An 89,000-nucleotide genomic window follows, 5' to 3' on the forward strand; every position below is an offset into this window, starting at 1 on the left:
CGACCACAAACTCCACCAGCTCACCGCGAACATGGACGGACACCTTGACGACGTCATCCGCCAGGTGCGTGATGCCGACAACTACGACGGCAAGGTCGATGTCAGCCTCAAGAAGTTCAAGAAGAACAGCAAGCACGACTCGGCCGAGTACAAGCGGCAGTACGACGAGCAGATGGACACGCTGCAGAAGATGCCGCTGTCGGACTGGATCAAGAACCGGATCGAGTACCTCGAGAACGGCCGGACTTCGGACTCTCTGCGGGCGCAGCAGAACGCCCGTGACGACGCGCTCGATAACAAGATCGTTGAGCTTCTCGAGGAGAACGGCGGTGACTTCGACAAGGCCACCAAGGACGCCACGGACTGGATGGACTCTCAGGCTGCGCTGCACCGGCTCGATGGCATCGCCGGCGGCAATGTCACCGATATCTCACGCGTGGGCGACACGCGGATCAACTCGTCGCTCGGCTCGCAGTGGAGGAGCCGCGTGGGAGACATCGATCAGGCTGTGATCAACTTCCTGAACAACAATCCCGGCGTCGACATGGACAACACGTTCATCAACGTCGTCCTCCGATAGGTTGGGAAACATGGTTGAGATCGCTGATTTCGTTCCGCATGCGCCGGTTCCGGCGGAGATCGTCGAAGAGTTCCGCGGCCGCGTCCCCGACGAGCTGATCGAGATCTGGGAGACGTACGGATACGGCACCTTCGCCGAGGGATTCCTGCGCATCATCGACCCGAAGCTGTATGAGGCGGAGGTCGGGGACTGCATCGGCAAGACCCAGGGCGACGGCATCGCCATCCCCATCATGGTCACCGGCCTGGGCGACCTCATCACCTGGGAACCCAGCCGCCCCGGCGTGACCGCCATCATGTACCGACTGGGCGATACCCAAGGGCTCGGCACGCTCAAGACTTTCCTCACGCTGACACGTGTGGGGGGCGCCGCGCACCTGTCGAGGACGTTGAGGTGGGACCTGTTCCCCGAGGCTGTTGCCGCGCATGGCGAGCTGCCTTATGACCAGTCGTTCATCTTCGTGCCGCTGCTCTCCCTCGGCGGGGCGGAGAAGGTCGAGAACCTCCACAAGCGCGAGACCATCCCCGCCATCCAGGTCGCCGTCGACCTTCAGGGCGTCATCGGTCACTGATCCGCACCAACCGCCTAACGCTCGTCACATCACCAGCGGTTGTGCACGTCCTCTGCCCAGCCGAAGATGCTCTCGAACGCGATCTCTTCGCCCGCCGCGGTGCGGAACGTGCCCGACCAGTCACCGAAGCACTGATCGGTCGACGCCGATATGATCCCGAAGTTCGTGCGCGTCACCTTGCTGTAGGCCGGCGCGAATGTGGCATCCAACCCTCCTCCGGTGACCCGCCAGGGTCGCCGCCAATCGGCGAGGTCATATTGCCAGTCGAGCTCGGCGCTGATCTTGTGCAGGCGACCGTCGATGACGAAGGCGTTCTCGGTCGACCCGGTGCCGTCGGTCCACTTGCCGCCGACCTGGATGCCGATGGTGCGCCCGTGGTAGACGCCGGAGCCGGCGCCCCAGTTCCAGCGGATGTCGTACGGCCAGCGTCCGCGACCGTGATCGAGGGTCGCCCACGACTCCCCGTCCGGGAGCGTGTGCGTCTCGCCGTCGAGGACGATGGTGCCGGATGCCGGTCGCGCGACGTCCTTGACCGTGTATTGGAACCGCGTGCTGCTCCACGGCACGACGACAGCGAGCCGCTCGTGGTTCTCCGGCAGTGCGGCGACGACGTCGATCTCCACGCCCGGGATGCTCGCGCGCAGACGCGTGCCCTCGGGGAGCTCATCGATGTCGACGCGGAAGTCCTTCGTGCGGGCTCTGCTCGGCCCGGTCTCCGCGCTCGGCGGAAGCTTCACCCCGCGCGGCGGGATCAGCGTGGGGGTCGCATGCCAGGTGCGCTCGGATGCCCGATCGAGCACCCACACCTCGTTGACTGCCGCGTAGTCGATCAGCGAGACGGTCATGCCGATCACGTGCGTGGGCGTGGTGATCGCCCAATACTCCCAGCGTTTGTTGCGGCCGAAGAAGCGGGCCCCGTCGCGGGCGATGCCCGACGTGTCGACCAGGGGCGTGCGCGCCCAGCCGACAGCATCCGGATTCAGGGTGCCGTTCGGCAGCGTCAGCGAGACGGGGGCGGTGAGCTCACGCTCCTCGGGCATGGCGGAATCCTTCTCTGGTCGGGTGCGCTCAGACTATCGGGGCCGTGCATCGTCGGAGGTTCGCGCAAACCGGTGGAGTGCTCGCCTTGATCGTCGATGTCGACTGGGCTGCCGGAAAGGATCGCTATCGGCTGGCCGATCCGACGTTGAGCGCGGCGAGTCGGTCGGGTGTGCCGGTGACGATGAGCCGGAGGTCGGCGTGCGTATCGTCGATGCTCCAATCGACGAAGGCGCAGCAGGCGCTCTCCACTGCGACCGGCTCACGCAGCCGGCGGGTGGAGTCGTCGAGCTTGACATAGTGGATCGTCAGGCGGGCGTCGGTGCGCTCGGTGGCCAGCGCGTACCCCTCAACGAACGTCCTGGTCAAGGTCTTCGAGAACCTCAAAGGGGGATTCGAGGTCGCCGCGCCAAGCTTCAATCCCCTCCCGGATCGCGAGCACGGCGACGACGAGGGCAGCGATGGAGTCGGCCCATGCCCAGCCGAACAGGGTGTTCAGCAGAAGGCCGATCAGGACCGTACCGGAGAGGTAGATGCACAGCAGGAGTTGCTTGGCGTCGGCCTGCACGCTCTTCGAGCCGAGTTCGCGGCCGGTGCGGAACTCGAACCAGGCCAGGGCAGGCATGACGATGAGGCTGGCTATGGCGATGCCGATGCCGATCGGGCTGTGGTCGGGGTCTCGTACTCCGGTGAGCGCGAGGATCGCGTCGACGGTGACGTAAGCGGCGAGGGCGAAGAACGCGATGCCGATGACGCGGACGGTGACCTTCTCCCACCGCTCGGGGTCTGCGCGGGTGAACTGCCAGGCGATCGCGGCCGCGGATGCGACCTCGATCACGGAGTCGAGCCCGAACCCGATGAGTGCGGCGGAGGATGCGACCGCGCCGGCGGCAAGAGCGATGATCGCCTCGATGACGTTCCAGGTGATCGTGAAGCCGACGATGAACTTCACCCGCCGGTGCAGGCGGCTCCGGCGCTCCTCGGTCAGCGTGTTGGCACTCATGAGACGGTCGTCTCGGCGTCGCAGCAGCCGGCGACGGTGCAGGCCGGGTCCAGGCAGGGCGCCTTCTCATCGACGGCGAGAGTGATGTCGACGAGTGTGACGAGTGCGGTCGTCAGGTGCGGATCGGAGATCTCGTACCGGGTCTGCCGGCCCTCGGGCTCGGCTACGACGATTCCGCAGCCACGGAGGCAGGTCAGGTGGTTCGAGACGTTGGTGCGACTCAGCTCCAGGTCGCGGGCGAGCTGGGCCGGATAGCCGGGCTGTTCGAGCAAGGCGAGAAGGATGCGCGAGCGGTTCGGGTCGGCCATTGCCCGGCCCAGCCGGTTCATCACGTTCACCCGCGAAGCAAGAGTCAGCATGTAGTGACTATACAGCGACCAGTGACCTATTTGGATCCTGGGAGGATATGACCATGCGAGGGACTGTCGAGTGGATGGAGCGCGTTCAGATCCCGCTCTACCTCGCCGCACTCGTGCTCAGCGCCGCGGTGGGACTGTTGGCGCCGGCGATCGCGCATCCGGCCGAGCTGGCGATCAATCCCGTGCTCGGGCTGCTGCTCTACGCGACCTTCGTCGGCGTACCGTTCGCCAAGATCGGGCAGGCATTCCGGGACTGGCGATTCTTGTCCACCACGCTCGTGGTCAACTTCGTCATCGTCCCGATCGTGGTGTTCTTGCTGTCGCGGATCGTCGCGCACGACCAGGTGCTCCTGGTCGGCGTGCTGTTCGTGTTGCTGACCCCGTGCGTGGATTACGTCATCGTCTTCACCGGCATTGCGGGCGGCGCAAAGGAACGACTGCTCGCGGCCGCGCCGCTGCTCATGCTCACCCAGATGCTCCTGTTGCCGCTCTACCTGTGGCTGTTTGTCGGCGCCGATTTCGTCGAAGCGGTCGACCTTGCCCCGTTCGTCGAGGCATTCCTGCTGCTCATCGTTCTGCCGCTGGTTGCGGCCGGGCTCACCCAGTTCGCCGCCGCCCGCACCCGTTGGGGGGCGGTCACGCAGGAGGTCGTACTGGGCGCGATGGTGCCGCTCATGATGCTCACTCTCGCCGTGGTGGTGGCCTCCCAGATCGCGGGGGTTGGCCGGCAGCTCGGAGCGCTGCTGCTCGCGATCCCCGTCTACGTCCTGTTCGCGGCGGTCATGGTCCCGCTCGGGGCCGTGGCCGGTCGAGTCGCCGGCCTGGACGTGCCGGCGCGTCGGGCGATCGTGTTCAGCGGCGCGACCCGCAACTCCCTCGTCGTCCTGCCGCTCGTTCTCGCCCTGCCTGCTGCGTTCAACCTCACCCCGCTCGTCGTGGTCACTCAGACCCTCGTCGAGCTGCTGTTCATGCTCATCTTCGTGCGCCTCATTCCGCGGCTGCTCCCTTCCCGATCCGCTGCGCTGCGCTAACGCACCGAAGGATCGACCCAGCACCGTCGGGCGCCGCCGCCGAACCAGCGGACCGGGCGCTGGCACGCTCGGCCGATTGCCGAGCAACGGCGGCTACCCTGTATCCGGGCCTGTGCACGAGGCCGCACGCTGTGAGGAGAGCGCCGATGACCGAGTCCTTCCCTGTCTTCGACGGGGCGTCCGCCCCGCCTCCTCCTCCCCCGCTGCCACCGGCCCCACGCCCGTCGACGCCGATCGCGAGCGCGCCGGCGCCGGGCCGGGCGACCGCGCCCTCAGCATCCGATGGCGATCTCGCGCGCGCCCGCGAGATCATCCGGATCATCTCCGATTCGTACTCGACGAAGATGGTCGGGCAGGAGCGGCTGCGCACAAGCCTGCTCGTGTCGCTGATCGCCGGCGGGCACATCCTGCTCGAATCGGTTCCAGGACTTGCCAAGACGACCGCGGCGAGCACGCTCGCCGACACGGTGAAGGCGTCCTTCAAGCGCATCCAGTGCACTCCCGACCTTCTGCCCAGCGACATCACCGGCAGCCAGATCTACGACGCGGCGACCGGCACGTTCCGCACGGTGCTCGGCCCGGTGCACGCGAACTTCGTGCTGCTCGACGAGATCAACCGCTCCAGCGCGAAGACCCAGTCGGCGATGCTCGAGGCGATGCAGGAGCGCCAGACCACGATCGGCGGCGAGGTGCACCCCCTGCCGAGACCGTTCCTGGTGATCGCCACGCAGAACCCGATCGAGCAGGAGGGCACCTACGAGCTGCCCGAAGCGCAGATGGACCGCTTCCTGCTGAAGGAGATCGTCGAGTACCCGAGCCCCGCCGAGGAGTTCGAGATCCTGGGGCGCATCGACTCGGGAGTGCTCGACCCCGACCGGCACGTGCCCGGTGCGGTCAGCCTCGACGACGTGCACGACCTGCAGCAGATCGCCTCGCGGGTGTACGTCGATCCCGCCATCCGCAACTACATCGTGCAGCTGGCCTACGTCACCCGCAATCCCGCGCCGTACATCGGCGAGGAGCGCGCACGATTCATCAAGTACGGCGCCAGCCCCCGCGCGAGCATCGCGTTCCTGCAGGCCTCCCGCGCGCTCGCGCTGCTCAAGGGTCGCGCGCACGTGCTGCCCGAAGACGTGCGCGAGCTGCGTCACCTCGTGCTGCGTCATCGGGTGCTACTCACTTTCGAGGCGGATGCTGAGGGCATCCGCAGCGAGGAGATCATCGACCAGATCTTCGGCGCCGTGCCGACGCCGTAACGGACGGCGCCCCAGGAACGATATGACCAGCCTTGTGACCCAGGTGAAGAGCCGACTCTTCATCCGCTCGGCACAGAAGTCGATGCATGCGCTCGACGGCGCGTACGCATCTCTGCTGCGGGGACGCAGCCTCGATTTCGAGGACCTGCGCCCTTACGAGTACGGCGACCAGGTGCGCGACATCGACTGGAGGGCGACGGCCCGGCACGGTGAACCGCTGATCAAGCGCACCAAGGCGACCCGCAAGCACACCGTGCTGTTCCTGGTGGATTCCGGTCGCGGCATGAATGCCCTCGCCGAGGACGAGGGCTCCAAGCGCGACCTCGTGGTGCTGCTCACCGGGGCCCTCGGTTTCCTGACCGTGCGCCACGGCGACGACTTCTCGGTGGTCTACGGTGACGGCGCCCGCGTGCGCCGGCTCGCGCCCGGCAGCAGCGAGGGTTCGCTCGAGCATGCGCTGCGCACGCTCGACCGCGCCATCACCGAAAGCGCCGCGCCGAACGACCGCCAGGCGCTGCTCGACTACGTCGCACGCAACATCGCACGCCGCATGATCGTCGTGATCGTCACCGACGAGGCGCCCGTCACCGACGACACCGAGCGGATGCTGCGGCGCCTCACCATGCAGCACGACGTGCTCTGGCTCACGGTGCGCGACGCCGACCCGGTCGCCCCCGCCCGCCGCCGTCGCCGAGACGTCGACACCGGGTGGACCGTGCCCGACTTCGTGCACGGCGACACCGCGGTGCGTGATGAGCTCGCGGCGCGGGAAGCCGCCGACACCGCCCGGCGGCACGACGTGCTGCGCCGACTCGAGATCACCCACGCCGAGTTCGGTGGGCGCGACACCGCCGTGCCCACCCTGCTGACGATGCTCAACCGGAGGTCGCATGCCCGCCTCTGACGAGCTCTACCCTCCGGCGCAGTACGGCTGGGGCTGGCTGGTGCTGGCCATCGGCATCCTCCTCATCCTCGCGCTGGGCACCTGGCTGCTGCTCCGCTTCACCCGTCCCAGGCACAGCATCAGCCTTCCCGGTGAGGCCCGCTACACACCGCCGACCAGCGAAGTGCTCGCCCAGTTGCGCACCGAGTACCTCGACCAGGTGCAGCGCATCGAAGTCGCATACCGCTCAGGGAATATGCATCCGCGTCAGGCGAACCTTGAGCTCAGCCGCACCGTGCGCGCCTTCGTCAACGAGTACTCCGGGCTCGAGGCTCCGGTGCTCTCGCTCGACGACCTCGTCGCCCGCGGTGTCGACCCGGCCCTGATCGACGCTATGCGTCGCCACTACTACCCGAGCATCTTCCAGCGCGGTCCCGCCGTCGACCCCGTGTACGGTGCCGAGGCCGCCCGCACCGTCGTCAAGAGCTGGCGCTGAGGGGTGATCACGTGGCACTGAACAACCCATGGGTCGTCCTCATCGCCGTCGGCGTGCTGGCCGTGGCGGTCGGCGTCGGCATCCTGCTCGGCGTGCGCCGCGACCCTCTCCGTGTCACCGACCCGGCCGCGCTGGTCTCACGGGCCGAGCGCGTACGCGACCTGCCATCGTTCCGCGCAGCGCTGAACCGGCGCATGGCGCTGCTGGCGGGCATCCTCGCCCTCGGCGCGATCGCCGTGCTGCTCGGCGGTGTCGTCGCCGCGCGGCCGATGGCGGCCCAGACCGTGCAGCCGGTGAACACCAGTCGCGACATCATGCTGTGCCTCGACGTCTCGGGCTCGATGTCAGAGGTCGACGTCGAGGTGCTGAGCGTGTTCGAGGAGCTGCTCGACGAGTTCGAAGGTGAGCGGATCGGGCTGACCATCTTCAACAGCTCCCCCGTGCAGGTGTTCCCCCTCACCGACGATTACCCGTTCGTCCGCGATCAGCTGCAGCGCGTGCGCAGCAGCTTCGACTACTCCGACGAGACGCCCGAGCACTGGGTGGGCACGCTCAACGGGCCCGGCGCCTCGCTGATCGGCGACGGCCTGGCGGCCTGCACGATGCGGTTCGACCATCTCGACGACGAGCGCAGCCGCTCGGTGATCCTCGCAACCGACAACGAGCTCGCCGGCGCATCGATCCTCACGATCGAGGAGGCCGCCGAGTACGCCCGATCGCAGCAGGTGCGCGTGTTCGCCCTCAATCCCGTGCAGGGCAAGGATGCCGAGGTCAGCGCGCAGCTCGCCGACGCCGCCACGATCACCGGCGGACAGTCGTATGCACTGCGCGACACGACCACCGTCTCGGACATCGTCTCTGAGATCCAGAAGCAGGAGGCCAGGGCGCTGCAGGGGCAGGCCCAGGTGATCTGGGTCGACAGTCCCGGCCTATGGGTCGCGCTGATGCTCGTCGCCGTGCTCGGCTTCGTCGTACTTCTCTGGCGGGTGAAGCTGTGATCGTTCAGCCTGTCCTGCATCCGCTGCTGCTCGTGCTGCTGTGCGCGCCGCTGGTCGCGCTCGCGGTCTGGGCACTCGTGCGCGCCCCTTCCGCAACCCATGCCGGTCGAGACATATGGGCGCTTCGGCTCGGCATGGTGGTGGTCGTCTTCGCCATGCTGCTGCGCCCCGGCATCCCCGGCGGCACCTCGCAGACCCTCGCGACCGACACCGACATCGTGATCGCCGTCGACACCACCGCGAGCATGGTCGCCGAGGACTGGAACGGCGACGAGCCGCGCCTGAACGGCGTGCGCGCCGACGTGCAGGCGATCGTCGACGAGTACCCCGGCGCGCGGTTCGCGCTGATCAGCTTCGACGCGGCGGCGCAGCTGCGCCTGCCGCTGACGACGGATGCCACGGCGCTGATGTCGTCGCTCGAGGTCATGAGTCCCGAGGTCACCGATCAGTCGCGCGGCTCGTCGATCGGCATCGCGAATCGGATGCTGGCGGAAACCCTCTCCGCCGCGGCGAGCGCCGCCCCCGAGCGCAGCCGGATGGTGTTCTACCTGGGTGACGGCGAGCAGACGGTCACCAGCGAACCCGAGTCGCTCGCTGCCGCGGCGAAGTTCGTCGACGGAGGGGCTGTACTCGGCTACGGCTCCGCGGAGGGCGGGCCGATGCGCATCACCACCGGGCGCCCTTCGACGGGCTCGAGTCCTTCGACAGGCTCAGGGACCGACGCCGGGTACATCGAATACCAGGGCGCTCCGGCGATGTCGGTGCGCGACGATGACAACCTGCGCCAGATCTCCGAGCAGCTCGGCGTCGAGTACCAGCCGCGGGCGGTGGATGCCGAGCTCGCGCTTCCCGAGGCGCCGGCCACCACGACCGACTACTCCTCGTCGGGCGAGGTCGGCAACGTGATCGAGCTGTACTGGATCCTCGCGCTCGTGCTGCTGGTGCTGGTGGCCATCGAGGTCGGCAGGGCCACGATGCAGGTGGTGCGGCTGCGAGCACTGGCGCGTCCTTCGTCTCGTCGCTCCGCTTCTCGCTCAGGAACCGGAATACCCCCGGTTCCTGAGCGAGCGCAGCGAGACGAAGGGCCGCTCCGAGGAGGTGCACCGCGATGACCGCACCTCCGCACACCGATGCCGCCGCAGCGCTGCTCGCGGCGAATCGCCGGCGCCGCAGCATCCGCCGCTGGGTCGCGATCGCGACCCTTCCGCTCACCCTCGCCGCGCTGCTGCTGACCGTGAAGCTGCTCAGCATGTACGCGTTCGCCCACCAGTCCATCAGCGCGTACGTCTCGGGCGGTTACGCCGAATCGGAGTCAGCGGCGCGCGGACAGGACGTGCTGAACTGGTTCCAGCCGTTCAAGGCTCCGTACAACATCGGCACCGCGCTGGCCGGCGCAGACGAACTGCCGCAGGCCCGCGCCGAGCTCGAAGAGGCCCTCCCACTTGCGACGGGCCTCGACGTGTGCGCCGTGCGCATCAACCTCTCGCTCGTCATGGAGCGGCAGGGCGACGCCGCCCAGGCAGACGGCGACGCGGTGGCGGCCTCGGAGTTCTACGGCGAGGCGCTGCAGATGACCGTGGAGACGCCCGAGGAGTGCAGTTCCGACGAGGCCCAGGATCAGTCACCCGACCCGAATCGCGACATGAGCGACACCCTGCAGGACAACCAGCAGCGCCAGCAGGAGAAGCAGCAGCAGAGCCAGCAGAACCCCGACGGCGGCGAGCAGCCCCCGCAGCCCGAGGAGGGCGAGCAGCAGGACCAGCCCTCGCAGGGCGACCTCGACGACATCGAGGACCGTCTGAACCAGGGCGCACAGGAGCGCGAGGATCAGCTCGGCGACGGCGACGGGGGCGGCGGCGGAACGGACAAGCCATGGTAGATCGGCGGCGCGGCAGATACGTCGGCGGCGACGAGGGCGCACCGCCGCTTCCGCCGCCGGGCGGCTACCGGGGTCACCGGCGCGCTCCGGCCGGCCTGGATGCCGCGGCCGGCCTGCCGCTGGCATCCGCCACCCAGGTCTACACCGCGGCGCACCCCGCACCGCGACGATCGAACGCGATCGGCCTGGTCGCCGTCACCGCGGCCGGCCTGTTCGCGATAGCGCTGCTGCTGCTCATGGGCGCCGGCGGCACCGACGCGCTGTACGGCGCGACGATGCTGGTGCTGCAGCTGGTCGTCGTGGGCGTGGTTGTCGCGGCGCTGCTCACGCCGCGGGGTCGGATGCGGGGCGCGATCGCCCTGGCCGTGACGCTGGTGTTCAACGTGGCGACCGTCGGCGCGATGGGCGCTCTGCGCTCGGCGGCGACGCACGCCTACGAGGGCACGAAGTCGGAGCAGCAGAAGCACGAGGAGGCGTACCCGGGAGTCGATGGCGTCTCGAACTACGACGTGCTGAACGGTCCGTCTCTCGAGCAGGTGCAGGCCGAGGGCAATGAGCTGATGGCCGAGGTCCGTGAGCGGGTCACTGAGCGGTACGGCTACGGCTGGGTGCAGGCGGGTACGGTCGACATCAGCCCCGAGCGCAACGGCCACGGCGGCGAGTCGATGCTCAAGCGCTACACGTCCACCACGTGGACCACGGCGGAGCCCGTGCACGACAACGACCGCAAACGTCAGATCCTGGCCGTGGTCGACGAGGTGCTCGTCGAGCGTGGCATGTGGCCGCTGTACCCACTGAACGCGTCGGGCTCGGGCATCTCCGACGACATGGTCGCCAAGCTCTACGGGTCGGCCGACGTCGAGCGCCAGCACACCTGGGAGCACTACTCGGACACGTACCCCGAGCCGCTGCGGTTCTACGTGACCACATACGACCTGTCGAAGGATGCCACTGGTGAGTTCCGCCTGCAGCGCGAGGCGGTGGCGCAGCAGACCGGCGAGCCCGTCGAGGGCATGCAGCTTCTCATCATCGCCCGCCAGGTGCTGCCCGAGCAGGACCGCGCCGAGTTCGAGGAGCGCCTGAAGGAGTACCCGGAGTTCTGAGGTTTCGTCACCCGGTGCCGGGAACGGATGCAGGGAGAAAACACGGATGCAGGGCGACACGCCGAGGTTTTCACCTGCAAGCGTTCAATCGCCCTGCATCCGTTCCGGGTCGGGAGGGGTCAGCCTTCCGAAGCGATCCTGCGGCGGCGCAGCATCAGCAGCCCGCCGGTGATCAGCAGAACTGCGATGGCGATGATGCCACCGGCGATCTCGGCGCCCGTGGTCGCCAGTGCGCCCTCCTCGGCATCCGAACCGTCGCCGGCCGAAGCGTCGTCGGCCGAACCGTCCTGCCCTGCACCGTCCCCGGAGCCGTCACCGTCCCCGTCCCCGGAGCCGTCACCGTCACCGTCCCCCGGGACCGTGCCGTCGTCGGCTGCCGACACGGCCAGTGCGGCGGATGCCGAGGCGCCGGAGGGGTCCGCGTTCGCGACGATCCGGTAGTCGCCTGCGGCTGTGTCGGCAGGAACTGTCACCTCGCCCGTGAAGGCTCCGTCAGCATCCGCCTGGAATGCCGCGATCTCGACGCCCGAAGCGGCCGCGCGCGCCGCTCGCGGCGCCGGCTCCAACGTGACCGTGACCGCGTCGCCCGGGGCGAATCCGGTGCCGGTGACGGTCAGCGCCTCGCCGGCCGTCACCTCGTCGTCCACGGACAGCGTGGCCTCATATGTCGGTGCCTCCTGCGCCGGGCCCGCCGCGGCGAGCTCGCCGACCGTGGCCCACGGGTTGCCGTTGACCTCCGACAGCGCGACCAGCTTGAGGTAGCGTGCCGACTGCGCGGCGAACCCGGCCGTCTGCGCGTCACCGGTGTTGGCGAAGGTGCCCGACGACACCGCGTCACCCCACTCGCCGTCGATGGTCGAGACCTCGGTCGAGGCGTAGACCTCGTACTCTCCGATGCGGCCGTTCGCGCCGCCCGAGCCGGTGCTGCTGCGACCGGTGTAGACCAGGCCGCACACCGACTGCTCCTCGCCGAGGTCGACGACGATCGCGTGCGGGTAGGTCGCCTCGCTCGGCGACCACTGCGAGTGCCAGTACGTCGCGGGGTCGCCGTCGATCGCGGCGGTGGCCGGTCCGTTCGGAGCCGGCTCACCGGTGCGCTGCTCGCTCGAGACCGCCGAGACGGCCGTCGGCTGCACGGTGCCGGCCGCGCACACGGCGTTCGCCTGGGTCGCCCCGCTGGCGATGACCGTGCCCTCGGCATCCACCAGCTCGAAGGTGAAGTTTCCGGTTCCGCTGGCCGCGCTCACGTTGAACAGCGTCACCGCGACGTCGGCGCTGCCGGATGCCGCGATCTCATCGAGTGCAATGGTCGACGGCAGCGCCGTCCAGCCTTCGGCGGCCTTCACGCGGAGGGTCGCCCCGGCGAGGACATCCGAGGTCGAGTTGCTGACGGTCACGGCGACGTCGGCCGATGCGCCGGGCGCGGCGCTGACCATGCCGGGCGCCACGGTGACCGACACGTCGCCGATCACGCTCCACACGGTGCGGCCCCAGTCGGCCGGGGTCTGCACGATCCGGCCGTCGGCGACATCCTTGAAGCCCTCACCGGCGACGGGCACGTCGGTGAGGCCCTGCGAGACCGACACGAACTGCTGGCTCGCCGCGTTGGCGATCGTGTACCCGCCGTCGACCTTGCGCACCTGCCACTTCTGCAGCGTCGAGGTGCCGCAGGCGCTCAACGTCACATCCGCACCGATCTCGACGGGAACGTTCAGGCGCATCGTGCCGTCGTTCGCCAGGCTCAGGCAGCGACCGTCGGGCGCGGTGATCGTGTAGTAGCCGTCGTCGGTGGGCGTGAAGGTGAAGGTCTCACCGGCATCCGCCAGCAGTGTGCCCGCAGCCTCGCCGACGGCGAGCGCGCCGCCGTCGGTCTGCAGCGTGTAGGCGCCGGCGGGCAGCGGCTGACGCTCGGCGTTCTCCCACAGCGGGGCGCGGCCGATGGTGTCCATCGCGGTCTTGAAGTCGGCGTAGGTCGCCCACGGGCGCTCGTTCGTCCATGTCGACTGCGCCACGAAGCGCAGCGGCTCGAACATCCGCTGCTCTGTGGTGTTCTCGGCCTCCTGCGGGGTGCCGCCGTCGGGCCAGATGCTCATGCGCGCACCGGTGATCTGGTCGGTGCCGCTGGTGACCTTCTGGCCGTGGAACTGCTCCGGCGTCCAGCCGCCCTCGTACAGGCCCTGGCTGTTCACGCCGTACCCGCCGCGCACCATGTACAGCGAGTTGGAGATGTTGCTGATCTGGTGACCCCAGTCGATGAACTGCTGCGGCCGGATCGACGATCCCGCCTGGTTCCAGTGCTCGATGAGGATGTCGGTGTCGAAGTCGACGAACTGGTTGTCGCGCATGACGCCGTCGTTCCAGATGCGCAGCGACTTGCCCTTGGACTTCACGTAGTCGTTGATCTTGTTGACGTACCAGGCGACGACATCGTTCTCGGTCGCGCCGGCGCCGAACTCCTGCTCGGCGAAGCGCTTGATCTGCGGGTAGTTGGCGTAGCCGCTGCCGAGCATGTACTCGTCGACGCCCATGTGCCAGTAGTCGCTCTCGAACACCTCGAAGTACTCGTCGATCAGGTCGGTGTAGAACTCGTACGAGGCGTCCTTGGTGATGTCCATGCGCACCTCGTCCTTGGCGCCGGTGTTCTCATTGGTCAGTTGCAGCTCCGGCATGTTCTCCAGCCAGATCTCCATGTGACCGGGGGAGTTGATCTCGGGGATCACGTCGATGCCGTACCGCTCGGCCTTCTCGACGAGGGTGCGGATGTCGTCCTTGGTGTAGTACGACCAGGTGTTGGTCTGCGGGTAGTCGTCGACCTTGACCTTCAGCTCGACGAGCATGGTGTTCAGCTTGAGGAAGGCCATGTCCTCGATGAGGCGGTCGATGAATTCGGGCGAGATGTTGATCACGCAGGCGCAGACCGTGACGCCGCGCTCGGGGTACTCGGGCACGTCGATGACCGAGCCCTGCGGCAGGGTCTCCTGCTGGCTGAGCATCTGCAGCACGGTGCGGGTGCCGTTGAACACGCCGGCGGGGTCGGCGCCGGTGACGACGATGCGCTCGCCGATGTTCAGGTCGTAGCCCTGCTCGCCGAGGTCGTCGCGGCCGGCATCCACGCGCAGTTCGATGTCGCCCTGCGATGCGGTCGTCTCGACCTGTGCCGCCGGGTAGGCGGGCCGCAGTTCGTCGCGCAGGATGTCGGCGGTGGAGCCGAGCGGCGCGCTCTGGCCGTCGACGACGATGCCGATGTCGTCTGTCGCGGTGAAGGTGCCTTCGGTCGGCTGCCAGCCGTCGATGGAGGGGATGACGTCGGGCAGAGGAGCGGATGCCATCGCCGCGGGTGCCGTCAGAACGACGGATCCGACGACGAAGGTGGCGGTGGTCAAGGCGGCGGTGAGCGCCGTGCGCAGTCGGCGCCCGGGGCTTCTCGTCGGTGTTCTCACGGTGGACCTCTCTGTGGGGACGGCGATGTCGGCACGGGCTGCTGCATGAGGAGCGACACCGCGTGTGGCATCGATAACATATCGGCACTGGCTAAGCTGTGTCAACGAATCGAAGGCGGAGGATCCCGTGAAGGACGCGCAGCGCAAAGCACCGGGGATGCTCGACGTTGCGCGCGTGGCCGGCGTCTCGGCGCAGACCGTGTCACGAGTGCTGCGGGGCCATCCCTACGTCTCGGACGACAAGCGCCGCCGGGTGCTCGTCGCCGTCGAGCAACTGGACTACCGCATGAACACGGCAGCCCGCGCCCTGTCGTCGGGGCGCACTCGCACCATCGGCGTGGTCAGCATGGCGACTGAGTCGTACGCCGGGGCGATGACCCAGGCGGCCATCGAGCACGCCGCCGACGACATGCAGTACAGCGTCGTCGGGGCGCAGATCTCGAGCGTCGGCGTCGAGTCGATCAGCGCGGCACTCGGTCGCCTCGAGCGACTGGGCGCCGAGGCCCTGATCCTCGCCGTGCCGCTGCGCACGCAGGACAGCCGCGTCGAGGCGATCGCCGACCGGCTGCCCACGGCCACCATCGGCGGCTCTCCGGTCAGTCATGCCCGGGCACTCGACGTCGACCAGCAGGCGGTGGCCCAGCTGGCCACCGAGCATCTGCTCGCGCTGGGCCACGGCACCGTCGAGCACATCACCGGCCCCGACGACTGGGTCGACGCCGTCGAGCGCACCATGGGCTGGCGCGACGCGCTCGAGGCGGCGGGACGGCCCGTGCCGGCACCCATTCACGGCGACTGGTCGCCCGAGTCGGGCTACCAGGCCGGCCTGCGGCTCGGCGCCGATCCCACTGTCACCGCGATCTTCGTCGCCAGCGATGAGATGGCCTTCGGTGTGGTGCGCGCGCTGCACGAGTCGGGGCGACGCGTGCCGCAGGACGTCTCGATCGTCGGCGTCGACGACGTGCGCCTGGCCGCCTACTGCACCCCGGCGCTGACCACCGTGGCGCAGCCGTTCGTCGAGCTGGGGCGCAGCGCGGTGGCATCCGTCACAGCCCGCCTCGAGGGGCACGACGATCCGACCACCGCACTCACCCTCGCCCCTGAGCTGATCGTACGCGCCTCGACGGCTCCGCCCCCATCACCCGACGGCGTCGTCTGAGTCCAGTCGCTCCAGATCGTCGACCGCGGGACCTTCCAGCAGGCGACCCGCGGAATCGAACCGGGATCCGTGCAGCGGGCAGTCCCACGTGCGCTCGGCACCGTTCCAGGTGACGATCCCGCCCAGGTGCGTGCACACCGCCGACAGTCGGCACGTGGTGCCGTCGACGGTCGAGACCGCGGTCGGCTCCTTGTCGTACGCGCCGACGACGCCCTCGCCCTCGGCGGGCGGCGCGTCGGGCAGCGAGTGCACGTTCGACGAGACCCAACCCGAGGCCAGCCTGCCGGCGACCTGGGCGTTGGCGGCCACCCCGTGCGCCACATCCTGCGGCAGGGTGATCCGGTGGTGCAGCGTCTTCGCCCACGGGATGCTGCCGCCCAGGATGTCGGCCGTCATGCTGAGCGCCGCGGCGACCCCGTTGGTCATCCCCCACTTGTTGTAGCCGGTGGCCAGCGTCACGTGGTGGCCGGTGCGCGGCATCCATCCGACGAACGGGACCAGGTTCATCGACTCGTAATCCTGGGCTGACCACGCGTGCGTGCGCTCCGCGCCGGGGAAGTGCCGGTGCGTCCACTGCTCGAGGTCGTCCACCAGGCGCCGCGTGTCGGTTTCGCGGCCGACGGTGTGACCGTTGCCGCCGACGAGCAGCAGCCGCTCGTCTCCGACCGGCGCGGTGCGCAGCGACCGCGTCGGCGCGTCGATGGAGAGATACATCTCCTGCGGAAGCTCACCGGACACGCGGTACGCCTGTGCGTACGAACGCGATGCCCGCACCTTGGCGAAGTAGAGGCCGCGGTCGAGGATCGGGATGCCGGTGGCGAGCACGACCACATCGGCGAGCACCTCGCCGAGCGACGTGCTCACACGACTCGGCTCGCCGGTCTCGACGTCGTTCACCCGCGCCCCCTCGACGATCGCGCCGCCATGCGCGCGCACATCGGCGGCGAGCGTACGCAGCACGTCCATCGGGTCGAACTGGGCCTGATCGCGCAGGCGCAGCGCGCCGTGGGTCTCGAAGGGGAGATCGAGGCCGTGGATCCGCTCGACATCGAGGTCGGCGGCGTGAGATGCCTCGTACTCGGCATCCAACCGCTCCACACCCTCGGCCGTGCCCGCGTAGGTGATGGCGTCTCGACGCTGCACGTCGACGCCGTGGTCTTCGAGGTAGCGCAGCATCCACGCCTGTCCCTCGCGGTTCGCCTCGACGTACGCCGCGAGCACGCGGCTCGATCCGCGCGATCGGATGCCCGAGAGCACGCCTCCGTGCAGCAGACTGAGCTTCGCGGTGGAATGGCCAGTGGTGACCGCCCCGACAGACCGGGCCTCGAGCACGGCGACCGTGCGCCCGGCGCGCGCGAGCAGCAGGGCTGTGGTCAGCCCGGTGAGGCCCGCACCGACGATCACCGCGTCGTAGCGCGCCCCGGACTCGAAGCCGTCAGTCGGCAGCGGGTCAGTCGGCACCGGGTCGCTGCGCCGGTCGATCCACAGAGATTTCACGGAGGCCTCCTTCTGAGTTCAGTACATCGCGCCCGGCGCGCGATCGAAGGGGGGTTGACTTCTCCTCGCACGGCGCGGTGTGTCCTACGCTTGCATCTGGCCCCGCAGAAGCGACCCGGCCTCCAGTCACGAGGGGACACCGTCTTGCCCGAGCACGACCAGCACACGCTTCTCGCCATCGACGCGGGTCAGACCGGCATCAAGACCCGGCTGCGCGGCGTCGACGGGTCGATCCAGGAGTGGCTGTTCCCCGGCGTTCTCACCGACCGACCGCTGCTGGGGCAGCTCTCCCGCGTGGTCGCCGAGGTGTCGAGGGTGACGTCGGCGCCGCACACGGTGACGCTCGGCGTCTCCGGCCTCACGGATCCCCAGGCCGAGGCGGAGGCGCTGGTGCAGCATCCCGATCTCGCCGGCGTGCAGCGCATCGTCATCACGCACGACTCGGTGACGTCGTTCCTCGGCGTGCTCGGCGACCAGTACGGTTCCGTAGTCGCGGCCGGCACGGGTGTCGTCACGCTCGGCGTCGGCCCCGAGCACTCGGCCCGCGTTGACGGCTGGGGTCACATCATGGGCGACGCCGGCAGCGGGTTCTGGATCGGCCGGCAGGCGCTCGAAGCCGTGATGCGCGCATACGATGGGCGCGGACCGGCCACCATGCTGACCGCCGCGGTGCAGGAGCGATGGTCCGAGCTCGAGACCGCGTACACGCAGCTGCAGGCGACGCACGACCGGGTGCGGGTGGTGGCCTCGTTCGCCGCGAAGGTGGCGCAGGCCGCCGCGACGGGGGATGCTGTCGCTGCCGGCATCTGCGCCGATGCCGCACGCGAGCTGGCGCTGGCCGCCACCACCTCACTGCGTGTCGTGGACGCACCCGCCGATGCCGCCGTCGGCGCCGTCGGCGGCGTGTTCGGGTCGGATGCCATCCGCGCGGCGTTCATCGACGCGGTGCGCGCCGAGCGACCGGATGCCCGCTTCGTGCCCCCCATGGGCTCGGGCCTGGACGGCGCCGTCGCCCTCGCCGACCTCGGCCCCCAGCATCCGCTGCGCGACCGCTTCGCCGAAGTCGCCCGCGACTGAGCCCGACAGTGCGCAGGCGACGCGGCGTGCGCCGGTGACGCCCCCGATCCGTCAGGCGAACACCCCCTGCCCCGCGCACGCGATCAGCAGCATGGTGATCGCGAATCCGACGGCGTAGTTGATGGCAAGGAACCCCCGCCAGGCGCGATTGGCCGTCGCGGAGTGGGCGTCGTCGACGTTCAGGAACGGCGCGACGACGGCGATGTAGGGCACCGCGGCGAGCGCGGCGAGGTTCGCAGGCCACGGGGTGAACAGCATCAGCACTCCGGCGATGAGCCAGAGCGATACCGCGATGCGCACGGTCGCGGCCGCACCGAACGCGGTCGCGATCGACCCGATGCCGCCCTCCCGGTCGGGCATGATGTCCTGCACGGCGCCGAACGCATGGCTGGCCATTCCCCAGCAGAAGAACGCGATCATCGTGATCACCAGCGGCGGTGTCATCGTCGTTCCGGCGAGCGCGAATGCGTAGAGCGCGGGGGTCACGAAGTGCGTGCTCGAGGTGATCGAGTCCAGCACCGGGATCTCCTTGAACCGCAGACCGCGCACCGAGTAGGCGAGCACGGCGAACAGGCTCACGGCCAGCACGGCCCACGACACCGGGCGCTGCGCGCCGAGCACGACCAGCGGCACGACGAACCCGGCCGTGAGGACCCCCGCGGCGATGAGCGTGATGCGGTGCAGCTCGGGTGGCAGCTTGGCGCCCTCCGCGCCACCCTTGCGCGGGTTCGCCAGGTCGGACTCGTAGTCGTACACGTCGTTGACGCCGTACATCGCCAGGTTGTACGGCACGAGGAAGAACAGCGTGCCGATCACGAATGCCGCATCGATCCGCCCGGTGGTCAGCAGGTAGGCGGCCGCGAACGGGAAGGCGGTGTTGATCCAGCTCAGCGGACGCGACGCCAGCAGCAGGGTGCGCGCGGCGGTGAGCGCCGTGACCTCAGCCATCGGCGCGCCCGGGTTCGGAGCGGCCGAGTTCGGGGCGCTCGGCGCCCAGCAGCTGCCAGACACCGCAGAGCAGCAGCGCCCCGGCGATGGGATAGAGCAGGTCCTCGATGGGCATGAGACCGAGTCGGATGCCCGTGATGCCGTGCTCGCCGAAGTCGAACAGTCCCGCGCCGATCATGACGTTGTCGAACACCACGGTGAGCACGAGCAGCACGGCCGTGGCAGCACCCCACGAGGCCACGTACCGGCGGCCATCACCCTGGCGTCGGGCTCGTGCCGCGCCGACGAGGAAGACCACGACGGCGACGGCGATGAACGGGATCGACATCAGCAGGTAGGTCATCGTCGCTTCCTCTCCTGCGTGCGTCGCCAGCCGCTGAGCAGAATCAGAGTCAGATAACTGAGGAACAGCAGGAACAGCAGCTCCTCGATCGGGAACTGCGGTGCAAGCAGCACACCGCTCGCCCACCGCGAGTCGACGTGGCGGAACACGTCGAGGGCGATGCCGACGGCATCCCACGCCGTGAAGAACAGCACGCCGATCACGACGGCGACCCCCGCGGCGACCGGGCGACGGCGGAAGACCAGCGCGAAGCGCACGTCGAGGAGCACCATGCCGGCCGTGCTGATCAGCAGCGCCGCGGCGTAGACGAGATTCATCGTTCCTCCAGCGGTCCGGGCGTGTGGTCTCCGCGAACGTGCTTGACGACGAGTTCGGCGCTGATCAGGCACATCGGAAGGCCGACGCCGGGCACGGTGGTCGCCCCAGCGTAGAAGAGAACCTCGACTCGGCGCGAGCGTGTGACGCCCCGGAAGAACGCGCTCTGGGCCAGCGTGTGCGCAGGCCCCAGCGCGCTGCCGCGGAAGCTGTTGAACTGCGTCTCGAAGTCGGCGGGTCCCACGGTGCGCCGCACGATGACGCGGTCGGCGAGATCCGGGATCCGCGCCCACTCCGAGATCTGCGCGATGGCAGCATCCGCGATCTCGTTCACGGTGTCGTCGCCCGACGCGCCGATGCCGCCCTGCCCGATCGCGGTGTCGGCGGGCAGAGGGATCAGCACGAACAGATTCTCGGCGCCGGCGGGTGCGACGCCGTCGTCGGTGGCGCTGGGGCGGCAGACGTAGATCGAGGGGGTGTGCGGCACCCGCGGCTGCGCGCCGAAGATCGCATCGAAGTTGTCGTGCCAGTCGTCGGAGAAGAACAGCGTGTGGTGCAGCAGCTCGGGCAGTTCGCCCTGCACCCCGAGCATGATCAGCACCGCGCTGGGACCGGAGACCTGCTTCTCCCAGCGCTTCGCGGGGTACGAGCGATCGCCCGGTGCGAGCAGGACGTTCTCGGTGTGGTGCTCGTCGATCGCCGAGACGACGATGTCAGCATCCACACTCTGCGTCGTGCCGTCGCGCACGAACTCGACCGCACCCACGACGCCGTCGGCGGTGCGGATGGCGGTGACGTCACTGTCGCTCAGTAGCTCGACCCCGTTCGCGCGGGCGAGTCGCACCAGCGACGTCGCGAACGTACGGAAGCCGCCGAGCGGGTACTGTACGCCGTCGACGAGGTCCATGTGGCTCATCAGGTGGTACAGCGCGGGCGCCTGGAACGGCGACGTGCCGAGGAACACGGCCGGGTATCCGAGGATCTTCCGCAGCATCGGCTCGCGGAACCGTCGCGCGATGAACGACCACAGCGATCGCAGGAGCAGGGGTGCGACGGCGGGCGCCGCGGCGAGCACCGTCGGGTGCGCGACGTCGCGCCACGACGAGAACGGGTTGTACAGGAACGATCCGACGGCGGCGCGGTACGTCTTCGATGCGGATGCCAGATACCGGCGCGCCCTCCTGCCGGCGCCTGCCTCACGGCCCTCGAAGAGCGTGGCCACCGCGTCCGCTCCGGTCACGATGTCGAGGGGCTCCGATCTGCTGCCGGCAGTCGGTTGCCCATACACCCGGTACCCCGGCTGCAGTGCGACGAGATCGAGCTCCTGCTCGGTGGTGGTGCCCATCAGTCGGTAGAAGTGCTCGAACACCTCGGGCATCAGGTACCACGACGGGCCCGTGTCGAAGGTGAAGCCGTCGTGCTCCCACGCGCCGGCCCGGCCGCCGAACGTGCCGTGTCGCTCGAGCAGTGTCACCCGATGGCCCTCGCGCGCGAGCAGACAGGCGGTGGCGAGTCCGCTGACGCCTCCGCCGACGACGACGGCGCGCTTCGGCTTCACGACGCCGCCTTCCGGCCCAGCGCCTGGGCCAGGATGCGCAGCTTGACGGGCGCCGGCACGCGGATGCGGGTGTGGGCGAGCACGTCGGCCGGGGTCGATTCGAGACGGTCGGTGAGTTCGCGGAACATCGCCTGCGCCGCCCAGACCGCCGCACGGCATCCACCGGCGAGCAGCGGGATCGCCTGATCGGCCGCGTGCAGGTCCTCGCGGATCGAGCTCACCACGTCAGCCTTCGCGGTCTCGGTGAGTCGCTGCGCAGTGCCGGGAAGATAGGCGCGTCCGCGCTCATCGTGGTCCTCGGCGAAGTCCCGCAGGAAGTTCACCTTCTGAAACGCGGCGCCCAGGCGCCGTGCGCCGGTGGTCAGCAGTTCGCGCTGCAGTGGTGAGCGGGTCGTCCCCGAATCGAAGACCGCCAGGCACATCAGGCCGACGACCTCGGCCGAGCCGTGGATGTACTCCTTCAGTGCCGCCGCATCGAACGTTGCGACATCCAGGTCGCGCCGCATCGACGCGAAGAACGGCGCGCACAGCTCCATGCCGATGCCGTGCTCGCGGGCGGTCAACGCGAACGCGTGCACCACCAGGTTGGTGCTGAACCCCAGGCGCAGCGCACGCGCGGTCTCGGATTCGAGCTCGTCGAGCAGTGTCCGGCGCATCCCGACGTCGAGCCCGGCGGTCTCGGCGGGCCCGTCGACGAGCTCGTCGGCCAGTCGCACGAGCGCATAGATGCGGGCGATGTGGTCGCGCGTCGATGCGTCGAACAGTCGACTGGCCCAGCTGAACGAGGTCGAATACCGGCCGATGACCACCGCCGCGCTGGCCTTCGCCGTCGCGTTGTACAGCTCGATGCCGGTCGTGCTCATGCGCTGCGCTCACCGCACGCGGTCGCGAGTGCCGACAGCTGCTCCTTGAGCACCTCGGGCACCTGGGCGCACCGGATCAGCCGATTCACCTGCACGCAGCGCTCGGTGATGTCGGCTTCGACACGGTCGAGTGCGCCGGATTCGAGGATCACCCGTCGCAGCTTGTCCGCGCCGGTCTCGTCGAGCTTCTCGTCGCCCAACAGCGAGGCGACGCCGGGCCAGTCGGCATCGGTGCGGGCGTAGGCGATCAGCAGGGTCTCCTTGCCCTCTCGCAGATCGCTGAGGATCGACTTGCCGGTGCGCGCCTCGTCGCCGAACAGCCCGATCACGTCATCGCGCAGCTGGTAGATCACCCCGAGCAGACGGGCGATGTCGGTCAGCTCGTCGATGACGACCGGTGCGGCACCGGCCAGCACCGCGGCGAGCACGAGCGGGGCCTGAAACGAGTATGCGGCGGTCTTCTGCTCGAGCGTGTGCAGCACGTCCCGCGGGGTCGCCTGCTCGAGGCGCAGGCTGAGCCACACGTCCTGCTGCTCGCCGGCCGCGCTCTCGTGCACGGCGCGCTCGAACACATCGAGCATGGCGCGTCGGCGGTCGGCGTCGACGTCGAGGCGGGCGAGCACCGAGTGCGCCATCGTCAGCGCGAGGTCGCCGGCGAGGATCGCCGACGCCTCACCCCATCCGCGGGCGTCGGCGGCGCCCGCGCCGCGCAGCATCGCGTCCATAGCGAACCGGCCGGTGATGTTCAGCTCGCCCCGGCGGGTGAGGTCCTTGTCGATCACGTCGTCGTGGATCAGCAGGGCGATGTGCAGCAGTTCGACGGCGCAGGCCGCGTCGACGGCCGCTCGGGAATCCGTGCCTCCGAGCGCCGTGTGGGCGTCGATCAGCATCCGCGGTCGGATCCTCTTGCCTCCGCTCGCCATTGTCTGCAGCGCATCCCAGAGTTGTTCGCCCACCGTGGTCGCCCCCGAGAGCATGCGGGCGCGCGCCATCACCTCGCGCAATCGTGCGTCGACGCCGTGGATGTCGACCGGCGCCCGACGCTGTGCCGTGGCCACCTCAGACACGGGCATCCGCTTCGGCGATCACTCGGGACAGGTGCGGAGCGAGCTGCGGCAGGTGCTCGACGAGCCACGGACTGAACGCCCACGGGGTGGCATCCACCGCCGCGCGCAGCGCGCCGACCTCGGCCCATTGCAGCTCGGCGACCTCGTCGGGATTCGGGGCGAGCTCCGACGCGATCCGCGCGATGAAGACAGGGCAGTGCTCGTTCTCCTGGATGCCCGAGGCATCGCGCGCCACGTAGCCGAAGTCGGGCAGGGCGCAGACGATGTCATCGACGACGGCGCCGAGTTCGAATGCGACGCGGCGACGCACCGCATCCTGCATCGACTCCCCGGGCATCGGATGACCGCAGGCTGAGTTGGTCCACACACCGGGCCAGGTTGACTTCCCAAGGGCGCGGCGAGTCATCAGCACGCGGCCCGCGTCATCGATGATGTGGCACGAGAAGGCCAGGTGGCGTGGAGTGCTGATGCTGTGCACGGAGTGCTTGGGATGCACGCCGACCGCAGACCCGTCGGAATCCACGAGAACGACCAGTTCCATGCCTCACCCCATTTCTCTAGCCAAGCATGATTTTCGCCAAGGTTAGCAGGTACACTGGCGACGTGCGCAAGTCAGAACACGATCGTGTGGAGGATCGCCCGGTGCGATATTTCTCGCCCGAATCCGATCTGATCGACCGTTCCGGGCTCAGCGACCAGGATGTCGATCAGTGCTATCGCGTGCTGGAGGCCCTTCGCGAGTGGCAGGTGGCCTCGCGTGCGCTCTCCGAGGCGTCCAAGCGATACATGAAGCTCAACGAGAGCGATATGCGCGCGATCCGCATGATCATCCGCGCCACCGAGCAGCACCAGGTCGTCACGCCCGGTGACATCGCGCGCGAGGTGGGCATCTCGAGCGCCTCGACGACCAAGCTCGTCGACCGCCTCGTCGCCGGCGGTCACCTGATCCGGGTACCCCACCCGCGCGACCGACGCACCACGTGTCTCGAGGTCACCGAGAGCACGCGGCGGTCCGCGCACGACACTATCGGACGTCAGCACGCCAGGCGCTTCTCCGCCGCGGCCGCGATGACCCCTGACGACCGCGAGGCCGCGATCCGCTTCTTGGGCGCACTCGCCGAGGCCGACATCCCCCAGGGCGAGCTCGCCGAATAGCCCTTCGGCCATACACATCGGAGGCCGACACACCAGATGTCGGACGAAACCGGCGAACCGGTCCGACATGTGGCGTGTCGGCCCCCAGAATGTATCCGGCTGACCGCGCCGCTTACACGCGGCGGCGACGCAGCACGAGCATCAGGATGCCGACTCCGATCAGAAGTGCGGCCAGCACGACGACGGATGCGGTGATCATCGGGCCACCGGTGACAGCGAGGTCGGGCAGCTTCTCGAACTCGTTCGAGACCTCGATCTCGGCCTGAGCGCCGTTCTCGCCCGACACGACGATCATGACCGCGTTGCCGTCGGTGCCGCCGACCGCGACCGACTCGTCATCGGTCGACCAGGTGGCGCCGTGCCAACGGGCGTTGGCCGGAACCTCTGCCGCGTTCTCGGTGAGCGTCACCTCGGTGCCCAGCGGCAGGTTCTCGATGACGGTCGCCTCGCCGGCGCGCACCTCGATGTCGAGCTGCTGGGGCTCGCCGAGCAGGTCGGTCCAGGTCGCGCCCCGAGGTGCCTCCGGATCCGGGCACCAGTGCAAACGCTATCGACTATCTATGGTCGCCGCAATCCTCGGATGCGCGCGAGCAGCATCCGAGGACCGCCTCCGCGCCGTCACTGCGAGCGGGGCGACACGCCGAGCGCCGATAGACTTGAACCCATGTCCAAGGTGCTCCAGTCCCTCCCCGTCGGCGAAAAGGTCGGCATCGCGTTCTCCGGTGGTCTCGACACGTCGGTCGCCGTCGCGTGGATGCGCGAGAAGGGGGCGATCCCCTTCACCTACACCGGCGACCTCGGGCAGTACGACGAAGACGACATCGCCTCGATCCCCGGCCGCGCGCTCGAGTACGGTGCCGAGGCCTCGCGCCTCGTCGACGCCAAGACCGCCCTGGTCGAAGAGGGCTTCGTCGCGCTGCAGTGCGGTGCCTTCCACATCCGCTCCGGCGGCAAGACGTACTTCAACACCACGCCCCTCGGTCGCGCCGTCACCGGCACCATGCTCGTGCGCGCCATGCGCGAGGACGGCGTCGACATCTGGGGCGACGGCTCGACCTACAAGGGCAACGACATCGAGCGGTTCTACCGGTACGGGCTGCTGGCCAACCCGCGCCTGCGCATCTACAAGCCATGGCTCGACGCCGACTTCGTCACCGAGCTCGGCGGCCGGCAGGAGATGAGCGAGTGGCTGGTCGAGCGCGGGTTCCCGTACCGTGACTCGGCCGAGAAGGCGTACTCGACGGATGCCAACATCTGGGGTGCCACGCACGAGGCGAAAACCCTCGAGCACCTCGATGTCTCGCTCGAGACCGTCGACCCGATCATGGGCGTGAAGTTCTGGGACCCCTCGGTCGCGATCGAGACCGAAGACGTCACGGTCACCTTCGAGGGCGGCCGCCCGGTCGCCATCAACGGCACCGAGTACAGCGACCCGGTGGCGCTGGTCATGGAGGCCAACACCATCGGTGGCCGCCACGGGCTCGGCATGAGCGACCAGATCGAGAACCGCATCATCGAGGCGAAGTCGCGCGGCATCTACGAGGCCCCGGGCATGGCGCTGCTGTTCATCGCCTACGAGCGCCTCGTCAACGGCATCCTCAACGAAGACACCCTCGCGACCTACCACGAGCAAGGCCGCCGCCTCGGCCGCCTGATGTACGAAGGCCGCTGGCTCGAGCCGCAGTCGCTCATGCTGCGCGAGTCGATCCAGCGCTGGGTCGGCCTGACCATCTCCGGGACGGTCACGCTCCGCCTGCGCCGCGGCGATGACTGGACGATCCTCGACACCGTCTCGCCGAACCTGTCGTACGGTCCCGAGAAGCTCTCGATGGAGCGCGTCGGCGACGCGGCCTTCGGCCCCGTCGACCGCATCGGGCAGCTGACCATGCGCAACCTCGACATCGCCGACTCGCGCTCGCGCCTCGAGCAGTACGCGGGCCTCGGCCTGGTCGGCGGTGCGACGGGCGAGCTCGTCGGCAAGGTCACCGCCGGCGGAGCGGCCGAGATCTCGGCATCCGACATCGACGACGAAGCCCTCGCGGATGCTGTCGATGCAGCGTCCGAGGGTGCCGCCTTCGACTTGGGCACCGACTGATCGGCGCCCGCTCCCTTGACGAAACGGGGGCCGTGCGGGCGGATGCTGGGAGTTCGCCGAACTAACTTGCACACGATTGTGCAAGTTAGTTACGCTTGAGGCATGCCTTCCGCACGGATTCCCCGCGCCGACGCGCGCACGAATCGCGCCGGCATCCTCGAAGCCGCACGCGTCGCGCTGGCGAACGACCCGCACGCGAGCGTCGACGTCATCGCCCGCAGCGCTGGGCTCTCCCGTCGCACCCTCTACGGCCATTTCGACGACCGCGACGCCCTGATCCGCGAGCTCATCGTCACCGGCGCTCAGCGCTTCAACGCGATCGCCGAGTCGATCACCGACACCGACGCCCGACTCGCGCTGGCGCGCCTGGCCGCACGCCTCTGGCAGGAGGCCGCACATGTGCAGTTCGCCGCCGTGATCGCCCTCGACGAGGCCCATGTCGCGCACACCGCCGAGGCCCTCGCGCCGCTGCGGCACACCGTGGCGGCGCTCGTCGCACGGGGACAGCACGACGACAGCTTCCGCACCGACCTCCCCGCCGACGTGCTCGCGCGACTCATCGAGGAGGTGGCGCGCACGGTCATCGCCAGGACGGATGCCACCAGCACGGGTGCCGCGGATCTCGCGGTGCGCACGGTGCTGAGCGTGGCAGGCCTGTCGTGGCGCGAGGCGGACGCCCTGCTGACGACACACCCCGACATCTCGGAGCCCCTCGCGTGAGCTCGGCCGGCGCCCCCAACGCCTGGACCGTCTTCCGGCGCGACCTCGGCCGCCTCGCCCACGTCAGCAAGGCGTGGATCATCATCATCGGTGTGATCGTCACGCCCTCGCTCTACGCCTGGTTCAACATCGTCGCCTTCTGGGACCCGTACTCGAACACGCAGAACGTCAGTGTCGCGATCGTCAACCAGGACGAGGGGGCGACATCGGATCTGACCGGCCCGATCGACGTCGGCGGCGAGCTCGTGACCGAGCTGAAGAAGGATCATCAGCTGGGCTGGCAGTTCCTCGACGAGGACGAGGCGCTGGACGCCGTGCGCAGCGGCGCCAGCTACGCCGCGATCGTGATCCCACCCGATTTCAGCAGCGACTTCCTCAGCATCACGACGGACGAGATCACCCGCCCCGAGCTGAAGTACTACGTGAACGAGAAGGCGAACGCGATCGCCCCGAAGATCACCGACGTCGGCGCCTCCACTCTCGACAAGCAGATCAACAGCACCTTCGTGTCAGTGGTCTCGAAGACCGTCGCCGAGCAGCTGAAGGATGCCGGGGTCGACGTCGAGGGCAGACTCACGCAGGCGCGCGACAGCTCGATCACCGCTCTCGATGACGCCGTCGCGAAGGTCTCGTCCGTGCGGACGGGTCTCGGCGAGCTGCGCTCCGGCCTGACCGACGCTCAGAACCGGCTCGACAGCACCTCGACGACGCTGGGCAAGGTCGACCGCACACTCGCCGACGTGCAGAGGTCGATCGCCCAGGCGCAGGCCCTCGCGGCCGAGGCGCAGCAGGAGCTGCTGACCGTCACCGATGAAGTGACGTCGGCCTATGTGGAGGGCGCCGCCCTGCTCGCCGATGCCTCCAGCCGGATGAGCATCTCGATCGCGACCCTGACGGCCGGTCTGCAGCAGGCGAACGTCGCGGTAGGCACCGCGATCGACGACCTGACCGCGGTGATCGCCGCCAACGGCACGGCACTCGAAGACCTGCAGGCCGTGCTCGATCGGACCGACCCGGGCTCAGAGTCGGCGCAGGCGCTGCGCACGGCGATCGAGGCCCTGCAGCAGCGCAACGCGGCCGACCAGCAGGTGCTCGCCGACCTGAAGACGCTGAACGGCGACGTCGCCGGCACGATCGCCTCGGTCGACACCGCAGCGGGCAGGCTCGATGACGCGGTGTCGCAGGCAGCGGCATCCGCCAGCGACATCCGCACGGCGCTCGTCGGGAGCGTGCCCGACCTGAACCGTGCGATGTCGTCGCTGTCGGCCAGCGCCGATGGGTTCTCCGCGGCCGTGGCCGCGCAGCGCTCCCAGCTGACGCAGGCGCAGAGCCTGCTGGCGGGGCTGAAGACCCAGCTCGGCTCGACGGCGACGGCGCTGACGGCCCTCGACGGCAACCTCGCCACCGCCGAGGACGGTCTGGGCACCGTGCGCACCGACGTCCTCGCGCTGGGTGCCGCCGACGTGTGGAACCGGCTCAGCGAGATCAGCGGTCTGGACCCGCAGCAGATCGCCCATTTCATGGCCTCGCCCGTGCAGGTGCACGAGAACGTGATGTTCCCGACGCAGGCGTACGGCTCGGCCATGGCGGCGCTGTTCACGAACCTGTCTCTGTGGATCGGCGCTTTCGTGCTGATGGTGATCATGCGCCTCGAGGTCGACACCGAGGGCGTCGAGGGCATCACCGTACGGCAGGCCTATCTGGGCCGCTGGATGCTGTTCGCCGCGATCGTGTTCTTCCAGTCGCTGCTGGTCTCGATCGGCAACCTGATCATCGGCGTCCAGACCGCGAGCGCCCTCGCTTTCGTGGGCACCAGTGTGCTCATCGGCCTCGCCTACCTCAGCATCATCTACGCGCTGTCGGTGTGCTTCGGCATCGTCGGCAAGGGGCTGTGCATCCTGCTGGTGATCTTCCAGATCCCCGGGGCGTCCGGCCTGTACCCGATCGAGATGATGCCGGACTTCTTCCGCGGGCTGTATCCGTTCCTGCCGTTCACGTACGGCATCGAGGCGCTCCGCGAGACGATCAGCGGCTTCTACGACGGCACCTGGTGGCGTGCGATGGGGACGCTCGCCGTGTTCGTGGTGCTGGCGTTCGTGCTGGGGCTGTTCCTGCGGCGCCGGCTGGCGGGCTTCGCCCTGCTGTTCAACCGCAAGCTGGCCGAGAGCCGGCTGTTGGTCAGCGAGGACGTGCAGATCATCGGCCGCCGCCGCACCCCGCAGATCATCCGCGCCCTGACCGACGGCGACGGCTTCCGCGCCGAGAACGCGGAGCGCGCCCGTCGATTCACCGAGCGGTATCCGACTCGATTGCGACTCACGCTGATCATCGGCATCGCCGTGATGGCCGTGATCGGCGTCGCCGCGTGGCTGCTGCCGGATGCCAAGGCCGCCATGCTCGGCCTGTGGGCGCTGTGGTGTCTGATCCTGATCGCCGTGCTGGTGGCGCTGGAGTACGTCAAGCAGAGCATCGCGCAGGCAGCCGAGTTGGGCGAGATGCCCGAGGCCGAGGTGCGGCAGGCGCTGATCGATGAGGCCGGCGGCGCCGAGATCCTGCGCACCGCCGCGTCGCCGGGTGCGGGGTCGGATCCTGCCGCGAGCGTCGCGCCGGACGCCGCGACCGCGCAGATCGCTGTCCTGCAGCATCCGGAATCGCGGGTCGAGGCGGGGCCGGCTTCGGAGGCGCGGCCGGACGACGACACCGGACCTGACGACGACACCGCCGTTCTCGAGGCGCTTTTCGAGGCGGATGCCGGTGACGAGGCGGATGCCGGTGACGAGGCGATCCCCCAGCCTGAGCCCTCGGACGATACCGACGACGACAGGGAACCCGACGTCGACCCCCAGGACGGAGGGGAGCAGAAGTGACGAACATCCTGCGGGTGCTCCGCTTCGACCTGCGTCGCGCGACGAGCAGCGTGATGGCCGTGATCGTGCTGTTCGGCCTGGTCGTGATCCCGTCGCTGTTCACCTGGTTCAACGTGATCGCGAGCTGGAACCCGTTCGGCAGCACCGAGAACCTGAAGGTCGCCGTCGCCAGCACCGATGAGGGCTACCAGAGCGACCTGGTGCCGATCCGTCTCAATGTCGGAGACCAGGTGCTCTCGGCGCTGCGCGCGAATGACGACCTCGACTGGGTCTTCACCTCTGAGGACGACGCGATCGATGGCACGCGGTCGGGAGAGTACTATGCCGCGATCGTGCTGCCGCCCACATTCAGCGCCGACATGATGACGTTCTACGCGAACGGCTCCGAGCCCACCCGCATCGAGTATTACACCAACGAGAAGAAGAACGCCCTCGCCCCGAAGATCACCGAGCAGGGCGCCGGAGAGGTCTCGACCAGCATCAACGAGGTGTTCACCGAGACGCTCAGCGAGGCGGGCCTGAACATCATCACCTCACTGTCGTCATACCTCGACGATGCCGATACGCAGGCGGCCCTGTCACGGCTGCAGGCGCACGTCGCCTCTGTGGCGGCGCAACTGCGCGCGGGGTCCGACACGGCCGACATGTTCACCGCTCTGATCGGCTCCAGCCGGCCGCTGATCGACAGCGCATCGGGCCTGGCATCAGCATCCGCCGACACCCTCCGCAGCGCGACCGGCGCACTCGGCGACGGCAAGCAGGCCGCCACGACGCTGCGGCAGACGCTCTCGTCGACGACCGCCGCACTCGGCCGGGCGCTGTCGGCCACGGCCGACAGCTACCGGGACCTGGGCGACAGCGTCGACGATGTGTTCGCCTCGATGGACGCGCAGTCGGCGAGCTCGGCCGACGCGCTGCGCGCCATCGGCGCGCGCGTGCAGACGCAGGTCGACCAGCAGCAGAAGGTGCGCGACGACCTCGTCAACACCGTGCGGCCACTGCTGCCGGAGAGCCAGCTCGACTCATTCGACGCGGCTGTCGCACGCATCGACGCCGCGATCGCACGCCAACAGGCCCTGCAGGTGCGGCTGGACCAGGCGGCCACGCAGATCATCGACGGCAACGCCGACCGTCAGTCCGCCCACGCCGAGATCTCCGCGCTCATCTCGCAGGCGACGACTGCCATGCAAGACGCCCGCAGCGCGTACGCCGACAGCCTGCAGCCCAAGCTCGACGCCCTCGCCGGCACGCTCGCTTCGATCGGCCACGACATCGACTCGATCGGCGCTGACCTGTCGGCAGCGGTCGGGTCGCTCTCCGGAACGGACTCGCTCACCAGCATCCTCACCGACGGCGAGAAGCTGAGCACCGGCCTGGCGACGTCACTCACCGACGCCGCCGATCGCTTCGACGACCTCGATGCCGCCCTGACGAAGGCCATCGACACCGGCGACCTCAGCGATCTCACCAATGTGATCGGCGCCGACCCGCGGGCCATCGCCACGTTCCTGGCCGAGCCCGTCGCGCTGGAGCGCGTGCCGGTGTACTCGGTCGTGAGCTTCGGCGCCGCGATGACCCCGCTGTACACGGTGCTGGCACTGTGGGTGGGGGCGCTGCTGACCGCGGTGGCGATCCGGGTCGATCCGCCACAGGGCGAGGGATCGGAGCTCCCCCCGCTCTCCCCCACCCAGCAGTATCTGGGCCGGTTCGGCATCTTCGCGATCGTCGGCCTGCTGCAGAGCTCGCTGGTGAGCCTCGGCAGCGTCCTGTTCACGCAGGCGCAGCCGCAGCATCCGCTCCTGCTGCTCCTCGCCTCCTGGGTGACCTCGCTGGTGTTCATGCTGATCATCTACACACTCGTGGTCACCTTCGGCAATGCCGGCAAGGCGCTGGCCGTGCTGCTGCTGGTGATCCAGATCTCCGGTTCGGGAGGGGCGTACCCGCTGCAGGTGCTGCCGCAGTGGTTCCAGAACATCAGTCCGTTCCTCCCCGCCACTCACGCGGTCAACGCGATGCGCGCCGCGATCGCCGGCATCTACCAGAACGACTTCTGGGTGTCGCTGGGATGGCTGGCGCTGTTCATCGCGCCCGCGCTTCTGCTGGGTCTCGTGCTGCGGCTGCCGCTGATCAGCGGCAACCGGAAGATGCTGCGTGCGCTGGAGTCGACCAAGCTCATGTGACGTACGCTCACCGATGATCGAAGTGGGTAGGATGCCAGAGCGTGCGCGTCCCGAAACGCGCGCTCAGACTCCGTGACACGGAGTCTCACGAACTACCCGAGAGTCTTTCATTGATGATGAGCACAGCAAGCGAACCCGCCCGCCGATCTCTCTCCGTTAGGATCGGGCGGATCGCCTTCATCGTGATCGCCGTGCTCGTCACCCTCGCGGTGGCCGCGGCGTTCTTCGTCACCTGGACCATCCAGCGATCGTTCCCGCAGACCTCGGGCGAGGTGCCGTTGAAGGGACTCGAGAGTTCGGTCACCGTGCAGCGCGACGAACGCGGCATCCCGACGATCACGGCGTCGAGCACCGACGATCTGTTCTACGCTCAGGGATTCACACACGCGCAGGATCGATTCTTCGAGATGGACTTCCGCCGCCATGTGACCGCGGGGCGCGTCGCCGAGATGTTCGGTGAATCCCAGGTGGCGACGGATAAGTTCCTGCGCACCCTCGGCTGGCGCAAGGTCGCGGAGCAAGAGGTCGAGAACCTCGACGAGACCACCAGGGCGTACTACCAGGCCTACGCCGACGGCGTGAACGCGTACCTCTCATCCCGCTCGGGCGCCGAACTGTCACTCGAGTATGCCGTCCTCGGCATACAGAACCCCGACTACGAACCCGAGCCCTGGGAACCCGCCGACTCCGTCGCCTGGCTGAAGGCCATGGCCTGGGACCTGCGCACCAACGTCGAGGACGAGACCGACCGCGCGCTGCTCGCAGCCCAGCTGCAGCAGTCAGGATCGTCGGATGCTGAATCGCAGGCTCTGATCGAGACGGCCTACCCGCCGTATCCGTTCGATCGGAACCCCGTGATCGTGCCGAAGATCTCGGCGGTCGAGCCTCTGCCGGCCGAAGCGGTGCCGGCCGCGTACTCCGACGAGACGAAGGCCGACGTATCGGATGCCCTCGCGACCGTCGAGTGGCAGCAGGCCGAGGGTGTCATCGAGGCGGCGAGCATGCTGCTCGGCGGCGTCGGCGAGGGCATCGGCTCCAACTCGTGGGTGGTCTCGGGCGACCTCACCGAGAGTGGCATGCCGCTGCTGTCGAACGACCCGCATCTGGGCGCGTCGCTGCCTTCGGTCTGGTACCAGATCCAGCTGCGCTGCGACACGGTCAGCGACAGCTGCCCGTTCGACGTCGGCGGCTTCTCGTTCTCGGGGCTGCCCGGGGTCGTCATCGGCCACAACGCCGAGATCGCGTGGGGCTTCACCAACCTCACCACCGACGTCACCGACCTGTACATCGAGAAGGTCGACGGCGATCAGTACTGGCGAGACGGTGCACTGACGCCGATGGAGATCGAGCAGGACGTCATCAAGGTCGCCGGTGGCGACGACGTGCCGCTCACGATCCGGCGCACGGTGCACGGCCCGATCATCTCAGGGCTCACCGACGACTTCACCGCGATCTCGGATGCCCCTGTGGTCAGCGCCGGCGACGCCGTCCTCCCGCTCGAGAACGCGCCCGAGATCCCCGCCGGAGAGACCGCGGTGAGCCTGCGCTGGACGGCACTGGACCCTGGTACGACGGCGAGCGCACTGTTCGCCATGAACACGGCGTCGAACTTCCAGGAGTTCCGACAGTCAGCATCCCTCTTCGACGTCCCCGCACAGAATCTCGTCTACGCCGACACCGAGGGCAACATCGGCTACCAGGCACCGGGACGGCTGCCGATCCGAGGCGCCGGCGACGGGTGGCTGCCGCAAGCCGGCTGGGACAGCGCGTACGACTGGAAGGGCTTCATCCCCTTCGAGGAGCTGCCGGTCTCGTACAACCCGCCCCAGGGATACATCGTCACGGCGAACAACGCGATCGTCACTGACGACTACGACTACTTCCTCTCCCGCGACTGGGACTACGGATATCGTGCGGCCCGCATCGCACATCTGATCGAGCGCAAGGCCGCGGCCGGGCTGATCACCGCGCAGGACATGCGCGACATCCAGATGGACAACGAGATGTGGATCGGCAAGCAGCTCGCGGTCGTGATGGACAAGGTCGAGGTCGATGGCGCCGGACCGGAGGCGGCTGTCGACCTGCTGCGCACCTGGGATGCGCAGAACGACCCCGACTCCCCCGCCGCCGCCTACGCGAACGTGCTGTGGTCGAACCTGGTGCACAACGTCTTCGTCGACCGCGAGGTACCGCTGCCGGTCGGTGACCAAGGGCGACTGTTCAGCGTCGTCCGCACGATGCTCGACGACGCCGACGACCCCCTGTGGGTCAATGAGCGACTCGACACCACCGGCATGTACGCCATGCTGGCGCTCTCTGCAGAACAGGCCTACGACGAGCTCGCCGGACTGCAGGGCGAGGATGTCACGCGATGGAACTGGGGATCGCTGCACGCGCTGCCGCTCACCCACGACACGCTCGGCACCTCGGGCATCGCACCCATCGAATGGCTGTTCAACCGCGGCCCGTACCCTGTCGGCGGCGGCTCATCGGTGGTCAACGCCACCGGCTGGCGGATGGGCGAGTCGTACGCGACGACGACAGTGCCGTCGATGCGCATGGTGATCGACCTGTCGGACTTCGACGCCTCGACCTGGAACCACCTCACCGGCGCCAGTGGGCACGCGTTCAACCAGCACTACACAGACCAGACCGACGACTGGGCCAAGGGTGTGCAGAAGCCGTGGGCATACAGCGACAAAGCGGTGAATGCCGCCGCGGTGGACACCCTGGTGCTGAAGCCTGCCGGCTGAGTGCCGCAGCGCGGGTAGCGTTGGTCGCATGCCGGAACGTCTGCTCGCCCCCGAGGGCGTCTTCGCGCGGATCGGCGAGTTCGCACACGCCGGTGCGACGCTGGTGTTCGAGGACTTCGGCTCGGGTGAGCAGCCCATCGTGCTGCTGCACGGCATCGGCATGGGGCGCAGCGTGTACGTCGACCTCACCTCGCATCTTGAGGGACGCGTGGTCGGCATCGACCTTCCGGGATTCGGTGAGGCGCCCGAGCCGGAGCGCACACTCACCATGGAGCGTCACGCCGATCTGGTGGCGGCCTTCCTGCGTTCGCGTGGCATCGACGATGCCGTGATGCTCGGTCATTCGATGGGGAGCCAGATCGCCGCGGAGGTCGCTGCGCGGCATCCCGATATCGTCTCCGGGCTCGTCCTCGCCGGACCCACCGTCAACAGCGCATCGCGCAGCGTGCGCGCACAAGCCGGCTACCTGCTGCGCGATCTGATCGGTGAGCGCCCGACGGTGCTGTGGCGCGGCGCCCGCGAGTACCTGCGGGGCGGCCCGAACCTCATTCGCAAGATGCGCGCGACGATCGTGCACGAGCCCGAGAACGCCTACGCCCGCGTGCGCGTTCCGACTCTCGTGCTGCGCGGTCAGCACGACCCGCTTGCCCCGATGGCCTGGTGCCGCGAGATCACCGACGCGATCGCCGATTCGCGGTTCGAGGAGATCCCCGATCACGGCCACGGCACGCTGATCAGCGACTCCGGCGCGGCGGCGGAGGTCATCCTCGACTACGTGCGGGGGCTCTGACCCGGCCGCGCGCAGCGCCCCTGTGCACAGAACTCCGGAGAAATCCGGCGGTTTCCCCAATACCGGCAACGATCAGGCAGGTATCCGGTGATTCTTCCGGAGTTTCGGACGAGGCCGATCGCCGAGCAGAGGTCCCAGCACGTCAACCACCTCCTTGATCGCCGCCCTCACCGTGTCCGGCCTGTTGAAGACGTCGGCGGCAATTGGCCGGATTGTCACGTATCCCAGCCGGGCGGCCGCCAGATCGCGCGCCCGATCATCCACCTGCTTGTCCCAGCCCTCATGGAACTCTCGACTGTCGCACTCGATGATGAGCCAGCCGGCCACGACGAAGTCCACCCTGCCGACCCCGATCAGCGTGACCTGGGTCTCGAAGGGCAACCCCAGCACGAACACCCCGATCATCTGCAGCAGTGTCACGCAGGCGACACGTCCGCCGATACGCACAGCGGTGGCGATGTGCTCTGAGACGCGGTGGGTGACATAGTAGCCGTGCCGCAGCCGTATGAGTGATCCCGCGCGCACTCCCGCGGTGATCGCGCGGGTGTCGGGCCCTTGTGCGTAAAGCTCTGTGGACAGAATTCCCGCTCACCGCCGATGTGCAGGGAGAGTGGGATGCACAGAACTCCGGAGGAACCTGGGCTGTCGGCCCCGAATCGGGGGAGAACGGCACCACCCGCAGAAGTTCTCCGGAGTTCTGAACAGAAACAGCAGAACCGGCCGCGCCCGTCCGGTCTCAGCCCGCGGCGGGCGGGGTCTGCTTCGATTCGGCGTACTCGTCGGCGACGAGGCTGTGCGCCTGGATCGAGCCGTTGCGGTAGGCCTGTCGCCCGACCATGTGCGCCGACAGCGGGGCGGTCGCGAACTGCAGCAGGATCACCGGGATCACGATCACGACCCCCAAGAGGATCGCGCCGACAGTGCGCTGCGAGACGGCGATGGCCAGGCAGATCAGCAGAAGTCCCAGAACCTGGGGCTTCGTGGCTGCGTGCAGCCGCGAGGGCACGTCGCGGAAGTGCAGCAGCCCGACCGCCGCCGACAGGCACAGGATCGCACCCAGCAGCACCAGCACCAGCACGATCCCGTCGGCGACGGGGGCGGGCAGTTCGAGCTCGAGGAAGGTGTTCACGATGTCGTGTTGTCCCTTCGTGCCACATAGCGGGCCACGGCGATTGATGAGAACACGCCGACGGCCGCGATGATCAGCAGCACCGGCACGTTGCGGGTGTGCCCGTTGATCGCCATCTCGGCACCCAGCACGCACATCACCAGGGTCAGCAGCACGTCGGAGGCCACTGCGCGGTCGAGGATCGACGGACCGCGGATGATGCGCACCACGCACAGCAGCGAGGCCACGCCGAAGACGATCATGATGATCAGCAGCAGGATGTTCATCGGGTGCCTCCCGCCCCGGGACCCTTCGCCCGGCTCAGCGACCCAGCCTTCATGTCGGCCTTCAGCGCCCGGTACTGAGAGGGCGAGCCGACCGCACGCACGATGCGCCGCTCCCAGCGCAGCACGCCCTCGCGGAAGGCATCGACGTCGGCGCGGTCGTGCACACCGATCACGTGCAGATAGAGGATGCGACGATCCCGGTCGCTCTCGACCACGAGCGATCCGGGGATGAGCGAGGCCGTGATGGCCACGTGCGTGGTGACGATGTCGTCGGCGTAACGCAGGGGGATCGCGATGACCGCCGCGCCGGGCTGACGCCGGAAGTCGAACACCTGGATCGCGACGCTGACGGCACCGACGACGACCGCGCCGAGGAACAGCACGATGAACACCAGGGTGTACCAGAGGTTGATCCGGCCGACGAGCTCGACCGTCGGCAGACGGAAGACGCGGGTCACGAAGATCGCGACGATGAGCCCGGTGAGCGCGGCCAGCGGGGTGAACTGGTGCCACAGCAGCATCCACAGCACCACCAGCCAGAGCAGGAACGGCAGCTGCAGCAGCAGGTCGCGCGCGATGCCACGTCGAGATTCGGGGCTCATCAGCCTGCCTCCTCATCGATCTGCGACAGGGTGACGGGTTGCAGCAGTCCGCTGCCGATGCGGTCGCACAGCGCGTACAGCGGACCGGCGAAGATCGTCAGGGCCAGGGTGACGGCGACCATGCCACCGGTGGCGACGGTCATGATCGACGGGATGACCCGCGTCTCCTGCTGCACGTCGGCGGCCGGGGCGTTGCCCAGGTAGGCGATGCGGCGGTCGCCGTCGACGCCCTCACCGGCGTCGTCCTCCTCGCGCCAGAACGCGAGGTTCCAGGCGCGCATGAGGGCGTAGAGCGTGAGCAGAGAGGTGAGGATGCCACCGAAGATCAGCACGATCATGAGCGGCGTACCGACCGTGGCCGCTGATTCGAACAGGGCGATCTTGCCGATGAAGCCGGAGAACGGCGGCAGTCCACCCAGGTTGATCGCCGGTACGAAGTACAGCACCGCCAGCAGCGGCGCGGCCTTCATGAGGCCGTTCACCCGCAGGATCGACGTGCTGCCGGCCTTGCGCTCGATGAGTCCGACGGCGAGGAACAGGGTGGTCTGCACCACGATGTGGTGCAAGATGTAGTACACCGTCGCCCCGATCGCCTCTTCGGTCGCGATCGCCAGGCCGAAGATCATGTACCCGACGTGACTGACCAGGGTGAACGACAGGATCCGCTTCAGCTCGGCCTGCGCCACCGCACCCAGCACGCCGACCACCATCGTGGCGAGGGCGACGATGAGCAGCAGCGTGTCGATGCTGTTCGAGGCGAACAGCTGCGTCTCGGTGCGGATCAGCGCGTACACGCCGACCTTGGTCAGCAGTCCCGCGAACACCGCCGTGACCGGTGCCGGGGCCGTCGGATACGAGTCGGGCAGCCAGAACGACACCGGGAAGATGGCGGCCTTGATGCCGAACGCCACCACGAGCAGCAGGTGCAGCACGAGCTGGGTCTCCTGCGGCAGCTGCGCGACGCGCTCGGCGACCTGGGCCATGTTCACGGTGCCGACCGCTCCGTAGATCATGGCGATCGCCGCGAGGAACAGGATCGACGACACCAGCGAGACGACGATGTAGACCGCGCCGGTGCGGATGCGGGATTCGGTGCTGCCCAGCGTGATGAGCACGTACGAGGCGACGAGCAGGATCTCGAATCCGACGTAGAGATTGAACAGGTCGCCGGCGATGAACGCATCGAAGATGCCCGCGGCGAGGATGAGGTAGGTCGGGTTGAAGATCGAGATCGGCGTCTCCTCGGCGCCGTCTGCCGAACCCTGACCGATCGAGAACAGCAGCACCGCCAGCAGCACGATGCTCGAGATGACCACCAGCAGCGCCGCGAACCGGTCGACGTACAGCACGATTCCGAACGGCACGGGCCAGCCGCCGACCGACACGGCGAAGGCCTGGCCGCCGGTATCCACCGCATACAGCAGCACCGCCGCGATGATCGAGACTGCCGCAAGGGTGCCCGCCGACACGAAGATCTGCAGTCGCGCATTGCGGCCGAAGATCAGCGTGACGGCCGCGCCGAGCAGCGGCAGCATCACGATCAGGGGAACGAGCGCGCTCATGGCTTCTCCTCCCCTGCTTCGTCGGATGCTGATGCAGAGCCTTCTGGTCGTCCTTCGTCTCGCTCCGCTCGCTCAGGAACCGGGTGCTTGGGCTCCGCTCGCTCAGGGAGCGCGGGCCCATCGGGCCGGTCGACGGGCGCGTCATCGTGGATCGACGGGTGATCGCGCATATGCAGCACGGTGATGGGCGCGGTGGTGACGCCGACGAAGTCGGTGGTGGCGTCGTCCTCGGTGGCATCCGACTCGTCGTCGAAGAGCTCCTCTTCGGCATCCGAGCGCTCGCGCAGCGCGATGTCGACCTCGTCGTCCTCGACGGTGTCGGCCTGTCCGAGCTGCCATGAGCGATAGATCAGGGCGAGCAGGAACGCCGACACGGCGAAGGTGATCACGATGGCGGTCAGGGTCAGCGCCTGCGGAAGCGGGTCGCTGACCTCCCCCTCGGCGCCGTAGAACGGGGCCGTACCCGGCCTGCCCATGACGATCAGCAGCAGCAGGTTGGTCGCATTGCCGAGCAGCAGGAACCCGATCAGCACCCGGGTCAAGCTGCGCTCCATCATCGCGTACACCCCGGCTGCGAAGAGCACCGCCATGATGATGATGAGGGTCAGTGACGCATCCATCAGGAACGCACCCCCTCGGACGCGGTCGCGCGTGGTGAGCGCAGCGCCGCGGCCTGCCTGTCGACCTCGGCGCCGAGACTGCGCAGCACGTCGAGCACCAGCCCGATCACGACGAGGTAGACGCCGATGTCGAATACGGTCGACGAGACGAACTCCAGGTGACCGAGCACCGGCACATCCCACTCCCACACGGTGCTCTCGAGCGGTGCCATGCCGAAGAACAGCGGCACCGTCGCGGCGCCCACCGCGAGCACCAGGCCCGAGCCGAGCAGGCGTCCGGCATCGGTGGGTGCGGCGGCGCCGAGCTCCCAGCGACCGCCGGCGATGTATCGCATCACCAGGGCCATGCCGGCGACGAGGCCCCCGGCGAAGCCGCCGCCGGGGTTGTTGTGACCGGCGAAGAGCAGATAGATCGAGACGACGATGATCGTGTGGAACAGCACGCGCACGATCACCTCGAGCAGGATCGACCTGTCCTCGGCCCTGATCTGCTGTCCGCTGACCAGCCACGCCCGCGGTGCGCCGCGGTTCTCCGCGGTCTGGAACCGCAGGCCCTCGTCGGTCTCGACGAGGGGACGGCGGGCGGCGTAGCGCCGATCAGTGGCAGGCAGGTCGCGGGTCGCTGACAGCAGATCGGCGCGGTGGGTGACGAAGACGAGGGATGCCACGCCCGTGGCTGCCAGCACGAGCACGCTCAGCTCGCCCATGGTGTCCCAGCCGCGCAGATCGACCAGTGCGACGTTGACGACGTTCTTGCCGTAGCCGAGCTCGTAGGCGAGGTCGGCGAAGTCGACGGACACCGGATCGAACATGCGCGCCTGTGTGGCGACGATCGCGACGAACGCCATCGTGACGCCCACCCCGATGGCCAGCACGGCGCGCGGCACCCGCCCCACCGAGGCGTTGTGCTCGCCCAGGCGCGACGGAAGGCGCCGCAGCACGAGGGCGAAGGTGACCATGGTGACGGTCTCGACCAGGATCTGCGTGAGCGCGAGGTCGGGTGCACCGCTGGTGGCGAACAGCACCACCATCCCGAGACCGGTGACTGAGACGAGCACGACGCCGGTGTATCGCTTGCGAGCGCGCACGGCGACGACCCCGGCGATCGCCATCACGGGCGCGACGACGATCTGCGCGGACGTGTGCCAGGCAGACAGCTCGACTCTGCCGGGCAGGGCTGCGACGAGAACGGTCGCCTCGGCGGCGACCAGCACGACGAACACCGTGCCGACGTAGAGCGGCAGCGAACCGCGCTGGGTGAGGCTGGTGGTGAGCACGGAGAGCCGGTCGACGCCGCGCATCACGGCGTAGTACACGTCGGCGGCGGTGAAGCGCAGCAGGCGGCGTCGGCGATCCCAGGCGGTGCGGATGCTGAGCAGGAAGACGGCGAGGCCGACGAGCACCGCGCCCAGTGAGAGGAACAGCGCGGGCTCGAGCCCGTGCCACAGCGCCAGATGCCCGGGTTCCGGCGATGCCGTCGACCCGGGCGGCAGCGCGGTGACGGCATAGCCCTGCAGCACGCTGTCGACGGCCGGTGCGCCCAGGCCGGCAGCGATCGTGAGGCCCGCGAGGATGATCGGCGCCGACAGGAATCCGACCGGCGGATCCGGCCATGCCGTCTCGGGCATATATGTGCCAGAGGAGTCCCTCTTGCGCCAGAAGGCGCCCCACAGGAACCGGGCGCCGTAGGCCGCGGTCAGCGCGGCGCCGACGGTGACGCCGATCAGGGCCACCCACCCCCAGACCGACCCGTGCTGGGCGTCTTCGAGCAGGGCCGTGAGGGTGGACTCCTTGGCGACGAACCCGATCGTGGGGGCGATGCCCATCATCGATGCGACCGCGATGAACGCCGCCGTCGCCATGACGGGCGCCTGACGACCCACTCCCGACAGCTCGTCGATGTCACGGGTGGACAGCTGGCGGTCGATCACTCCGACGATCAGGAACAGCGCCGACTTGAACAGGGCGTGCGCGACCACCAGCGCGAGTCCTGCCAGCGCGGCCCCTGGCGTGCCGTAGCCGATCACGATCGCGAAGAATCCGAGCTGGCTGACCGTGCCGAACGCCAGGATTCGCTTGAGGTCGGTCTCGCGCAGCGCCTGGACGCCACCGAGCAGCATGGTGAACACGCCGAGACCGATGACCATGGGCCGCCACGGCGCGGCCAGGGCGAAGATCGGCGCGAAGCGCGCGATGAGGTAGATGCCCGCCTTGACCATGGCGGCGGCGTGCAGATAGGCGCTGACGGGCGTTGGCGCGGCCATCGCTCCCGGCAGCCAGAAGTGGAACGGGAAGAGCGCCGATTTGCTGATCGCGCCGATCAGCAGCATCACCACGGCGGCATCGACCATCGGCCCGGTGGGGGCGAGGGCGAGCAGCTCTCGGATGCTGGCTGTGCCGGCGTCCACCACGAGCAGGATCGCACCGACGAACAGCACCAGCCCGCCGAGCGTGGTGACCAGCAGCGCCTGCAGCGCGGCACGACGGCTGACGGCACGGCGCCGGTAATGCCCGATGAGCAGATAGGAGAGGATGCTGGTGAGCTCCCAGAACATCACCATGACGATCAGGTCGTCGGTGAGCACCAGCCCGTACATGGCACCGGCGAAGCCGAGCAGCACGCCCGCGAACTGGCCGACTTCGACGGCATCGTCGTGGAAGTACCACCGGCAGTACAGCAGCACGAGCGCTCCGACGCCGGTGACGATGAGCGTCATGACCCAACCCAGCACGTCCATGCGCATGGAGAGATTCAGCCCGAGCTGAGGGATCCACGCGTAGCTCTGGAACGGCGTCGTGTCCGGGTTCATCACCTCGGGGGTGCGGGCAAGAGCATGCACGAATGCCGCGATCGGCACGAGTGCGCCGATGACGAATGCCTGTGCTCCAAGCCAGCGGACCAGCACGGGGAGGATGAGCGCCCCCGCCAGGAACACCGCGAGGAGCAACAGCATAAGCGGCTCCTCAGCGCGTCGAGGCCTTCCGGCACAGGCGGGCGTTTCGTCCTATTCTACCGACCCCGCGGCTGGGGAGTGACCCGGTCCGCGACATCCCGCGGCGGTGACGCCGTGGTCTCGCCCGCGCGGAAGGTGCACGTGAAGTGCACCGACTCCCCCGGCTCTCCCGCCAGCATCCGCGAGATCTGCTCACCGGCGGCGCGCCCCTTGGCCAACGCCGGCTGGGCGATCGTCGTCAGACGCTGCGATCCGAGTCCGTCGGCCGAGATGCCGTCGAAACCGACGACGCTCAGGTCGTCCGGCACGCGCAGACCGAGTTCTTCGGCGGCGCGAATCGCACCCACCGCCAGCAGGTCGCTCTGCGCGACGATCGCCGTGGGGCGGTCGTCGCGCAATCGCCCGTCGGCGTCGGCGAGCAGCATGCGCGCACTGTGGATGCCCTCGTCGACCAGGCTCCCCGCCGACGACACCCCGGGGGCGTCCGGGTACACGTGACGGAATCCCGCGAGCCGGTCGAGCGCGACGTCGACCGTCGCAGCAGCCACCCGCTCCTCCGTCAGGGCCAGGCGGCTGCGGTCCTCCGCGAGCGGAAGCGTGATCGTGGCGACGTTTCTGTGCCCGAGCTGGAATAGATGCTCCGCGATCTCTGCGCTGGCCTCGCGATTGTTGAGTGTGACCTGGGGAAAGTCCGCGCCGGCATCGCCCTCGATGACCACGACCGGCAGGCCTCGGCGACGGACGGCGTCGAGGGCGGGACGGATTCGCGTCGAGCATCCGATCAGGACGACGGCATCCACCGGCGCGTCGGCGATCGGCGGTGCCTCGCCCTCGCGCGGGTCGTCGCGCAGGAGCAGCAGGCCCACGCTGTCGTCGGCGAGGGCGTCGGCGAGCCCGTCCATCATCACCGTGGTGACCGGGTCGAGGAAGGCATGACGCAGCTCTCCCCCGAGCAGCACGCCGACGATCCCGCTGCGTCCGGTGCGCAGTGACGCCGCACGCGGGTCGGGGCCGGCGTAGCCGAGCGACTCGGCCGCCGCGAGCACGCGCTCGCGCGTGGCGTCGGCGACGTTCACCTTGCCGCTGAAGACGACCGACGCCGTCGACGTCGACACCCCTGCTTCTCGTGCGACGTCGGCGATGGTCGCGCGGCGGCCGTCGGTGGTCATATCCCGAGGATAACCCGGCGGTGCATCCGGTATCGAATCGATTCGATTACGATGGTGCGATGGACACTGCCCTCACCCGATCACAGTTCGTGCGCTGGCGCATCGCGATCTTCGCCATCTTCTTCGCCAGCGGCCTGTCGATCGCAACCTGGGCTTCGCGGGTGCCCAGCATCGCCGATGCGCTGCAGATCGACAAGGCCCAGATCGGGCTGCTGCTGCTGGGCATGGGCATCGCCTCGATCATCGGCATCTCGACCGGGCCGCTGGTGATGGCGCGCACCGGCGCCCGCGTGGGCATGCTGATCATGATGCTCATCTTCGGCGCCGGAGTGCTGCTGATCGGGCTCGGCACGAACGTGTTCGGCGCACTGCCCGTGGTCGTGCTGGGCATGGCCCTGTTCGGCTACGGCAACGGCTCGGTCGACGTGATGATGAACGTCGAGGCCACCGCCATCGAGCAGCAGATGGGCAAGACGATCCTGCCCGTGTTCCATGCTTTCTTCAGCTTCGGAACGGTGGTCGGCGCCGGCATCGGCGCACTCGCGGCGAACCTCCACCTCGACGTGGCGGCGCACACCGCGATCGTCAGCGCGATGATCGTCGCCGCCGCTGTCGCCTGCTTCTTCCAGGTTCCCGTGCGCGAGGCGGCCCTCGACCCCGAACCGCACGAGCGGCCGCACTGGCGGGAGCGCGCGCGGACCGCGCTGTCGGCATGGCGCGAACCGCGCATCTACGCACTGGGGGTGGTGATGCTCGGAATGTCGTTCGCCGAGGGCGGCGCGAACGACTGGATCGCACTCGGCGTGGTCGAAGGCCACCATCAGGAGGCCGGCATGGGGGCGGTCGCCCTGGCAGTGTTCTCGGTGGGCATGACGGTCGTCCGCCTGCTCGGCGGACCGCTCGTCGACCGGTTCGGTCGCGTCGCCGTGCTGCGCGTGCTCGCGGTCACCGCGGCATCGGGCATCCTGCTGTTCATCCTGGGACCGTCGCTGCCGCTGGTGCTGCTGGGCGCCGCGCTCTGGGGTATCGGCGCCTCGCTCGGCTTCCCGCTGGGCATGTCCGCCGCAGCCGACGATCCGGCCAAAGCCGCGGCGCGCGTCAGCGCGGCAGCGACCATCGGCTACGTCGCGTTCCTCGGCGGCCCCCCGCTGCTCGGCCTGATCAGCGAGCACATCGGCCTGTTGAACACCCTCTACATCCTGGTCGCGCTCGTCGTGCTGTCGGGGCTGTTCTCTTCGGCGGCGCGTCCGCTGCGCGTCGAGGAGAAGACGCCGGTCGCCTGAGCACGGGGTGGAGGCGACTCAACGCGCTTCGATGAAGCGTCGCGGCGGGCCTTCAATTCGCGCCACAGCGATCTTCACCTCGGTGAGCTCACGCTCAAGTCCCGTGAGGCGTGTCTCGACGCCCGCGAAACGTGCTTCGATCCGGGTATCCTGCTGGGCGAACCGGGCATCCATCCGACTGAACACCCAGCCAAACCCGCTGATGAGCGCGACGAGCAGCGTCGCCGCGCTCGCGACGATCGTGATCACCTCGATGGACACCGTCATACCTCCATTCTGACCCAGGATTCCGCCGATGTCATGAGGATATGTCGGCCGTGCGACACCTTGACCCGGGCCATCCGGTGGCTGTGCAGAACTCGCACGTCATGCCCGTCTGTGGACGACGAAGTAGGCTCGTCGGGTGCGTCTCGTCATCGCCCGCTGCTCCGTCGACTACTCCGGTCGTCTCAACGCCCACCTGCCCCTGGCCACACGCCTGCTGGTGCACAAGGGCGACGGCAGTCTGCTCGTGCACTCCGACGGCGGCAGCTATAAACCGCTGAACTGGATGAGCCCGCCGTGCTCACTCTCTCCCGAGACTCCGGGGGAGGAGGAAGCGAGCGCCGGCGTCGTCGAGGTCTGGCGCGTCACGCACAAGAAGACCGGCGACGCGCTGCGCGTGCAGATCTACGAGATCATCCACGACTCCAATCACGACCTGGGCATCGACCCGGGACTGCAGAAGGACGGCGTCGAGGCCGACCTGCAGCGTCTGCTGGCCGAACAGGTGGATCTCATCAGTGAGGGCGCGACGCTGGTGCGCCGCGAGTTCCCGACGGCGATCGGCCCGGTCGACCTGATGGTGCGGGACGCCAACGGTGCCGCGATCGCGGTCGAGGTCAAGCGCCGGGGTGACATCGACGGCGTCGAGCAGCTGACGCGCTACCTCGACCTGCTGGGCCGTGACCCGCACCTCGCGCCCGTGACCGGCGTCTTCGCCGCACAGGAGATCAAGCCGCAGGCGCGGGTACTCGCCGAAGACCGCGGCATCCGCTGCGTCGTGCTCGACTACGACGACATGAAGGGCGTCGAATCGGGCATCCCCCGCCTTTTCTGACCTCCCCACCCCGCATTCGGGAACGGATGCAGGGAGCCTGAACGCTTGCGGAGAGTTTCGGCGGCGTGTCGCCCTGCAAACGTATTTTCTCCCTGCATCCGTTCCCGGGACGGCCAGGGGCGACGGGAGCGGATGCGGCCGGTCATAGGCTGGACACGTGAGCTACTCCTGCATCCTCTGGGACGTCGATGGCACGATCGCCGATGCCTCCGCCGGCATCCTGCCACGTCTGCGACAGGTCTTCGCCTCGTACGGCCTGCCCGAGCCCGACGTCGACGCGCTGTCCCAGTGGATCGGGCCTCCCATGCTCGAATCGTTCCAGATCCGGGCGGGCATGCCGCTCGATCAGGCGCAGGAGGCGGTCGCCCGGTACCGTGCACTGGCTGCGGCAGACGGCTATGCGGCGTCAGTCGACATCTATCCGGGCGTCGCCGACGTGCTGCGCGCCGTGCACGCGGCGGGGATCCCGCAGGCGACGGCCAGCACCAAACCCGAGAACCAGGTGCAGGCGATCCTCGACCACTACGGACTCACGCCGATGTTCACGGCCATCTCAGGCGCCCGCGTCGGCGAGGTCGGCAACGCCGACGGCAAGTCCTTCGTCATCGCCCAGGCCCTCGAGCGTCTCACCGCGGCAGGCGTCGACACATCGCGCCCGGTGCTGATCGGCGATCGGCACCACGACATCGACGGTGCCGCCGACCACGGCATCCCGGTGATCTTCTCCGAGTGGGGTTTCGGGCACGCGGATGAGGCCGACGGCGCAGTCCTCCGCGTCGCCGACGCGGACGAGCTGCACCGCGCTCTGCTCGGCTGACAGCCGGGTACTGTACCGTGATCTAGGCGTGCCCGGGTACGCCACGCGCGATCAGCAGCGCGTGAACAGCAAGTGAAGGAGCAGCAGTGGCCGAGACGCCCTCCACCCGAAAGGTGCAGATCACCGTCCCGGCTGCCGACATCAGCGTGGTCGAGTGGCTCGATCTGCAGTACTCCGCATCGGAATCGATCCGCCGCCTGATCCGTGAAGCCATCGCCCGCGAGGGATTCGTCGACGTCGCCAACCGCCCGGTGCGGCCGCCGGCGCAGCCGGTGCACATCGCTGAGGACCTCTCGTTCGAACGGGATGCCCGACCCGCTGCGCCCGTCGCCGTCGAGCCTGTCGCCGTCGCCCCGGCACCCGCCGAGGACCCGGCGCCCGCTGACGGCCTCGCTGCCCCGGAAGACTCCACTCCTCAGCCACCCGAGAAGCAGAGGCCGCAAGCCGTGGACACCAACGCCTCGGCGACGATCGACGACCTCCTCGGACTGTGACCATCCACGATCCCTCCACCGACTCGCACGCAATGAAAGGCCTCCCCACATGAGCTCGGACATCATCCATCTGACCGGCGGCATCGACGTCGGCAACGGCTACGTCAAGGGCATGATCCTCAACACCGAAACGCTCGTTCGGGATCGGATCGACCTGCCCAGTGCCATCGTCGCCACCCCGCGCCAGTCGCCCAAGGTGCCTCTCGAAGATGCTGAGGCGTCGCAGACCATGAACGACGCCGAGGAGGACTTCTACAACCGCCTCGACGCTTCGCTCTCGTCGCCGCTGGTCTCCGACAGCGATCGCCGCATCTTCGGCCGCTCGGCCCTCAGCGTGCGCGGCTCGGTGTTCAGCGAGTTCGAGGTGCACGACGGGCACGCGAGCAAGGCCGACCAGCAGCTGAGCAAGATCCTCGTGCTCGGCGTGTTCGCAGCCAAGGCGCTGCGCGACTACGTGCGCACGCACGATGCGCTGCCCGACCACGAGCTGCGCGTCAAGGTGCGCGCCGGCCTGGCGCTGCCGATCAGCGAGTTCGTGGCCCGCCGCTACGGGTACGCCGGTGAGTTCCTCGGCTCGAAGGGCTCGGCCGTGCACCTGGTCACGATCAAGAACTTCAACACCCCGGTCAGCGTGCGCCTCGAGTTCGAAGACGTGCAGGTCGTCGCCGAGGGTGCTTCCGCACAGTTCGCGATCTCCGAGAAGGGCGAGCCACTCGCCAACGCGCTGCTGACCGACCTGCGCTCGCGCGAGGCCGACATCCTTCCCGGTGTGACCGGCGCCGACCTGGTCGCCGCGCAGAACACCGTCGGCATCGACGTCGGCGAGGGCACCGTGAACTTCCCGGTGTTCACCAACGGTCGCTTCAACGCCGAGGCCGCGTCGACCCTCGACATGGGTTACGGCACGATCCTCGAGAACGCCCTCGACCGTCAGGACGAGGCCGACCTGCGCTTCACCAGCCGCAAGCAGCTGGCCGACTTCCTGCAGTCGACGCCGTCGGTGCTGCAGCGCAACCGCCATCAGCGCGCCGAGCGTCTGGTCGAGCCGGACGTCAAGCACCTGGTCGAGCAGATCCGCCGTGCCTTCAGCGAGACGCTCAGCCAGTCGGGTGAGTCCACCGAGGTGGTCTACGTCTACGGTGGCGGCTCGGGCCCGATCAAGGACCAGCTCTACCCCGAGCTGATCAAGGCCGCCGGCGACGTGCCGGTGCTGTACCTGGACGCGCGCTACTCACGTCACCTCAACCGCGAGGGTCTGTTCCTGGCCGCGCGCGCGGCCGAGGAGGCCCAGCACGATGCACAAGTAGCCGTCGAGACCGCTGCCGAAGGCAGCCGCCGCGCCAGCCGCAAGAGCGCCAAGGCGTCTGCCTGATCGACCCGGATACAGAAAGAACCCCGCCGGCGCTGTGATTCGCAGCCCGGCGGGGTTCTTCGTTTCGCCTCAGATGGGGCGGATGTTCTCAGCCTGCAGGCCCTTGGGGCCCTGCGCCACATCGAACTCGACGCGCTGGTTCTCGTCGAGCGAGCGGTAGCCGGAAGACTGGATGGCGGAGTAATGCGCGAACACGTCGGCGCCTCCGTCGTCAGGGGAGATGAAGCCGAAGCCCTTCTCCGAGTTGAACCACTTGACCGTGCCCTGGGTGCTCATTTACTGCCGTTCTGCTTGTTGCGATGCCGACGCAGGATGCACCGACTGCGCTAACGCTATCCCAGACGGCCCATCCGGCAACAGCACTCAGCAGATGGTGATGGAAACGTTGCATCCGGATCACGCCACGGATGCGCCCAAAGCGCGCTCAGATGATATGAGCGGCCGGGAAAAGAGTGGTGGCCCTCATCGCGGGGGGAGCGATGAGGGCCGAAGACGACCGGAGGGTGCGTCAGATTCAGCATACACAGATTGCCTGAGATTTGTCCCCCAAAAGGGGGACAAATCTCGAAACTTGTCCCCCAAAAGGGGGACAAATCTCGAAAAAGGTGCGATGATGAAGCCGATCGATCTTGCGGCACACTGGGGACATTGCCGGGGGAGAGATCGAACCGCATGTGTTGATCGTCGGATACTGGGGAGTTTCCGTCGCTGACGGGGATCAGCGAGCGCGATCAGATCCCGGCACATGCACTTCACACAAAGGGATGAACGGCTCGGAGCCACTGCTGCGGCTCCGGCCGGGTCCCGTGAAGTCCACCCCGGGTCGTTGCAGGCTCGGAGAGAAGCGGATGTGCCGCACCGACTCTCTCCGAGCCGCACACTCCCACGTCGCACCCATCATGTCAATCCCGTGTTCGCACCTGTGCCGCGGGTGACAGGCTGACACTCCACATCACACCGGACGGTGATTCCACCCACCAGGTGGTCCCGCCCACGACGGAGGGAGCGACATGGGAGCCATGGACGACGCCAAGCACAACGCCGAGAAGCTGGTCGGCAAGGCCAAGGAGGGCATCGGCGACGCGACCGACAACGAGAAGCTCCAGGCAGAGGGCAAGCTCGACCAGGTCAAGGCCGACGCCAAGAAGGTCGGGGACGACGTCAAGGACGCCTTCGACAAGTAGACCGACCCCACCGCGGAGCGGCATCGGTCCCGCTGAACATTCACGCCCAGGGGGAATGATGCCCGCTGAAACCCGCTTCGGCGTCGAGGAGGAGTTCGTCCTCCTCGACGCCGAAGCTCTTGTTCCACTGTCGGGAGCCGATCCGTCCGCCGACGTGCTCGGTGCCGCCGACGCCGGCGGAACGATCACCGCCGAGTACCTCACCTGTCAGTTCGAATGCGCCACCGAGCCGGTGCACACGATGGCCGATGCGTCCGTGCAGCTCAGCGGCATGCGCCGTCTGCTCGCGCGGCATGCGCCCCCGCACTCGCTGATCGCCGCCACCGGCGCCCCTTTCGCCCTGTCGGGCGGCTCGCTGGTCTCGTCGTCGCCGCACTACGACGACGTGTCGACCCTGCTGGGGGAGCTCACCCGCCAGCACGAGGTCAACGGCCTGCATGTGCACGTCGAGGTGAAGGGCGACGAGCAGCGCGTGCGCGCGCTGCGACGACTGCGCCGCCACCTGCCGGTGCTGCTCGCGCTGAGCGCGAACTCGCCGTTCGCCAACGGCGTCGCCTCGGAGTTGGCGAGTTGGCGAAGTGTGCTGATCCGCCGCCTTCCGGTGTCGTGGGCACCGCCGGACTTCCACGACGCGGATGAGTACCATCGCACCGTCGACCGCCTGGTGCGCATCCAGGTGCTGCCGTCGCGCGCGTCTGTCGCGTGGGCGGTGCGGCTGTCGGAGCAGTACCCGACGGTCGAGGTGCGCGTGGCCGACGCCCAGCTGACCGTGCCGGATGCCCTGCTGCTCGCCGCGCTGATGCGCGGCATCGTGTGCGCGGACGATGTGGCGGATGCTGTCGCGCCGGCGGCCGAGCTGGACGCGTCGGTCTGGCTGGCCGCCAAGAACGGGATGCGCGCGAGGTTCTTCACCCCGGACGGCGACGTCGAAGACGCCTGGTCGGCGGTGGATCGGATGCTGCACAGCATCCGTCCCGCCCTCGACGAGCTCGGCGACACGGCGTTCGTCGAGGAGCACATCGGTCTGCTGCGCACCGAGGGCACCGGCGCGGAGCGTCAGCTCGCCGCCTATTCGACCGGCGGCATTCCCACGCTCCGCGCACTGCTGATGTCCGGCTGACCACGCCCGGCACCACCGGCATCCGATCGCCGCGCCTCCACGCGCAGCCGCAGCGCGCCGACCAGGCCGAGCAGCAGGAACACGGCGGCGAACAGCAACGCCCAGCGCGTGGCGTCGGCGAAGCCGGCGGCCAGCGCGTCGGCCGCTGTCGCGGTCTGGTCGCCTAGCGGACCCGCGTCGCCCTGTGCCCGCAGTTGCAGGATCGTGGTGCCGGCCGACTCGTGCGTGGCATCCGCAATGCTGTCGGCACCCTTGCCGCTGATGCCGGCGTCGGCGAGCGACGCGGGCAGGGTCAGTGCGAGCGCGGTCGCGAGAGCCGCACCCGAGAACGCCGTGCCGAGCGCCGAACCGATCTGCCGCACGGTGCTCTGCGTCGCCGACGCCTGACCGGACACGCCGACGGGGATGTCGCGCAGCACCGTTCCGGTGAGCTGAGCCGAGGCCAGACCGAGGCCGAGTCCGTAGACCACCAGGGGCAGGGCGGTCGCCCACCCCGCACTGTCGGCCTGGATCACGGCGGCGAGCACCAGGATGCCCGTGACCTCGAGTCCCAGTCCGATCAGCACGACCCCGGGTGCGCCGAAGCGCACGGCGAGATGGCGGGCGGCTGCTCCCGAGAGGAAGGCGCCCACCGCCATGGCGGCCAGCACGAGGCCCGCGCCCATGACGTCGAGGCCGACGGCGTTGACCAGGTAGAGGGGCAGCACGAACAGGATCGCGAACTCGCCGATCGCCACCATGGCGGCCGTGACGTTGCCCCAGGAGAAGGTCGCGAATGAGAAGAGCCCCAGGTCGAGCAGCGCTGAGCGCTGCACGCGCTCACGATGCCGCTCCCAGATCACGAAGAGCGTGAGCGCGACGGCCGCGACGGCGAGCGCTATCGGCACGATCGAGACCGTGGCATCTGCCGGCCACTCCCAGCCGAACAGCGAGAAATCACCCTGCGGACTCCACCAGCCGAGGTCGGGCCCCTCGATCACGGCGAACACCAGGGCGCCGAACCCGATGCCGCTCAGCAGCGCACCGTCGACGTCGGCCCCTGGTCGCGGCTTGCCGCCGCGCGTCTCGGGCACCGTGAACAGCGCGGCGATGAACACCAGAGCCCCCAGCGGCAGGTTCACCAGGAAGATCCAGTGCCACGTCGTCCACTGCGTGAGAGCACCGCCGGCCAGCGGACCGACCGCGGCCGCCCCCGAGATGACCGCACCCCACACGCCGAACGCGACGGCACGGTGACGGCCGCGGAACACGGCGTTCACGGTCGAGAGCGTCGAGGGCATGATCAGCGCGGCGCCGACGGCCTGCACGGCACGCGCTCCGATCAGCAGACCGGCCGAGGTCGCCAGCGCCGCGAACAGGCTCCCCGCCATGAACACCAGCAGGCCGACCAGGAACAGCCTCTTGCGTCCCCACCGATCGGCGAGCTTGCCGGTCGACAGCAGCAGCGCGGCGAGCAGCACCGCGTAGAGGCTGTTCACCCACTGCGCGTCGGTGAGGTCGAGATCGAGGTCGCTGATGATGGCCGGCAGGGCGACGCCGACGATCGTGCCGTCGAGCACGATCAGGCCGAGGCCGATCGCGAGCACGCCGAGACCGAGCCACTCCCGTCGTGTGGGTGCGTCGCCCCGACGAGCGGCGTCGGTGCCCGGCGTGCTCGCGGCCATGATCAGGCGGTGACCGCGGAGGGCGTGCCCGATGCCGCCGAAGGGGCCGTCGCATTCACCGCGCGGCCGAGGGCGATGAACAGGATGATCATCGCGGCCGTCAGCAGGATGTGCCCGAGACCGGCGATGCCGGCGATCATCGCGTTCGACTGCTCACCCAGCACCGTGAGGCTGCCGTGCCAGACCATCATGGCCGCGGTGAGCACGAGCCCGGCGTTGTAGAGCCAGAAGAACCAGCCGAACAGCTTCGCGCTGCGCGAGATGCGGAACAGCTTCTCGAGGGCCAGCAACACCAGCAGCACGATGAACCCGAGGGTGAGCAGATGCGTGTGCACGACGGCGAGCTGCGTGTACTCCCCCTCGGGGAACGCATTGGCCTTGGTGAACTCACGGTAGAACAGTCCCGAGGCGACTCCGAGCACCATATAGATGAACGCGGCATTGAACAGCTTCTTCATGGGTTTCCTTTCGACGGTCAGATGAGCCCGGTCTCGCGCGCGACGTGCACGGCCCGCGACCGGCTGTCGACGCCGAGCTTGGTGAAGATGTGCGCCAGGTGACTCTTCACGGTCGCCTCGGTGACGAACAGGGTTCGCGCGATCTGCTTGTTCGCCGAGCCTTCGGCGAGCAGCCTCAGCACCTCGATCTCGCGCTCGGTGAGCTTGGGCAGCGGATTGCGCATGCCCTTGAGCACGCGGGTGGCGAGGCCGGGGGAGAGCACCATGTCGCCGGCGGCGGCGCGACGGATGCCCTCGAGGATCGCTTCGGGAGCGGCATCCTTCAGCAGGTAGCCGGCTGCGCCGGCCTCGATCGCCCCGAGGATCTCGGCGTCGCGATCGAAGGTGGTGAGGATGACGACGGTCGGCGGCGGGTCGAGAGCGCGCAGCGCGGCGGTGGTCTGGATGCCGTCGATGCCGGCCCCCAGGCGCAGATCGCACAGCACGACGTCGGGGCGCAGGGTGGCCGTGAGCGTCACGGCCTCCTCGCCGGTCGCGGCCTCGCCGACGATGTGAACGGCGTCGCCGGTGCGGGCCGTCCCGCCGTCGAGCACGGCGCGCAGTCCGCTGCGCACGACGGGGTGGTCGTCGACGAGCAGCACGGTGATGGTCATGAGCTCTCCTCCGGTTCGCTCGTGGCGGCCTCGCCTGGATCCGGATGCCGGGTCGCGACCGCCAGGGGCAGATGCGCCGATATCGCCGTTCCCTCGCCCGGCGCGCTCTCGATGTCGAGCCCGCCTCCGAGTTCGCGCAGTCGCGCCCGCATGAAGCGCAGACCGTAGCTGGATGCGCCGGCGTCAGCATCCGACTCCCACGCGTCGAGGTCGAACCCGGCGCCGTCGTCGATGATGTCGAGACGCACGGCGTCGTCGGCGTCGATGAGGCTCATCACGACGCGCTCGGCCTGCGCGTGCAGCCGCACGTTCGCAAGCCCCGACTGGGCGACGCGCAGCAGCGCCACCTCGACCTCGGTGGGCAGCAGCGGCAGGGTGTCGTCGATGTGCAGGTCGGTCTGCAGCCCGGCTTCGTCTTGCGTGCGCTGCAGCATCCGACTCAGCGCCGCGGCGAGCGCGTCGTCTTCGAGCTCGGCCGGGGCGAGCGACTCGACGATGCGACGCACGTCGGCGAGGCTGTCACCGGCGAGCTGTTCGATCTGCGCGAGCGTGCGCGCGGCCTGCGCGTCCTGTGTGCGCCCACCGCCCGCGTGCGCGAGCAGCCGGATCGAGGAGACCCCCTGGGCGATCGTGTCGTGGATGTCGCGCGAGATGCGGGTGCGCTCGGCGATCGCCCCTGACTGGCGCTGCGCGTGGGCGAGCTCGTCCTGCAGCTCGGCCATCTCGTGCTGCGCACGGGTGAGCGACGTCACCAGTCGCTCGCGCTCGGCGGCATCCTTCAGCAGCTGCAGGTAGCCGCGCGAGATGCCGAAGGCGAACACCCCGCCGATCAGCGGGCCGAACACGTTCGCGTAACTGGTGGTGCCGTGGTGCAGGATCGGCGCGACGATCACCACCGCGAGAACCACCGTCGCGAACAGCAGCCCCCAGCGCAGCGGCAGCAGGTGACCGGCGAGCAGCCAGAGCAGGAAGGCCAGCCAGACGAACTCGGCCGAGATGCTGACGGCGGCGACCCACACCGCGGCGAACCCCAGCAGCCACCACGCCGCCGTGCGGCGCGACGGCGACCTGGTGAGCAGCAGGGCGCCGGCGGTGTGCCAGACGAGGATCGCCACACCGGTGACGATGGCCACCGGCACGGCGGTGCCGTCGCCGATGGCGCGGATGGCGCCCACGGTGGTGAGCAGCAGCGCCATCAGGTACTGCCCGATCTCCATCGCGCGCGCCGCGGGCCGGATGTACGGCGCGGCCGACGGCTCAGCGAGCGTCAACGGCGCGTTCACGAGACTCATGCGTCGATTCTGCCTCTCGCTCGATGTCCGCCGCAGGTGGTGTCGCCCCCGTCGCGACCCCGCGTGCGGGCCCACCCGCTGGCTGCTCGGCGGTGGGGCGGGGCGTGCGCGGCCACCAGATGCGGTCGCCGACGAGGCTGAAGATCGCCGGGACGATCACGGTGCGCACCACCAGCGTGTCGACGATCACGCCGACGCCGACGATGAGCCCGAGCTGCGCCAGGGTGACCAGGGGGAGCACGCCGAGAGCGGCGAACACCGCGGCCAGCACGATGCCCGCGCTGGTGATGACGCTTCCGGTGTGTGCGACGGCCTCGACCATCCCGGCGCGGGTACCCCGGGACGCCGCCTCGGTGCGCGCCCGGTGCACGAGGAAGATCGTGTAGTCGATACCCAGCGCCACGAGGAACAGGAAGCCGAGCAGCGGCACCTGCAGGTCGAGAGCAGGCTGGTCGAACAGCACCCGGCTCAGCCACGCGCCGGCGCCGATGGCGGCGAGCGCGCTGGCGACGTTGGTCAGCAGCAGCAGCGCGGGGGCGACCAGCGAGCGCAGCAGCGCGGTGAGCACGATGAAGCTGACCAGCAGCACCAGAGGGGCGATCAGCCAGAGATCCTGCACGTTGCCCGCCCTGGCGTCGACGTCGGTGGCGACGGCGCCGCCCACGACGGCATCCGCACCCGGCACAGCGTGCACGGCTTCGCGCAGCTCGGTGATCTGGTCGAGGCTCTCCGATGTGCTGGGCGCGTATTCGCTGGTCACCATGATCTTGGCGAGTGCGTCGTCGTCGGTGGTGGCGGTGCCGTGGGCGCGCACGACTCCATCGACGCCGGCCGCGGCATCGACGACGTCGTCGGCCGCATCCGCGTCGGCGATCACCCAGATGGGCTGCGCCTCGCCCGCGGCGAAGTGAGCCGACACGACCTCGAGTCCGCTCGCGGATTCGGACTGCACGCGGAACTTCTCGATCTGGTCGAGACCGACCGATGTGCCGATCAGGCCCGCCGACATCACCGCGAGCAGCAGGACTCCGGCCACCAGGCTGCGCGCCGGACGCCGCACGATGCCCTGGGCGGCCGCGCGCCACGCACGCCCCTGCGCACGCGTGCTTCCGGGTCGCGGCACGAAGGGCCAGAACACGCGGCGGCCGCAGACGGCGAGCAGCGGCGGCAGGGCGAACAGCACGGCGGCGAGCGCGATCAGCAGCCCGATCGCCGAGGTGATGCCGAGCCCGTGCGTACCGGGGATCACTGCGAGCACGAGAGTGAGCAGGGCGAGCACGACGGTGATGTTGGATGCCAGGATCGCCGGCACGGTATGCCGCCAGGCGCTGCTGAGCGCACGGCGGTGGTCGTCGGTGACGAGCAGCTCCTCGCGGTAGCGCGAGATCAGCAGCAGGGCGTAGTTCGTGCCGGCGCCGAAGACCAGCACGCTGACGATGCCCGAGTCGAACTGCAGATCCCACTGGGCCGCGGCGGCGGCGGTCATGCGGCCGGCGAGTCCGTCGGCGAGGGCGATGACGGTCAGGGGCACCAGCCAGAGCACGGGAGAGCGGTAGGTCACGATCAGCAGGATCGCGACGATCAGGATCGTCACCAGCAGCAGGGTGATGTTCGCCCCCTCGAACGCCGCGGCGATATCGGCGCCGAACGCCGGGCCGCCGGTCACCTGCAGGGTGATGCCGTCGGGGGAGTGGCCGTCGAGATCGGCGCGCAGCGCCGTGATCACCTCGGCGGTCTCGGTGTTGCTCTCACCCACCTCGATCGGCGTGACCAGCAGGGCCGCCTCGCCGTCCTCGCTGACCATGGGGCCCGACGATTCGGCATCCGCGTGCTCGTCCAGCAGGGGCAGCAGCCCCTCGAGGTCGGCGATGTCAGCATCCGACAGCGCGGCGCCGTCGTCGCGCGAGGCGACGACGAGCACCGACTGGCGATCCGCGTTCGGGAACTGCTCCATCAGCGCGGCCGCCTGCGACGACTCGGAGTCGACAGGCGCCTGCGCGTTTCCGGCGGGAGCCTTCGCGGCGCCGAACGCGCCGAAGAGCACGACCAGCATGAGCACGGCCAGGCCGAGCGCGATCCACGCACCGCGCCGCGAGGTGAGACGGTCGGAGAAGCCGGAGGAGGACGGAGTGGATGCCATGACATCCACTCCACCAAGATCGCCGTCCGCGATCATCGGGCGGGCGGTCGAATCCGTCGTCATCCTTTTGGGGGATGGCGGGCCTCTCAGTCCCGGCGCCGCGGCTCCTCACGCACAGCGACCGTCAGATGCTGACCGTTCTGCGGCAGCCCGTCGATCCGCTCGAGCGCGTCGTCGAGCACGACGTCGGCGAACGCCATCGGGATCCCCTGCGCCGTCAGCAGCGACCGCCGGTCCATCAGCTGGGCGTGCACGTGCGGTTCGCTGCTGTTGCCGGAGTTGCCGCAGCGCCCGATCGTCCGCCCGGCGGTGACCCGGTCGCCGACTCGCACGCTCACCGACCCCTGCTGCAGGTGCGCGATGGCCGCGTGCGTGCCGTCGGCACCGCGGATGATGACGTGGTTGCCGAGGATGAAGCCGGGCCCGCCCAGTTCGCGCACCGCCCCTTCGACCATCAGGTAGATCACGGCGAGCAGATTGGACCGCGACCGGTGGTCGCGTCGCCAGCCTGAGGCGCGCACGACCACGCCGTCGATCATCGCGAAGACCGGTTCGCCGAATGCCGGGTAATCGCGCGGATGCCGCATGGCCGGGCTCTCGCCGAAGGCGGGGCGGGGTCGGTCGAGCGGATCGGCGACGAGGTCGATCGCGTACGCCTGGCCGTACATGCGGATGCCATGGCTGGGCACGTTCGACGCGGGGCTGTTCAGCGCCTGCCAGCGCCCGTGTACCGGCGATGTCACGGTGATCATCTCGCGCGCCGGCAGCAGGCTCGGCCCGAGGAACGCCAGCACGATGGTGGCCGCGAAGGCGACGATCGCGCACCACGCGATGGTGCTGCGCACCTGCTGCACGCCGTCTGAGTAGGAGAGGCCGCTGGTGACGGCGATCGCGACGAGCACGATCATCGCCGGCAGATAGATGAGGCCGCGAACGCGGTACGCCGCCAGCACGAGGCGCTTCATCGCTCCACCCCCAGCACGCACACCAGCAGCGGAACGACCCGCGTGGCCGGCACCTCGTAGCTGCCGCGCCCGCTCTGCCGCACCCATCCGGCCGAGACGAGCTGGCGCAGGTGGTGATGCAGCTGCCCGGTCGTGCCGAGTCCTTCGACCTGCGCGAGCTCCGCTGTGGTCTGCACGCCCGAGAGGATGTGGCGCAGCAGCTCGATGCGCACCGGATGCCCGAGCGCGGCGAACACCGCGGCGTGGTCGCTCCAGTCGACTTCGAGCATGCCCGCCGTTCCGCGGCCCACCTGCCACGACACGGGTGCGCCGGTGGGCAGGGTGAGCGATCCGACGAGCATGACGGCGCCGTCGGCGGTCGTCGCGTCGTCGGCCAGCCGGGCGTTGAGCCCATCCAGCGCCCAGAAGGTGTCGCTGTCGCCGATGGGCGCGGCGCGTTCTTGCTGGTGCTCGCGCTGGCGCTCGTCGTCGCGCAGCCTTTCCAGGGCCTCGAGGCGTTCTGCGAGGGCGTGCACCTGCTCACGGAGTTCGTTCAGCTCTTCAGTCACGCTTCGATTCTACGTTAAGACGTAATTACGTAGCACTGTTTCGAAGACGGCGGGTCACCCCCGCCCGGCCCGCTATCGTGGGCGGAGCGAACGTGGACAACGCCGAGAAAGGGAAGCACTCCGTGGCTCTCGTCATCCCGCATCCGACGACCGCCCCGCACCCGGAGGTGCCGACGTGCAGCTGAGTGCGACGGCTGCGAACGAGGGTCGCGTGCGGGTGTACCGCGGCGTGACCGTGATCGACGGCACCGGCGCCGCACGCTTTTCCGCGGACGTCGCGATCGAGCGAGCGCGCATCGTCGGCATCCGACGCCAGGGCGACGTCGGCACCATCGAGACTCAGCCCGGGACGAGCGAGGTGGATGCCGCTGGACTCGTGCTCGCGCCGGGATTCATCGCGGAGTCCGGGGGAGCCCTGTCGGGCGTCACCTGCGTTGCGGGTCCGGGTGTCGCCGGTCCGGTCAACGTGTTGGATGCCGGATGGGGGGCCGGCGCGCCAGGTGTCGGACACATTCCCGCAAGCCGTTCGACATCTGGTGTGTCGCCCCCCGAAGTGCACACGCTGGAGCGGGCCGTGCACCTGCTGTCGGGCGCGACGGCCGCGCTGCTCGGGCTCGACCTCGGCGATGCGCCCCGCTGCGTGATCCGAGAGGGCGCGATCGCCGATCTCGTGCTGTTCGACCCCCGTACGGTCGATCCCGCCGATCTGCCCGGAACGCTCCGCGCCGTCGAGACGCTCGTCTCCGGCATCCCCGTCGTCGCCGACGGCGCGCTCACCGCCGCGGAGCCGGGTCGGATGCTGCAGCCGCCGCCCCCGGCGCACCGCGCCACCGTCCCGCGGATCGAGCACGACATCGATCCGGACGCCGACCCCTTCGTGCTGCACGCCGGCACCCCGGTGATCGCGGACGACGACCTGGCGGGCACAGCGGATCTGCTGCGGGGCTGGCTCGGAACCGAGGCTTCAGCCGCCACGGCCCCGGCGATCACGCTGCGTGTCGATGCATCGCTGGGCGGCCCGGAGGTATTCCGCATCACGGTCGCCGCGAACGGCGTCGAGGTGGCCGGCGCGACGGCCGAAGGCGTTTTCCGCGGCGCGACGACCCTTCGGCAGCTCTGCGCGCCCGAGAATGCGATCGGCACGCGACTTCCCGCGGGCACCTGGTCGGGCGCGCCGGCGTTCGGCTGGCGTGGGGTGATGCTCGACGTCGCGCGGCATTTCCGCCCGGTGGACGACGTGCGCCGGCTGATCGACCTGCTCGGCGCGCACCACCTGAACGTGCTGCACCTGCACCTCACCGACGATCAGGGCTGGCGCTACGAGGTGCCGGGGTACCCGCGGCTGACCGAGGTCGGCGCGGTGCGCACGGCGACGCAGCTCGGGCACGGAGCGGATGCCACCGTGCAGCCCGGCCGCCATGAGGGCTTCTACACGGCATCCGAACTGCGCGAGCTGGTCGCCTATGCCGCGGAGCGTTTCGTGACACTCGTGCCCGAGGTTGAGCTGCCGGGTCACGTGCAGGCCGCACAGGCCGCGTATCCCGAGCTCGGCAACACCGATGTGTCCGATCCGGCCTCGGGCCCGTGGGAGCGGTTCGGTCTCAACCACCGCACGCTCGCGCCCACGCAGGCAGCGCTGGATTTCGGCTTCGCGGCGATAGATGCCCTCTGCGGCATATTCGAGTCCGAGTGGATCGGAATCGGCGGCGACGAGGTGTCGACCCAGGAGTGGGCGGCGAGCGCCGCCGCCCAGGATCGGATGCTGCAGCTCGGCCTCACCTCGGTGCACGAGGTGCAGCCCTGGTTCACGCGCGCGTTCGTCGCGCATGTGCGCTCGCACGGTCGCACGGCGCTGGCGTGGGATGAGGTGCTCGAGGGCGAGGTGCCCGAGGGGGTGCGGCTGCTCGCCTGGCGCGGCCCTGTCGCGATGTCCGAGGCGCTGCGCCGTGGCATCCCCGTCATCGCCTGCCCCGACCTCGAGGCGTACCTCGACTATCCGCAGGCCGACTCGGTCGACGAGCCGATCCGGGTGGGGCCGCCACTGCCGATCGAGCGCGCCTACACGCTGCGCGTGCCCGACGGAGCGGTCGGCGGGCAGGCGAACGTGTGGACCGAGCACCTGCCGACGCGCGACCGCGTCGACTTCGCGATGTTCCCCCGGCTCTCGGCCATCGCCGAGCGTCTCTGGCTCGGGGGAGAGCCCGCGCCGTTCGACGACTTCGCCCGGCGACTGCCGGTGCACCTGCGCCGACTCGCGGCCGCCGGCGTGCGGTACAGGCCCCTGGACGGGCCCCGACCCGATCAGCGCAGGCCGGGCGTACCGGGCAAGCCGCTCACGCTGGCCCAGCGCACGGCGATCGTGGATGAACTGGTGGCCGGGCTGCGACGCTGAACGGGGACTCCGTCAGAACTCGTCATCCTCGGTAGGACGCGGGCCCTGCGCATCCTGATTCGCGAGCACCAGCGAGATGATCGTGAGCGCCATCATGATGATCCCGGCCGGGTTGGCGACGCCGATCGCGACGTCGAGAGCGGGCTGCTGTGCACCGCTGATGATCGTCTGCATGCCCTTGGCCGTGATGTCGGGGATGGTGAGGCCGAGCAGGATGCCGCATCCCCAGGCCGCGATGAGCGTGCCGCGCGTCGCGGGCCGGACCGGGAAACCGCGGCTCGCGGTGCGCGAGAGCGCCCGGGCGATGAAGACGTGCAGCACGAGCACGATCAGCCCGATGGCCAGGTACACCACGGTGAGCTCCCCGCCTGCACCGAACAGGAACCGCCCGAAGACGATCCACAGCGCGATTGCGAAACCGACGAGAAGAACACCGACGCCACGGGTCGTACCCGTCCGTGTCGTCTGCTCAAGGGAGTGCATGACTCTGAGCCTACGAGCGGTCGGTAAGGGCATCGAATCGCCCGCTGCAGCGATACACGTGGAGCACGATGGGAACGAAAAAGTCCTGAGCCGCGACTCGTTCGTAAACGATGTCGCGACTCAGGACAATTGGTGGTGTGTTTAGGAAACTGCGCAAAGCCAGTGGTGGCGCGCCACCTCGCTCGCTCCTTCGACCCATTTTCCATCGGGAAGGCCGCGATTTCCCCAGATTCTTCCCCCACTTTTCCCAAGACGCACAGACAGCCCCGCCCGCTTGGGGTACGTAGATTGGCTCCATGGCACGAGGCGTCTCATCTCCGAATGCGCTCCGCGCACCCGGGTCCCCGTCACGGGATGCCCCGCTCTGCGTACTGGATTCGTGGGTCTGGATCCGGTTGTCGGCCGCTCGCACGGATCCGGCTGATCCTCTGCGTGCTGCATGGGAACAGCTCGCTGCCGCAACGGCCGACGGAGTTCTCCAGATTGCATTGACCTCTGGGAACTACTTGGAGCTTTGGAACCGTGAGAAAGCCGCGTCACGACACAAGATCGCGACGACCATGGCGCAGCTCACCGACTATGTCTCGCTCCGCGCCATGCATGAAGTCGTGATCGAGGAGACTCGCCGCCTCATCGCACGTCGACGTGCGGGAGCCCGCGGACCAGCAGCCACGATTGAGCGAGAGTGGGTTCTGGGTGTCGGCGCGCAGCATGCGTTTGGGTCGCCATCCGGCAGGTTTCGTTTCGTGGAGACCATCGCCACGAAGGAGACGCCCGAGGGAGCACCGACAGAGATGCCGAAGGCCTGGCCGGTGAAGGGGGAGACGATGACTTCCGAAGCCTTTGAATGGTTCAATCTCGCCGGCCTGGACGACTCCTACAACATCCCGGGCATCGACTACCGCCCTACTCATCGTCAAGGCGACGAATGGGTCGATGCGCAGAACTTTCTCCGCCGCAAGGTGGCGTTCATTGATTCCGATCCCTCGCTTCTCTACCGCATGCTCATCGACACCCGCCTGCAGGACGTTTTCGAGCAGGTTGGACCGACGGCTGTCTCGGGAGAAGAGCTACGGGCTTGGTTCACGGGCCCCATCGACGGAGTAGCCTTCGTCACCGCCCTGCCCGTGCAGCAGGTCTATGCCGAACTGCTCTTCGCTGCTCATCGAAATCTGAACTATGAGTTCCGGCAGCACGACCGTGTCGACATCATGGAGCTAGCGCTCGCGGTGCCGTACTGCGACGTGGTCGTCCCCGACAAGAACTGGGCCCACCTCGCCAACGCATCTCGGGTCGCACGCGAGCACAACACGACCGTGCTTCAAGGCCTAAGAGCGTTCAAAGAATGGGCCGAGAGGCTCTGACGAAACTCTCCGGGTATCGCGAATACCGTGTCCCTGCTCGCGCAACGCCCTCTCACTCAGCATGGGCACAAGCGCATTCACAGGCAACAATGCCGCCCGCCGGCCCGGAAGTGAGCTCCCGCGTACACGCTCGATGGATGCTGAAGCAGCACTCAACACACAGCTGTGCACCATCGGCAGCGAGGAGCGCAGTAATCACTCGCTCGGAGACATCAAGCGCTTCGCTGATTCGTGCCGAGTCGTACCCGTACCCGTCCGCGAGAAGCCGAACGACTCGAGCCTGATCTCGTCGGGCGACTCGAGCATTACGCCGCAGTACTTCGGTGATCGCGCTCGCGCCAGCAGCACGGTCGTTAGGCTGGCTATCGCTCATTATCTTGGCCTCCACAGGTCTGATGGGTGGTGGAGCGGCTCCCGTGATTGGCGTCCGGAGCCGCTCTTTCCGTTGTATCCATCACCCCCGTCATCGAGGGCCCCTCAACTGTGCTCTCGTAGCACGACAGCGGGCGGCCTGAAGACGCATGGCTGAACATCTCGTGGGTGCATTCATCGCGCAGCATGCTGACCGGTCTTCTACGCATCCCCGGGCTCATACTCGTACCCGCACGCAGAAACCGCCGCATCGAGATCCTCATCGCAGAAGACCTGGTTGAGGAGCAGCCGGGATTTTCCGACCAGATCAAACAACTCGCACTGATGCTGGGAGCCAACCCGATAGTTCACGTAACGACCGTCAAGGACCGCGGGACGATCACAGCGAAGATCAACAGCAACAACCCCCACGAGCTCATCGCCCTAGGATCCGCAGTCGATGAGAACATCGTTTCCACCTTCACCCGCAGGAACGGTGATCGCGACCTCCACCGCGCGGTCTGCACATCCGCTGACGCCGCACTGCAGTGGCTGCTGGATGAACTGCCACGCATCATGGGTGTGGGCCCGGGGCTAATGAGCTACCCGGAAGTGGAGGCACTTCCGGGACGCCCCATCCTGCCGGTGGCCAAGCCGACAAGGTGCCTGCACCATGGCGAGAATCACTACGTACGCGACGGCGAGACCGACTGGTGGTGGACCCGGGACTTCGCCCAGCACGGCAGCGACGAGAAGTGCGTCTTCAAGACCTACGTGCTCGTCGACGGGGAACTGCTGTGGAACACCGACCACGACGCGGACGGCGACGTCATCGCGGACAAACACAAGGGACGAGTCGGCAAGAAGATCGCTGAGAGCGCGACAAGCTCATGCGGGTTCCCCGCAAAGCACCTGCGTTGATCAATCGCCCAGTGAGGATCCGGGCTTCCTTACCGTCCCTCTCCTTGCTACGGAACTACCTCAGAGATGATGGATTCGGCTCCGGCGCCGGCGTGACTCGAAATTACACGGACGCCGTTCGCGGCTGTCTTTTTGTGGATCTGTCCGTCGACGCCGGGGTCGCTGCGGGCCGGGCGGGCACATGACTTGATAGCGCCTCTATGTCAAGCGGCCACCGCGACTGGATGGGTGACAGAATCTGCGACGAGCGTGCGGTAGATGGCTTTGGTGAGCTGTCGCTTGAGTGCGCGGAGCGCTTCTGTGCGGCTACTCCCGGTCGCGAGGCGGCGCTGGTAGTAGTCGCGTCCTGGGCCGGGGAAGATGGTCTGCACGTGCGCGGCGAGGTGGATCGCGTTGTTGAGCTGCCGGTTCCCGCGCCGCGACAGGCGGTGACGGACGACGTCGCCGCTGGAGGCTTCGATCGGCGCGGTGCCGGCATAGCTGGCGAGGTGATCGGCGCTGGGAAACCGGCCGACGTCGCCCACGTGGCCCAGGATCTTCGCGGCCAGCACGTCGCTGATCCCGGTGAGCTGGGTCAGGGTCGTGTCCGACGCGGCCACCGCGGTCACGCAGCGGCGACGGTTCTCGGCGATCGCCTTGTCGAGACGGCGAATGTCGGCGAGAAGGTCTCGTGCGACCTGCTTGCGTTCGGTCTCGACCGCATTGCCGGGGCGGACCTTGGCCAGCAGAGTCGAGGCCTTGGTCGCGCTCAGATGCAAGGGGGGCTCCGCCGGGGATCAGGTCGCGCAGGTGCCGGTGCAGCCGGTTCATGGTGCGGCGTCGCTCCCGGGTCAACTCGTCCCGGCGGTCCGCGAGCAGCCGCAACACGCGGGTGTGATCATCGGCGGTGACCGGCGCGAGGTCGGGGCGTTGCGCGGCGACGATGGCGACACCGCGCGCGTCGATGTGGTCGGTCTTGCGGCCGTGCCCGGTCTCGAGCAGCCGGGCACGCGCGGCCAGGGTGGCGGGGACGTCGACGACGCTCTCTCCCGCGGCGACGAGGCGTTGGGCGAGCAGTTGGCCGAGCCCGCGGGCGCCCTCGATCGCCCAGCGCCGGTCAGCCCACGGCGCGGCCCAGACCAGCAGCTGGTCGATCGTCGCGCGGGTTGCTCTGAGGCGGATCGTGCCGAGTTCGGTCAGACCAGCGTCCAGCGCGGTCGCGGTATGCGAGTTCTTGTGAGGGTCGATCCCGATGATCACGGTCATGAGTCACTTCCTTCGGTTGCCAGATGGTGGGATACCACGGCGGGCAACCTGAGTTTCAGGAAGCGATGCACGCCTCTATCGAGCCACGCCGCAGCGGGCGGTGACCGGCCGGCACGCTATGAGAGAGCCACACCGGAGTGGGCAAGGAGCGTGAGAGCCCAGTCGGCCACCTCCCTCGCACCCTACGCCCCCGTCGGAACCGAGTGCTGGGACGATCAAAGCAAGTCAGGAGCCTGACCGGTAAGTCGTCTCACCTTTGTGCTGTCTGCACTCACCCGACCCGCGGTGACGTTCATCACCGTTGGAAGGGAATCCCGTCAATGACGAGCATGACACTCGACCCGCCGCTCACCAACCCGCTGTCACCAGCGGCCGAACTGGTAGCCGGCGTCGACACGCACAAGAACACGCATCACGTCGCGATCCTGGATCTCGTCGGCAGACCTGTCGCGGACCGTGAGTTCCGCGCAGACGGCCGCGGCTACGCACAGGTCATCACGTTCCTCCACGCACACGGCAACGTCGTTCGCGTCGGTGTCGAGGGCACTGGCTCCTACGGAGCTGGCCTTTCACGCGCGCTCAACGCCGCGGGGCTGACCGTCGTCGAAGTCGCACGGCAGGACCGACAAGCCCGGCGTCGTCGAGGTAAGTCCGACCCTCTCGACGCCCACCAGGCAGCCGTCGCTGTCCTGGCCGGAACGGACACCGCGATCCCGAAGTCCGGTGAAGGGGCAGTCGAGTCGATGCGAATCCTCCTCGCCGAGCGCCGCTCCGCAGCCAAAGCCAGGGCGCAGGTGATGAACCAGATCCACGCGCTGCTGATCACCGCGCCGGAAATGGTGCGGCAGGCGTTCCGGGCGCTCAGCGGACAGCGACTGGTGAACACGCTCGCCAAGACCCGTCCCGGAACGATCGCGTCCGCAGATCCAGACATCGTCGCCCGCCAGACACTACGGCGGTTCGCGGTCCGCCACCTCACGATGCAAGCCGAGATCGACCTCATCGAACAGCAACTGGAGCTGCTCGTCCGCCAAGTCAATCCCACACTGCTGTCGCTGAGCGGCGTCGGCCCGGTCACCGCCGCGACGCTGCTGGTCGCCGCCGGCGACAATCCTGAGCGACTGGGCACCCGGGCAAGCTTCGCCGCTCTCGCAGGCGTCGCCCCGATCCCCGCATCATCCGGCCAACGCACCCGGCACCGGCTCTCCCGCGGCGGGAACCGACACGCGAACGCCGCCCTTCACCGGGTCGTGCTGCTACGCATGCGGCACCGTGAACCCCGCACGATGGCCTACTTCGAGCGGCGCCGCGCGGAGCAACTCACCGACCGCGACATCATGCGCTGCCTCAAACGACACATCGCAAACGAGATCTACGCCGCCCTGCTCAACCCCGCCACCGACAACCCGGTCGGGCGCGAACTCCGCGCCCGCCGACAAGCGATCGGCATCCCGATCAGCGTCCTCGCCGCGACCCTCGACGTTCCCTATCAACGACTACGCCGCCTCGAGATCGGCGTCCGCGCCGACCCCGAACTCGAACACCTCGCCACCATCGCTCTCAACGAGATCAACCCACCACTGAACGCTTGACAACAATAGGAGCATCCATCGCGCGGGTCGCGCTTGCACACGGTCTTGAAGGTTCGAGCTGCGGCACCCGCAGCTCGAACCCTCAAAAGGAGGAATCGGCGATCAATCATCCACTTCGACCGTCTGTCCGCTCTGCGCGTCGACATAGACATCGCGATCATCGCCGCCAGAGGCGATGACGCTCACCTCGAACACAATCCGTGCCGGGTCACCGCGCTCGAGTTTCCAGGATCGCGGGGTGCCGTCGGTTGCGGCAACGGCCGCCGTGATCGCCTCATCGGCTGTTATCAGTCCGTCGGTAGAAAGGCGTCTTCCTTGCGGTCGCTGTCATCGTCGGCCTCCCCCAGCGCAATCCGACGTGCCGGACCGAACCGGTCCAACCGTGGACCGGCGCGCTGGGGAGACCGCGCATGTAGGCAGGAGACCGTTACTGCCACAGGAGGTATCGGCCCATGACAGAGCTCGGTGACCGCATAGCGCGACTGCGTGGCGATCTCGGGTTAACGCAACAACAGGCAGCCGAACGCTCCGCGCTGACAGCCACGGCATGGAGTCGAATCGAGTCAGGAGAGACAGAGCCACACCTGAGTGAAGTCCTCGGAATCGCTGCCGCACTTGGGTGTTTCGTTTCCACCATCCTCTGTCGTGGCGAGATCCTGGACCGGCTGCAGAGCATCTCCCATGCCGGCCAGCCCAGCGCGGACTTGTGCGTCACTCACGAGGACCTGGGCTTCTATTTGGAGGCAAAGGCTCGGCTACGGGACGCCGGGCACGACGGTTAGGCGGCTACGGCGAGCGCCTGCAGGCCTCCCTGCGCACGAGAGCCCCGGATCAGCCAGCAAATACGAACCGGCCCGGTTTCCTAAATGGAACCGGGCCGGTATCGTAAACGGATCTGTCTAGTTTCCTAAACACACCATTGGTGCGCGAGGGGGGTGTTGAGATTCACGACATCGTTGACAGCTGATCGCGCGGATCCGGATCGTGATCGTTGACACCTGAGTCGCGTCATCGTTGACAGATCGGCGGGTGTGATCGTTGACCGGTGAGTCGGGTCATCGTTGACGGGTGAAACCGAAGAACCTCGTCATCGTCCGCGCCGTCACCGACCAGGGCCTCACCCACACCGAAGCCGCCGCCCACTACGGCGTCACCCGACACATGGCTCTCGTCATCGTCCACCCGTATCGCGGAGCGATGGGACGGGAACTATCGCACACGCACACGTGCAGCGCCGGACGATCACACCGATCCATGGCGACACGGGGACGCTCATGAAACCCTGCCAGCTCCCCAACTGCGGAACCGAGCGGTTGACCACGACCGCCAACGATGACCCGACTCACCAGCACCCCGTCACACGTCAACACCCCGCCAACGAAAAAGTCCTGAGCCGCGACTCGTTCGTAAACGATGTCGCGACTCAGGACAATTGGTGCGCGAGGGGGGACTTGAACCCCCACGCCCTTGCAGGCACTGGCACCTGAAGCCAGCGCGTCTACCTATTCCGCCACTCGCGCATGTCGTCTTCCGCAGAAGCCAACCTCCCAAAGATATCACGGGTTCGACGCGCTTCTGCACGCGCCGGCCGTCCGCCGCTCGCCCGCATCTGGTGAGAAGCCACCTCCCGCTCGAGACATCACGTGGCACGTGGTTTCTCACGCGACAGATGGCTTATCGACGCGAACGGACCCGCACTTCGTGACACCGGGGGCGCGTTTTCAGGGCGGGTGGATACGATGTCGTAACCGTCCGGCATGCCAAAGGAACCCCGAAGGAACCCCGTGGGACTACTCGACAGCTTTGAGAAGGGTCTGGAACGCGCTGTGAACAGCGCGTTCGCGAAGACCTTCCGCAGCGGCATCCAGCCTGTCGAGATCGCCTCCGCCCTGCGCCGCGAGGCCGACACGAAGGCGGCCGTCGTCAGCCGCGACCGCATCATCACCCCCAGCGACTACCTCGTGCGTCTCAGTCCCGACGACGACGAGCGGATGCGATCGCTGGGCCGTGCCCTGCACGACGAGCTCTTCGCGCTGCTCACCCAGCACGCCCGCACCCAGGGGTACAGCTTCGCCGGCCCGCTGACCATCGCCATCGAGGCCGACGAACGGGTCGCCACCGGCACGGTGCGGGTGAACTCCCGATCGGTCGAGAGCCGAGTGAGCTGGCAGGGCGTCGTCGAGATCGACGGCCGCCGGCATCCGCTCGCCACCGCACGCACCGTGATCGGCCGCGGCACCGACGCCGACATCACCATCTCGGATGCCGGATCGAGCCGCCGCCACGCCGAGATCCTGTGGGACGGCGAACGCGCGATGCTGCGCGACCTCGGCTCCACCAACGGCACCAAGGTCGACGGACAGAAGGTGCGCGAGGCGGGCCTGGCCCCCGATACGACCTTCACGATCGGACGCACCGAGTTGACGTTCCGGGTCATCCCGGTGACGGACAGGGAGGCCCGTGCATGAGTGACCTAATGCTCCTGCTGCTGCGGGTCGGCTTCCTGGTGATGCTGTGGTTCTTCGTGTTCGGCGTCGTCTACTCGCTGCGCGCCGACCTGTTCGGCGTGCGGGTGCGCAAGATGCCGGCCGCTGAGGCGGCCGCCGCGCCCGTGGCATCCGCTCCGGCACACACCCCCCGACCCAGCGGCGCCGCAGCCAAGGCGCCCACGCGCCTGGTGATCACCTCCGGCCCCAAGGTCGGGCTCGAGGTTCCCCTCGGCACGGCCGACTCGATGTCGATCGGCCGCTCGAGTGAGTCCGGGCTGGTCATCCGCGACGACTACACGTCCAGCCATCATGCGCGGCTCACGCGCCGCGGCGACATCTGGACCCTGCAGGACCTCGGCTCGACCAACGGCACCTTCCTGGCCGGCCATCGCCTCGGCGACACCCCGGTGCAGGTCGCGGCGGGCACCCCGATCAAGGTGGGCGCGACCACCTTCGAGCTGCGAGCATAAGGGCCGCACGCCACGATGGTCTTCGAGGGCTCGAGCGCTGCGATCTCCCACACCGGGAAGGTCCGCTCCAACAACCAGGACTCCGGCTATTCGGGGGCCAACCTGTTCGTCGTCGCCGACGGCATGGGCGGCCACGCCGGGGGAGATGTCGCCTCGACCATCGCCATCGGCCGCATGGAGGGCCTCGACCAGCCCTACACCAGCACCGACGACGCCCAGGCCTCACTGCAGGCCGCCGCGACCAGCGCGGCCGGCGACCTCGTGCGGGCGTCGAAGGAACGCCCCGAGCTGGCGGGCCTGGGCACGACGCTCAGTGCCGTCGTCATGGTCGACGACTACGCCGTGATCGGCCACATCGGCGACTCGCGCATCTACCTCTACCGCGACGACGCGCTCACCCAGATCACCACCGACCACACCTTCGTGCAGCGCCTGGTCGACTCGGGCCGCATCACCGTCGAAGAGGCGCGTTATCACCCGCGGCGCTCCGTGCTGATGAGGGTGCTCAGCGACATGGACATCGCCCCCGACCTGGACATGTTCGTCATGCCCACGTACCCGGGCGACCGCTGGCTGCTGTGCTCGGACGGCCTCTCCGGCGTCGTCGACGACGAGCACGTCGCCAAGGCGATGGCACTCGGTCTGCCCCCGGGGCGCACTGCCGACAATCTGCTGAAGCAGGCCCTCGACGGCGGCGCACCCGACAACGTCACCGTCGTGCTCGTCGACGTCGGCGGCGCCCACCCGCTCTCGTCGGGCACACCGACCATCGTCGGCGCGGCATCGAACCCGTCCGACCTGCCGGTGCCGACCGCGCGTCCGTCGATCAGCAGCTGGCTGCACCCGGTGCGCCAGGCCGCAAACGAACCCAGCCACTTCGAGCCCGACTCCGACTACTTCGAGGAGATCATCGAGGAAGACCGCCGGCGTGCCCGCCGCCGCCGCGCGGCGTGGCTCGCGGCGATGCTCGTCGCCGTGCTCGCGCTCGTCGGCGCCGGCATCCTCGCCTACAACTGGACCCAGACCCGCTACTTCGTGGGTGCCGACGACGACAGCGTGGTGATCTTCCGCGGCGTGCAGCAGAACCTCGGTCCGATCGCACTCTCGACCGAGGTGCACGACACCGAGATCCTGCTCGCCGACCTGCCCTCGTACCAGCGGGCATCGGTGGAGCGCACGATCAACGCCCGCTCGTTCTCCGACGCGGTCGCGATCACCGATCGTCTGCGGGCCAGTGTGCTGGCTCCCGTGCCCGAGTCGACGCCGTCGCCCGACCTCGATCCCACGCCCACGCCGACGCCGACGGAGGTGCCGACGCCGTGACCGACGTGAGTGCCGACACCAGCGTGATGCGTGCGCTGAAGAAGATCCGGATGCCGCAGAAGCAGCGCAACCGGGAGTTCTGGCTGCTGCTGTTCGCCTGCCTGATCTCGGGCTCCGCCCTGACGCTCGTGCAGCTGGGCGCGCTGGGCACGATCGACCCGATGATCCTCGTGATCGGCGGGGGCCTGGCCGTGCTGGTGTTCGCACTGCACGTGGTGCTGCGCGTCGTGGCATCCGATGCCGACCCCTTCGTGCTTCCGATCGCCACGGTGCTCACGGGCCTGGGCATCGCGATGATCTACCGCATCGACATCGCCCTGAAGTACACCGGCTGGGACGCGTTCTCGAACAAGCAGCTCGCCTGGACGGCGATCTCGATCGCCGGCGCGATCGCCCTGGTGATCGCGCTGCGCAACTACCGCGTGCTGTACCGGTTCACGTACATCTCGGGCCTGGCGGGTATCGTGCTGCTGATCCTGCCGTTCATCCCGGGCCTCGGTGCCACCGGCGCGAACGCCGACGTCTGGGTCTCGGTCGGCAGCCTGTTCTCGTTCCAGCCCGGCGAGCTCGCCAAGATCTGCCTGGCGATCTTCTTCGCCGGATACCTGGTGCGCACCCGCGAGAGCCTCAGCTCGGTCGGCAAGAAGGTGCTCGGCATCACCTGGCCGCGCATGCGCGAACTGGGCCCGGTGCTGGTGGTGTGGCTGATCTCGCTGCTGATCATCGTCACCCAGCGCGACCTCGGCACCGGGATGCTGATCTTCGGCATGTTCATCGCGATGCTGTACGTGGCCACGGGCAAGACCAGCTGGGTGCTCATCGGTCTCGCCGGAGTCGCGGTGGGCGTGTTCTTCGCCACCCGCGTGCTCTCGTACGTGCAGGGCCGCTTCACCAACTGGCTGCACGCATTCGAACCCGAGGTGATCGCGGCCGACGGCGGCAGCTATCAGCTCGTCGAGGGCATCTTCGGTCTGGCGCACGGCGGTCTGATCGGCACCGGGTGGGGTGGCGGACGCCCGCACATCACCCCCCTCGCGCACAGCGACTACATCATCCCCAGCCTCGGTGAGGAGCTCGGCATCGTCGGGCTGTTCGCGATCCTCTGCCTGTACATGGTGTTCATCAGCCGCGGTCTGCGCATCGGGCTGGCAGGACAGGACGACTTCGGCAAGCTGCTGGCCACCGGCCTGTCGTTCACGATCGCACTGCAGGTGTTCATCATGGTCGGAGGCGTGACCCGAGTGATTCCCCTGACCGGCCTCACCACGCCGTTCCTCGCCGCCGGCGGCTCGTCGCTGGTCGCCAACTGGCTCATCGTCGCGCTGCTGCTGCGCATCAGCGACGGCGTGCGCCGCCAGCCCAGGGTGGTGATCGGCTAGATATGACCAAAGAACTGCGCCGTCTGAGCTTCGTGGTGCTGGTGATGTTCCTGTCGCTGTTCCTGGCCACCAGCTGGATCCAGGTCGTCGACGCCGACAACCTCGCCCAGAACTCCGAGAACACCCGCACCCGGCTCGACAGCTTCCAGATCCAGCGCGGATCGATCATCGTCGACGGCGCGGCCGTCGCATCGTCGGTGCCGTCGCCGGATCGCTATCAGTACCAGCGGGTGTACACGGATGCCGCCATGTGGGCGCCCGTGACGGGCTATTTCAACCCCGTGCTGCAGTCGGCGACGGGTATCGAGCTGGCCTTCAACGCCGACCTGTCGGGTACCGGATCAAACCGGTTCTTCAGCGAGATCGAGCGCATCCTGTCGGGGCAGCCCCAGCAGGGCCTGAGCGTGGAGCTGACGCTGGATGCCGCAGCCCAGCGCGCCGCCTACGAGGCCCTGCAGGGCCTGCAGGGCGCCGTGGTCGCGATCGAGCCGAAGACCGGGCGGGTGCTCGCGATGGCATCAACCCCCGGCTACGACACCAACGCGCTCGCCTCGCACGACTCCGACGCGGTCAACGCCGAGCACGACCGCCTGGCGGCGGATCCGACCAAGCCGCTGTACAACCGGGCGATCGCCGGCAAGATGAATCCTCCGGGTTCGACGTTCAAGGTCGTCGTGGTCGCTGCGGCACTGGCATCCGGTGACTGGACCATGGAATCGACGCTGCCGAACCCTGCGCGCTACACGCTGCCGGGCACGGATGTTCAGATATCCAATGCGTGGGGAGGCACATGCGGCCCCGGCGCGACGGCAACGATCGCCGACGCGCTCAAGTTGAGCTGCAACATCCCGATGGCACAGCTGGCGGTCGAGCTCGGCGACGAGCAGATCCGCGAGACCGCCGAGAAGTTCGGCTTCAACACCGAGTTCGAGATCCCGCTGAAGGCGACCGCGTCGAGTTACCCGAGCGACCTGAACGCCCCCGAGACCGCGCTCACCGGATTCGGTCAGGGGCAGGTCACAGCGACGCCGCTGCAGATGGCGATGGTGTCGGCCGGGGTCGCCAACGACGGTGCTGTCATGACGCCGCGAATGGCGGATGCTGTCATCGGCGACGACTTCGCGGTGCACCAGCAGTTCACCGATGAGGCCTTCGACCAGGTGCTCGACGCCGACGATGCGGCGGCGCTGACGGCTGTGATGGTCGAAGGCGTCGAATCAGGGGCCGCGACGGGTGCAAGAATAGACGGCGTCGATGTCGCCGGAAAGACAGGCACAGCGCAGAACGGCGAAGACGAGCCGTACACGCTGTGGTTCACGGGTTTCGCGCCTGCGGATGATCCGCAGATCGCGGTGGCGGTCGTCGTCGAAGACGGCGGTGGAAAGGGTCAATCGGGAACCGGCAACGAGCTTGCGGCCCCGATTGCGAAGAAGGTCATAGAGGCGGTGCTGGGCAGATGAGGCCGACGCAGGGTGTGTCGTTCGGAGGACGCTACGAGCTGCAGTCGCGGATCGCGATCGGCGGCATGGGCGAGGTGTGGGAGGCGACCGACCACGTCATCGGACGTGTCGTCGCCATCAAGATCCTCAAGGACGAGTACATGGGCGACCCCGGGTTCCTCGAGCGCTTCCGCGCCGAGGCCCGCCACGCTGCACTGGTCAACCACGAGGGCATCGCCAGCGTGTTCGACTACGGCGAGGAGAACGGCTCGGCCTACCTCGTCATGGAGCTGGTGCCAGGAGAGGCCCTCTCGACAGTCCTCGAGCGCGACGGTGCTCTCAGCGCCGACAAGACGCTCGACGTCGTCGCGCAGACGGCCTCGGCCCTGCAGGCCGCGCACGCGGCGGGTCTGGTGCACCGCGACATCAAGCCCGGCAACCTGCTGATCACCCCCGACGGCCGCGTGAAGATCACCGACTTCGGCATCGCCCGCATCGCCGACCAGGTGCCGCTGACCGCCACCGGGCAGGTGATGGGCACCGTGCAGTACCTGTCGCCCGAGCAGGCCTCGGGCCACCCGGCATCCCCGGCGACCGATATCTACTCGCTGGGCATCGTCGCCTATGAGAGCCTCGCCGGCAAGCGTCCGTTCACGGGCGAATCGCAGGTGGCCATCGCGATGGCGCAGATCAACGAGCAGCCTCCACCGCTGCCGCAGACCGTTCCGCAGCCGGTGCAGAACCTGGTCATGGCGATGATCGCCAAGAAGCCCGCCGACCGCCCGTCGTCGGCGGCGACCGTGGCCCGCGCGGCCCAGGCGCTGCGCCGCGGCGACCTGAATTCCGCGGCGATCGCCGTGCCCGCCATCGCCGCGGTCGCCGGCGCGGCGGCCCTTGACGACGCCACACGCGTTCTCACCGGTGCCGACGACTCGACGCGGGTCATGCCCACGACCGCGCAGCTGCCGACCGAGGCCGCCGAGGGCGAGGGCGACGAGCCGGCGAAGAAGAAGCGCAGCCCGTGGACGTGGCCGCTGATCGCGCTGATCGTGCTGCTGGTGATCGTGCTGGGCGGCACACTGTGGGCCCTGCTGGGCAACCCGGGTGATCAGAAGGCACCGCCGACCGAGACCACGACCACGCAGTCCGAGACGCCCGATGACACGCCGACCCCCGATGACACACCCACGACGGTGACCGTCAACGTCGGCGGCCTGAACCTCGTCGGCATGCCGTGCCCCGACGCGGTCGCCGTGCTCGAGGAGAACAATCTCGAGGGCGAGTGCGTCGCCGGCGACACGCCGGCCCCGTCTGCCGATCAGCAGAACCAGGTGCAGAGCGTCAGCAATACCGGCAACGTGCCCGAGGGCACCACGATCACGCTCACCACCTTCGCCGCGCCGGTGGAGATCCCCGCGCCCAACTCGGCGCCGACGATCAGTGGCGACCCGGTCGAAGGCGCGACCGTGACCCTGAACTGGACGAACTTCGAGTGCCCGTCGGGTGTTCCCTCGCTCTCGTCGTACGCCGTCAAGCTGACCAACGCGGTGTTCGCCGGCGGCACGGCCACCGAGCAGAACTTCGACCAGAACACGCGGACGGCTCAGATCACGATCAACGGTGCCGCCGGCGCTACGGTCACGGCCAGCTACGTCGCGTACTGCGGCGGTGACCGCCCGTCGCCCCGCTCTCCGCAGATGGAGGAGCAGATCACGACCGCCACGCCGGACGAGGACGCGCCCGAAGAGGGTGCCGGAGAGGTCGTTCCTCCGCTCGGCGGGTAATCTTGTAGCAGTTCTCCCCGCACCGAGAGAGGGTCATCTGTGTCGACAGAGCCGCGCATCATCGCGGGCCGCTACCGAGTGGACGAGGTCATCGGCCAGGGCGGCATGGCGAAGGTTCACCGTGGCTACGACCTGACCCTCGGACGCGATGTCGCGATCAAGATCCTCGATCCCGAACTCGCCCGCGACACGGCCTTCCGCACCCGCTTCCGCCTTGAGGCGCAGGCGGCGTCGCGCATGTCGCATCCGTCGATCGTGCGGGTCTACGACGCCGGTGACCCCTCGACCGGCTCGGAGCCGGCGACGGGCGGCTACGCCGAGCCCTACATCGTCATGGAGCTCGTGCACGGCACACTCCTGAAGGACGTCATCGCCAAGGGCCCGGTGCCGGTGGCCGATGCCATCCGCTACACCGACGGCATCCTCGAGGCCCTCGACTACTCGCACCGGGCGGGCGTCGTGCACCGCGACATCAAGCCGGGCAACGTGATGATCACCGACAGCGGCATGGTGAAGGTGATGGACTTCGGCATCGCCCGCGCGGTGTCGGACTCGTCGTCGACGGTCGCCGAGACCACGCAGATCATCGGCACGGCCGCGTACTTCTCGCCCGAGCAGGCCAAGGGCGAGTCGGTCGATGCCCGCACCGACCTGTACTCCGCCGGCGTGGTGCTCTACGAGCTGCTGACCGGTCGCCAGCCGTTTCGCGGCGATTCGCCGGTCGCCGTCGCGTACCAGCACGTCAGCGAGACGCCCGAACCGCCGAGCGAGCTCAACGAAGCGCTGCCCCGGTCGCTGGATGCCATCGTGCTGCGCGCTCTTGCGAAGGACCCCTACCAGCGCTTCCCGGATGCCGGTTCGTTCCGCACCGCGCTGAAGGAGGTGTCCGCCGGGTACACGCCGACCAAGAAGGACATCGGCGCGCTGACCAGCGAGCTGTACGGCCCCAACCCGCGTCAGGCGCAGGAGACGGCGCGCTCGCTGCGCCAGCTGAGCACCGACAACACGATGACCCGCACGCAGTCCGGCCCGCCCGTGGCGTGGATCTGGGCGGGCGTCGCGCTGCTCGCGGTGCTGCTGTTCTCGGTGCTGTTCTGGGTGATCAGTCTGGCCAGCACGCCGGCCGAGGTGCCGTCGACGACGGTCACCGTGCCGAACCTGGTGAACATGACCTCGGAGGACGCCGAGGCCAGGCTGGTCGAGGACGGGCTGATCGCCGACCTTCGCGACGAGGCCAGTGCCGACTACGACGAAGGCCATGTGATCCGCTCACAGCCGGCCACCGGCGAGAAGGTGGACGAGGGCACGACCGTGATCGTGTACGTCTCCAGCGGTGCCGAGACGGTGGCGATGCCCGTCGTGGAGGGACTCTCGCAGGATGCCGCGACGAAAGCGCTGACCGATGCGGGGCTCGAGCTGGGCACCGTGCGCCCGCAGAACGACCCCGATGCCGGTGCGGGCATCGTGCTCAGCGCCAGTGTGGCCGCCGACACCGACGTCCCGCCGGGCACGGTCGTGGACCTGGTGATCGCGAACGGCCGCGTGACGATCGAGGACATGACGGGCTGGTCGCTGGAGGCCGCCACCAAACAGCTCGAGAAGCTCGGACTGACCGCCGAGCCGGTCGAGCTGGGCACGTGCTCCGAGGGGCAGGTGCCCGGTGCGGTCATCTCGATGTCGGAGGCACCGGGCGAGGTGCCGGTGCACTCGACGGTCGAGCTGCGTCACTGCGTCGCAGGGGAGTGATCCGCCGCGCGCACGGATGACAGCCAGTTCTGCAGCATCCGATACCCGCCCTCGGTGAGCACGCTCTCGGGGTGGAACTGCACGCCGACGATCGGCAGGCGCGTGTGCGCGATCGCCATCACCGTGCCGTGCTCGGCACGCGCGGTGATGCGCAGCTCGGTGGGCAGGTCGTCCTCGACCAGGGCGAGCGAGTGGTAGCGTCCGGCCGGGAACGGCGATCGGATGCCCGTGAACAGGGCAGACCCGTCATGCGTCACCTGCGAGACCATGCCGTGCATGAGCTCGGGCGCCCTGGCAACGGTGCCGCCGAAGGCCTCGCCGATCGCCTGATGCCCGAGACAGACGCCCAGCAGGGGCATCCGCCGTTCTGCGGCCAGCCGCACGATCTCGATCGACGATCCGGCGTCGGCGGGCGCGCCGGGACCGGGCGAGATCATCACGGCGTCGTGCCGCGCGAACAGCGCGGGCCAGTCGACGCCGTCCGCATCGGCCTCGATCATGGTGATGTCGGCGTCGAGCTCGCTCAGATAGCCGATCAGGGTGTGCACGAAGCTGTCGTGGTTGTCGACGACCAGCACGCGCCCGGTCATTCCAGGTCGACCTCTGCGGGCAGGATGTACGGGCTGATCCACGGGAAGACGTAGAAGAACAGGGCGTACAGCACCGCGGCGACGAGCACGAGGAGGATGAACAGGCGCACCCACCACGGGCCGGGCAGCAGGCGCCACAGGGCGGCGTACATCAGCGGACTCCTTCCGAGAGGGTGCCGGCGTCGGCAGATGGCGTGGCGACGTCGACGGATGCCAGCGATGCGGGCGGTCCTTCGGCGCGCGGCTGGAACGACTCGAACACGCCGTATGCGACGATGCGCTCGGCCAGGGAGTACAGCGGCGAGCACGCGGTCAGGGTGATGTAGCGCTCGTCGGTGTCGAGTTCGGGCATCTGCGGCACATCCAGCAGCACGTCCACCGCGGTGGGCGGCACGTACTCGAGCGTGCGGAACCGGTATGTGTACCAGCCCTCGGGCGTCTCGACGACGATCGCGTCGTTCAGCTTGAGCTTGTCGACCTGGTTGAACGGCTTGCCCCAGGTGGTGCGGTGACCCGCGAGCGAGAAGTTGCCGACCTCACCGGGCATCTTGGATTGCTCGTACAGCCCGATGCCGATCTTGTCGAGAGTGCGGGCGCGGCTGGTGCCGCCGGCGATGTTCACGTTGTAGTCGTCGCCGAAGCGGGGAATCTGCATGTTCGCGAAGATCTCGGCATCGGCGGGATGCGGCAGCACGGGCGGCTCGTACACCGTCTCGCCCTCCTGCTGCACGACCGGCGGTGGTTCAGGCGCGGGGGATGAGGCCCACTGCTGCGAGAGCTCGTCACCCTTGGCGTTGTTCTCAGCGCCGATGATGATGTCGCCGATCCACATCTGCCATGAGGCGAACAGCAGCACCAGCACTCCGGCGGTCAGCATCAGCTCGCCGAGCACACTGGTGAAGGTCGCGCGCGATCGCCGCTTCGGCGCCGGACGGCGAGAACGTCGCGAAGACCCGTGCTCGTGCATAGGGAAAGTCTATTCACCCCGGCTAGACTGACTCACATGGCACGATCCCGCGTACCCGAAGAACCCGTCGACCGCCCCGAGGGCAGCGACGAGGCCCCCAACGCCGTCTGGTTCAAGCCCGTCATGGTCGGCTTCATGCTGCTCGGGCTCGCCTGGATCCTGGTGTACTACATCTCCGGGTCGAGGTACCCCATCCCCGGCCTCGACGCCTGGAACCTCGGTATCGGCCTCGGCATCGCGCTGATCGGCTTCCTCATGACCACACGCTGGCGCTGACCAGCATCCGACTTCCGGCCACTGCGGCCGCCACGACGCCCTCTCACCTCGGTGAGGGGGCTTCGTCGTTCTTGCCGGGGGCTGTGAATAACACCCGTGTAATTCTCCCCACCTGTGGAGAGATCTGTGGATAACTCCGGAACAACGGTGATCAGAAGAAGACGCCGGCGCGGACCAGCGCCGGGGGCACGAAGGCGATGACGGCGATCAGCACGAGCACGAGGGCGACCAGAAGGCTGATCTGCGCCGTGCGCTGCGTGCGCCGTCGGGTGCGGGTGAAGATGTATGCGACGGCGGCGCCGACGATCGCACCGCCGAGGTGCGCCTGCCACGAGATGCCGCCGACGACGAAGCCGAAGACGAAGTTGATGCCGAGCACCACCAGGATGCCCGTGACGTTCGCCCCGATGTGACGGCCCACGATCAGCAGGGCCGCCATCAAGCCGAACACCGCACCCGAGGCCCCGACCGTGGCGGTGTTCGGCGCCAGGCAGGCGGCGGCGACCGAGCCGCCGAAGCCGCTGATCAGGTACAGGGCGAGAAAGCGCCAGCGCCCCAGCATCGGCTCGAGCGACCTGCCCAGCATCCACAGGGCGAGCATGTTCAGGCCGAGATGGATGAACCCGCCATGCACCAGCAGCACCGTGAGCGTGCGCCACGGTTCGAATGGAGCGCCCGAGAGGTCGGGGTAGAGGTAGGCGGGCGCGAACCGCAGTGCGCTCGTGATGTACCCGCCAATGCCCGGCACCAGCTGCAGCAGACTGACCGCGGCGGTGAGCGCGATGATGATGTAGGTGACGATCGGCCGGCCGTCGGCGGCGATCGAACCACCCCAGCGGCGCTGCGCGCGACGCTGCGCGGGCGTGCGCGCCTTCATCTCGGCCTTCATGCACTCGGGGCAGATGACCCCGACGGGGGCCTGCGTCTGGCACTCGGGGCAGATCGTGCGCATGCAGCGCTGGCAGAGCACGAAGCTCTGCCGATCCGGATGCCGGTAGCAGAAGTTCTCGCGGTTGCGCGTGAGGTCTGGGTTCGTCATCCGGATCGGCCAGCGCGGTCGTCAGTTGGCGACGATGTCGACGGACTGCAGCACGACCGGCTCGACCGGACGGTCGCCGGCGGCGGTCGGAACGGATGCGATCGCGTCGACGACGGCCTTGGAGGCGTCATCGGCGACCTCGCCGAAGATGGTGTGCTTGCCCTGCAGCCACGGCGTCGGGTCGGTGGTGATGAAGAACTGCGAGCCGTTGGTGCCCTCGGCCTTGCCGGTGATGGCGTTGCGGCGGAGCCCCGCGTTGGCCATCGCGAGGATGTAGGGCTCGTTGAAGTTGAGCTCCATGTTGATCTCATCGTCGAAGTTGTAGCCGGGTCCGCCGACACCCTGACCGAGCGGGTCGCCGCCCTGGATCATGAAGTTCGGGATGATGCGGTGGAAGATGACGTCCTTGTACAGCGGACCCTCGCCGGGCTTGCCGGTGGCCGGGTCGGTCCAGTCCTTGGAGCCGTCGGCGAGGCCGACGAAGTTCGCGACCGTGTTCGGTGCGTGATCGCCGAACAGGTTGATGACGATGTCACCGTGGTTGGTGTGCAGTGTTGCGACGTGTGAAGGGTGAGCCATGCCACCATTCTCGCAGAGCACACTTTGTGCGGGCCGCGTATTCTTACGCCTACAGCGCATCCGCGCCAGACCCTGCTGTCACTCAGTCTGGTCTGGTTAGATGATGGCTGGAACGGACTCCGACCGACGGGAGAGCAACGTGAACCTCAGCCGCAAGCGCAAGAAGGAACTCCGCCAGCTGCAGAACGACGCCGGCCGACTCTGGGAGTCGCAGCAGGTCCTTGTCGGGCATGCCGCAGACATCGCCCGTGAGGCCGGTCGCCAGCTCGGCAACTTCAACCGGGAGCAGGTCGTGCCTGCCGTGCAGGACTCCTACGAGCGCCACGTCGCTCCGACGGTCAACCGCGGCGTCAAGGTCGGCAAGAAGGTCGTCGACGAGCGCGTCGTTCCGATCGTCGGTGGTGTCGTCGGCACCGCGCTGTCGGCCTGGGACGTCGCCAACCAGAAGCGCCAGGGCATCGCGATCGCCCGCCGCCCGGGGCCGGCCCCCTCGAAGGGCATGGGCGTCGGAGCGGTCATCGCCCTCGTGCTCGGCGCCGCTGCCGCCATCGGCGTCGTGGTGGCGGCCTGGCAGGCGCTGCGTGCCGACGACGAGCTGTGGGTCGCCGACGACCCGCTGTCTCCCCCCAACGTGTGAGCGGCACGGCTTCCAGCGCCGGTTCGGCCGAAGCGCACGAGCGCGTGCGCTCGGCGGCAGCCGCGCGCGGGCTCGACATCGAGATCCGCGAGCGGCCACAGGCACGCAGTCTTCATGAGGCGGCCGAGCTGCTCGGACTGCAGCCGTCCGACATCGTGAAGACCCTCGTCGTCAAACGCTCGGCGAACGGCTCGGGAGACCAGCCCGAGTACCTGTTCGCGCTGGTGCCCGGTGGGCGATCCATCTCGTGGCCCAAGCTGCGCGCCCTCGTGGGCGTGAACAAGCTGCGGTTGCCCGAGCCCGAGCTGGCGCTTGCGGCGACCGGTTACGAGCGAGGCACGATCGTGCCGATCGGCAGCACGACCGACTGGCCGGTCTATGTCGACGAGACGATCGTCGGTCGCCGGGTGGCCATGGGCGCAGGCACGCACGGGTACAGTCTCTTCGTCGACGCAGATGCGCTGATCCGCGCCTACGATGCGACGGTAGCCGACATCTCCGTGCCGGAGTAGTCGGTCGATCAGCGGGAGAACAGCAGCCGACCGCCGCCGATGACCGACTCGCGCGGCAGGATGCGCACCAGGGCATCCATCGGATTCTCAGCGTCGACAACCACGACATCCGCACGCGAGCCCACCGAGAGGTCGTTGCGCTCCACGCCCGCGAACGGCGCAGCCAGCGACGTCGCCGGCTCGACCACCCGGCGGAGGTCTTCGTCTCGCACCACGCCGCCCGCCCTGGCGTACTGCCAGGCGATGCCCATCAGATCACCGGTTCCGTAGGGACTCCACAGGTCGCGGATGCCATCGGTGCCGAAGCCGTAGCGCACGCCGGCGGCGGCGAACTCGTGCAGGTCCAGCTGCGGCATCCGCATCGGAGCCACGGTCGTCATGGTGATCCCGAGCTCGGCCATCGCCTGCAGGAGATCCCGGCGGCGCGCAGCGTCGACATCGACGATCGCGAAGCCGTGCGCGATGTTCACGCGCCCGTCGAGTCCACGCCGACGCGTGCGTTCGATGATCAGGTCGAACTGGAACGCGCCGAGTGAGCCTCCGTCGTGCAGGTGGATGTCGATGCCGCAGCCGCTGTGCTCTGCGATGTCGAAGATCGCATCGATCTGACCGACCGGATCCCTGTCGATCCCCGCAGGGTCGAGACCGCCGATGTGCTGCGCTCCTGCGCGAACGGCATCCGAGAGCAGCTGCTGCACGCCGGGACGGCGCAGCACGCCGTCCTGCGGAAAGGCGACGATCTCATGGGCGAGCGCGCCCTCGTATGCGGCGAAGGCCTCGTGCACCGCCTCGATGCCTCGCAATCCCACACCGAGATCGACATCGACGTGCGTGCGGATCGCCGTCGTGCCGTGGCGGACGAACTCTGCCAGCACCCGCGCGGTCGTCTGCGCACTCGGTATTCCCAGCTCATCGCGCCGGGCGCGCTCATGGCGGATGCGACCATCGGTGCCCGGCTCGCCACCGTAAGACTGCCACGGCTTTCCCCACCACGACTTGTCGACGTGCGCGTGCGTGTTGACCAGACCGGGCAGCGCGAGCATCCCTCGGCCATCGATCTCTCCCGCACCGAGCGGAGCGCCTGCGGCGGGGGTGACGCCGGTGATCGTCGCACCGTCTATCGAGATATCGCTGAGCCGTCCGCCCCACGGGCGGACATTGCGAACGGCGGTGATGGGTGAGAGCGTTGCGTGCATCCCTCCATCTTGGCCGCCGGCGAGTGGCATCGCCGGCTCAGAGGATGCCGGCCATCCTCAGGGCTATGTCGACCAGTTTCACCCGCTGCAGCTTGCCGATCTGGTCGAGAGTGAACCAGGCGGCCATATCGGTCGATCCGTTGCGCTCGAAGCGCAGCTCGCCGCCGGTGACCTGCGCCCGGTAGACGATGCGCAGGGTGTGCAGTGGCGTGTGGTTCTCGTCACGCCGCACGCGACGCGACGCCGGGATGACGCGGGAGTGGATGCCGAGGAGCTCGGTGGTCTCGATATGGAACCCGGTCTCTTCGCGCAGCTCGCGGCGTACGGCGAGCTCGGGGTCCTCGCCCTCCTCCAGGCCGCCGCCCGGCATGGTCCAGGCGACACGACGCCCCTCGACCCAGCGGGCAAGCAGGATCCGATCGTCGTCATCGGTGACGACACCGTATGCCGCAACCCGCAGATCCATGCGCTTCACCTTAGCCCTCATGATCCGGTCAGGAATGAAGAAGCGCTGATGTCGAGCCGAATCTAGGCTGGCATCACCGCAACCGGAAGGGAACCGCAGCATGGACCGCACCGACCAGAACCAGAACTTCACCGATGAAGAGCGCCAGGCGATGAAGGACCGTGCGAAGGAGACCCGCACGGCCCGCTCGCGCAAGAAGAAGGACCCCGAGGAAGCGCGCAGGGAGGGCGAGCAGGAGCTGCTGGCGAAGGTCGCCGAACTGCCCGATGACGACCGGGTCATCGCCGAGGCGCTGCATGAACTCGTCTCGCAGACGGCTCCGCAGCTGGTGCCGCGAACGTATTACGGCATGCCCGCGTGGGCGAAGGACGGCAAGGTGCTGTGCTTCTTCCAGCCGGCGTCGAAGTTCAAGGTGCGCTACGGCACATTCGGGTTCGAGACACCGGCAACACTCGACGACGGCAACATCTGGCCGACCTCATACGCGGTCACCCGACTCGAGAAGGCCGATCTGGAGTTCTTCGCCGATCTGGTGCGGCGCGCGACAGCCTGACGGATCCGTCAGACCGGAACGCTCTGTGACGCGGCGGCCGTGTCGTCGTCCGCCGACGTGTCTTCGACGGGATCGATGTGCTCTTCGGTGAGCAGGATGCCCCCGCTGGTGTTCGCCGAGGCTGCCAGTTCCTTGAGCCAGTGCTGACTGAGCACCGGTGCGTTCGGCTCGTCGAAGGTGAAGCGCAGCGGGATCGAAGGATGCAGCCACAGGGTGGAGCGTCCGGGCGTCCCGCTGTCGGGGTGGCGCCATGACAAAGTGAAGCTCTCGTTGCGGCGCAGCTTCGTGGCGATGACGACCTTGAGGTGCGCGAGCGTGCGATCGTCGATCTCGATCGGTTCAGGCGTCGTGCCGTAGAAGATGAATCCCATGTGCTCACCATATGGATGACCGATGGGATCCGACTGTGCGCGATGGCCGTCTGTACACGGCGCGCAATCACTGTTCGCCTGCGGGATGCCGAGGCGCTCGCGCCGGGCATCCGATCCCTCACTCGCCGACGAGGGTTTCGCGGGGAGTGCGCCCGTACGTCTCGCGGTAGAGCGCGGCGAACCGCGACGCGTTGCCGAACCCCCACCGCCTGGCGATGATCGCGACGGTGTCTCGGGATGCCCCGATGCGCAGATCGCGGTGCGCGCCGTCCAGTCGCACACGGCGCAGGTATTCGGTCGGGGTCGTCTCGAGGCTGCGCCGGAACGCGTACTGCAGGCCGCGGGTGGAGATGTGCGCGGCGGCGGCCACATCGTCGATGGTGATGGGCCGGTTCGCGTTGTCGTCGATGAACGTCACCGCGCGGCGCACGGTCTGCACGGCGGCGCCGTCGCGCACACGCGAGATGGCGTCCAGGTACGTCGATGCGAAGCAGCTGAGCGTCGTCACCAGCGCGTGACGCGCGAGACCCGCCTCGAGGATCTCATCGTCGTCCGTCGCCATGCCCGCCGGCAGCAGGTATTCGAACGCGCGCACCCAGTAACGCGCGGCGGCGGGGTTGCGTGGCTCGAGACCGGTCAGACGCAGTGACAGCAGGTCGTCGCCGGTGATCAGCCGGGCGAGCTCCTGAGCACGGACCCGGTCGAATGCGAGGGCGCTGACCTCAGCGGTGTCGTCCCACTGCGCCTCCACCTGAGCCCCGTCGGTGGCCCACGGCATACCGGGGGCGATCAGCTTCTGTCTGGTGCGCACCCAGCCGTCGCGGCTGACCACCCGGCAGGCGAAGAGCTGGTCTTCGGGACGGATGCACGAGTGGACGCCCGCCGACAGCGTGTATCGGATGATCGCGACATCGGCGAGGGTGGCCGAACGCCAGTGGAACGCGAACCGGGTCGGATCGATGCGCCGCAGTTCCGCCGACGGCACGAAGCGCTGCCAGATCTCCTCGACGTCCTCGACGTCGTCGGAGTCCATGCGAACGACATCAGCCATCCCGGCCCTCTTTCCCAGGCGGGCGGGTCAGCGCACGACCGCCGTCACCGTCGCGAGCCGCTGCAGCACCTCGTGGCTGATCGAGCCGAGCAGGAAGCGGCGCACCGCCCCGTGGCCGCGGCTGCCGACCACCGTGAGGCGGGCGCTTTCGGCGAGTTCGTTGATGACGGCCGAGGGGAAGCCCTCGGCGACGGCCTCTTCGATCTCGATCCCGGGATACTGGCTGCGCAGGCCCGCGATCGAGAGGGCGAGCGCTTCGCGGGCCGCGTCCTCCATGCCTGTGCGGTAGTCCTGCGGCATCACCATCAGTGCGTTGCGGGGCACCGCGATCGGTGTCCACACGATCAGCGCGGTGAGAGGCTCACCGAGCCGGTCGGCCTCAGACGCGGCGAACGCGATGGCGGCCTCCGAGACCGGTGAGCCGTCGACGGCGACGAGCACGCCGCTGCGGTCATCGGTGAGTTCGAAGTCGGGCACCACCACGACAGGGCAGGCCGATGCCGCGGCGATGCGGATTCCGTGCGATCCGCGCGCCGGTCCCTCGCCGGGGCCGCGGTAGTCGCTGCCGATGACCAGCAGCGCAGCATCCTTCGAAGCGTCGGAGAGCACCGTGACGGGGTCACCGGTCGCCACCGTTGTGTGCACGGTCAGGGCATCCGAGGCGACACGGTCGGCCTCAGCGCGCAGCATCTCCTCGGTGGCGGCCTTGGCCGCCGCCAGCACGGTGCCCTCACCGACGCTGCCGACAGCACCGCCGACGACGCTGATCAGCTCGAGCGACTGCCTGCGGGCAGTGGCGCGAGCTGCGGCCCAATCCACGGCGCGGTGGCTGACCGCGGACTCCGTGACACCGACGACGATCTTCTCAGACATTTCCGGCTCCATCTGCGGGGGCTTCCCACTCTAGTGATCCCGCCCTGGTCATGGGGTGTTTCCGGGCCGTGAAATCAGCCTCGCATCCGCTGCAGGGCAGCCTCGAGGCGTGCCACCGTGCCGTCGACGTCGCCGAGCTTGTCGAGGCCGAACAGTCCCAGGCGGAACGTCGAGAAGGTGTCGGGCTCATCGCAGTGCAACGGGACACCGGCGGCGATCTGCAGGCCCTGGGTCTTGAATCCCGCGCCGGATCGCAGCTCGGGGTCAGTGGTGTGCACGACGACGACGCTGGGAGCGGCGAAGTCGGATGCTGCCACCGAGGGCATCCCGTGCTCGGCGAGCAGCCGGCGCGCCCGCGTGCCGAGCTCGATCTGCGCGGTGCGCAGCGCGCCGAAGCCGCGTTCGCGCGTCTCGATCATCAGGGCGAGATTGTGCGCGATCGTGTCGGTGGGCATCGTGGCGTGGTAGCCCGCGGTGCCCTCACGGTAGGCATCCGAGATGGCGAGCCAGCGGCCGAGGTCGAGAGCGAAGCTGGTGGGGGCGCCGGATGCCACTGCCGCGCGGCCCCGCTCGCTGAGCATCACGTAGCCGACGCCGGGGCTGCCGCTCCAGCCCTTCTGCGGCGCACTGAGCAGTACGTCGACACCCAGCATCTGCATGTCGACCCACATCGCACCCGAGGCGATGCAGTCGAGCACGAGCACCCCGCCGACCCCGTGCACGGCGTCCGAGAGCGAGCGGATGTAGTCGTCGGGAAGCTGGATGCCCGCGGCCGTCTCGAGGTGCGGGGCGAAGACCACCTCGGGTCGGCGGGCGCGGATGGCCGCGACCACCTCATCGATCGGCGCAGGGCTCCACGCGGCTTGTGCGTCGTCGGTGTCGGGGCGGGCCTGGCAGACCGTCACGTCGCTCGCGATGTCACCGGTCTCGAGGATCTGCGACCAGCGGTACGAGAACAGGCCGTTGCGCACGATCAGCGCGCGCTTGCCGCTGGCCAGATGCCGGGCGACCGACTCCATGGCGTAACTGCCGCCGCCGTTGACCAGCGCCGCGCCGTCGGCACCGTACACCTCACAGAGGATCTCGAACGTCTGCTGCATGACGCCGATGAACTTCGCCGACATGTGGTTCAGAGAGCGGTCGGTGAAGACGACCGAGTACTCGAGCAGTCCGTCGGGGTCGATGTCAGCGTGGGGGAGAGTCATAGCTCCACCTTTGCACCGATGTCGAGAAGCGAATAGCACTTCTGCGGTCACGCGGCTGACGATCTTCGATGCACGCGATCAAGCTTCCGCGGAGTCTGCGTGGTCGACTGACCCGGCCAGCGCACGGCTGGCGCGGAGCGACCTAATCAGAATTCCGCACAGCAACAGCCCAATGAGATGTAACGCTGTGCTTCTCCCTCCGTACCGCACCCATCCGTGCCAACCTTCGGCAAACCCTTGTGGGACAGATGAATACTGGGAGTCAATCCGCCAGGACAAAGCAACGAATAAA

88 protein-coding genes, 1 tRNA gene and 1 pseudogene are annotated in these 89,000 nt (G+C 68.5%); 43 read left to right on the top strand and 47 right to left on the bottom strand.

All coding sequences use genetic code 11. From position 1 onward, the window contains the following. Together WDU99_RS14575 and WDU99_RS14580 are read left to right on the top strand one after the other, a co-directional pair. Window positions 1-580: polymorphic toxin type 15 domain-containing protein (locus WDU99_RS14575; RefSeq protein ID WP_337333188.1), on the top strand; the 580-nt coding region annotated here is incomplete at its 5' end. A gap of 10 nt (window positions 581-590) precedes the next feature. Then, window positions 591-1,151 carry a T6SS immunity protein Tdi1 domain-containing protein gene (locus tag WDU99_RS14580; RefSeq protein WP_337333189.1) on the top strand — a complete coding sequence of 187 codons (561 nt, stop codon included), beginning with the start codon at window positions 591-593 and terminating at the stop codon, window positions 1,149-1,151. A 29-nt stretch (window positions 1,152-1,180) separates the two neighbouring features. Here the strand turns inward: WDU99_RS14580 and WDU99_RS14585 are convergent, their stop codons facing one another. The 4 genes from WDU99_RS14585 to cmtR form a co-directional block, all read right to left on the bottom strand. Then, on the bottom strand, window positions 1,181-2,191 hold the full coding sequence (locus tag WDU99_RS14585; protein ID WP_337333190.1) for a DUF2804 domain-containing protein: 1,011 nt from the start codon (window positions 2,189-2,191) through the stop codon (window positions 1,181-1,183). 124 nt (window positions 2,192-2,315) lie between these two features. Beyond that, on the bottom strand, window positions 2,316-2,558 hold the full coding sequence (locus WDU99_RS14590) for a hypothetical protein (protein WP_337333191.1): 243 nt from the start codon (window positions 2,556-2,558) through the stop codon (window positions 2,316-2,318). Further along, window positions 2,539-3,192, bottom strand: coding sequence for a cation diffusion facilitator family transporter (locus tag WDU99_RS14595; RefSeq protein ID WP_337333192.1), 654 nt, complete (start codon window positions 3,190-3,192; stop codon window positions 2,539-2,541). Before WDU99_RS14595 ends, WDU99_RS14590 begins: the two co-directional genes overlap by 20 nt. Further along, window positions 3,189-3,551 carry a Cd(II)/Pb(II)-sensing metalloregulatory transcriptional regulator CmtR gene (gene cmtR / locus WDU99_RS14600; protein WP_337333193.1) on the bottom strand — a complete coding sequence of 121 codons (363 nt, stop codon included), beginning with the start codon at window positions 3,549-3,551 and terminating at the stop codon, window positions 3,189-3,191. The genes WDU99_RS14595 and cmtR overlap by 4 nt, the downstream gene beginning before the upstream one ends. Before the next feature lie 53 nt (window positions 3,552-3,604). Here cmtR and WDU99_RS14605 point away from each other — a divergent pair, with 53 nt between their 5' ends. The 8 genes from WDU99_RS14605 to WDU99_RS14640 all read left to right on the top strand — a co-directional run bounded on the left by WDU99_RS14605 (window position 3,605) and on the right by WDU99_RS14640 (window position 11,197). Beyond that, entirely contained in the window at window positions 3,605-4,582 is a 978-nt protein-coding gene (locus WDU99_RS14605) for an arsenic resistance protein (protein ID WP_337333194.1), read from the top strand. A 146-nt stretch (window positions 4,583-4,728) separates the two neighbouring features. After that, window positions 4,729-5,838 (top strand): AAA family ATPase, encoded by a 1,110-nt coding sequence (locus WDU99_RS14610; RefSeq protein WP_337333195.1) that lies wholly within the window; start codon window positions 4,729-4,731, stop codon window positions 5,836-5,838. Window positions 5,839-5,860: 22 nt separating this feature from the next. After that, window positions 5,861-6,742 carry a DUF58 domain-containing protein gene (locus WDU99_RS14615; RefSeq protein WP_337333196.1) on the top strand — a complete coding sequence of 294 codons (882 nt, stop codon included), beginning with the start codon at window positions 5,861-5,863 and terminating at the stop codon, window positions 6,740-6,742. Beyond that, window positions 6,729-7,217 (top strand): hypothetical protein, encoded by a 489-nt coding sequence (locus WDU99_RS14620; RefSeq protein ID WP_337333197.1) that lies wholly within the window; start codon window positions 6,729-6,731, stop codon window positions 7,215-7,217. The genes WDU99_RS14615 and WDU99_RS14620 overlap by 14 nt, the downstream gene beginning before the upstream one ends. A gap of 11 nt (window positions 7,218-7,228) precedes the next feature. Next, complete coding sequence (locus WDU99_RS14625; protein WP_337333198.1) at window positions 7,229-8,215, top strand: VWA domain-containing protein; 987 nt, start codon at window positions 7,229-7,231, stop codon at window positions 8,213-8,215. Next, a complete protein-coding gene (locus tag WDU99_RS14630) occupies window positions 8,212-9,327 on the top strand; it encodes a vWA domain-containing protein (protein ID WP_337333199.1) in 1,116 nt (371 codons plus the stop codon). The genes WDU99_RS14625 and WDU99_RS14630 overlap by 4 nt, the downstream gene beginning before the upstream one ends. Next, entirely contained in the window at window positions 9,324-10,094 is a 771-nt protein-coding gene (locus tag WDU99_RS14635; protein WP_337333200.1) for a hypothetical protein, read from the top strand. The genes WDU99_RS14630 and WDU99_RS14635 overlap by 4 nt, the downstream gene beginning before the upstream one ends. Next, on the top strand, window positions 10,088-11,197 hold the full coding sequence (locus WDU99_RS14640) for a hypothetical protein (RefSeq protein ID WP_337333201.1): 1,110 nt from the start codon (window positions 10,088-10,090) through the stop codon (window positions 11,195-11,197). The genes WDU99_RS14635 and WDU99_RS14640 overlap by 7 nt, the downstream gene beginning before the upstream one ends. Before the next feature lie 119 nt (window positions 11,198-11,316). On the opposite strand, the gene WDU99_RS14645 is transcribed toward WDU99_RS14640, so the two are convergent. Beyond that, window positions 11,317-14,637 (bottom strand): family 20 glycosylhydrolase, encoded by a 3,321-nt coding sequence (locus WDU99_RS14645; RefSeq protein WP_337333202.1) that lies wholly within the window; start codon window positions 14,635-14,637, stop codon window positions 11,317-11,319. 127 nt (window positions 14,638-14,764) lie between these two features. Here WDU99_RS14645 and WDU99_RS14650 point away from each other — a divergent pair, with 127 nt between their 5' ends. Continuing rightward, window positions 14,765-15,796 carry a LacI family DNA-binding transcriptional regulator gene (locus WDU99_RS14650; RefSeq protein ID WP_337333203.1) on the top strand — a complete coding sequence of 344 codons (1,032 nt, stop codon included), beginning with the start codon at window positions 14,765-14,767 and terminating at the stop codon, window positions 15,794-15,796. On the opposite strand, the gene WDU99_RS14655 is transcribed toward WDU99_RS14650, so the two are convergent. Then, window positions 15,776-17,293, bottom strand: a complete 1,518-nt coding sequence (locus tag WDU99_RS14655) for an FAD-dependent oxidoreductase (RefSeq protein ID WP_337333204.1) — start codon at window positions 17,291-17,293, stop codon at window positions 15,776-15,778. The genes WDU99_RS14650 and WDU99_RS14655 overlap by 21 nt on opposite strands. Window positions 17,294-17,437: 144 nt before the next feature. On the opposite strand from WDU99_RS14655, the gene WDU99_RS14660 reads away from it, so the two are divergent. Continuing rightward, window positions 17,438-18,370 carry an N-acetylglucosamine kinase gene (locus WDU99_RS14660; RefSeq protein WP_337333205.1) on the top strand — a complete coding sequence of 311 codons (933 nt, stop codon included), beginning with the start codon at window positions 17,438-17,440 and terminating at the stop codon, window positions 18,368-18,370. 51 nt (window positions 18,371-18,421) lie between these two features. On the opposite strand, the gene WDU99_RS14665 is transcribed toward WDU99_RS14660, so the two are convergent. Genes WDU99_RS14665 through idi form a run of 7 tightly spaced genes read right to left on the bottom strand, consistent with a single transcriptional unit; the run spans window position 18,422 to window position 24,005 of the window. Then, complete coding sequence (locus WDU99_RS14665; protein WP_337333206.1) at window positions 18,422-19,318, bottom strand: prenyltransferase; 897 nt, start codon at window positions 19,316-19,318, stop codon at window positions 18,422-18,424. Further along, a complete protein-coding gene (locus WDU99_RS14670; RefSeq protein ID WP_337333207.1) occupies window positions 19,311-19,661 on the bottom strand; it encodes a lycopene cyclase domain-containing protein in 351 nt (116 codons plus the stop codon). Before WDU99_RS14670 ends, WDU99_RS14665 begins: the two co-directional genes overlap by 8 nt. Further along, on the bottom strand, window positions 19,658-19,978 hold the full coding sequence (locus WDU99_RS14675) for a lycopene cyclase domain-containing protein (RefSeq protein ID WP_337333208.1): 321 nt from the start codon (window positions 19,976-19,978) through the stop codon (window positions 19,658-19,660). The genes WDU99_RS14670 and WDU99_RS14675 overlap by 4 nt, the downstream gene beginning before the upstream one ends. Next, entirely contained in the window at window positions 19,975-21,534 is a 1,560-nt protein-coding gene (crtI, locus tag WDU99_RS14680; protein ID WP_337333209.1) for a phytoene desaturase family protein, read from the bottom strand. Before crtI ends, WDU99_RS14675 begins: the two co-directional genes overlap by 4 nt. Continuing rightward, window positions 21,531-22,397 (bottom strand): phytoene/squalene synthase family protein, encoded by an 867-nt coding sequence (locus WDU99_RS14685; RefSeq protein ID WP_337333210.1) that lies wholly within the window; start codon window positions 22,395-22,397, stop codon window positions 21,531-21,533. The genes crtI and WDU99_RS14685 overlap by 4 nt, the downstream gene beginning before the upstream one ends. Further along, a complete protein-coding gene (locus tag WDU99_RS14690; RefSeq protein ID WP_337333211.1) occupies window positions 22,394-23,464 on the bottom strand; it encodes a polyprenyl synthetase family protein in 1,071 nt (356 codons plus the stop codon). The genes WDU99_RS14685 and WDU99_RS14690 overlap by 4 nt, the downstream gene beginning before the upstream one ends. Next, complete coding sequence (gene idi, locus WDU99_RS14695; protein WP_337333212.1) at window positions 23,457-24,005, bottom strand: isopentenyl-diphosphate Delta-isomerase; 549 nt, start codon at window positions 24,003-24,005, stop codon at window positions 23,457-23,459. Before idi ends, WDU99_RS14690 begins: the two co-directional genes overlap by 8 nt. A gap of 62 nt (window positions 24,006-24,067) precedes the next feature. Between idi and WDU99_RS14700 the strand changes: the two genes are divergently transcribed. Continuing rightward, window positions 24,068-24,619: a MarR family winged helix-turn-helix transcriptional regulator gene (locus WDU99_RS14700; protein WP_337333213.1), complete on the top strand. Its 552-nt coding sequence runs from the start codon at window positions 24,068-24,070 to the stop codon at window positions 24,617-24,619. Between the two features lie 112 nt (window positions 24,620-24,731). On the opposite strand, the gene WDU99_RS14705 is transcribed toward WDU99_RS14700, so the two are convergent. Continuing rightward, window positions 24,732-25,163, bottom strand: coding sequence for a DUF5979 domain-containing protein (locus WDU99_RS14705; RefSeq protein WP_337333214.1), 432 nt, complete (start codon window positions 25,161-25,163; stop codon window positions 24,732-24,734). Between the two features lie 120 nt (window positions 25,164-25,283). Between WDU99_RS14705 and argG the strand changes: the two genes are divergently transcribed. From argG to WDU99_RS14735, 6 genes are all read left to right on the top strand, one after another. After that, the gene (gene argG / locus WDU99_RS14710) at window positions 25,284-26,714 is read left to right on the top strand and encodes an argininosuccinate synthase (protein WP_337333215.1); all 1,431 of its coding nucleotides are present in this window, start codon (window positions 25,284-25,286) and stop codon (window positions 26,712-26,714) included. A 102-nt stretch (window positions 26,715-26,816) separates the two neighbouring features. Further along, entirely contained in the window at window positions 26,817-27,434 is a 618-nt protein-coding gene (locus tag WDU99_RS14715; protein WP_337333216.1) for a TetR/AcrR family transcriptional regulator, read from the top strand. Next, a complete protein-coding gene (locus WDU99_RS14720; protein ID WP_337333217.1) occupies window positions 27,431-30,301 on the top strand; it encodes a YhgE/Pip domain-containing protein in 2,871 nt (956 codons plus the stop codon). The genes WDU99_RS14715 and WDU99_RS14720 overlap by 4 nt, the downstream gene beginning before the upstream one ends. Continuing rightward, window positions 30,298-32,481, top strand: coding sequence for a YhgE/Pip domain-containing protein (locus WDU99_RS14725; protein WP_337333218.1), 2,184 nt, complete (start codon window positions 30,298-30,300; stop codon window positions 32,479-32,481). The genes WDU99_RS14720 and WDU99_RS14725 overlap by 4 nt, the downstream gene beginning before the upstream one ends. A 113-nt stretch (window positions 32,482-32,594) precedes the next feature. After that, complete coding sequence (locus tag WDU99_RS14730; protein ID WP_337333219.1) at window positions 32,595-35,234, top strand: penicillin acylase family protein; 2,640 nt, start codon at window positions 32,595-32,597, stop codon at window positions 35,232-35,234. 28 nt (window positions 35,235-35,262) lie between these two features. Continuing rightward, entirely contained in the window at window positions 35,263-36,024 is a 762-nt protein-coding gene (locus WDU99_RS14735) for an alpha/beta fold hydrolase (protein ID WP_337333220.1), read from the top strand. Between the two features lie 72 nt (window positions 36,025-36,096). On the opposite strand, the gene WDU99_RS14740 is transcribed toward WDU99_RS14735, so the two are convergent. The 8 genes from WDU99_RS14740 to WDU99_RS14775 form a co-directional block, all read right to left on the bottom strand. Continuing rightward, entirely contained in the window at window positions 36,097-36,444 is a 348-nt protein-coding gene (locus tag WDU99_RS14740) for an endonuclease domain-containing protein (protein WP_337333221.1), read from the bottom strand. Window positions 36,445-36,760: 316 nt separating this feature from the next. Further along, a complete protein-coding gene (gene mnhG / locus WDU99_RS14745; RefSeq protein ID WP_337333222.1) occupies window positions 36,761-37,153 on the bottom strand; it encodes a monovalent cation/H(+) antiporter subunit G in 393 nt (130 codons plus the stop codon). After that, complete coding sequence (locus WDU99_RS14750) at window positions 37,150-37,419, bottom strand: MrpF/PhaF family protein (protein ID WP_337333223.1); 270 nt, start codon at window positions 37,417-37,419, stop codon at window positions 37,150-37,152. Before WDU99_RS14750 ends, mnhG begins: the two co-directional genes overlap by 4 nt. After that, complete coding sequence (locus tag WDU99_RS14755; protein ID WP_337333224.1) at window positions 37,416-38,021, bottom strand: Na+/H+ antiporter subunit E; 606 nt, start codon at window positions 38,019-38,021, stop codon at window positions 37,416-37,418. The genes WDU99_RS14750 and WDU99_RS14755 overlap by 4 nt, the downstream gene beginning before the upstream one ends. Further along, complete coding sequence (locus tag WDU99_RS14760; protein ID WP_337333225.1) at window positions 38,021-39,583, bottom strand: Na+/H+ antiporter subunit D; 1,563 nt, start codon at window positions 39,581-39,583, stop codon at window positions 38,021-38,023. Before WDU99_RS14760 ends, WDU99_RS14755 begins: the two co-directional genes overlap by 1 nt. Next, the gene (locus WDU99_RS14765; protein ID WP_337333226.1) at window positions 39,580-40,203 is read right to left on the bottom strand and encodes a Na(+)/H(+) antiporter subunit C; all 624 of its coding nucleotides are present in this window, start codon (window positions 40,201-40,203) and stop codon (window positions 39,580-39,582) included. Before WDU99_RS14765 ends, WDU99_RS14760 begins: the two co-directional genes overlap by 4 nt. After that, complete coding sequence (locus WDU99_RS14770) at window positions 40,203-43,157, bottom strand: Na+/H+ antiporter subunit A (protein ID WP_337333227.1); 2,955 nt, start codon at window positions 43,155-43,157, stop codon at window positions 40,203-40,205. Before WDU99_RS14770 ends, WDU99_RS14765 begins: the two co-directional genes overlap by 1 nt. Before the next feature lie 56 nt (window positions 43,158-43,213). Further along, the gene (locus WDU99_RS14775; protein WP_337333228.1) at window positions 43,214-44,326 is read right to left on the bottom strand and encodes a LacI family DNA-binding transcriptional regulator; all 1,113 of its coding nucleotides are present in this window, start codon (window positions 44,324-44,326) and stop codon (window positions 43,214-43,216) included. A gap of 59 nt (window positions 44,327-44,385) precedes the next feature. Between WDU99_RS14775 and WDU99_RS14780 the strand changes: the two genes are divergently transcribed. After that, window positions 44,386-45,609, top strand: coding sequence for an MFS transporter (locus tag WDU99_RS14780; RefSeq protein WP_337333229.1), 1,224 nt, complete (start codon window positions 44,386-44,388; stop codon window positions 45,607-45,609). Between the two features lie 18 nt (window positions 45,610-45,627). On the opposite strand, the gene WDU99_RS14785 is transcribed toward WDU99_RS14780, so the two are convergent. Further along, window positions 45,628-45,876, bottom strand: coding sequence for a response regulator (locus WDU99_RS14785; protein WP_337333230.1), 249 nt, complete (start codon window positions 45,874-45,876; stop codon window positions 45,628-45,630). A 136-nt stretch (window positions 45,877-46,012) separates the two neighbouring features. Here WDU99_RS14785 and nucS point away from each other — a divergent pair, with 136 nt between their 5' ends. From nucS to WDU99_RS14805, 4 genes are all read left to right on the top strand, one after another. Next, on the top strand, window positions 46,013-46,708 hold the full coding sequence (gene nucS, locus WDU99_RS14790) for an endonuclease NucS (protein WP_337333231.1): 696 nt from the start codon (window positions 46,013-46,015) through the stop codon (window positions 46,706-46,708). 157 nt (window positions 46,709-46,865) lie between these two features. Continuing rightward, a complete protein-coding gene (locus tag WDU99_RS14795; protein WP_337333232.1) occupies window positions 46,866-47,525 on the top strand; it encodes an HAD hydrolase-like protein in 660 nt (219 codons plus the stop codon). Window positions 47,526-47,611: 86 nt separating this feature from the next. Continuing rightward, a complete protein-coding gene (locus tag WDU99_RS14800) occupies window positions 47,612-48,019 on the top strand; it encodes a hypothetical protein (RefSeq protein WP_337333233.1) in 408 nt (135 codons plus the stop codon). Window positions 48,020-48,068: 49 nt separating this feature from the next. Further along, the gene (locus WDU99_RS14805) at window positions 48,069-49,391 is read left to right on the top strand and encodes a hypothetical protein (RefSeq protein ID WP_337333234.1); all 1,323 of its coding nucleotides are present in this window, start codon (window positions 48,069-48,071) and stop codon (window positions 49,389-49,391) included. Window positions 49,392-49,460: 69 nt separating this feature from the next. Here WDU99_RS14805 and WDU99_RS14810 read toward each other — a convergent pair whose 3' ends face one another. Then, window positions 49,461-49,667, bottom strand: a complete 207-nt coding sequence (locus WDU99_RS14810; protein ID WP_311256060.1) for a cold-shock protein — start codon at window positions 49,665-49,667, stop codon at window positions 49,461-49,463. A 734-nt stretch (window positions 49,668-50,401) separates the two neighbouring features. Here WDU99_RS14810 and WDU99_RS14815 point away from each other — a divergent pair. Both WDU99_RS14815 and WDU99_RS14820 read left to right on the top strand, forming a co-directional pair. After that, a complete protein-coding gene (locus WDU99_RS14815; protein ID WP_337333235.1) occupies window positions 50,402-50,575 on the top strand; it encodes a CsbD family protein in 174 nt (57 codons plus the stop codon). Between the two features lie 58 nt (window positions 50,576-50,633). Further along, on the top strand, window positions 50,634-51,695 hold the full coding sequence (locus tag WDU99_RS14820; protein WP_337333236.1) for a carboxylate-amine ligase: 1,062 nt from the start codon (window positions 50,634-50,636) through the stop codon (window positions 51,693-51,695). On the opposite strand, the gene WDU99_RS14825 is transcribed toward WDU99_RS14820, so the two are convergent. The 7 genes from WDU99_RS14825 to WDU99_RS14855 all read right to left on the bottom strand — a co-directional run bounded on the left by WDU99_RS14825 (window position 51,644) and on the right by WDU99_RS14855 (window position 59,415). After that, complete coding sequence (locus WDU99_RS14825) at window positions 51,644-53,359, bottom strand: MFS transporter (protein ID WP_337333237.1); 1,716 nt, start codon at window positions 53,357-53,359, stop codon at window positions 51,644-51,646. The genes WDU99_RS14820 and WDU99_RS14825 overlap by 52 nt on opposite strands. Window positions 53,360-53,361: 2 nt before the next feature. After that, window positions 53,362-53,817, bottom strand: coding sequence for a DUF2871 domain-containing protein (locus tag WDU99_RS14830; protein ID WP_337333238.1), 456 nt, complete (start codon window positions 53,815-53,817; stop codon window positions 53,362-53,364). Between the two features lie 17 nt (window positions 53,818-53,834). Beyond that, window positions 53,835-54,470, bottom strand: a complete 636-nt coding sequence (locus WDU99_RS14835; RefSeq protein ID WP_337333239.1) for a response regulator transcription factor — start codon at window positions 54,468-54,470, stop codon at window positions 53,835-53,837. Next, complete coding sequence (locus WDU99_RS14840) at window positions 54,467-55,762, bottom strand: sensor histidine kinase (protein ID WP_337333240.1); 1,296 nt, start codon at window positions 55,760-55,762, stop codon at window positions 54,467-54,469. Before WDU99_RS14840 ends, WDU99_RS14835 begins: the two co-directional genes overlap by 4 nt. Then, window positions 55,728-57,902: an MMPL family transporter gene (locus WDU99_RS14845; protein ID WP_337333241.1), complete on the bottom strand. Its 2,175-nt coding sequence runs from the start codon at window positions 57,900-57,902 to the stop codon at window positions 55,728-55,730. The genes WDU99_RS14840 and WDU99_RS14845 overlap by 35 nt, the downstream gene beginning before the upstream one ends. An 86-nt stretch (window positions 57,903-57,988) precedes the next feature. Beyond that, window positions 57,989-58,867 (bottom strand): M23 family metallopeptidase, encoded by an 879-nt coding sequence (locus tag WDU99_RS14850; RefSeq protein ID WP_337333242.1) that lies wholly within the window; start codon window positions 58,865-58,867, stop codon window positions 57,989-57,991. Then, window positions 58,864-59,415 (bottom strand): ArsR/SmtB family transcription factor, encoded by a 552-nt coding sequence (locus WDU99_RS14855; RefSeq protein WP_337333243.1) that lies wholly within the window; start codon window positions 59,413-59,415, stop codon window positions 58,864-58,866. The genes WDU99_RS14850 and WDU99_RS14855 overlap by 4 nt, the downstream gene beginning before the upstream one ends. Window positions 59,416-59,590: 175 nt before the next feature. Between WDU99_RS14855 and WDU99_RS14860 the strand changes: the two genes are divergently transcribed. Next, complete coding sequence (locus WDU99_RS14860; protein WP_337333244.1) at window positions 59,591-61,807, top strand: beta-N-acetylhexosaminidase; 2,217 nt, start codon at window positions 59,591-59,593, stop codon at window positions 61,805-61,807. A gap of 12 nt (window positions 61,808-61,819) precedes the next feature. Here the strand turns inward: WDU99_RS14860 and WDU99_RS14865 are convergent, their stop codons facing one another. Next, on the bottom strand, window positions 61,820-62,290 hold the full coding sequence (locus WDU99_RS14865) for a hypothetical protein (protein WP_337333245.1): 471 nt from the start codon (window positions 62,288-62,290) through the stop codon (window positions 61,820-61,822). Between the two features lie 560 nt (window positions 62,291-62,850). Here WDU99_RS14865 and WDU99_RS14870 point away from each other — a divergent pair. Together WDU99_RS14870 and WDU99_RS14875 are read left to right on the top strand one after the other, a co-directional pair. Further along, on the top strand, window positions 62,851-63,654 hold the full coding sequence (locus tag WDU99_RS14870; RefSeq protein WP_337333246.1) for a hypothetical protein: 804 nt from the start codon (window positions 62,851-62,853) through the stop codon (window positions 63,652-63,654). 558 nt (window positions 63,655-64,212) lie between these two features. Next, window positions 64,213-64,926 (top strand): hypothetical protein, encoded by a 714-nt coding sequence (locus tag WDU99_RS14875; RefSeq protein ID WP_337333247.1) that lies wholly within the window; start codon window positions 64,213-64,215, stop codon window positions 64,924-64,926. 203 nt (window positions 64,927-65,129) lie between these two features. On the opposite strand, the gene WDU99_RS14880 is transcribed toward WDU99_RS14875, so the two are convergent. Both WDU99_RS14880 and WDU99_RS17290 read right to left on the bottom strand, forming a co-directional pair. Beyond that, window positions 65,130-65,684, bottom strand: coding sequence for an IS110 family transposase (locus WDU99_RS14880; RefSeq protein ID WP_337333248.1), 555 nt, complete (start codon window positions 65,682-65,684; stop codon window positions 65,130-65,132). Window positions 65,685-65,757: 73 nt separating this feature from the next. Next, window positions 65,758-66,171: pseudogene (locus tag WDU99_RS17290) on the bottom strand (IS110 family transposase); the annotation flags it as partial. Between the two features lie 320 nt (window positions 66,172-66,491). On the opposite strand from WDU99_RS17290, the gene WDU99_RS14885 reads away from it, so the two are divergent. Further along, window positions 66,492-67,763, top strand: coding sequence for an IS110 family RNA-guided transposase (locus WDU99_RS14885; protein WP_337333249.1), 1,272 nt, complete (start codon window positions 66,492-66,494; stop codon window positions 67,761-67,763). Window positions 67,764-67,865: 102 nt separating this feature from the next. Here WDU99_RS14885 and WDU99_RS17295 read toward each other — a convergent pair whose 3' ends face one another. Further along, entirely contained in the window at window positions 67,866-68,054 is a 189-nt protein-coding gene (locus WDU99_RS17295) for a PepSY domain-containing protein (protein WP_420064018.1), read from the bottom strand. Between the two features lie 161 nt (window positions 68,055-68,215). Between WDU99_RS17295 and WDU99_RS17300 the strand changes: the two genes are divergently transcribed. After that, window positions 68,216-68,545: a helix-turn-helix domain-containing protein gene (locus WDU99_RS17300; protein WP_420064017.1), complete on the top strand. Its 330-nt coding sequence runs from the start codon at window positions 68,216-68,218 to the stop codon at window positions 68,543-68,545. A gap of 286 nt (window positions 68,546-68,831) precedes the next feature. Continuing rightward, window positions 68,832-69,041: a hypothetical protein gene (locus tag WDU99_RS14890; protein ID WP_337333250.1), complete on the top strand. Its 210-nt coding sequence runs from the start codon at window positions 68,832-68,834 to the stop codon at window positions 69,039-69,041. A 155-nt stretch (window positions 69,042-69,196) separates the two neighbouring features. Here WDU99_RS14890 and WDU99_RS14895 read toward each other — a convergent pair. Further along, window positions 69,197-69,283, bottom strand: a tRNA-Leu gene (locus tag WDU99_RS14895). A gap of 264 nt (window positions 69,284-69,547) precedes the next feature. Here WDU99_RS14895 and WDU99_RS14900 point away from each other — a divergent pair. From WDU99_RS14900 to pknB, 7 genes are read left to right on the top strand one after another with little or no spacing between them, the layout of a single operon-like run. Next, complete coding sequence (locus WDU99_RS14900) at window positions 69,548-70,231, top strand: DUF3662 and FHA domain-containing protein (RefSeq protein WP_337333251.1); 684 nt, start codon at window positions 69,548-69,550, stop codon at window positions 70,229-70,231. Further along, window positions 70,228-70,722 (top strand): FHA domain-containing protein FhaB/FipA, encoded by a 495-nt coding sequence (locus tag WDU99_RS14905; protein WP_337333252.1) that lies wholly within the window; start codon window positions 70,228-70,230, stop codon window positions 70,720-70,722. Before WDU99_RS14900 ends, WDU99_RS14905 begins: the two co-directional genes overlap by 4 nt. Before the next feature lie 15 nt (window positions 70,723-70,737). Next, the gene (locus WDU99_RS14910; RefSeq protein ID WP_337333253.1) at window positions 70,738-72,045 is read left to right on the top strand and encodes a PP2C family protein-serine/threonine phosphatase; all 1,308 of its coding nucleotides are present in this window, start codon (window positions 70,738-70,740) and stop codon (window positions 72,043-72,045) included. 26 nt (window positions 72,046-72,071) lie between these two features. Beyond that, window positions 72,072-73,424: an FtsW/RodA/SpoVE family cell cycle protein gene (locus tag WDU99_RS14915; protein WP_337333270.1), complete on the top strand. Its 1,353-nt coding sequence runs from the start codon at window positions 72,072-72,074 to the stop codon at window positions 73,422-73,424. Window positions 73,425-73,426: 2 nt separating this feature from the next. Next, the gene (locus WDU99_RS14920) at window positions 73,427-74,884 is read left to right on the top strand and encodes a peptidoglycan D,D-transpeptidase FtsI family protein (RefSeq protein ID WP_337333254.1); all 1,458 of its coding nucleotides are present in this window, start codon (window positions 73,427-73,429) and stop codon (window positions 74,882-74,884) included. Beyond that, window positions 74,881-76,647 carry a serine/threonine-protein kinase gene (locus WDU99_RS14925; protein ID WP_337333255.1) on the top strand — a complete coding sequence of 589 codons (1,767 nt, stop codon included), beginning with the start codon at window positions 74,881-74,883 and terminating at the stop codon, window positions 76,645-76,647. The genes WDU99_RS14920 and WDU99_RS14925 overlap by 4 nt, the downstream gene beginning before the upstream one ends. A gap of 39 nt (window positions 76,648-76,686) precedes the next feature. Next, window positions 76,687-78,393 (top strand): Stk1 family PASTA domain-containing Ser/Thr kinase, encoded by a 1,707-nt coding sequence (gene pknB / locus WDU99_RS14930; protein WP_337333256.1) that lies wholly within the window; start codon window positions 76,687-76,689, stop codon window positions 78,391-78,393. Here pknB and WDU99_RS14935 read toward each other — a convergent pair. From WDU99_RS14935 to WDU99_RS14945, 3 genes are read right to left on the bottom strand one after another with little or no spacing between them, the layout of a single operon-like run. Continuing rightward, window positions 78,372-78,983, bottom strand: coding sequence for an anthranilate synthase component II (locus WDU99_RS14935; RefSeq protein WP_337333257.1), 612 nt, complete (start codon window positions 78,981-78,983; stop codon window positions 78,372-78,374). The two genes, pknB and WDU99_RS14935, sit on opposite strands and share 22 nt — an antisense overlap. After that, entirely contained in the window at window positions 78,980-79,135 is a 156-nt protein-coding gene (locus tag WDU99_RS14940) for a hypothetical protein (RefSeq protein ID WP_337333258.1), read from the bottom strand. Before WDU99_RS14940 ends, WDU99_RS14935 begins: the two co-directional genes overlap by 4 nt. Continuing rightward, a complete protein-coding gene (locus WDU99_RS14945; RefSeq protein ID WP_337333259.1) occupies window positions 79,135-79,950 on the bottom strand; it encodes a class E sortase in 816 nt (271 codons plus the stop codon). Before WDU99_RS14945 ends, WDU99_RS14940 begins: the two co-directional genes overlap by 1 nt. 36 nt (window positions 79,951-79,986) lie before the next feature. Between WDU99_RS14945 and WDU99_RS14950 the strand changes: the two genes are divergently transcribed. Further along, the gene (locus WDU99_RS14950) at window positions 79,987-80,226 is read left to right on the top strand and encodes a cell division protein CrgA (RefSeq protein WP_337333260.1); all 240 of its coding nucleotides are present in this window, start codon (window positions 79,987-79,989) and stop codon (window positions 80,224-80,226) included. Window positions 80,227-80,377: 151 nt separating this feature from the next. Here WDU99_RS14950 and WDU99_RS14955 read toward each other — a convergent pair whose 3' ends face one another. Both WDU99_RS14955 and WDU99_RS14960 read right to left on the bottom strand, forming a co-directional pair. Next, window positions 80,378-81,265 (bottom strand): rhomboid family intramembrane serine protease, encoded by an 888-nt coding sequence (locus WDU99_RS14955; protein ID WP_337333261.1) that lies wholly within the window; start codon window positions 81,263-81,265, stop codon window positions 80,378-80,380. A 21-nt stretch (window positions 81,266-81,286) separates the two neighbouring features. Further along, a complete protein-coding gene (locus WDU99_RS14960; RefSeq protein WP_337333262.1) occupies window positions 81,287-81,844 on the bottom strand; it encodes a peptidylprolyl isomerase in 558 nt (185 codons plus the stop codon). A gap of 139 nt (window positions 81,845-81,983) precedes the next feature. Between WDU99_RS14960 and WDU99_RS14965 the strand changes: the two genes are divergently transcribed. Continuing rightward, window positions 81,984-82,481 carry a DNA helicase gene (locus tag WDU99_RS14965; RefSeq protein ID WP_337333271.1) on the top strand — a complete coding sequence of 166 codons (498 nt, stop codon included), beginning with the start codon at window positions 81,984-81,986 and terminating at the stop codon, window positions 82,479-82,481. 44 nt (window positions 82,482-82,525) lie between these two features. Then, window positions 82,526-82,993, top strand: coding sequence for an aminoacyl-tRNA deacylase (locus WDU99_RS14970; protein ID WP_420064019.1), 468 nt, complete (start codon window positions 82,526-82,528; stop codon window positions 82,991-82,993). A gap of 8 nt (window positions 82,994-83,001) precedes the next feature. Here the strand turns inward: WDU99_RS14970 and WDU99_RS14975 are convergent, their stop codons facing one another. Both WDU99_RS14975 and WDU99_RS14980 read right to left on the bottom strand, forming a co-directional pair. Then, a complete protein-coding gene (locus tag WDU99_RS14975) occupies window positions 83,002-84,189 on the bottom strand; it encodes an amidohydrolase family protein (RefSeq protein ID WP_337333263.1) in 1,188 nt (395 codons plus the stop codon). 37 nt (window positions 84,190-84,226) lie between these two features. After that, window positions 84,227-84,655: an NUDIX hydrolase gene (locus WDU99_RS14980; RefSeq protein WP_337333264.1), complete on the bottom strand. Its 429-nt coding sequence runs from the start codon at window positions 84,653-84,655 to the stop codon at window positions 84,227-84,229. A gap of 100 nt (window positions 84,656-84,755) precedes the next feature. Between WDU99_RS14980 and WDU99_RS14985 the strand changes: the two genes are divergently transcribed. Next, window positions 84,756-85,208 (top strand): iron chaperone, encoded by a 453-nt coding sequence (locus tag WDU99_RS14985; protein ID WP_337333265.1) that lies wholly within the window; start codon window positions 84,756-84,758, stop codon window positions 85,206-85,208. A gap of 8 nt (window positions 85,209-85,216) precedes the next feature. Here the strand turns inward: WDU99_RS14985 and WDU99_RS14990 are convergent, their stop codons facing one another. From WDU99_RS14990 to WDU99_RS15005, 4 genes are all read right to left on the bottom strand, one after another. Then, the gene (locus WDU99_RS14990) at window positions 85,217-85,579 is read right to left on the bottom strand and encodes a DUF7882 family protein (protein ID WP_337333266.1); all 363 of its coding nucleotides are present in this window, start codon (window positions 85,577-85,579) and stop codon (window positions 85,217-85,219) included. 118 nt (window positions 85,580-85,697) lie between these two features. Next, window positions 85,698-86,630, bottom strand: coding sequence for a helix-turn-helix transcriptional regulator (locus WDU99_RS14995; protein ID WP_337333267.1), 933 nt, complete (start codon window positions 86,628-86,630; stop codon window positions 85,698-85,700). Between the two features lie 27 nt (window positions 86,631-86,657). After that, window positions 86,658-87,503 carry a universal stress protein gene (locus WDU99_RS15000; protein WP_337333268.1) on the bottom strand — a complete coding sequence of 282 codons (846 nt, stop codon included), beginning with the start codon at window positions 87,501-87,503 and terminating at the stop codon, window positions 86,658-86,660. Window positions 87,504-87,577: 74 nt separating this feature from the next. Then, the gene (locus WDU99_RS15005) at window positions 87,578-88,708 is read right to left on the bottom strand and encodes an aminotransferase class V-fold PLP-dependent enzyme (protein WP_337333269.1); all 1,131 of its coding nucleotides are present in this window, start codon (window positions 88,706-88,708) and stop codon (window positions 87,578-87,580) included. Window positions 88,709-89,000: the final 292 nt, after the last annotated feature.

This window comes from Microbacterium bandirmense (genome assembly GCF_037204185.1).
Taxonomy (GTDB): Bacteria; Actinomycetota; Actinomycetes; order Actinomycetales; family Microbacteriaceae; genus Microbacterium; species Microbacterium bandirmense.

Bases quoted from the DNA above. Each gene is read 5' to 3' on its own strand.
- WDU99_RS14715 (WP_337333216.1), top strand. From the start codon at position 26,817: ATGCCTTCCGCACGGATTCCCCGCGCCGACGCGCGCACGAATCGCGCC.
- WDU99_RS14665 (WP_337333206.1), bottom strand. From the start codon at position 19,318: ATGGCTGAGGTCACGGCGCTCACCGCCGCGCGCACCCTGCTGCTGGCG.
- WDU99_RS14670 (WP_337333207.1), bottom strand. From the start codon at position 19,661: ATGACCTACCTGCTGATGTCGATCCCGTTCATCGCCGTCGCCGTCGTG.
- WDU99_RS14685 (WP_337333210.1), bottom strand. From the start codon at position 22,397: ATGAGCACGACCGGCATCGAGCTGTACAACGCGACGGCGAAGGCCAGC.
- WDU99_RS14845 (WP_337333241.1), bottom strand. From the start codon at position 57,902: ATGGCATCCACTCCGTCCTCCTCCGGCTTCTCCGACCGTCTCACCTCG.
- WDU99_RS14905 (WP_337333252.1), top strand. From the start codon at position 70,228: ATGAGTGACCTAATGCTCCTGCTGCTGCGGGTCGGCTTCCTGGTGATG.
- WDU99_RS15005 (WP_337333269.1), bottom strand. From the start codon at position 88,708: ATGACTCTCCCCCACGCTGACATCGACCCCGACGGACTGCTCGAGTAC.
- WDU99_RS14620 (WP_337333197.1), top strand. From the start codon at position 6,729: ATGCCCGCCTCTGACGAGCTCTACCCTCCGGCGCAGTACGGCTGGGGC.
- WDU99_RS14770 (WP_337333227.1), bottom strand. From the start codon at position 43,157: ATGCTGTTGCTCCTCGCGGTGTTCCTGGCGGGGGCGCTCATCCTCCCC.
- WDU99_RS14760 (WP_337333225.1), bottom strand. From the start codon at position 39,583: ATGAGCGCGCTCGTTCCCCTGATCGTGATGCTGCCGCTGCTCGGCGCG.
- WDU99_RS17300 (WP_420064017.1), top strand. From the start codon at position 68,216: ATGACAGAGCTCGGTGACCGCATAGCGCGACTGCGTGGCGATCTCGGG.
- WDU99_RS14580 (WP_337333189.1), top strand. From the start codon at position 591: ATGGTTGAGATCGCTGATTTCGTTCCGCATGCGCCGGTTCCGGCGGAG.
- WDU99_RS14730 (WP_337333219.1), top strand. From the start codon at position 32,595: ATGATGAGCACAGCAAGCGAACCCGCCCGCCGATCTCTCTCCGTTAGG.
- WDU99_RS14920 (WP_337333254.1), top strand. From the start codon at position 73,427: ATGACCAAAGAACTGCGCCGTCTGAGCTTCGTGGTGCTGGTGATGTTC.
- WDU99_RS14785 (WP_337333230.1), bottom strand. From the start codon at position 45,876: ATGACGGTGTCCATCGAGGTGATCACGATCGTCGCGAGCGCGGCGACG.
- WDU99_RS14990 (WP_337333266.1), bottom strand. From the start codon at position 85,579: ATGGGATTCATCTTCTACGGCACGACGCCTGAACCGATCGAGATCGAC.
- WDU99_RS14605 (WP_337333194.1), top strand. From the start codon at position 3,605: ATGCGAGGGACTGTCGAGTGGATGGAGCGCGTTCAGATCCCGCTCTAC.
- WDU99_RS14985 (WP_337333265.1), top strand. From the start codon at position 84,756: ATGGACCGCACCGACCAGAACCAGAACTTCACCGATGAAGAGCGCCAG.
- WDU99_RS14815 (WP_337333235.1), top strand. From the start codon at position 50,402: ATGGGAGCCATGGACGACGCCAAGCACAACGCCGAGAAGCTGGTCGGC.
- cmtR (WP_337333193.1), bottom strand. From the start codon at position 3,551: ATGCTGACTCTTGCTTCGCGGGTGAACGTGATGAACCGGCTGGGCCGG.
- WDU99_RS14640 (WP_337333201.1), top strand. From the start codon at position 10,088: ATGGTAGATCGGCGGCGCGGCAGATACGTCGGCGGCGACGAGGGCGCA.
- WDU99_RS14735 (WP_337333220.1), top strand. From the start codon at position 35,263: ATGCCGGAACGTCTGCTCGCCCCCGAGGGCGTCTTCGCGCGGATCGGC.
- WDU99_RS15000 (WP_337333268.1), bottom strand. From the start codon at position 87,503: ATGTCTGAGAAGATCGTCGTCGGTGTCACGGAGTCCGCGGTCAGCCAC.
- WDU99_RS14910 (WP_337333253.1), top strand. From the start codon at position 70,738: ATGGTCTTCGAGGGCTCGAGCGCTGCGATCTCCCACACCGGGAAGGTC.
- WDU99_RS14955 (WP_337333261.1), bottom strand. From the start codon at position 81,265: ATGACGAACCCAGACCTCACGCGCAACCGCGAGAACTTCTGCTACCGG.
- WDU99_RS14765 (WP_337333226.1), bottom strand. From the start codon at position 40,203: ATGGATGCGTCACTGACCCTCATCATCATCATGGCGGTGCTCTTCGCA.
- WDU99_RS14595 (WP_337333192.1), bottom strand. From the start codon at position 3,192: ATGAGTGCCAACACGCTGACCGAGGAGCGCCGGAGCCGCCTGCACCGG.
- WDU99_RS14610 (WP_337333195.1), top strand. From the start codon at position 4,729: ATGACCGAGTCCTTCCCTGTCTTCGACGGGGCGTCCGCCCCGCCTCCT.
- WDU99_RS14950 (WP_337333260.1), top strand. From the start codon at position 79,987: ATGGCACGATCCCGCGTACCCGAAGAACCCGTCGACCGCCCCGAGGGC.
- WDU99_RS14805 (WP_337333234.1), top strand. From the start codon at position 48,069: ATGAGCTCGGACATCATCCATCTGACCGGCGGCATCGACGTCGGCAAC.
- WDU99_RS14945 (WP_337333259.1), bottom strand. From the start codon at position 79,950: ATGCACGAGCACGGGTCTTCGCGACGTTCTCGCCGTCCGGCGCCGAAG.
- WDU99_RS14820 (WP_337333236.1), top strand. From the start codon at position 50,634: ATGCCCGCTGAAACCCGCTTCGGCGTCGAGGAGGAGTTCGTCCTCCTC.
- argG (WP_337333215.1), top strand. From the start codon at position 25,284: ATGTCCAAGGTGCTCCAGTCCCTCCCCGTCGGCGAAAAGGTCGGCATC.
- WDU99_RS14865 (WP_337333245.1), bottom strand. From the start codon at position 62,290: ATGCACTCCCTTGAGCAGACGACACGGACGGGTACGACCCGTGGCGTC.
- WDU99_RS14835 (WP_337333239.1), bottom strand. From the start codon at position 54,470: ATGACCATCACCGTGCTGCTCGTCGACGACCACCCCGTCGTGCGCAGC.
- WDU99_RS14755 (WP_337333224.1), bottom strand. From the start codon at position 38,021: ATGAGCCCCGAATCTCGACGTGGCATCGCGCGCGACCTGCTGCTGCAG.
- WDU99_RS14850 (WP_337333242.1), bottom strand. From the start codon at position 58,867: ATGAAGCGCCTCGTGCTGGCGGCGTACCGCGTTCGCGGCCTCATCTAT.
- WDU99_RS14750 (WP_337333223.1), bottom strand. From the start codon at position 37,419: ATGAACATCCTGCTGCTGATCATCATGATCGTCTTCGGCGTGGCCTCG.
- WDU99_RS14975 (WP_337333263.1), bottom strand. From the start codon at position 84,189: ATGCACGCAACGCTCTCACCCATCACCGCCGTTCGCAATGTCCGCCCG.
- WDU99_RS14615 (WP_337333196.1), top strand. From the start codon at position 5,861: ATGACCAGCCTTGTGACCCAGGTGAAGAGCCGACTCTTCATCCGCTCG.
- WDU99_RS14960 (WP_337333262.1), bottom strand. From the start codon at position 81,844: ATGGCTCACCCTTCACACGTCGCAACACTGCACACCAACCACGGTGAC.
- WDU99_RS14585 (WP_337333190.1), bottom strand. From the start codon at position 2,191: ATGCCCGAGGAGCGTGAGCTCACCGCCCCCGTCTCGCTGACGCTGCCG.
- WDU99_RS14635 (WP_337333200.1), top strand. From the start codon at position 9,324: ATGACCGCACCTCCGCACACCGATGCCGCCGCAGCGCTGCTCGCGGCG.
- WDU99_RS14840 (WP_337333240.1), bottom strand. From the start codon at position 55,762: ATGAGTCTCGTGAACGCGCCGTTGACGCTCGCTGAGCCGTCGGCCGCG.
- WDU99_RS14780 (WP_337333229.1), top strand. From the start codon at position 44,386: ATGGACACTGCCCTCACCCGATCACAGTTCGTGCGCTGGCGCATCGCG.
- WDU99_RS14885 (WP_337333249.1), top strand. From the start codon at position 66,492: ATGACGAGCATGACACTCGACCCGCCGCTCACCAACCCGCTGTCACCA.
- WDU99_RS14825 (WP_337333237.1), bottom strand. From the start codon at position 53,359: ATGGCCGCGAGCACGCCGGGCACCGACGCCGCTCGTCGGGGCGACGCA.
- WDU99_RS14915 (WP_337333270.1), top strand. From the start codon at position 72,072: ATGCGTGCGCTGAAGAAGATCCGGATGCCGCAGAAGCAGCGCAACCGG.
- WDU99_RS14775 (WP_337333228.1), bottom strand. From the start codon at position 44,326: ATGACCACCGACGGCCGCCGCGCGACCATCGCCGACGTCGCACGAGAA.
- WDU99_RS14940 (WP_337333258.1), bottom strand. From the start codon at position 79,135: ATGTACGCCGCCCTGTGGCGCCTGCTGCCCGGCCCGTGGTGGGTGCGC.
- WDU99_RS14830 (WP_337333238.1), bottom strand. From the start codon at position 53,817: ATGAAGAAGCTGTTCAATGCCGCGTTCATCTATATGGTGCTCGGAGTC.
- WDU99_RS14995 (WP_337333267.1), bottom strand. From the start codon at position 86,630: ATGGCTGATGTCGTTCGCATGGACTCCGACGACGTCGAGGACGTCGAG.
- WDU99_RS14675 (WP_337333208.1), bottom strand. From the start codon at position 19,978: ATGAATCTCGTCTACGCCGCGGCGCTGCTGATCAGCACGGCCGGCATG.
- idi (WP_337333212.1), bottom strand. From the start codon at position 24,005: ATGGAACTGGTCGTTCTCGTGGATTCCGACGGGTCTGCGGTCGGCGTG.
- WDU99_RS14875 (WP_337333247.1), top strand. From the start codon at position 64,213: ATGCTGACCGGTCTTCTACGCATCCCCGGGCTCATACTCGTACCCGCA.
- WDU99_RS14925 (WP_337333255.1), top strand. From the start codon at position 74,881: ATGAGGCCGACGCAGGGTGTGTCGTTCGGAGGACGCTACGAGCTGCAG.
- WDU99_RS14980 (WP_337333264.1), bottom strand. From the start codon at position 84,655: ATGGATCTGCGGGTTGCGGCATACGGTGTCGTCACCGATGACGACGAT.
- WDU99_RS14935 (WP_337333257.1), bottom strand. From the start codon at position 78,983: ATGACCGGGCGCGTGCTGGTCGTCGACAACCACGACAGCTTCGTGCAC.
- WDU99_RS14810 (WP_311256060.1), bottom strand. From the start codon at position 49,667: ATGAGCACCCAGGGCACGGTCAAGTGGTTCAACTCGGAGAAGGGCTTC.
- WDU99_RS14870 (WP_337333246.1), top strand. From the start codon at position 62,851: ATGGCGCAGCTCACCGACTATGTCTCGCTCCGCGCCATGCATGAAGTC.